The organism is Bacillus sp. Marseille-Q1617 (assembly GCF_903645295.1).
GTDB lineage: Bacteria > Bacillota > Bacilli > Bacillales > Bacillaceae_B > Rossellomorea.
Genome location: NZ_CAHJXM010000001.1, coordinates 56,811 through 172,153 on the forward strand (window position 1 = coordinate 56,811; position 115,343 = coordinate 172,153).

The 115,343-nt window shown below is 44.2% G+C and carries 104 protein-coding genes, 22 tRNA genes, 6 rRNA genes, 1 pseudogene, 3 riboswitches and 1 other annotated feature (2 of these 137 cut by a window edge); of the genes and pseudogenes, 104 read left to right on the forward strand and 29 right to left on the reverse strand.

What is annotated here, in order from left to right:
• From HWX64_RS00350 to HWX64_RS00375, 6 genes are all read left to right on the forward strand, one after another.
• Positions 1 to 822, forward strand: the 3' portion of a protein-coding gene (locus HWX64_RS00350; RefSeq protein WP_175986376.1) for an LLM class flavin-dependent oxidoreductase. 549 nt of this gene lie to the left of the window's left edge; 822 of the gene's 1,371 nt are visible here — the last part of the coding sequence; its start codon lies off the left edge, out of view; the stop codon is at positions 820 to 822.
• Between the two features lie 27 nt (positions 823 to 849).
• Positions 850 to 2,358, forward strand: a complete 1,509-nt coding sequence (locus HWX64_RS00355; protein ID WP_175986377.1) for a sodium:solute symporter — start codon at positions 850 to 852, stop codon at positions 2,356 to 2,358.
• 598 nt (positions 2,359 to 2,956) lie between these two features.
• The gene (locus HWX64_RS00360; RefSeq protein WP_175986379.1) at positions 2,957 to 3,403 is read left to right on the forward strand and encodes a DUF2521 family protein; all 447 of its coding nucleotides are present in this window, start codon (positions 2,957 to 2,959) and stop codon (positions 3,401 to 3,403) included.
• Between the two features lie 90 nt (positions 3,404 to 3,493).
• Entirely contained in the window at positions 3,494 to 4,195 is a 702-nt protein-coding gene (gene cwlD / locus HWX64_RS00365) for an N-acetylmuramoyl-L-alanine amidase CwlD (RefSeq protein WP_175986381.1), read from the forward strand.
• A gap of 273 nt (positions 4,196 to 4,468) precedes the next feature.
• On the forward strand, positions 4,469 to 5,266 hold the full coding sequence (locus HWX64_RS00370; protein WP_175986382.1) for an STAS domain-containing protein: 798 nt from the start codon (positions 4,469 to 4,471) through the stop codon (positions 5,264 to 5,266).
• Between the two features lie 190 nt (positions 5,267 to 5,456).
• Entirely contained in the window at positions 5,457 to 6,506 is a 1,050-nt protein-coding gene (locus HWX64_RS00375; protein ID WP_175986384.1) for an Mrp/NBP35 family ATP-binding protein, read from the forward strand.
• A 69-nt stretch (positions 6,507 to 6,575) separates the two neighbouring features.
• Here HWX64_RS00375 and gerD read toward each other — a convergent pair whose 3' ends face one another.
• Positions 6,576 to 7,223, reverse strand: coding sequence for a spore germination lipoprotein GerD (gene gerD, locus HWX64_RS00380; RefSeq protein ID WP_175986386.1), 648 nt, complete (start codon positions 7,221 to 7,223; stop codon positions 6,576 to 6,578).
• A gap of 148 nt (positions 7,224 to 7,371) precedes the next feature.
• Between gerD and HWX64_RS00385 the strand changes: the two genes are divergently transcribed.
• The gene (locus HWX64_RS00385) at positions 7,372 to 8,004 is read left to right on the forward strand and encodes a KinB-signaling pathway activation protein (RefSeq protein WP_175986387.1); all 633 of its coding nucleotides are present in this window, start codon (positions 7,372 to 7,374) and stop codon (positions 8,002 to 8,004) included.
• 36 nt (positions 8,005 to 8,040) lie between these two features.
• On the opposite strand, the gene pdaB is transcribed toward HWX64_RS00385, so the two are convergent.
• Complete coding sequence (gene pdaB, locus HWX64_RS00390) at positions 8,041 to 8,790, reverse strand: polysaccharide deacetylase family sporulation protein PdaB (RefSeq protein WP_175986389.1); 750 nt, start codon at positions 8,788 to 8,790, stop codon at positions 8,041 to 8,043.
• A 138-nt stretch (positions 8,791 to 8,928) separates the two neighbouring features.
• Here pdaB and HWX64_RS00395 point away from each other — a divergent pair, with 138 nt between their 5' ends.
• From HWX64_RS00395 to rocF, 16 genes are all read left to right on the forward strand, one after another.
• Complete coding sequence (locus HWX64_RS00395; protein ID WP_175986391.1) at positions 8,929 to 9,159, forward strand: hypothetical protein; 231 nt, start codon at positions 8,929 to 8,931, stop codon at positions 9,157 to 9,159.
• 374 nt (positions 9,160 to 9,533) lie between these two features.
• Positions 9,534 to 11,085, forward strand: a 16S ribosomal RNA gene (locus tag HWX64_RS00400).
• 307 nt (positions 11,086 to 11,392) lie between these two features.
• A 23S ribosomal RNA gene (locus tag HWX64_RS00405) occupies positions 11,393 to 14,328 on the forward strand.
• Positions 14,329 to 14,479: 151 nt separating this feature from the next.
• Positions 14,480 to 14,596 (forward strand): 5S ribosomal RNA (gene rrf, locus HWX64_RS00410).
• The 16S, 23S and 5S rRNA genes sit together here with 9 tRNA genes alongside, the layout of an rRNA operon.
• 9 nt (positions 14,597 to 14,605) lie before the next feature.
• Positions 14,606 to 14,680, forward strand: a tRNA-Asn gene (locus HWX64_RS00415).
• 2 nt (positions 14,681 to 14,682) lie between these two features.
• Positions 14,683 to 14,755: transfer RNA gene (locus tag HWX64_RS00420), tRNA-Thr, on the forward strand.
• A 22-nt stretch (positions 14,756 to 14,777) separates the two neighbouring features.
• A tRNA-Glu gene (locus HWX64_RS00425) sits at positions 14,778 to 14,852 on the forward strand.
• Positions 14,853 to 14,894: 42 nt separating this feature from the next.
• Positions 14,895 to 14,970, forward strand: a tRNA-Val gene (locus tag HWX64_RS00430).
• Between the two features lie 104 nt (positions 14,971 to 15,074).
• Positions 15,075 to 15,150, forward strand: a tRNA-Thr gene (locus tag HWX64_RS00435).
• Between the two features lie 14 nt (positions 15,151 to 15,164).
• Positions 15,165 to 15,248 (forward strand) — tRNA-Tyr (locus HWX64_RS00440).
• 59 nt (positions 15,249 to 15,307) lie between these two features.
• Positions 15,308 to 15,382, forward strand: a tRNA-Gln gene (locus HWX64_RS00445).
• 4 nt (positions 15,383 to 15,386) lie between these two features.
• Positions 15,387 to 15,459, forward strand: a tRNA-Lys gene (locus HWX64_RS00450).
• Positions 15,460 to 15,508: 49 nt separating this feature from the next.
• Positions 15,509 to 15,584, forward strand: a tRNA-Ala gene (locus HWX64_RS00455).
• Between the two features lie 364 nt (positions 15,585 to 15,948).
• On the forward strand, positions 15,949 to 16,269 hold the full coding sequence (locus HWX64_RS00460) for a transposase (RefSeq protein WP_175986392.1): 321 nt from the start codon (positions 15,949 to 15,951) through the stop codon (positions 16,267 to 16,269).
• A 17-nt stretch (positions 16,270 to 16,286) separates the two neighbouring features.
• Positions 16,287 to 17,222, forward strand: a complete 936-nt coding sequence (locus HWX64_RS00465; RefSeq protein WP_254871100.1) for an IS3 family transposase — start codon at positions 16,287 to 16,289, stop codon at positions 17,220 to 17,222.
• A gap of 430 nt (positions 17,223 to 17,652) precedes the next feature.
• The gene (gene rocF / locus HWX64_RS00470) at positions 17,653 to 18,555 is read left to right on the forward strand and encodes an arginase (RefSeq protein ID WP_175986394.1); all 903 of its coding nucleotides are present in this window, start codon (positions 17,653 to 17,655) and stop codon (positions 18,553 to 18,555) included.
• A gap of 149 nt (positions 18,556 to 18,704) precedes the next feature.
• Here the strand turns inward: rocF and HWX64_RS00475 are convergent, their stop codons facing one another.
• Complete coding sequence (locus HWX64_RS00475; RefSeq protein WP_175986396.1) at positions 18,705 to 18,869, reverse strand: aspartyl-phosphate phosphatase Spo0E family protein; 165 nt, start codon at positions 18,867 to 18,869, stop codon at positions 18,705 to 18,707.
• Positions 18,870 to 19,037: 168 nt separating this feature from the next.
• Between HWX64_RS00475 and sigW the strand changes: the two genes are divergently transcribed.
• The 6 genes from sigW to glmS all read left to right on the forward strand — a co-directional run bounded on the left by sigW (position 19,038) and on the right by glmS (position 26,251).
• Positions 19,038 to 19,601: an RNA polymerase sigma factor SigW gene (gene sigW, locus HWX64_RS00480; RefSeq protein WP_175986398.1), complete on the forward strand. Its 564-nt coding sequence runs from the start codon at positions 19,038 to 19,040 to the stop codon at positions 19,599 to 19,601.
• Between the two features lie 15 nt (positions 19,602 to 19,616).
• Positions 19,617 to 20,249 (forward strand): anti-sigma factor, encoded by a 633-nt coding sequence (locus HWX64_RS00485; protein WP_175986400.1) that lies wholly within the window; start codon positions 19,617 to 19,619, stop codon positions 20,247 to 20,249.
• Positions 20,250 to 20,491: 242 nt separating this feature from the next.
• Complete coding sequence (gene cdaA, locus HWX64_RS00490) at positions 20,492 to 21,328, forward strand: diadenylate cyclase CdaA (protein ID WP_175986401.1); 837 nt, start codon at positions 20,492 to 20,494, stop codon at positions 21,326 to 21,328.
• Positions 21,321 to 22,559: a YbbR-like domain-containing protein gene (locus HWX64_RS00495; protein ID WP_175986403.1), complete on the forward strand. Its 1,239-nt coding sequence runs from the start codon at positions 21,321 to 21,323 to the stop codon at positions 22,557 to 22,559. The genes cdaA and HWX64_RS00495 overlap by 8 nt, the downstream gene beginning before the upstream one ends.
• A gap of 25 nt (positions 22,560 to 22,584) precedes the next feature.
• On the forward strand, positions 22,585 to 23,934 hold the full coding sequence (glmM, locus tag HWX64_RS00500) for a phosphoglucosamine mutase (protein ID WP_175986405.1): 1,350 nt from the start codon (positions 22,585 to 22,587) through the stop codon (positions 23,932 to 23,934).
• A 514-nt stretch (positions 23,935 to 24,448) separates the two neighbouring features.
• On the forward strand, positions 24,449 to 26,251 hold the full coding sequence (gene glmS / locus HWX64_RS00505) for a glutamine--fructose-6-phosphate transaminase (isomerizing) (RefSeq protein WP_175986406.1): 1,803 nt from the start codon (positions 24,449 to 24,451) through the stop codon (positions 26,249 to 26,251).
• 46 nt (positions 26,252 to 26,297) lie between these two features.
• On the opposite strand, the gene HWX64_RS00510 is transcribed toward glmS, so the two are convergent.
• Entirely contained in the window at positions 26,298 to 26,630 is a 333-nt protein-coding gene (locus HWX64_RS00510) for a DUF1292 domain-containing protein (protein ID WP_254870998.1), read from the reverse strand.
• A 176-nt stretch (positions 26,631 to 26,806) separates the two neighbouring features.
• Between HWX64_RS00510 and HWX64_RS00515 the strand changes: the two genes are divergently transcribed.
• Together HWX64_RS00515 and HWX64_RS00520 are read left to right on the forward strand one after the other, a co-directional pair.
• Positions 26,807 to 29,002, forward strand: coding sequence for an FUSC family protein (locus HWX64_RS00515; RefSeq protein WP_175986408.1), 2,196 nt, complete (start codon positions 26,807 to 26,809; stop codon positions 29,000 to 29,002).
• Positions 29,003 to 29,167: 165 nt separating this feature from the next.
• The gene (locus tag HWX64_RS00520) at positions 29,168 to 29,863 is read left to right on the forward strand and encodes a YqcI/YcgG family protein (RefSeq protein WP_175989570.1); all 696 of its coding nucleotides are present in this window, start codon (positions 29,168 to 29,170) and stop codon (positions 29,861 to 29,863) included.
• Positions 29,864 to 29,913: 50 nt separating this feature from the next.
• Here HWX64_RS00520 and HWX64_RS00525 read toward each other — a convergent pair whose 3' ends face one another.
• Entirely contained in the window at positions 29,914 to 30,777 is an 864-nt protein-coding gene (locus HWX64_RS00525) for a DUF4097 domain-containing protein (protein ID WP_175986410.1), read from the reverse strand.
• Between the two features lie 235 nt (positions 30,778 to 31,012).
• Here HWX64_RS00525 and HWX64_RS00530 point away from each other — a divergent pair, with 235 nt between their 5' ends.
• A complete protein-coding gene (locus HWX64_RS00530; protein WP_175986411.1) occupies positions 31,013 to 31,459 on the forward strand; it encodes a GNAT family N-acetyltransferase in 447 nt (148 codons plus the stop codon).
• Positions 31,460 to 31,502: 43 nt separating this feature from the next.
• Here the strand turns inward: HWX64_RS00530 and HWX64_RS00535 are convergent, their stop codons facing one another.
• Positions 31,503 to 32,288 (reverse strand): CAP domain-containing protein, encoded by a 786-nt coding sequence (locus HWX64_RS00535; protein WP_254870999.1) that lies wholly within the window; start codon positions 32,286 to 32,288, stop codon positions 31,503 to 31,505.
• Between the two features lie 343 nt (positions 32,289 to 32,631).
• Here HWX64_RS00535 and HWX64_RS00540 point away from each other — a divergent pair, with 343 nt between their 5' ends.
• The 9 genes from HWX64_RS00540 to HWX64_RS00575 all read left to right on the forward strand — a co-directional run bounded on the left by HWX64_RS00540 (position 32,632) and on the right by HWX64_RS00575 (position 43,270).
• Positions 32,632 to 33,684, forward strand: a complete 1,053-nt coding sequence (locus HWX64_RS00540) for a P1 family peptidase (protein ID WP_175986413.1) — start codon at positions 32,632 to 32,634, stop codon at positions 33,682 to 33,684.
• Between the two features lie 87 nt (positions 33,685 to 33,771).
• Complete coding sequence (locus HWX64_RS00545; RefSeq protein ID WP_175989572.1) at positions 33,772 to 34,356, forward strand: DNA-3-methyladenine glycosylase; 585 nt, start codon at positions 33,772 to 33,774, stop codon at positions 34,354 to 34,356.
• Positions 34,357 to 34,466: 110 nt separating this feature from the next.
• A riboswitch (cyclic di-GMP riboswitch) is annotated at positions 34,467 to 34,548 on the forward strand.
• Positions 34,549 to 34,639: 91 nt separating this feature from the next.
• Positions 34,640 to 35,350 (forward strand): EAL domain-containing protein, encoded by a 711-nt coding sequence (locus tag HWX64_RS00550; protein WP_175986414.1) that lies wholly within the window; start codon positions 34,640 to 34,642, stop codon positions 35,348 to 35,350.
• Positions 35,351 to 35,530: 180 nt separating this feature from the next.
• Positions 35,531 to 37,510: an ABC transporter permease subunit gene (locus HWX64_RS00555; RefSeq protein WP_175986416.1), complete on the forward strand. Its 1,980-nt coding sequence runs from the start codon at positions 35,531 to 35,533 to the stop codon at positions 37,508 to 37,510.
• A 15-nt stretch (positions 37,511 to 37,525) separates the two neighbouring features.
• The gene (locus HWX64_RS00560) at positions 37,526 to 37,996 is read left to right on the forward strand and encodes a helix-hairpin-helix domain-containing protein (protein WP_175986417.1); all 471 of its coding nucleotides are present in this window, start codon (positions 37,526 to 37,528) and stop codon (positions 37,994 to 37,996) included.
• A 225-nt stretch (positions 37,997 to 38,221) separates the two neighbouring features.
• Positions 38,222 to 39,589, forward strand: a complete 1,368-nt coding sequence (locus HWX64_RS00565) for an LVIVD repeat-containing protein (protein WP_175986419.1) — start codon at positions 38,222 to 38,224, stop codon at positions 39,587 to 39,589.
• Between the two features lie 131 nt (positions 39,590 to 39,720).
• The gene (locus HWX64_RS00570) at positions 39,721 to 40,476 is read left to right on the forward strand and encodes a (S)-benzoin forming benzil reductase (protein WP_175986420.1); all 756 of its coding nucleotides are present in this window, start codon (positions 39,721 to 39,723) and stop codon (positions 40,474 to 40,476) included.
• A gap of 289 nt (positions 40,477 to 40,765) precedes the next feature.
• The gene (locus HWX64_RS21805) at positions 40,766 to 41,188 is read left to right on the forward strand and encodes a hypothetical protein (protein WP_254871000.1); all 423 of its coding nucleotides are present in this window, start codon (positions 40,766 to 40,768) and stop codon (positions 41,186 to 41,188) included.
• Between the two features lie 18 nt (positions 41,189 to 41,206).
• On the forward strand, positions 41,207 to 43,270 hold the full coding sequence (locus HWX64_RS00575; RefSeq protein ID WP_254871001.1) for a cyanophycinase: 2,064 nt from the start codon (positions 41,207 to 41,209) through the stop codon (positions 43,268 to 43,270).
• 97 nt (positions 43,271 to 43,367) lie between these two features.
• Here HWX64_RS00575 and HWX64_RS00580 read toward each other — a convergent pair whose 3' ends face one another.
• Positions 43,368 to 44,684, reverse strand: coding sequence for a Na+/H+ antiporter NhaC family protein (locus HWX64_RS00580; protein ID WP_175986422.1), 1,317 nt, complete (start codon positions 44,682 to 44,684; stop codon positions 43,368 to 43,370).
• Between the two features lie 189 nt (positions 44,685 to 44,873).
• A riboswitch (SAM riboswitch) is annotated at positions 44,874 to 44,978 on the reverse strand.
• A gap of 258 nt (positions 44,979 to 45,236) precedes the next feature.
• On the opposite strand from HWX64_RS00580, the gene HWX64_RS00585 reads away from it, so the two are divergent.
• The 3 genes from HWX64_RS00585 (at position 45,237) to HWX64_RS00595 (ending at position 48,005) form a co-directional block, all read left to right on the forward strand.
• Positions 45,237 to 46,409 carry an MFS transporter gene (locus HWX64_RS00585; RefSeq protein ID WP_175986424.1) on the forward strand — a complete coding sequence of 391 codons (1,173 nt, stop codon included), beginning with the start codon at positions 45,237 to 45,239 and terminating at the stop codon, positions 46,407 to 46,409.
• Between the two features lie 325 nt (positions 46,410 to 46,734).
• Positions 46,735 to 47,595: a phosphotransferase family protein gene (locus HWX64_RS00590; RefSeq protein ID WP_175986426.1), complete on the forward strand. Its 861-nt coding sequence runs from the start codon at positions 46,735 to 46,737 to the stop codon at positions 47,593 to 47,595.
• 137 nt (positions 47,596 to 47,732) lie between these two features.
• Positions 47,733 to 48,005, forward strand: a complete 273-nt coding sequence (locus HWX64_RS00595; RefSeq protein ID WP_175986427.1) for a DUF2187 family protein — start codon at positions 47,733 to 47,735, stop codon at positions 48,003 to 48,005.
• Positions 48,006 to 48,050: 45 nt separating this feature from the next.
• Here the strand turns inward: HWX64_RS00595 and HWX64_RS00600 are convergent, their stop codons facing one another.
• Entirely contained in the window at positions 48,051 to 48,311 is a 261-nt protein-coding gene (locus tag HWX64_RS00600; protein ID WP_175986429.1) for a DUF2533 family protein, read from the reverse strand.
• A gap of 393 nt (positions 48,312 to 48,704) precedes the next feature.
• Between HWX64_RS00600 and HWX64_RS00605 the strand changes: the two genes are divergently transcribed.
• The 5 genes from HWX64_RS00605 to HWX64_RS00625 all read left to right on the forward strand — a co-directional run bounded on the left by HWX64_RS00605 (position 48,705) and on the right by HWX64_RS00625 (position 53,920).
• Entirely contained in the window at positions 48,705 to 49,817 is a 1,113-nt protein-coding gene (locus HWX64_RS00605; protein WP_175986431.1) for a sensor histidine kinase, read from the forward strand.
• Positions 49,814 to 50,446: a response regulator transcription factor gene (locus tag HWX64_RS00610; RefSeq protein WP_175986432.1), complete on the forward strand. Its 633-nt coding sequence runs from the start codon at positions 49,814 to 49,816 to the stop codon at positions 50,444 to 50,446. The genes HWX64_RS00605 and HWX64_RS00610 overlap by 4 nt, the downstream gene beginning before the upstream one ends.
• A gap of 152 nt (positions 50,447 to 50,598) precedes the next feature.
• A complete protein-coding gene (locus tag HWX64_RS00615; protein ID WP_175986434.1) occupies positions 50,599 to 51,531 on the forward strand; it encodes an ABC transporter ATP-binding protein in 933 nt (310 codons plus the stop codon).
• Positions 51,532 to 51,542: 11 nt separating this feature from the next.
• The gene (locus HWX64_RS00620; protein WP_175986436.1) at positions 51,543 to 52,814 is read left to right on the forward strand and encodes an ABC transporter permease; all 1,272 of its coding nucleotides are present in this window, start codon (positions 51,543 to 51,545) and stop codon (positions 52,812 to 52,814) included.
• Positions 52,811 to 53,920, forward strand: a complete 1,110-nt coding sequence (locus HWX64_RS00625; RefSeq protein ID WP_175986438.1) for an ABC transporter permease — start codon at positions 52,811 to 52,813, stop codon at positions 53,918 to 53,920. Before HWX64_RS00620 ends, HWX64_RS00625 begins: the two co-directional genes overlap by 4 nt.
• A gap of 64 nt (positions 53,921 to 53,984) precedes the next feature.
• Here the strand turns inward: HWX64_RS00625 and HWX64_RS00630 are convergent, their stop codons facing one another.
• From HWX64_RS00630 to safA, 5 genes are all read right to left on the reverse strand, one after another.
• Positions 53,985 to 55,415 (reverse strand): sodium:alanine symporter family protein, encoded by a 1,431-nt coding sequence (locus tag HWX64_RS00630; RefSeq protein ID WP_175986440.1) that lies wholly within the window; start codon positions 55,413 to 55,415, stop codon positions 53,985 to 53,987.
• Between the two features lie 345 nt (positions 55,416 to 55,760).
• Positions 55,761 to 55,925: a hypothetical protein gene (locus HWX64_RS00635; RefSeq protein ID WP_175986441.1), complete on the reverse strand. Its 165-nt coding sequence runs from the start codon at positions 55,923 to 55,925 to the stop codon at positions 55,761 to 55,763.
• Positions 55,926 to 56,086: 161 nt separating this feature from the next.
• Complete coding sequence (locus HWX64_RS00640) at positions 56,087 to 56,500, reverse strand: CBS domain-containing protein (protein ID WP_175986443.1); 414 nt, start codon at positions 56,498 to 56,500, stop codon at positions 56,087 to 56,089.
• 136 nt (positions 56,501 to 56,636) lie between these two features.
• The gene (locus tag HWX64_RS00645; protein WP_175986445.1) at positions 56,637 to 57,140 is read right to left on the reverse strand and encodes a hypothetical protein; all 504 of its coding nucleotides are present in this window, start codon (positions 57,138 to 57,140) and stop codon (positions 56,637 to 56,639) included.
• A gap of 103 nt (positions 57,141 to 57,243) precedes the next feature.
• The gene (gene safA, locus HWX64_RS00650; RefSeq protein WP_175986447.1) at positions 57,244 to 57,864 is read right to left on the reverse strand and encodes a SafA/ExsA family spore coat assembly protein; all 621 of its coding nucleotides are present in this window, start codon (positions 57,862 to 57,864) and stop codon (positions 57,244 to 57,246) included.
• A gap of 166 nt (positions 57,865 to 58,030) precedes the next feature.
• On the opposite strand from safA, the gene HWX64_RS21810 reads away from it, so the two are divergent.
• From HWX64_RS21810 to HWX64_RS00660, 3 genes are all read left to right on the forward strand, one after another.
• Complete coding sequence (locus HWX64_RS21810; RefSeq protein ID WP_303049451.1) at positions 58,031 to 58,180, forward strand: Lmo0850 family protein; 150 nt, start codon at positions 58,031 to 58,033, stop codon at positions 58,178 to 58,180.
• Between the two features lie 68 nt (positions 58,181 to 58,248).
• Positions 58,249 to 58,530, forward strand: coding sequence for a hypothetical protein (locus HWX64_RS00655; RefSeq protein ID WP_254871002.1), 282 nt, complete (start codon positions 58,249 to 58,251; stop codon positions 58,528 to 58,530).
• Between the two features lie 156 nt (positions 58,531 to 58,686).
• On the forward strand, positions 58,687 to 59,589 hold the full coding sequence (locus tag HWX64_RS00660) for a diacylglycerol kinase family protein (RefSeq protein WP_175986449.1): 903 nt from the start codon (positions 58,687 to 58,689) through the stop codon (positions 59,587 to 59,589).
• Positions 59,590 to 59,912: 323 nt separating this feature from the next.
• On the opposite strand, the gene HWX64_RS00665 is transcribed toward HWX64_RS00660, so the two are convergent.
• Positions 59,913 to 60,494, reverse strand: a complete 582-nt coding sequence (locus HWX64_RS00665) for a YqaA family protein (RefSeq protein ID WP_175986451.1) — start codon at positions 60,492 to 60,494, stop codon at positions 59,913 to 59,915.
• A 140-nt stretch (positions 60,495 to 60,634) separates the two neighbouring features.
• Between HWX64_RS00665 and HWX64_RS00670 the strand changes: the two genes are divergently transcribed.
• Positions 60,635 to 61,159 (forward strand): hypothetical protein, encoded by a 525-nt coding sequence (locus HWX64_RS00670; RefSeq protein WP_175986453.1) that lies wholly within the window; start codon positions 60,635 to 60,637, stop codon positions 61,157 to 61,159.
• 39 nt (positions 61,160 to 61,198) lie between these two features.
• Here HWX64_RS00670 and argS read toward each other — a convergent pair whose 3' ends face one another.
• A complete protein-coding gene (argS, locus tag HWX64_RS00675) occupies positions 61,199 to 62,887 on the reverse strand; it encodes an arginine--tRNA ligase (protein WP_175986454.1) in 1,689 nt (562 codons plus the stop codon).
• Between the two features lie 237 nt (positions 62,888 to 63,124).
• Positions 63,125 to 63,331: a binding site (T-box leader), on the reverse strand.
• A 55-nt stretch (positions 63,332 to 63,386) separates the two neighbouring features.
• The gene (locus HWX64_RS00680; RefSeq protein ID WP_175986456.1) at positions 63,387 to 64,562 is read right to left on the reverse strand and encodes an FtsW/RodA/SpoVE family cell cycle protein; all 1,176 of its coding nucleotides are present in this window, start codon (positions 64,560 to 64,562) and stop codon (positions 63,387 to 63,389) included.
• 488 nt (positions 64,563 to 65,050) lie between these two features.
• Here HWX64_RS00680 and HWX64_RS00685 point away from each other — a divergent pair, with 488 nt between their 5' ends.
• Positions 65,051 to 65,827, forward strand: coding sequence for a hypothetical protein (locus tag HWX64_RS00685; protein ID WP_175986458.1), 777 nt, complete (start codon positions 65,051 to 65,053; stop codon positions 65,825 to 65,827).
• A 167-nt stretch (positions 65,828 to 65,994) separates the two neighbouring features.
• Here HWX64_RS00685 and HWX64_RS00690 read toward each other — a convergent pair whose 3' ends face one another.
• Entirely contained in the window at positions 65,995 to 66,483 is a 489-nt protein-coding gene (locus tag HWX64_RS00690; protein WP_175986459.1) for a BsuPI-related putative proteinase inhibitor, read from the reverse strand.
• A gap of 203 nt (positions 66,484 to 66,686) precedes the next feature.
• Here HWX64_RS00690 and HWX64_RS00695 point away from each other — a divergent pair, with 203 nt between their 5' ends.
• Positions 66,687 to 67,343, forward strand: a complete 657-nt coding sequence (locus HWX64_RS00695; RefSeq protein ID WP_175986461.1) for a TVP38/TMEM64 family protein — start codon at positions 66,687 to 66,689, stop codon at positions 67,341 to 67,343.
• Positions 67,344 to 67,380: 37 nt separating this feature from the next.
• Here the strand turns inward: HWX64_RS00695 and HWX64_RS00700 are convergent, their stop codons facing one another.
• Positions 67,381 to 67,932: a GNAT family N-acetyltransferase gene (locus HWX64_RS00700; protein ID WP_254871003.1), complete on the reverse strand. Its 552-nt coding sequence runs from the start codon at positions 67,930 to 67,932 to the stop codon at positions 67,381 to 67,383.
• 122 nt (positions 67,933 to 68,054) lie between these two features.
• A complete protein-coding gene (locus HWX64_RS00705) occupies positions 68,055 to 69,242 on the reverse strand; it encodes a dicarboxylate/amino acid:cation symporter (protein WP_175986463.1) in 1,188 nt (395 codons plus the stop codon).
• 306 nt (positions 69,243 to 69,548) lie between these two features.
• On the opposite strand from HWX64_RS00705, the gene HWX64_RS00710 reads away from it, so the two are divergent.
• The 7 genes from HWX64_RS00710 to HWX64_RS00740 all read left to right on the forward strand — a co-directional run bounded on the left by HWX64_RS00710 (position 69,549) and on the right by HWX64_RS00740 (position 78,388).
• Positions 69,549 to 70,628 carry a D-alanine--D-alanine ligase gene (locus HWX64_RS00710; protein ID WP_175986464.1) on the forward strand — a complete coding sequence of 360 codons (1,080 nt, stop codon included), beginning with the start codon at positions 69,549 to 69,551 and terminating at the stop codon, positions 70,626 to 70,628.
• A gap of 90 nt (positions 70,629 to 70,718) precedes the next feature.
• Positions 70,719 to 72,107: a UDP-N-acetylmuramoyl-tripeptide--D-alanyl-D-alanine ligase gene (murF, locus tag HWX64_RS00715; RefSeq protein ID WP_175986466.1), complete on the forward strand. Its 1,389-nt coding sequence runs from the start codon at positions 70,719 to 70,721 to the stop codon at positions 72,105 to 72,107.
• A gap of 193 nt (positions 72,108 to 72,300) precedes the next feature.
• Positions 72,301 to 72,990 carry a carboxylesterase gene (locus HWX64_RS00720; protein WP_175986468.1) on the forward strand — a complete coding sequence of 230 codons (690 nt, stop codon included), beginning with the start codon at positions 72,301 to 72,303 and terminating at the stop codon, positions 72,988 to 72,990.
• A gap of 336 nt (positions 72,991 to 73,326) precedes the next feature.
• The gene (locus HWX64_RS00725) at positions 73,327 to 74,838 is read left to right on the forward strand and encodes a DEAD/DEAH box helicase (RefSeq protein ID WP_303049474.1); all 1,512 of its coding nucleotides are present in this window, start codon (positions 73,327 to 73,329) and stop codon (positions 74,836 to 74,838) included.
• A 458-nt stretch (positions 74,839 to 75,296) separates the two neighbouring features.
• Positions 75,297 to 76,259: a UV DNA damage repair endonuclease UvsE gene (uvsE, locus tag HWX64_RS00730; protein ID WP_175986470.1), complete on the forward strand. Its 963-nt coding sequence runs from the start codon at positions 75,297 to 75,299 to the stop codon at positions 76,257 to 76,259.
• 190 nt (positions 76,260 to 76,449) lie between these two features.
• Positions 76,450 to 76,929, forward strand: coding sequence for a PH domain-containing protein (locus tag HWX64_RS00735; RefSeq protein WP_175986472.1), 480 nt, complete (start codon positions 76,450 to 76,452; stop codon positions 76,927 to 76,929).
• A complete protein-coding gene (locus HWX64_RS00740; protein ID WP_254871005.1) occupies positions 76,919 to 78,388 on the forward strand; it encodes a PH domain-containing protein in 1,470 nt (489 codons plus the stop codon). The genes HWX64_RS00735 and HWX64_RS00740 overlap by 11 nt, the downstream gene beginning before the upstream one ends.
• An 80-nt stretch (positions 78,389 to 78,468) precedes the next feature.
• Here the strand turns inward: HWX64_RS00740 and HWX64_RS00745 are convergent, their stop codons facing one another.
• The gene (locus tag HWX64_RS00745) at positions 78,469 to 79,053 is read right to left on the reverse strand and encodes a rhomboid family intramembrane serine protease (protein ID WP_175986473.1); all 585 of its coding nucleotides are present in this window, start codon (positions 79,051 to 79,053) and stop codon (positions 78,469 to 78,471) included.
• A gap of 95 nt (positions 79,054 to 79,148) precedes the next feature.
• Between HWX64_RS00745 and acpS the strand changes: the two genes are divergently transcribed.
• The 14 genes from acpS (at position 79,149) to HWX64_RS00815 (ending at position 90,751) form a co-directional block, all read left to right on the forward strand.
• Positions 79,149 to 79,499, forward strand: coding sequence for a holo-ACP synthase (gene acpS, locus HWX64_RS00750; protein WP_175986475.1), 351 nt, complete (start codon positions 79,149 to 79,151; stop codon positions 79,497 to 79,499).
• A gap of 205 nt (positions 79,500 to 79,704) precedes the next feature.
• On the forward strand, positions 79,705 to 80,718 hold the full coding sequence (locus HWX64_RS00755) for an outer membrane lipoprotein carrier protein LolA (RefSeq protein WP_175986477.1): 1,014 nt from the start codon (positions 79,705 to 79,707) through the stop codon (positions 80,716 to 80,718).
• Between the two features lie 534 nt (positions 80,719 to 81,252).
• Positions 81,253 to 82,437, forward strand: coding sequence for an alanine racemase (gene alr / locus HWX64_RS00760; protein ID WP_175986478.1), 1,185 nt, complete (start codon positions 81,253 to 81,255; stop codon positions 82,435 to 82,437).
• Between the two features lie 150 nt (positions 82,438 to 82,587).
• The gene (locus tag HWX64_RS00765; RefSeq protein WP_032085355.1) at positions 82,588 to 82,869 is read left to right on the forward strand and encodes a CopG family ribbon-helix-helix protein; all 282 of its coding nucleotides are present in this window, start codon (positions 82,588 to 82,590) and stop codon (positions 82,867 to 82,869) included.
• A gap of 4 nt (positions 82,870 to 82,873) precedes the next feature.
• Positions 82,874 to 83,224, forward strand: coding sequence for a type II toxin-antitoxin system endoribonuclease NdoA (gene ndoA, locus HWX64_RS00770; protein ID WP_006838214.1), 351 nt, complete (start codon positions 82,874 to 82,876; stop codon positions 83,222 to 83,224).
• Positions 83,225 to 83,642: 418 nt separating this feature from the next.
• Positions 83,643 to 84,473, forward strand: coding sequence for an RsbT co-antagonist protein RsbRA (locus HWX64_RS00775; RefSeq protein ID WP_175986480.1), 831 nt, complete (start codon positions 83,643 to 83,645; stop codon positions 84,471 to 84,473).
• A complete protein-coding gene (locus HWX64_RS00780) occupies positions 84,464 to 84,826 on the forward strand; it encodes an STAS domain-containing protein (protein WP_162266046.1) in 363 nt (120 codons plus the stop codon). Before HWX64_RS00775 ends, HWX64_RS00780 begins: the two co-directional genes overlap by 10 nt.
• Positions 84,827 to 84,829: 3 nt before the next feature.
• Positions 84,830 to 85,231: an anti-sigma regulatory factor gene (locus HWX64_RS00785; protein ID WP_175986482.1), complete on the forward strand. Its 402-nt coding sequence runs from the start codon at positions 84,830 to 84,832 to the stop codon at positions 85,229 to 85,231.
• Between the two features lie 10 nt (positions 85,232 to 85,241).
• On the forward strand, positions 85,242 to 86,252 hold the full coding sequence (locus HWX64_RS00790; protein WP_175986483.1) for a PP2C family protein-serine/threonine phosphatase: 1,011 nt from the start codon (positions 85,242 to 85,244) through the stop codon (positions 86,250 to 86,252).
• Between the two features lie 79 nt (positions 86,253 to 86,331).
• Positions 86,332 to 86,667, forward strand: coding sequence for an anti-sigma factor antagonist (locus HWX64_RS00795; RefSeq protein ID WP_175986485.1), 336 nt, complete (start codon positions 86,332 to 86,334; stop codon positions 86,665 to 86,667).
• On the forward strand, positions 86,667 to 87,134 hold the full coding sequence (rsbW, locus tag HWX64_RS00800) for an anti-sigma B factor RsbW (protein WP_303049475.1): 468 nt from the start codon (positions 86,667 to 86,669) through the stop codon (positions 87,132 to 87,134). The genes HWX64_RS00795 and rsbW overlap by 1 nt, the downstream gene beginning before the upstream one ends.
• Positions 87,112 to 87,909 carry an RNA polymerase sigma factor SigB gene (gene sigB, locus HWX64_RS00805; RefSeq protein WP_175986488.1) on the forward strand — a complete coding sequence of 266 codons (798 nt, stop codon included), beginning with the start codon at positions 87,112 to 87,114 and terminating at the stop codon, positions 87,907 to 87,909. Before rsbW ends, sigB begins: the two co-directional genes overlap by 23 nt.
• The gene (locus HWX64_RS00810) at positions 87,909 to 88,505 is read left to right on the forward strand and encodes a PP2C family serine/threonine-protein phosphatase (protein WP_175986490.1); all 597 of its coding nucleotides are present in this window, start codon (positions 87,909 to 87,911) and stop codon (positions 88,503 to 88,505) included. Before sigB ends, HWX64_RS00810 begins: the two co-directional genes overlap by 1 nt.
• An 89-nt stretch (positions 88,506 to 88,594) precedes the next feature.
• Positions 88,595 to 90,751, forward strand: coding sequence for a Tex family protein (locus HWX64_RS00815; RefSeq protein ID WP_175989577.1), 2,157 nt, complete (start codon positions 88,595 to 88,597; stop codon positions 90,749 to 90,751).
• Between the two features lie 171 nt (positions 90,752 to 90,922).
• Here the strand turns inward: HWX64_RS00815 and cmpA are convergent, their stop codons facing one another.
• Positions 90,923 to 91,042 (reverse strand): cortex morphogenetic protein CmpA, encoded by a 120-nt coding sequence (gene cmpA, locus HWX64_RS00820; RefSeq protein WP_175986492.1) that lies wholly within the window; start codon positions 91,040 to 91,042, stop codon positions 90,923 to 90,925.
• A gap of 144 nt (positions 91,043 to 91,186) precedes the next feature.
• On the opposite strand from cmpA, the gene HWX64_RS00825 reads away from it, so the two are divergent.
• The 17 genes from HWX64_RS00825 to HWX64_RS00905 all read left to right on the forward strand — a co-directional run bounded on the left by HWX64_RS00825 (position 91,187) and on the right by HWX64_RS00905 (position 98,452).
• Entirely contained in the window at positions 91,187 to 91,654 is a 468-nt protein-coding gene (locus tag HWX64_RS00825; RefSeq protein WP_175986493.1) for a SprT family protein, read from the forward strand.
• Between the two features lie 143 nt (positions 91,655 to 91,797).
• Positions 91,798 to 91,872: transfer RNA gene (locus tag HWX64_RS00830), tRNA-Asn, on the forward strand.
• 7 nt (positions 91,873 to 91,879) lie between these two features.
• Positions 91,880 to 91,970 (forward strand) — tRNA-Ser (locus tag HWX64_RS00835).
• Between the two features lie 17 nt (positions 91,971 to 91,987).
• Positions 91,988 to 92,059, forward strand: a tRNA-Glu gene (locus tag HWX64_RS00840).
• 134 nt (positions 92,060 to 92,193) lie between these two features.
• Positions 92,194 to 92,270 (forward strand) — tRNA-Asp (locus HWX64_RS00845).
• Between the two features lie 77 nt (positions 92,271 to 92,347).
• Positions 92,348 to 92,422, forward strand: a tRNA-Gln gene (locus tag HWX64_RS00850).
• A 4-nt stretch (positions 92,423 to 92,426) separates the two neighbouring features.
• Positions 92,427 to 92,502: transfer RNA gene (locus tag HWX64_RS00855), tRNA-Lys, on the forward strand.
• Positions 92,503 to 92,539: 37 nt separating this feature from the next.
• A tRNA-Leu gene (locus HWX64_RS00860) sits at positions 92,540 to 92,621 on the forward strand.
• Between the two features lie 68 nt (positions 92,622 to 92,689).
• Positions 92,690 to 92,775, forward strand: a tRNA-Leu gene (locus HWX64_RS00865).
• A 17-nt stretch (positions 92,776 to 92,792) separates the two neighbouring features.
• A tRNA-Arg gene (locus HWX64_RS00870) sits at positions 92,793 to 92,869 on the forward strand.
• Between the two features lie 55 nt (positions 92,870 to 92,924).
• Positions 92,925 to 93,001, forward strand: a tRNA-Pro gene (locus HWX64_RS00875).
• 20 nt (positions 93,002 to 93,021) lie between these two features.
• Positions 93,022 to 93,095: transfer RNA gene (locus tag HWX64_RS00880), tRNA-Gly, on the forward strand.
• 107 nt (positions 93,096 to 93,202) lie between these two features.
• Positions 93,203 to 94,754, forward strand: a 16S ribosomal RNA gene (locus HWX64_RS00885).
• Positions 94,755 to 95,061: 307 nt separating this feature from the next.
• Positions 95,062 to 97,997, forward strand: a 23S ribosomal RNA gene (locus tag HWX64_RS00890).
• Between the two features lie 101 nt (positions 97,998 to 98,098).
• Positions 98,099 to 98,215 (forward strand): 5S ribosomal RNA (gene rrf, locus HWX64_RS00895).
• A 79-nt stretch (positions 98,216 to 98,294) separates the two neighbouring features.
• Positions 98,295 to 98,368 (forward strand) — tRNA-Met (locus HWX64_RS00900).
• Between the two features lie 7 nt (positions 98,369 to 98,375).
• Positions 98,376 to 98,452 (forward strand) — tRNA-Asp (locus HWX64_RS00905).
• 505 nt (positions 98,453 to 98,957) lie between these two features.
• Here HWX64_RS00905 and HWX64_RS00910 read toward each other — a convergent pair.
• A pseudogene (locus HWX64_RS00910) lies at positions 98,958 to 100,120 on the reverse strand (IS256 family transposase).
• Between the two features lie 320 nt (positions 100,121 to 100,440).
• Here HWX64_RS00910 and tsaE point away from each other — a divergent pair.
• From tsaE to tsaD, 4 genes are read left to right on the forward strand one after another with little or no spacing between them, the layout of a single operon-like run.
• The gene (gene tsaE / locus HWX64_RS00915; protein WP_175986495.1) at positions 100,441 to 100,896 is read left to right on the forward strand and encodes a tRNA (adenosine(37)-N6)-threonylcarbamoyltransferase complex ATPase subunit type 1 TsaE; all 456 of its coding nucleotides are present in this window, start codon (positions 100,441 to 100,443) and stop codon (positions 100,894 to 100,896) included.
• Positions 100,893 to 101,588, forward strand: coding sequence for a tRNA (adenosine(37)-N6)-threonylcarbamoyltransferase complex dimerization subunit type 1 TsaB (gene tsaB / locus HWX64_RS00920; protein WP_175986497.1), 696 nt, complete (start codon positions 100,893 to 100,895; stop codon positions 101,586 to 101,588). Before tsaE ends, tsaB begins: the two co-directional genes overlap by 4 nt.
• Before the next feature lie 24 nt (positions 101,589 to 101,612).
• Complete coding sequence (gene rimI, locus HWX64_RS00925) at positions 101,613 to 102,050, forward strand: ribosomal protein S18-alanine N-acetyltransferase (RefSeq protein ID WP_254871006.1); 438 nt, start codon at positions 101,613 to 101,615, stop codon at positions 102,048 to 102,050.
• Complete coding sequence (gene tsaD, locus HWX64_RS00930; RefSeq protein ID WP_175986498.1) at positions 102,047 to 103,063, forward strand: tRNA (adenosine(37)-N6)-threonylcarbamoyltransferase complex transferase subunit TsaD; 1,017 nt, start codon at positions 102,047 to 102,049, stop codon at positions 103,061 to 103,063. The genes rimI and tsaD overlap by 4 nt, the downstream gene beginning before the upstream one ends.
• A gap of 290 nt (positions 103,064 to 103,353) precedes the next feature.
• Here the strand turns inward: tsaD and HWX64_RS00935 are convergent, their stop codons facing one another.
• A complete protein-coding gene (locus HWX64_RS00935; RefSeq protein ID WP_175986499.1) occupies positions 103,354 to 105,303 on the reverse strand; it encodes an ABC-F family ATP-binding cassette domain-containing protein in 1,950 nt (649 codons plus the stop codon).
• Between the two features lie 222 nt (positions 105,304 to 105,525).
• Between HWX64_RS00935 and HWX64_RS00940 the strand changes: the two genes are divergently transcribed.
• From HWX64_RS00940 to tatC, 3 genes are read left to right on the forward strand one after another with little or no spacing between them, the layout of a single operon-like run.
• Positions 105,526 to 106,203: a redox-sensing transcriptional repressor Rex gene (locus HWX64_RS00940; protein WP_175986500.1), complete on the forward strand. Its 678-nt coding sequence runs from the start codon at positions 105,526 to 105,528 to the stop codon at positions 106,201 to 106,203.
• Positions 106,204 to 106,257: 54 nt separating this feature from the next.
• The gene (locus tag HWX64_RS00945; RefSeq protein ID WP_175986501.1) at positions 106,258 to 106,431 is read left to right on the forward strand and encodes a twin-arginine translocase TatA/TatE family subunit; all 174 of its coding nucleotides are present in this window, start codon (positions 106,258 to 106,260) and stop codon (positions 106,429 to 106,431) included.
• 19 nt (positions 106,432 to 106,450) lie between these two features.
• Complete coding sequence (gene tatC, locus HWX64_RS00950; protein WP_175986503.1) at positions 106,451 to 107,227, forward strand: twin-arginine translocase subunit TatC; 777 nt, start codon at positions 106,451 to 106,453, stop codon at positions 107,225 to 107,227.
• A 19-nt stretch (positions 107,228 to 107,246) separates the two neighbouring features.
• On the opposite strand, the gene HWX64_RS00955 is transcribed toward tatC, so the two are convergent.
• Positions 107,247 to 107,453: a YdiK family protein gene (locus tag HWX64_RS00955; RefSeq protein WP_175986504.1), complete on the reverse strand. Its 207-nt coding sequence runs from the start codon at positions 107,451 to 107,453 to the stop codon at positions 107,247 to 107,249.
• A complete protein-coding gene (locus HWX64_RS00960) occupies positions 107,450 to 108,193 on the reverse strand; it encodes a CPBP family intramembrane glutamic endopeptidase (protein ID WP_175986506.1) in 744 nt (247 codons plus the stop codon). The genes HWX64_RS00955 and HWX64_RS00960 overlap by 4 nt, the downstream gene beginning before the upstream one ends.
• Before the next feature lie 339 nt (positions 108,194 to 108,532).
• Between HWX64_RS00960 and groES the strand changes: the two genes are divergently transcribed.
• A complete protein-coding gene (gene groES, locus HWX64_RS00965; RefSeq protein ID WP_175986508.1) occupies positions 108,533 to 108,820 on the forward strand; it encodes a co-chaperone GroES in 288 nt (95 codons plus the stop codon).
• Between the two features lie 54 nt (positions 108,821 to 108,874).
• Positions 108,875 to 110,506, forward strand: a complete 1,632-nt coding sequence (gene groL / locus HWX64_RS00970; protein ID WP_175986509.1) for a chaperonin GroEL — start codon at positions 108,875 to 108,877, stop codon at positions 110,504 to 110,506.
• 141 nt (positions 110,507 to 110,647) lie between these two features.
• Here the strand turns inward: groL and HWX64_RS21815 are convergent, their stop codons facing one another.
• The gene (locus HWX64_RS21815; RefSeq protein WP_254871007.1) at positions 110,648 to 110,782 is read right to left on the reverse strand and encodes a tyrosine-type recombinase/integrase; all 135 of its coding nucleotides are present in this window, start codon (positions 110,780 to 110,782) and stop codon (positions 110,648 to 110,650) included.
• 373 nt (positions 110,783 to 111,155) lie between these two features.
• Positions 111,156 to 111,266: riboswitch (SAM riboswitch) on the forward strand.
• A gap of 86 nt (positions 111,267 to 111,352) precedes the next feature.
• Between HWX64_RS21815 and HWX64_RS00980 the strand changes: the two genes are divergently transcribed.
• Positions 111,353 to 111,814 (forward strand): OsmC family protein, encoded by a 462-nt coding sequence (locus HWX64_RS00980; protein WP_175986511.1) that lies wholly within the window; start codon positions 111,353 to 111,355, stop codon positions 111,812 to 111,814.
• A 69-nt stretch (positions 111,815 to 111,883) separates the two neighbouring features.
• On the opposite strand, the gene HWX64_RS00985 is transcribed toward HWX64_RS00980, so the two are convergent.
• The 3 genes from HWX64_RS00985 to HWX64_RS00995 all read right to left on the reverse strand — a co-directional run bounded on the left by HWX64_RS00985 (position 111,884) and on the right by HWX64_RS00995 (position 114,859).
• Complete coding sequence (locus HWX64_RS00985) at positions 111,884 to 112,396, reverse strand: YbaK/EbsC family protein (RefSeq protein WP_175986513.1); 513 nt, start codon at positions 112,394 to 112,396, stop codon at positions 111,884 to 111,886.
• A gap of 143 nt (positions 112,397 to 112,539) precedes the next feature.
• Entirely contained in the window at positions 112,540 to 114,051 is a 1,512-nt protein-coding gene (locus HWX64_RS00990; protein WP_175986514.1) for an acetyl-CoA hydrolase/transferase family protein, read from the reverse strand.
• Between the two features lie 163 nt (positions 114,052 to 114,214).
• A complete protein-coding gene (locus HWX64_RS00995; RefSeq protein WP_175986516.1) occupies positions 114,215 to 114,859 on the reverse strand; it encodes a LytTR family DNA-binding domain-containing protein in 645 nt (214 codons plus the stop codon).
• Between the two features lie 303 nt (positions 114,860 to 115,162).
• Between HWX64_RS00995 and HWX64_RS01000 the strand changes: the two genes are divergently transcribed.
• On the forward strand, positions 115,163 to 115,343 hold the 5' portion of the coding sequence (locus tag HWX64_RS01000; protein WP_175986518.1) for a DUF421 domain-containing protein. It continues 503 nt past the right edge of the window; only the first 181 of its 684 coding nucleotides appear in the window; its start codon is at positions 115,163 to 115,165; its stop codon lies beyond the right edge, outside the window.

Genomic DNA, 115,343 nt, shown 5'->3' on the forward strand with positions numbered 1-115,343 from the left:
GATAAAGAAAATGATACGTTTGCGAATCCGGAAAGAGTTCATTCCATCAACCATGAAGGAGAGTTTTTCAGTGTGCCGGGCCCTCATCTGGTGGAGCCTTCCCCTCAGCGCACCCCGGTATTGTTCCAGGCGGGGTCCTCTCCAAAAGGGAGGGATTTTGCAGCAAAACATGCCGAAGCAGTATTTACTAAAAATCATTCACTGGACGGATTGAAGCTGTATACATCCGATATCCGCAGACGGGCGGCAGAGCAGGGAAGAAACCCGGATGAGCTTCTCATCTTCCCGATGATCCTGCCAATCATAGGTTCAACAGAGGAAGAAGCATATGCCAAATATGAAGAACTTACAAACCACGTCAGCTATGAAGGCACCGCTTCTCTTTTATCCGGTCACACTGGGATAGACTTTTCACAATTCGACCCTGATCAATATATCGAGGACATCGAGACTGACGCCATGCAGGGGAACCTCGATATGTACGGAAAAGATCCGAACAAAAGGTGGACGCTCCGGGAAGCGATCAAAAATCACGGCCTGGGCAATGGAACGGTCAAGTTCATCGGCACCCCTGAGCAGATCGCGGATGAAATCGAGAGGTGGGCGGTTGTTGGGGATGCAGACGGCTTCAATATCGCCCAGACGTATTCACCGGGTACATTCACCGAGTTTGTCGAACATGTGGTCCCGGAACTGCAGAAGCGTGGGATTTACCGGATGGAATATGAAGGATCCACCCTGAGAGAAAACATGTTTGGCAGAGGCCGGAGACACCTGCCTGCAGATCATCCTGCCAAGAAGCTTGCACCCGTTTATTCATAAAACGCTTGTAAAAGAAGGGAGAAGAAAATGAGTCAAATCGCATTATATACATGGATAGGATTTGCCGTATTTCTTGCAGCAATGTTTGCCCTGGGATTTATCAGTATGAAAAAGACCAAGAGTGTCAGTGATTTTGCCATAGGCGGGGGAAACCTCGGCCCTTATGTCCTGGGGCTTTCCTTTGCCGCCACGTACTTAAGTGCCGCTACCTTCCTCGGGTACCCGGGCTGGTCCCATGATTGGGGACTATCAAATCTTTGGCTGTTCCTGGCGATGATCGGCGGGGGGCCGATCGGGGTATTGATGGTAGCCAAGAAAGTCCGGAAGCTAAATAACGGACAAAAGTCGCTGTCCTTGCCCGACTGGCTGGGGGATTTTTATAACAGCGATCTTCTCCGGGTCGGTACGGGGTTGATTCTTTTGTTCAACATCTTTTATATAGCCGCCCAGTTTGTCGCAGGTGCCCGCATCTTTGAATATCTTCTCGGCATGTCCTATCAGGGCGGATTGATTTTTATAGCCGTGATTGTCGTACTTTACGTCTTTGGCGGAGGGGCATTCGCCGATATTTATACGGATGCCGTCCAGGCAGTGATGATGGCAGTGGCCGGGGTCTTTATTTTCATTTCCGGGATCGTCGTGTTCTGGAAGGGGAGCATCTCAACGACCTTTACCAGCATCAGCGGAAAATTGGCGGCTCAGGATGGAAATCTGATTCAGGCTTTCAATCCGGATTCTGCTCATTTTTCTTCTTTAAGTTTAGTGACAGGTGCGATTGTGATTCAGTGGGCATTTGCCTCTGCCCCTCATCTGTTTAACAAGGTACTGGGTCTGAAGAGTGAAAAAGATTTGGGGAAAATGATTTTGACTTATGTGATCACTGCTGCATTTTCCGTTTTAGTTCTATTTGGAGGTATTTACAGCAGGGCGGCACTTGGAAATAACGTTGCAGCTCCTGATCTGGCACTGATGGAATATGCGGTATGGGCATTTCCTGCGGTCATTGTAGCGATATTGGGGGTTGTGATCCTTGCTGCCGCCATGTCGACAACGGATGGATTGTTTGTGTCGATTTCGACTGTCTTTGCCAATGATATCTTTTTGAAAGTACTGGTGAAAAGAGGAATCGTGAAAGTGAGCGACGCGAAAGCAGAGAAGATCGCGCTGCAGATCAGCCGGCTTTCAGTGCCCATTATCGGGCTCCTGGCCTATTTGATTGTCTTGAAGCCTCCTGCGTATATGGGAGATATCATGTGGATCGGCATTTCAGGAATCGCAGCCGGAACGATGGGGCCGATTTTACACGCGGTATATGGACGTAGAAAGGCATCCGCCAGGGCAGCGGAACTTTCCATGGTGATCGGACTCCTTTCCTATCTCATCCTTTACTTTGGCGGAATCGTGCCAAGCACCATGGCAGCGGGAGCCGTTTCAACTTTTATCGGAATCGCCGTGATTACAGTGCTTGCCCCTATCTTGAAAGAAAAACAACCGCAAACCAGCCAAAGACTCGAAAAAGTCTACAACATAAAGTAAAGGAAAGGGTGAAACACCATGTTCGTTAACGAAATGCTCTCCATCTGGCTCTACGGCTTCATCACCTTCCTCACCATCATCGGATTGTCGTTGTGGAAGTGGTATTTTACGAAATGATGCTGACCAACGGGACGAGGAATTATATCCTCCTCCTTTTTCATTGGTATGCTGTTGTTCTAGTCGTCAAATGAATGAAGCAGGTAATAGTAGTAGCGGTTATGGATAGGCTATCTTTATTTTGTGGATTTATCTAGATTTTTTCTATTCCACTGTTATTTGACCAAAACCAGCGGTTGATTGGAGTGCAAGACGAAGACTCCTATCAGAAAAGTGGAAGGGCTTTGCTCAGAGGCGTGTGGCATAAGGCGAAGCGGCCTAGAAGGCGCTCTTTGCCTTCTTGGTCGGTTTGACTTATGACATGTGCCTCTAAGCCCTGCAGCTGGACATTAGTTCCTCCCACCAACCGCCCGCGGAAAGCGAAGTCTTGCACGGAAATCGATAGCGATATTAGAAAGTCATCCCCATCAAAATTGGTAACAGTTACTCGAATGAAGACATCTCTTAAGAAGGAAAATACGTTCAAAGGGGTGGATTTACATTGAACGTTATTACAACCTTCAATACAAAGAGAAGAGAAAAACAAATCAAGACAGAAAGAAAACTGCTCAAGGAAATTTCGATTAAAATGCTCCAGGAAAGCGTACGGAAGCATTTTGGATATATAAAAATTCAAGGCGGCGTATTCATGCAGCAGGGTTTTGATGAAGCCTGCTTCGATGTCGCGATTGAAGCCTACCTCCTCGGAGGGAAAGTAAGCAAGTTCGGATACAGCGGGGAAGATAGGGAAGCAGTAAAGAAGCGGTGCAGGGAAGAATTAAAGCATTTCATCGATACGCTTTATAACTTCTGGCTGTATTGGTCCGAGATGGGCATCTCCAATCAAGTGGACGAATCCATTTTCTACAGCTGCGAACACTTTGTGGAGACATGGTGGTCAGAGGGATATGAAAAGGGAATCAAACGGCTTAAGCTTCGCCTTCACTAATTATTTTTCAGTTCTAAAAGTGTTTCTTGTCCCATATTTTTAGTAAAGAACAGCTTGATTGTATTTTTTACTGAAAATAGGGGGAGAGACATGAGACAGAAATTAAAACTTGCAGGGATTATTGCGGCCCTCGGGATCCTGTTATTTATAGTTCAATATAAAATAATGGACAAAGATACATGGGATTCATGGAATCTTCCCTTGTCAGGTAAGATTATATATATTGATCCGGGTCATGGGGGGCCTGATGGCGGAGCGGGGGATAAAGACGCTTTGGAAAAGGATATCGCATTGAATGTCTCCCTGATGATCAGAGATTATCTTCAGGAACAGGGAGCACTGGTCCTTATGACCCGCGAGGAAGACAAGGATCTGGCGGATGAACATACAAAAGGGTACAGTCGGAGAAAGGTAGAAGATCTGCACAAGCGCTTGAACCTGATCAATGATTCAGAAGCGGATATGTTTTTAAGTATACATCTAAATTCCATCCCTTCCCCAAAATGGAGCGGGGCACAGACTTTTTATAATCCGAAGTTTGAGGAAAACAAGGCTCTTTCAAAAGCCATACAAAAAGAGATCACCCGGAACTTAGAAAATACAAGCCGGGAAGCAAAAGGCCTTCAGAGTGTGTATATCTTAAAACACGCCAAAAAACCGGGTGCGTTAGTGGAAATCGGCTTCCTTTCAAACCCTGCAGAACGTTCGAACCTGCTTAAGGATGATTATCAGGAAAAAGTGGCTGCATCCATTTACCAGGGTGTCCTGAATTATTTAACCGAAGAGGATTAACGAAGAAAGCTTCTCCTAAAGCAGGAGCGGCTTTTTTGTTTTTAAAAAATTCAGTTGAAGATGGCAGTGCAAGACGGAGGCTTTCAGGATGATGTGAGACAGGCTCACCTACATGGAAAGCGAACCCTCGTCCGGTAATCAAAAGGGGGGACGGACACTAAATTTACATAAAAACAATGTTAAGAATGAACAGGAGAGGGGTATAGAGTATTAGAAGTCTCGAAGTGGTCTACACTTGAAATAGACAAGTATTCAGGATAGGAAGGGTTCAATATGAAAGTATCGATTATCGAAACACTCGAACATCATTATAATGATCTTTATACCAAATGGGTCCAGGATTTAGAAGAAACGACAGACAGGTTGAATATATCCTATTATCAGCATACCCAAGTGAAAAATGATTTGTTCGAATCAATCTATAGAAGCCTTAATCAGGATAATGAAAGTTTTATCAAAGACTTTGATGACTTATACAAAAAAATAGTGGAAAATAAAGAGGCTTTGGAATATATCTCTACCGGATATCAATCGTTTAGAAGGGTTGCGCTGTTCATTCTAATAAAAGAGGATTTATCCAAAGAGGAAGTATTGGACATTTATGATGAAGTCGACCGCTGGTTTGATCCCGTATTCAATAAAATGATCAGTAAGTGTACAGACTCATGGGAAGAGACGTTCAATGTCCAAAGGAAAACACTGGTTGAACTATCTGCTCCCGTCATTCAATTATTTGACCATATCTCGGTGATGCCCTTGGTCGGTCATATCGATGAAGAAAGGATCAATCGTATAAAAGAAAACCTCCTTGAAGGTGTGACCAACTTTCATTCATCGATTGTCTTCCTAGATATTACCGGAGTCCCGGTATTGGATACATTTGCTGCTCAAGGCATCATCGAATCCACAAGGGCGGCCGGACTGCTCGGTGCGGAATGTATCCTGGTAGGGGTACGCCCTGAGATAGCTCAGACGCTGATCAATCTGGGAATTGATTTAAAGGAACTGAAAACGTTCAGTTCCTTGAATAATGGATTAATGTTTGCGCAGAATCAAATGGATAATGGTTAACAAGCAAAAGGGCTGCCTGGATGGCGGCTCTTTTTTTATCGCATGTTCCTTGACGCACTGAGTGAGAACCCTCCACCATTCAGAATAATATACAACAAAAGTATTCCGACCCTTTTACACGTTATTTCTGATAACGATATGTTATACTGTTAGTAGTTGTAAACGAATACATAAAAAAGGGTGGTTATTCATGTTAACAGAACAGCAGACTCGCGATCTTTTATCTCAGTTAAAGGATCCTTTCTTACATAAAACGTTAAAAGAAACCAACGGTGTTGTTGAAGTTAGTGTGAAAAAAGAAAAAGAGCATGTGAGTGTGAAGATTGCACTTGCGAAGACCGGTTCAGGCGAACAATTGCAATTCCAGCAGCAGGTTGTCCAATTATTAAAAGACAATGGAGCAGGCTCTGTGGGAATCCGTTTCACTGAACTTCCCCAGGAAGAACTTGAAAAACATAGGGGAACAGGCGGAGAAGGTACGGATTTATTATCGCCTGCAAGTAAAACGACGTTCATTGCCATCGCCTCGGGTAAAGGCGGAGTGGGAAAATCCACTGTTTCCGTTAACCTGGCTGTGGCGCTTGCCCGCCAAGGAAAGAAAGTGGGACTGATTGATGCAGATATATACGGATTCAGTGTTCCGGATATGATGGGAATCGTAAAGCGCCCGGTAGTCCGCGGGGAAAGAATTATTCCAGTAGAACGTTTCGGGGTCAAAGTCATTTCCATGGGCTTTTTTGTTGAAGACAATGCACCTGTCATTTGGAGAGGGCCGATGCTTGGTAAAATGCTGAATAATTTCTTCTCGGAAGTAGAGTGGGGAGACTTGGATTATCTGCTATTGGACCTGCCTCCGGGTACAGGTGATGTGGCGCTTGACGTTCATACGATGCTTCCTCATTGTAAGGAAATCATCGTCACCACACCTCATCCGACAGCGGCCTTTGTTGCAGCGCGTGCCGGGGCAATGGCATTACAGACCGATCACGATATCCTTGGCGTCGTCGAGAATATGTCTTACTTTGAAAGCAAGCTGACCGGTGAGAAGGAATTCGTATTCGGACAAGGCGGAGGGGAAAAATTGACAGAGGAATTACGTACAGACCTTCTGGGTAAACTGCCTCTCCAGCAGCCTGATTGGAATGAGGAAGATTTCGCACCTTCGATTTATGCGGAAGACCACAGGCTCGGTCAGATTTATGGGGAAATCGCCCATAAAGTCATTGAAAAATTGTCATAACAAAATGAAAGGACAAATGGCGGGGATGTGTCCCTTGCCATTTGTCCTTTTTTCTTATGTGGACTGGGCTTAGCCGCCACCGCCACCGCCGCCGCCTTCTGAACCTTCAGAAGACCCGCCTTGGCCGCCGGTCTGACCGCTTTCACCACCGCCGCCGCCTTCTTCTTTTCCGCCGCCGGCTTCCTCGGCTGCTTTAAGAAGGATATCCTGTATCTTTGCTTTGAATAGTGGGCTTTCAAATGTTTCGAGGACCACTTTTTGAAGGTGTTCCCGGTACTCCTTGCTCTTTAAGGCTTCTGTCATTTCTTTTTGAAATTCAGGGTCTTTCATTAAATCCATCATCATACCTTGATACTCTGGATCCTTCATCAAATCCTTGAGCAGTTTCTCATTGCCATCTTTCATGCTTTTTGCCATGGATTCGGCAAACTTTGGATCTTCGATGGCTTTCTTCCAGAATTCAGTGCCTTTATCAGACGTAAGGGTTTTTGAAATGGTATCCTTTACAACTCCTTGGTCCATAATAAGCTCAGACTTCATTTTTTCATCCTTCATGACTTCTTGTATTGCCTTTTTTCCATCGTCGGTTTTTAGTATATCGACAACCATTTTCTTGGTCTCTTCATAATCCATTTTACTGCCGCCTGTTTCCCCTCCGCCGCCGCAAGCGGTCAAAAGAACAACAGTCAGTAGAAAAAGAAAGGAATATCTTTTCATGGTCAGGCTCCTTCCATACAAATTCCCTTACCTTTAATATGAGGAATTGTGAAAAAAATATACACATCCAATAGTGGAACCTAGATTTTTTAAAGAAGCGTTGGTACAATCAACAGAGTGTATATTTTATATTTGGAGGAAAAAAGAAGTGACCATCCGAAATTGGATTCGTTTTTTTGTACATACGTTAATTCTTGGCGGTGCAGTGACGGCTGCAGCCTCTCTTTTCATAAGATGGGATCAATACAGTCCTTACCTTCAAGATGGGAATGTAATCGGAATATTATCCAGCCTTCTATGGTTTTTATTTGTGGGATTCACTTTCAGTGTCATCAGCCAAATGGGGTACTTTGCTTATTTGACGATCCACCAGTTTGGAGTGGGGATGTTCAAAAGCTTTTGGAATTCCGTCCAGGTTGTGCTGATTGTGTTTGTGTTATTTGACCTTATTTACTTTCGCTTCCGGGCTTTTGCCGAGGAAGGGGCGTCTTATACCCCGTATATCCTCTTGGGAATCGGTATCCTGTTAGTGGGAATGCTTGTCGCATACTTGAAAAATCAACAATCAGAAGCAAAAACCAATACTTTTATATCAGCATTGTTCTTCATGGTTGTCGTCACGACGCTCGAGTGGCTTCCGGTACTGCTGGTAAACTCCATTAAATGGCTTTACCTCATGTTGATCGCTTTATTAGTATGTAATGCTTATCAACTGCTGAAACTCCCGAAATATATCGAACAATCCCAGCTGGAACGACAAAACAAACAGCAAAAGAAGTAGCAAAAAGCCCCGCAGCTCTTTACGGGGCTTTTTTGTTTATTGAATCAAACTGGATTTTGCATCACCATTTGAAATCATATCCGAAACGGACACAAAGCTTCCTTTTCCTTTCAAGGTCTTAACGATGGCAGGCAGGGCGTTTTTTGTCTGCTTTGCAGAATCGGATGCATGAAGAAGAATGATGTCCCCTTTTTTGGCATTACTTACATTCTCGATGATCGCCTCTCTCCCAGGGTTGGTCCAGTCCTTTGAATCCACACTCCAGTGAACAACGGTCAAGCCAAGACTATCTGCCACTTTTAAGGTTTCTTTGTTAAAGTGACCTGTAGGGACCCGAAGCAATTTTACATCTTTCACATTCAGCTTTTTAAAAACAGTATCAGCTTTCATGATATCCTGCCTTATTTTATTCGGTTCCATGTCGGTGTAGTCAGAATATGCATAGCCGAGATTTCCGATTTCGTATCCGTCTTTTACAATTTGCTCAACCAGATCAGGATGACGCTCAGCCCAGGAACCGGAAATAAAGAAAGTGGCAGACTGTACGTTCAACTTTTTCAATTCGTCTAAAATCGGTTTTGCTTTCTCATCTCCCCACCCGATATTGAAAGTCAGAGCAACGCCTTTTTCCCCTTTATAAATAGCCTTGGGTCCATCTTTCGTTCCAAAAACCGGAACAGAAGAAAGCGTACTGCTATAGACAAATAGAGCTGTAAAGAATGAGATGATGATGACCAAACTGATCTGTTTCAGTCTTTTCGCATTTACGGTATAGAACACATTCATTAAACAATCCCTCCGTAACGTATATCTCTATAAAAGATATGCATGTCCTCAGAAAAAATATCTAACTTCAGAAAAAAATGATTATAAAATCCCTCGAATGGAAAAAACTACAAATAACAACATAAAGGGGTGACTTACTTGCTGGGGTTAATGATTGATGACAGAGAAAGACAAGAACTAGAATATCTGTTGAAAAGAGAAATGGATGAAATCCTATTCGACCTTAAAGATACCCGGATTGATCAAATTGTGAAGCGGGCTATGGATGAACGATATAAATTATTGTTTTCTCTATTCCGCAGATTTGCAAGTCATAAAGAATGCCTCAAGTATATGAAGAGAAGTACTGATAAAAAAGAAAAATACTAAGACAATCTGCGGCTTTTTTAATGGACGGGCTTTCCGGTGCGATTGCCTTTACCCATAGAGAGCCGCTTTTAAATGCCGTGAACTTAACATGTTGTAAAAAAATCTTTAAAAATGTATTGACCATGTAAAAAAATCTTGGTATATTATTAATCGTCGCTGTTGCGCTATCGAATAACTCGAAAACGCACTGAAAAATAAATTTTAAAAAACAGTTGACTTCACACGATGATGTGTGATAAATTAATAAAGTCGCTTCAAACGGAGCGCATCAACAAATTGAACCTTGAAAACTGAACAAAACAAGACAATACGTCAACGTTAATTCTAGATTTACCGCAACGATTGAATCGTTGCAACAAGAGCTATTCAAACTTTTATCGGAGAGTTTGATCCTGGCTCAGGACGAACGCTGGCGGCGTGCCTAATACATGCAAGTCGAGCGGATCAAAGGGAGCTTGCTCCCTGAGATCAGCGGCGGACGGGTGAGTAACACGTGGGTAACCTGCCTGTAAGACTGGGATAACTCCGGGAAACCGGGGCTAATACCGGATAACTCAGTTCCTCGCATGAGGAACTGTTGAAAGGTGGCTTTTCGCTACCACTTACAGATGGACCCGCGGCGCATTAGCTAGTTGGTGAGGTAACGGCTCACCAAGGCGACGATGCGTAGCCGACCTGAGAGGGTGATCGGCCACACTGGGACTGAGACACGGCCCAGACTCCTACGGGAGGCAGCAGTAGGGAATCTTCCGCAATGGACGAAAGTCTGACGGAGCAACGCCGCGTGAGTGAAGAAGGTTTTCGGATCGTAAAACTCTGTTGTTAGGGAAGAACAAGTGCCGTTCGAATAGGGCGGCACCTTGACGGTACCTAACCAGAAAGCCACGGCTAACTACGTGCCAGCAGCCGCGGTAATACGTAGGTGGCAAGCGTTGTCCGGAATTATTGGGCGTAAAGCGCGCGCAGGTGGTTTCTTAAGTCTGATGTGAAAGCCCACGGCTCAACCGTGGAGGGTCATTGGAAACTGGGGAACTTGAGTGCAGAAGAGGAAAGTGGAATTCCAAGTGTAGCGGTGAAATGCGTAGATATTTGGAGGAACACCAGTGGCGAAGGCGACTTTCTGGTCTGTAACTGACACTGAGGCGCGAAAGCGTGGGGAGCAAACAGGATTAGATACCCTGGTAGTCCACGCCGTAAACGATGAGTGCTAAGTGTTAGAGGGTTTCCGCCCTTTAGTGCTGCAGCTAACGCATTAAGCACTCCGCCTGGGGAGTACGGTCGCAAGACTGAAACTCAAAGGAATTGACGGGGGCCCGCACAAGCGGTGGAGCATGTGGTTTAATTCGAAGCAACGCGAAGAACCTTACCAGGTCTTGACATCCTCTGACAACCCTAGAGATAGGGCTTTCCCCTTCGGGGGACAGAGTGACAGGTGGTGCATGGTTGTCGTCAGCTCGTGTCGTGAGATGTTGGGTTAAGTCCCGCAACGAGCGCAACCCTTGATCTTAGTTGCCAGCATTCAGTTGGGCACTCTAAGATGACTGCCGGTGACAAACCGGAGGAAGGTGGGGATGACGTCAAATCATCATGCCCCTTATGACCTGGGCTACACACGTGCTACAATGGACGGTACAAAGGGCAGCGAGACCGCGAGGTTTAGCCAATCCCATAAAACCGTTCTCAGTTCGGATTGCAGGCTGCAACTCGCCTGCATGAAGCTGGAATCGCTAGTAATCGCGGATCAGCATGCCGCGGTGAATACGTTCCCGGGCCTTGTACACACCGCCCGTCACACCACGAGAGTTTGTAACACCCGAAGTCGGTGAGGTAACCTTTTGGAGCCAGCCGCCTAAGGTGGGACAGATGATTGGGGTGAAGTCGTAACAAGGTAGCCGTATCGGAAGGTGCGGCTGGATCACCTCCTTTCTAAGGAATATATATGAAACGTTTGACAGTCGAAGTTTTGTTCAGTTTTGATGGTTCAACCATCAAAATGATATTACTTGTTTCACAACAAGTAATTCTTATTTTCTTTGCGCTTGCGGCAAAGCTGATTCGAAGATGTTGTCTTCACCTCAGCGCAAGGCAGCACGAAGGAAATTCACTGATGTGTTTCACGATGTGAAGCAAATCAGTAGCCTTGTTCTTTGAAAACTAGATAAAGATAAATTGATAGTCAAGAAATTACCGAGTATCGCCATTTTAGGTTTTAACACCTTGTAACAACCAATTCGGTTAAGTTATGAAGGGCGCACGGTGGATGCCTTGGCACTAGGAGCCGACGAAGGACGGGACTAACACCGATATGCTTCGGGGAGCTGTAAGTGAGCTTTGATCCGGAGATTTCCGAATGGGGGAACCCATTGTTCGTAATGGAACAATATCCATACTTGAATACATAGAGTATGGAAGGCAGACCCAGGGAACTGAAACATCTAAGTACCTGGAGGAAGAGAAAGCAAATGCGATTCCCTGAGTAGCGGCGAGCGAAACGGGATGTAGCCCAAACCAAGAGGCTTGCCTCTTGGGGTTGTAGGACACTCTATACGGAGTTACAAAGGAACGGAGTAGACGAAGAAGTCTGGAAAGGCTCGTCAAAGAAGGTAACAACCCTGTAGTTGAAACTTCGTTCCCTCTTGAGTGGATCCTGAGTACGGCGGGACACGTGAAATCCCGTCGGAAGCTGGGAGGACCATCTCCCAAGGCTAAATACTCCCTAGTGACCGATAGTGAACCAGTACCGTGAGGGAAAGGTGAAAAGCACCCCGGAAGGGGAGTGAAAGAGAACCTGAAACCGTGTGCCTACAAGTAGTCAGAGCCCGTTAACGGGTGATGGCGTGCCTTTTGTAGAATGAACCGGCGAGTTACGATCCCATGCAAGGTTAAGTCGATGAGACGGAGCCGCAGCGAAAGCGAGTCTGAACAGGGCGAATGAGTATGTGGTCGTAGACCCGAAACCAGGTGATCTACCCATGTCCAGGATGAAGTCCAGGTAACACTGGATGGAGGTCCGAACCCACGCACGTTGAAAAGTGCGGGGATGAGGTGTGGGTAGCGGAGAAATTCCAATCGAACTTGGAGATAGCTGGTTCTCTCCGAAATAGCTTTAGGGCTAGCCTCATGTGTAAGAGTCTTGGAGGTAGAGCACTGTTTGGACTAGGGGCCCTCATCGGGTTACCGAATTCAGACAAACTCCGAATGCCAAAGACTTATCCATGGGAGTCAGACTGCGAGTGATAAGATCCGTAGTCGAAAGGGAAACAGCCCAGACCACCAGCTAAGGTCCCAAAGAATACGTTAAGAGGAAAATGATGTGGAGTTGCTTAGACAACCAGGATGTTGGCTTAGAAGCAGCCACCATTTAAAGAGTGCGTAATAGCTCACTGGTCGAGTGACTCTGCGCCGAAAATGTACCGGGGCTAAACGTATCACCGAAGCTGTGGATTGACACCTCTAGGTGTCAGTGGTAGGAGAGCGTTCTAAGGACAGTGAAGTCAGACCGTAAGGACTGGTGGAGTGCTTAGAAGTGAGAATGCCGGTATGAGTAGCGAAAGATGGGTGAGAATCCCATCCACCGAATGCCTAAGGTTTCCTGAGGAAGGCTCGTCCGCTCAGGGTTAGTCGGGACCTAAGTCGAGGCCGATAGGCGTAGACGATGGACAACAGGTTGATATTCCTGTACCACCTCTTTTCCGTTTGAGCAATGGGGGGACGCAGGAGGATAGGGTAAGCGCACTGCTGGATATGTGCGTCTAAGCAGTTAGGCTGATGATGAGGCAAATCCCATCATCGTGAAGGCTGAGCTGTGACAGCGAGCGAATTATAGTAGCGAAGTTCCTGATTCCACACTGCCAAGAAAAGCCTCTAGCGAGGAAAAAGGTGCCCGTACCGCAAACCGACACAGGTAGGCGAGGAGAGAATCCTAAGGTGAGCGAGAGAACTCTCGTTAAGGAACTCGGCAAAATGACCCCGTAACTTCGGGAGAAGGGGTGCTCTTTGAGGTGCATAGCCTCGAAGAGCCGCAGTGAATAGGCCCAGGCGACTGTTTAGCAAAAACACAGGTCTCTGCGAAGCCGTAAGGCGAAGTATAGGGGCTGACGCCTGCCCGGTGCTGGAAGGTTAAGAGGAGTGCTTAGCGCAAGCGAAGGTGCGAATCGAAGCCCCAGTAAACGGCGGCCGTAACTATAACGGTCCTAAGGTAGCGAAATTCCTTGTCGGGTAAGTTCCGACCCGCACGAAAGGCGTAACGATCTGGGCACTGTCTCAACGAGAGACTCGGTGAAATTATAGTACCTGTGAAGATGCAGGTTACCCGCGACAGGACGGAAAGACCCCGTGGAGCTTTACTGTAGCCTGATATTGAATTTTGGTACAGCTTGTACAGGATAGGTAGGAGCCTTGGAAGCCGGAGCGCCAGCTTCGGTGGAGGCGTTGGTGGGATACTACCCTGGCTGTATTGAAATTCTAACCCGCGCCCCTTATCGGGGTGGGAGACAGTGTCAGGTGGGCAGTTTGACTGGGGCGGTCGCCTCCTAAAGAGTAACGGAGGCGCCCAAAGGTTCCCTCAGAATGGTTGGAAATCATTCGCAGAGTGTAAAGGCACAAGGGAGCTTGACTGCGAGACCTACAAGTCGAGCAGGGACGAAAGTCGGGCTTAGTGATCCGGTGGTTCCGCATGGAAGGGCCATCGCTCAACGGATAAAAGCTACCCCGGGGATAACAGGCTTATCTCCCCCAAGAGTCCACATCGACGGGGAGGTTTGGCACCTCGATGTCGGCTCATCGCATCCTGGGGCTGTAGTCGGTCCCAAGGGTTGGGCTGTTCGCCCATTAAAGCGGTACGCGAGCTGGGTTCAGAACGTCGTGAGACAGTTCGGTCCCTATCCGTCGTGGGCGCAGGAAATTTGAGAGGAGCTGTCCTTAGTACGAGAGGACCGGGATGGACGCACCGCTGGTGTACCAGTTGTCTTGCCAAAGGCATCGCTGGGTAGCTATGTGCGGAAGGGATAAGTGCTGAAAGCATCTAAGCATGAAGCCCCCCTCGAGATGAGATTTCCCATCACTTTATGTGAGTAAGATCCCTGGAAGATGACCAGGTAGATAGGTCAGAGGTGGAAGCATGGTGACATGTGGAGCTGACTGATACTAATCGATCGAGGACTTAACCACAAAGAGTCATTTTTAAATGAACACATTGGTCGATATTCGGCTTTCTTGACATCAATCCTTTATCTAGTTTTCAGGGAATAAATTTTTGAAATTTACCCTTGAAATTCATTGAAAATATTATATAATAATATTTGTCATTGTAAGCAATCAGTCTGGTGATTATGGCGAAGAGGTCACACCCGTTCCCATGCCGAACACGGAAGTTAAGCTCTTCAGCGCCGATGGTAGTTGGGGGCTCTCCCCCTGTGAGAGTAGGACGTCGCCAGGCTAAAATCATTCCGCAGTAGCTCAGTGGTAGAGCTATCGGCTGTTAACCGATCGGTCGCAAGTTCGAATCTTGCCTGCGGAGCCATTGCTTCCATAGCTCAGCAGGTAGAGTGCTTCCATGGTAAGGAAGAGGTCACCGGTTCGAGCCCGGTTGGAAGCTTTTATTTTTTAAAAGATAGACTGGCCCATTGGTCAAGCGGTTAAGACACCGCCCTTTCACGGCGGTAACACGGGTTCGAATCCCGTATGGGTCACCAAAGTTTTTTCGCGCAAGCGAAAAGAACTTACCTTTACATATTGGAGGATTAGCTCAGCTGGGAGAGCATCTGCCTTACAAGCAGAGGGTCGGCGGTTCGATCCCGTCATCCTCCACCATAGATTTTTGCGAAGCGACAGCGGAGCAAAAGATCTTTCCTTCCTTTACTAAGAGAGAAGGAAAAACGTCCTTAAACAGGACAAGCAGACAAACAATTTAACACGCCGGTGTAGCTCAACTGGTAGAGCAACTGACTTGTAATCAGTAGGTTGGGGGTTCAAGTCCTCTTGCCGGCACCATTTTCTCTCATTATGGAGGGGTAGCGAAGTGGCTAAACGCGGCGGACTGTAAATCCGCTCCTTCGGGTTCGGCAGTTCGAATCTGCCCCCCTCCACCATTGTATATTTCAAAATGAAATGGACATATTAGTAATGTCCCTTTTTTATGTCATAATATTGGGCTATAGCCAAGCGGTAAGGCATCGCACTTTGACTGCGACATGCGTTGGTTCGAATCCAGCTAGCCCAGCCATTATGAGCCATTAGCTCAGTTGGTAGAGCATCTGACTTTTAATCAGAGGGTCGAAGGTTCGAGTCCTTCATGGCTCATCACTATTTCTCACATCCTACCCATGGATGTGAGAAATTCCTATATCATGGGGCCTTAGCTCAGCTGGGAGAGCGCCTGCTTTGCACGCAGGAGGTCAGCGGTTCGATCCCGCTAGGCTCCACCATACATACGACATTAAGAACCTCAACTCTATTATAGGGTTGGGGTTTTTTTATGTGGCTGGTAAGGGGGCAGAAAAATGTGAAATATATTTTTAAAACTGCTGGCAGCTGGTGAAAAGTTTTTGTTTGTTCTTGAAGAATAGCGGCCATTATTTTTAATTTGTTAGCCGAATTTCATACAAAACACATGATGATTTTTAATTGTAAGCTGCCCCCAGCGTGAAATGGAGTCTGTACGGCGGATCATTGTGCCTCATCATTTTAATTAATTGCGCCGGAAACCCGATAATTCTATTTAGCCCCTTTACTCTTTTGGACACCTACTTCTATAGATATTAAGATAGAAGTATCAAAGGAGGAGCCAAAATGAGTAAACGAAATGGACCAATGGAAGAAGTGAAAAAACAATACGTTCGCATGGCGCTGGAATCAGGTAATATGGCTTTTATCGCTAGGAAAACAGGAGTCAATCAGTCCACTCTTAGTAATTGGGTAAAGCAGTATCGTGATGAGATTGAAGCTGAGATGGAAAAAGAGGGTGTAACTCCTCTATCCAAGTCTTCTTCTGAAAGTGATATCCAGAAGAAATACGATCATGCCATGAAATTACTCGGTGAGAAGGAACTTGAAGTTACGATGCTTAGAGAAATGCTAAAAAAAAAGTTTCCGGACTTTCCGAGCGAATAGCCTTTGCCCATGAATGGATCCAGGCTGGTTTTCCTGCCAAACGTGTTTTAAAGATTGCTTCCGTAGGACGTTCAACGTATTACTATAGGGTTTCTAACCCCACTGTGAAACGGGAAACCACGGGGGGAAGACCAATCCCTGGATTCTCCATGAACACCAAAGGAAAGAGAGTTAAAGATTCTTTAATAAAGAAGTACTTAATGAAATTGATTGATGGTGAATCAGCTGTATATGGGTACCGTAAGCTGACAAGGGCCTTAAGAAAAAAATACAAACTAATCATTAATAAAAAGAAAGTCTACAGATTGTGTAAAGAGCTAGATATCTTGATGCCTCAAAGAGAAAAGAACCCAAAATATCCTAGAAAACTAGCTAGAAACCGTTCTGTTAATGGTCCTAATCAGTTATGGCAGCTAGATATTAAGTATGGGTATGTGCTTTCTTCAAGGCGTTATTTCTTCCTGGCTAGTGCCATTGATGTCTACGATCGTACGATCGTAGGTCATTACAGAGGTACTGTGTGCGAAGCCAAACATATCACCAAAATGCTTCAGAAGGCTATTATGAAACGAAATATTCATATCCCCGACTCTGAAGATCAAATAGCTGATAACTCCACTAAACTAATTATCAGGACTGATAACGGTCCACAATTCTGTAGTCATCATTTTCAGGATTTTTGTAAGGAACAAATCGTGATTGAGCACGAAAGGATCCCACCGAAGTCACCTAATATGAATGCTTATATTGAGTCTTTTCATAGTGTACTGGAACGAGAGTGTTATCAAAGAAATGAGTTTATAAACTTTGAACATGCTTATAAAAAGGTCGATGATTATATCCAGTTTTACAATGAAGAACGATATCACGGCAGTTTGATGGACTATTCACCAAAAGAGTATTTTGAGAAATATATGGACAATCAAGTGAAACCAATCACATTAACCATGTGACCTCAATGTTTTTGAACAGGTTTCCTGTTTGAAAACATTGAGGCCAGCAAGCGAAAGCGCGGTAGAAAGATGAAAAACTAAGTAACCCTAAGAAAAGTGGAGTATGTGTCCAAACTTAGGGGGTTAAACCGAATTGCTCCACTTTCGAGATAATTGCGCCGGAAACCCGATAATTGCTCCACTTTCGAGATAATTGCGCCAAATCCCAAATAATTGCTCCACTTGTCGAATAATCTCCACGCAAGCAAGTATCCAACCGAGCCTTGACACCCCAATCCCCTTCCCCGCCCCTCATATTCTTCCAAAAACCCCTTCCCAAACCCACTTCCAACCGCATATATATACACAATCCTGTCCAGTTGAGTCATCGCTCGCTAACAGGCTACAATAGAGTGAGAGACAGATAATAGGGTTTAGGAGGAATATAACTATGAACAAGAACATATCAATTATTGGGGTACCTATGGATTTAGGACAGATGAGACGCGGGGTCGATATGGGACCAAGTGCCATCCGTTATGCAGGAGTGGTTGAGCGACTTGAAAATCTGGGTTATGACATGAAAGACCTTGGGGATATTGAAATTGGACAGGCAGAACGTGTACATAATAATCCGGATACTAATTTGAGAAATTTGAAAGCGGTTGCTGAAGCCAGCAGCAAGCTTGCATCTACCGTGGATGAAGTGATTTCAAGCGGAGATTTCCCATTGATTTTCGGAGGGGATCACAGTATTGCCATCGGGACGCTGGCGGGAGTTTCTAAACATTATGAAAATCTCGGAGTCATCTGGTATGATGCGCATGGAGATTTAAATACAGGTGAGACTTCTCCATCCGGCAACATTCATGGTATGCCTCTTGCGGTAAGCTTGGGGATCGGTCATGAAGACCTGACGAGCATCGGGGGGAATACGCCCAAAATCAAACCTGAGAATATCGTGATCATCGGTGCCCGCTCATTAGATGAAGGAGAAAGAGAGCTTATCAAGGAAAGAGGCATCAAGGTATATACAATGCACGAAGTCGACCGTATGGGTATGGCGAAGGTGATGGAGGAAGCGATTGGATACTTGAAGGATAAAACGGATGGTGTTCATTTGTCTCTTGATTTGGACGGACTGGATCCAAGTGACGCTCCTGGAGTGGGTACTCCGGTCCTTGGTGGAATCAGCTACCGGGAAAGTCATCTGGCCATGGAAATGCTTGAAGAAGCTAAAATCATTACATCCGCAGAATTTGTAGAGGTCAATCCGATCCTTGATGAAAAAAATAAAACGGCAACCGTAGCCGTTGCCCTGATGGGTTCCTTATTCGGGGAGAAACTGCTGTAAAAAACGGCTATTAGAGGCAGCCTTCATAATGAAGACATACACATAAATTTTTATGGCCCGGGCCACTAATAACTCACTTCTAATAATAAGATATAAAACAAATAAGGCTGAAAACCCCAAACAGGTTTTCAGCCTTTCTCTATCTTCTTTCAATTTTGTTTGACTAATTGGTATTGGTTTAACAGATTGTCCAACCGGGTACTCAAACTTACCACTTTTTCATCAGCGTATGATGACTCTTTTGCGAGTTCTACCATTTGACGCCGGCAGTCTTCAATTTGGTACAGCAACTCTTTATTAACCCTTCCACTCATGGTGAATCCCCCTGTACATTAAATATTAGTCCTTTTATACCCCTTTTCTATAAAATGTAAACATTTTTAGGTAAAAATTTGTTAGGATTATATTATGAAAAAATTGAAACCTTTTTAGAGGGTGAAACGTATATAAATATAGCCGCATAGAGCGGGGGTATAACAGAGATGGAAGCATTAGTGAAAAAACGGATAAAACAAGTGTTAAAAGGCGATCAAAGTGCTTTTGCAGAATTGGTTGAGCTTTATAAAGATAAAGTGTTTCAGATTTGTTATCGGATGCTTGGGAACCGGCATGAAGCAGAAGATATAGCACAGGAAGCGTTTATCAGGGCTTATGTGAACATTGAAACCTTTAATCAGAAACGGAAGTTCTCGACGTGGCTGTTTCGGATTGCTACGAACCTTTGTATAGACCGGATACGGAAGAAGAAGCCGGACTATTATTTGGATGCCGAGGTGGCAGGCACGGAAGGATTGACGATGTATTCACAGGTTGCAGCCGATGTACAGATGCCTGAAGATGAAGTGGAGAACATGGAGCTTCAGGAGACGATACAGAAGGAAATTTCCAAGCTGCCTGAGAAATATCGATCGGTTATCGTATTAAAATATATCGAAGAACTGCCGCTGCAGGAAATCAGTGAAATACTGGATATGCCCTTGGGTACGGTCAAGACAAGGGTACATAGAGGCCGGGAAGCTCTTCGTAAACAATTAAAATCTTTATAGAGAGGGTGAGTGAAAATGAAAACTTGTCCTGAAGAATTGATCGACTATATGCACGACTATTTAGACGGCGATATAACAAGCGAGAATGAACAGAAATTAAAGCATCATCTGCAGCAGTGTGAGGAGTGCCAGCATCACTTTCATGAGCTGAAAAAAGCGATAGCGTTCGTACAAAGCACTTCCCATATCAGTGCGCCGGATGACTTTACCAATAAGGTGATGGACAGATTACCGAAAGAAAAGAAAAAGGTAGGCGTAGAGAGATGGCTCCGCCACCATCCGCTGCTGACGGCGGCTGCTCTATTCATCTTCTTTATGACAGGAAGTGTGTTTGCCTCATGGAATGACAATCAGGATTTCTCATTCACCAAAAATGATGCGCTGGTCGTACAGGATCACACGGTCGTGGTTCCTGAAGGCAAGGTGGTAAATGGGGATTTGACCGTCCGTAATGGCGATGTGAAAATAGAAGGAAAAGTGACAGGCGATGTAACCGTCATTAACGGGAATCAATATCTTGCCTCCGCCGGTACGGTTACTGGGGAGATCAAAGAAATCGATGCGGCATTCGAATGGCTTTGGTACCAGGTCAAAACAGGGGCAAAAGATTTAGTTGAATGGGGAAATTCGCAACTTGATGAAAAGTAAGATATGATAAAAGGGATGCAGCGTTGCGTGTTCGTCCCTGATAGACTGACATGTAAGGTTTCATGTCAGTTTTTTTGCGGAATACTTTAATAGAGAATACATGCTTTATTGGTAATTATTAATATATAGAGCCATGGGCTTCTTTCCTGTAACAGAATGAGAATGTGCTATAATGGATTAGTTACGAAAAAAGAAGCCACATGGCGGCTTACGCTTTCGATTAAGCTATTGGAGGATGTAATATGCCGTTTATCGATCTATTTTCAGATTACTCTGCCCTGGATTATGTCTCGGATATCGTAGACATTCTTGTGGTATGGTTTGTTATCTATAAATTAATCATGCTCATAAAGGGTACCAAGGCAGTTCAATTATTAAAAGGTATCTTTGTCATTATCATTGTCAGGGGGCTCAGCAGTATCTTTGGTTTGGATACACTGGGGTGGATGATGGAGCAGGCGCTCACATGGGGTTTCCTCGCGATCATCATCATCTTCCAGCCTGAACTTCGCCGTGCACTTGAGCAGCTGGGAAGGGGACATTTATTCTCAAGGACCGGTATGCAGGAGGAAGAAGAACAGGAGCAAATGATCGAGTCCATGACGAAGGCGGTCAGTTATATGGCCAAACGCCGGATTGGTGCTCTTCTTTCTATTGAAAGAGAGACCGGGATGAGTGACTACATAGAGACGGGTATCGCGATTGATGCCAAAATCACTTCTCAATTGCTCATCAATATTTTTATCCCGAATACTCCGCTTCACGACGGGGCGGTCATTATCCAGAAACGTCAAATTGCTGCAGCAGCCTGTTATCTGCCTCTTTCGGAAAGTCCGTTCATTTCGAAAGAACTTGGAACGAGGCACAGAGCAGCCCTCGGTGTAAGTGAAGTGACGGATAGTATCACGGTTGTCGTATCAGAAGAAACGGGAGCAATCTCCATCACGAAGAACGGAGAGCTGCATCGCGATCTGTCATTGGAGCGCTTCAAGGAAATCCTGACAGTGGAGCTGATAGGAGATAAGACAAATGCTTCCTCATCAAAATGGAGCTGGAGGGGGAAGAAAGAAAATGGATAAATTCATGGAATCCCGTTGGTTTATGCGTGTGGTTGGGCTGCTTCTGGCATTCATCCTTTACTTATCAGTGAACTTTGATGATATCCAGAAGACTGCGAACAATAGCAGCAATCCCCAAACATCCTTTGACACCATCCAGAATGTGCCGCTCGAAGTTTTTTATGATTCCGAGAACCTTGTTGTTTCGGGACTCCCGGAAACCGTGAATTTGACGGTGGATGGCCCGAAGGCGATTGTTCAGCCGACCAAAACATTAAAAGATTTTCAAGTGTATGTCGACTTGAATGATGTGGGGATTGGTGAACATCAGGTTCCTGTGGAAATTGATAATATATCGGATAAATTGAAAGTGAAGATCAACCCTGAGTTTGTAACGGTAACCGTACAGGAGAAAGTGACCGAAGAATTTACGATAGAACCGGAGTTTAATTCAGGCCTCCTATCGAACGGATATGAAGCCGAAGGTCTATCAGTGAATCCGAAAACGGTCAAGGTTACAGGGGCAAAGGATCAGATAGAGCAGATTGCTTATGTAAAAGCGACCCTTGATATAGAGGGTGAAATAAGTGAAAATGTCACGAGGGAAGCGAAAGTCCAGGTCCTGGACCGGGAATATAACAAACTGAATGTCCAGATCGAGCCGGAATTTGTGGATGTCACCGTATCCGTGGTGAACCCGAGCAAGGAAGTTCCGATCGCTGTTAAGGAAAAAGGTTCCTTACCGGAAGGAACGACCCTCGAGTCCATTTCGGTTGAACCTGAAACAGCCGACGTATTCGGCAGGCAGGAAGTATTGGATACAATCAAAGAGCTTACAGCCGAAGTCGATTTAAGCAAAATCACGAAAGACACAACCATTTCCGTACCGCTTTCTTTGAAAGACGGCTTAAACAAAGTGGCCCCAGAGGAAGTAAAGGTCAATATTGACGTCAATACAAATTCCGAGAAAAAGTTATCTGGACTTGAACTGACCCCGGAGGGCTTGGGAGAAGAGTACGAATACACCATATTGACGCCTGAGAACGGAGCAGTCGATGCGACGTTAAAAGGAGAAAATGGTGTAGTTGAGAAAGTAACAAAAGAAGATTTTAACTTAGCCTTGGATCTGACGGGTCTCGAGCCCGGCGAGCATGAAGTGGAGATTGATGCCGAAGGTCCTGAAAATATTGATTGGACGCTATCTCAAGATACAGTGAAGATTCAGATTAAAGAAAAGAACACTTCAGCATAAGAGCTGTGAAAAGGAGAGAATGACAATGGGTAAGTATTTTGGAACAGATGGTGTAAGAGGTGTAGCGAATACGGAATTAACACCGGAATTGGCATTTAAACTTGGCCGATTCGGCGGTTATGTCCTGACGAAGGATGCGACACGTCCTAAGATCCTGATTGGAAGAGATACCCGTATTTCCGGGCATATGCTTGAAGGGGCATTGGTTGCCGGCTTGCTCTCTATCGGGGCGGAAGTGATGCGTCTTGGCGTCATCTCGACTCCGGGAGTTTCCTATTTGACGAAAGCGCTGGGAGCTCAGGCGGGAGTGATGATATCTGCTTCTCATAATCCTGTCGCGGATAACGGAATTAAATTCTTCGGTCCTGACGGTTTTAAATTATCCGACGATCAGGAACTCGAAATCGAAGAGCTGTTAGATCAAACGGAAGACAGCCTTCCACGTCCTACAGGCGCAGATCTTGGCCAGGTAAGTGATTATTTCGAAGGCGGACAGAAGTACCTTCAATACTTAAAGCAGACTGTAGACGAAGATTTCGATGGTTTACATATTGCATTGGACTGCGCTCACGGTGCCACTTCCTCATTGGCGACCCACTTATTTGCTGATTTGGATGCAGATATCTCAACGATGGGCGCGTCTCCGGATGGATTGAATATCAATGAAGGAGTGGGATCGACTCATCCTGAAGCACTTGCCGAAATGGTGAAGGAAAAAGGTGCGGATGTCGGACTGGCATTTGATGGTGACGGGGACCGTATCATTGCGGTGGATGAACACGGGGCGATTGTAGACGGCGATCAAATCATGTATATCTGCGGTAAATACTTGAAGTCTGAAGGCAGACTGAAACAGTCGACAGTAGTATCGACGGTCATGAGTAATCTTGGCTTCCATAAAGGCCTCGAAGAGCATGGGATTCAAAGCATCCAGACCGCAGTCGGGGACCGCTATGTAGTAGAAGAAATGAAAACAAACGGTTACAACCTCGGCGGTGAGCAGTCAGGTCATATCATCTTTCTTGATTACAATACGACTGGGGACGGCCTCCTGACAGGTATTCAGCTTGTGAATATCATGAAGGTGACAGGCAAATCATTATCTGAGTTAGCGGGAGAGATGCAGAAGTTCCCGCAGAAGCTTGTGAATGTACGAGTTACAGACAAGCATCATGTAACAGACAATGAAAAAGTGAAAAGCGTCATCGAAAAAGTGGAAGCAGAAATGAACGGAAACGGCCGGATCCTTGTCCGCCCATCCGGTACCGAGCCTCTTGTACGCGTGATGGCTGAAGCTCCGACGGAAGAATTATGTGCGCAATACGTTGATGAAATTGCTGAAGTGGTAAAAAGAGAAATGGGATTAAACGAATAACCGTTTTTATGCACAAGGGGTACAAAACATACTCCTTGTGCATATTTAATAATGTAGGATTATTTTATTTTACCTCACGTGTTTATGCACTATTTGTTTCGGGAAGATAACAATGTGATAACAACTTACTCCGGTGTTCATATTTTTATTGACGCAAGAGTTCCTGCTGGTGTATGATGATTTTGTTTTTGATTTCCAAGTAATTTGGAAACGGCACATTTGATTCAGATGTGGAAAGGTGGATTGTTTATTACACTTATTAAAAGCGCCAGGACTAAACGGGTCCGAGCCGTTTAGTTGACGAGGTGGAGGTTCAATCGAGTGTTCGGCGGATGCCTCCCGGTTCCATATAGTCACGGAGCCGTTAGATTCTTTCTCAAAACATCGAGGCAACTTGATGCACAAAGGGAAGATAAACAGTGACTTACTAAAAATAATGACAATTGAGATAAGGGGGCAGGCTGTCCCCAAAAGATATCTTGCCCCCTTTTCCATTCAGGGAGGATATTTATTTATGTGTGGTATCGTAGGATATATCGGAAATTCAGATACGAAGGAAATTTTGTTAAAAGGTCTTGAGAAGCTTGAGTACCGTGGTTATGATTCTGCAGGTATTGCCGTTCAGAATGCAGATGGAATCCACGTATTTAAAGAAAAAGGCCGTATCGCGGATCTTCGCGGAATCGTTGATGAGAACGTAGCAAGCAACACAGGGATCGGGCATACCCGCTGGGCGACACATGGTGTACCAAGCCAGGTGAATGCTCACCCTCATCAAAGTACTTCAGGGCGTTTCACGATCGTTCATAACGGTGTAATCGAAAACTACTCACAGCTTAAACGTCAATATCTTACGGATGTTGAGTTCAAAAGTGAAACAGATACAGAAATCATCGTTCAATTGATCGAAAAGCTTGTTGAAGAAGGAAACGCTGTAGAAGAAGCGTTCCGTCAAACATTGATGCTGCTTAAAGGATCTTATGCAATCGCGTTATTGGATGCTGAAAACGATGAAACGATCTTTGTAGGAAAAAACAAGAGCCCGCTGCTTGTAGGTCTTGGTGAAGGCTTCAACGTTGTAGCAAGTGATGCAATGGCGATGATCCAGGTAACGGACCAATTCGTTGAACTGATGGATAAAGAAATGGTCATCGTAACAAAAGAGAAGGTTGAAATCCAAAACCTGATCGGGGAAGTAATGGAACGTGCTCCTTACACGGCTGAAATTGATGCAAGTGATATCGAAAAAGGAACATACCCTCATTACATGCTGAAAGAAATCGATGAGCAGCCATTGGTGATGCGTAAAATCATCCAGGCATACCAAAACGAGAACAACGAGCTTCACATCGATGAGCCGATTGTCGGTGCAATGAAAGAAGCGGACCGCATCTACATCATAGCTGCCGGAACAAGCTACCACGCTGGACTTGTAGGAAAGCAATTCATCGAGAAGAGCGCAGGCATCCCTGTGGAGGTCCATGTTGCGAGTGAGTTCAACTATAATATGCCGCTTCTATCCGAGAAGCCATTATTCATCTTTATTTCTCAAAGCGGTGAAACGGCTGACAGCCGTGCCGTTCTTGTTCAAGTCAAAGAGATGGGCCACAAAGCGCTTACGATTACAAACGTAGCAGGATCCACTCTATCACGTGAAGCGGATTACACACTTCTTCTTCACGCAGGACCTGAAATCGCAGTAGCTTCCACAAAAGCTTACACAGCTCAATTAGCGGTATTGGCAATCCTTGCTCACGTAACGGGCCAATCTTGTGGAACGGTTCAGGACTTCGACTTGATCCAGGAGCTTGGAATCGTAGCGACTGCTATGGAAGCGCTGTGTGATACGAAGGAAGAATTCGAGGAAATCGCACGAGAATATCTTTCAACAACACGCAACTGCTTCTTCATCGGACGTTCACTTGATTTCTATGTAGGGCTTGAAGGTTCACTGAAGCTTAAAGAGATCTCTTACATCCAGGCAGAAGGATTTGCCGGTGGAGAGCTTAAGCACGGTACAATCGCCCTGATCGAAGAAGGAACACCGGTCGTCGCTCTTGCAACGCAGGAAGCTGTAAACTTAAGCATCCGTGGAAATGTGAAAGAGGTAGTGGCTCGCGGAGCGAACCCTTGCATCATCTCCATGAAAGGTTTAGAAGACGAAGAAGACCGCTTCGTCATCCCAGAGGTTAACCCAATGTTAACACCTCTTATCTCTGTCATTCCGTTACAATTAATTTCTTACTACGCTGCTCTGCACCGCGACTGTGATGTAGATAAGCCGCGTAACCTGGCTAAGTCGGTTACGGTTGAGTAAGAAAAGATAAAACCCCATACCGCTGACCTCAGCGGTATGGGGTTTTTTAATGCTCTTTGAAACCCTGCTCGGACGGCTGTGCATCCACCGCAATTTCATACGCATCAAGAATATTCTCTATTGTATTGGGATCCTCTATACTTTCCAGATACTGTTCACTGCCTTCATTTTCAACACGCATCACCAGCATATCCTGGATTTTATCCTGGGTTTTTAAGAGGGCATAGGTTTCATCGAACATATCGAATAAGGCTTCAACTGTTAAATGTAATTCATGGCCGTTTTCATCCGTTACGGTTATTGGATCTCTTATATTTCTCTCCATCATACACCTCCATTTACTCTTATCTTCTCTCCAAAAGACCGTAGTTATAAGCACTTTCCTTTACCTCCCATCCCAAAACCCGTATAATCGTAAAAATAACATAATGGAAAACGTTCCTTATGTTGCACCGACATAAAAAGTAACCTGCTGTTTCGACAGTCCAGGTTACTTTTTTATTGAGAAGGGTACGATATAAGAAATTACTTCAAGGGTAGAGGTATGATGATGAAATGAAACATTTACATAGACAACATGTATGGTTAGGGAGGTTCCTGGCTTCGGATCCCGGGCGTAAGAGGTTTCAGCAGGCAGGGAAGGCGACGATCAGTTTGATATCTGCCGTGTTTACGATGCTGTTTCTCCTCAATTTGTGGGAGTATCAGGCGATTACCCCTGCCATTGTGGCGGGGCTTGTCGGTATGCTTGGGGTCATGATCGTCATGGATGACACCGAAGCGAAGAAGAAAGTGACGACCGTCTTGATTGGGGTGTCGGTCGCTTTTGGAATAACGGTGGGTTCTTTACTCGCACATTATAGTCTGCTCGTGAATGGGCTGATGGTGCTTGTGATCTTCTCGGCCTTTTATTTTTCGCGTTTTCAGATCCGTTATTTTTCGATGGGGATGGCAGGGTTCATGGCCATTTATATGTCGTTCATTTTGCAATTGGATGCGGCGCACCTCATGTGGTTTTATATTGGGATCATCAGCGGAGTTGTATACGCTTATTTTTACAGCTTTGTCTTGTTTAAGGGTTCGGTTCATGTTCTGAGGAGAAGTATGCGTTCTTTCCATATCCAATCGAATGTGACATTTACGATCCTGATAAAAATGATTGAAGATCCTGACAGCAGTGAGAAGAGGAGAAAGATCCTTTATCGAAATGTGAATCGTTTAAATGACTATGCACGAATCGTTTCCTCAGAAATCAATGATGAAGATTTGAAAAAGCTGTGGCCTGGCATCGAGTCGTCTCAGCTAAGGTTATATGTGTTCGATACGGAGATGCTTGTCCAGACCTTGACGGATTCGCTCAGACGTCTGAAAGAGCTGGATGCGCTGGAATCTGCAGAAGTGAGGCGCTTGCTGGTCTGGGTCATACGTTCGCTCCGGGATGCTGAGGTGCTGGCCCATAATTATGACCCCCATTACTTGGAGGAAGCGGAGAAAGCCATTCAGGGACTGCGGCTGCTTCTGACAGAATTTCTTAGTAAAGAAGAAAAGCCTAAAGGAGTGTATCTCTTAAGAAGGATTGAATCGATTGCGAATCACGTGCTGGAAGCGGCACTGACCATCCAGGAGTCACTTAAAAAGCCTGGAGAGGACATAAAAGCAGCAGATGAAGCGGCTGAGGATGAACCGGATGAGAAGGAAGTTAAGCCGTTAATAGATCGGTCTCTTAAGCCGCAGACGCGAAAAGGCATTCAAGCGCTGGTCGCCGGGACCCTTGCTATCATCGTAGGCGAAATCATTTCACCGACTCAGCCTTATTGGGTGCTGCTGACCACTTTTATCATCCAGATTGGTACCGAGTCAGTGGGCAGAACATATATGAAGGGTTTCCAGCGGTCTGTCGGCACGGTCATCGGGGCCATCATCGGGTTTGGTGCGGCAAAGCTGGTATCCGGACAATCCGAGCTTGAAGTCTTCCTGCTCTTTTTCGTTTTATTCATGGCCCTCTATTTGTTTACCGTTTCCTATACGATGATGAGCTTATTCATCACGATGCTGATCGCGTTTATGTATGATTTATTGTTGGGCGGAATCAGCATGCAATTAATGGGAGCGAGGGTGCTGGATACAATTGCAGGAGCGGTGATTGCCTTAAGTGTGTCCGCTCTTGTACTGCCGAAGAAAACAAAGCACAAGGTGGGGGATGCGCTTGATGATTTCTTTAATGAGCTGGAAAGCTATGTTTCTGTTTATTTAAAAGGGTTTATGAAAAGTGACAATCCACCTCTTACTGATCAGGCATTTGATCTCGATCAGAAGCTTCAGGCAGTGAAGGACGAAGCGGCATCCATTCTTCAAAGGCCCGGTGCACTCACTCGTTCCGGAATCGGAAGATGGATCACGGTGACCACGGCAATCAACTATTATGCGAAGCATCTATTAGCCTCTTCCAATAGAAAAGCTGATCCCCAGGTAACGAATCATTTGTATGCAGTTTTAGGGGAAACAGAGGAGAAGCTTACACACAATATCAAGTCCTTGCGTGGACTGATGAAGGGATCAGAGGGAAAAGCTCATTTCTGGAGCCTTAATGAGGAGCGTGCGGAAGTCGAGAAGCTTGCGCCAAGCAGGCTTCACTCTCAACTGGATATCATTCATCACCTCTATTATATCTGGCGGATCAACCAGTCGATTCTCGCAATCGGCAAGGAAGTGGGGGCAGATGTAAGAGAAATGAAAGGAGAAAGCGGCTAAGCCCGTTTTCTCTTTTTTTATTTGGCAAATCATTAAGAAAAGAATGATCCCATAAATATTGGTTGTTTCAGATAGTCTGCCGAAGGGTACAAAACTACCATCTGTAAAAATTGTGAGGTGGCAGTTGTGTCAGACAAAAGAAGCTATTTATTCACGAAAGAAGATATGACCAACCCGGAGCTCGTGCCGCAGTGGGTCATAGAGGAATATCAACGTTTTCATGAAGTTGTAACGGACAAAACGTTCCCTTGTTATTTCGGGATGACCGGAGAGAAAAAAGGGGAACTTCGCTACTCATATATCAGCCATGACAACTGGGAGCATCTGCCCCAGACATTAAAAGAATTCAACGAATTATTTGATATACCGGAAGGGCAGCGTCTCATTCGGCACGGTTTCTTTCTATTTGTTGAACCTGAGAAAGAAGAGAGAGATATCCCGTATTACCGCGAATATTTCTGGAACATCCTTCAGTTCCTGCATGAGAATGATGACAAACCATGGCCGGCGGATTATCCAAAAGATCCAGATCACCACTTATGGGCGTTTTCATTCGCGGAAGAGCCGTATTTCGTTTTCGGTAATACGCCTGCCTATAAGCAGCGGAAAACCCGCGATCTTGGAAACAGCCTTGTATTAGGTTTCCAGCCAAGAAGAATATTTGAAGGTCTAGAAGGTACCTCCAAAGGAGGCATCATGTCACGTGAAAAAGTAAGGGAACGGGTTGAGAAGTGGGACGGCCTGCCGAAACACCCCAATATCAGCCACTACGGAGATCCTGATCACCGGGAGTGGAAGCAGTACTTCATAGGGGATGATATTGAACCGATTGAAGGGAAATGCCCGTTTCATCATAAATAGAAAAAAGGTGTCAGACCTTATCTTAAATGGTCTGACATCTTTTTTGTTAGTTAGTAAATATCCACACTGCCGCTTGAGACAGAAGCCTTCACGTTATACTTTCCGTTCCCCGCTGTGCCGCTGAGATCGCCATCCTCATCTTTTTTATCCTTGAGTGGGAAGGTTGACGAAACATCTCCGCTGCTTGCACGCCCATCCAGGGTGAAACCGGCATCATCCGGGAGGTCCAGATTTACTTCGCCTGAACTGACATCAAAGTCTATGTCCCCTGTCAGCGACTTCATCATGACCGTTACATCACCGGAAGAAACATCGCCGCTTAGCGGACCCTCAAAGTTCGAGATCTCGACATCTCCTGAGCTTAGATCCACCTTCCCGTCTTTAGTGGTTAAGTTGTCAATGGTTAAGTCACCTGATGATCCCTTGTGATCGAATACATTTGTATCGAAGTGTACCAGTTCCATATCACCAGAGCCCATCCTTACTGTGAATGTATCAAGCTTCATGGGGGTGGATGTTGACCCGCCTGTAAATACAACTTCACCAGAACCAAGTTCAATATTCATATCCCGGTCATAATCTTTCGGAACATACACGGTGATATCTGATTTTTGATTGAAGGCAATCCATTGATACCATTTATGCTTTACCTCCACTTCAATCGTATTTCCTCTCTCCTTCAGAGTGAGTTTACCATTTCCATCAATTTCGACTTTCACTTCATTCTCATCCCAAGGAATAATTTCCGTCTCGCCGCTTTCTAAAAGCAATTCAATTGAATCCACATCATTTGACACTTTCACTGAATCACCTGATTTATTTTCCTTGGCAAACAAAGATGTTTGATCATTTAAAATGGTGTAAAGAGCCCCTAAAGCCAATATCGCAATGATGATTGCAAAGATATTCTTCATCTGTATCCCCTCGCTTTGGTTTGTTTTTCCAATTTATAATTTTATTTTACTTGAAGCCCCTTATTCCAACAATGACGCTCCAGGATTATTTTTCACTCAGTCCTGAGACGTATGAGACAGTGACGAAAATCCTGATTCCGACACCCTGTTCACCGAAGCAAAAGGATATTCCTTTCAAATTATTCTGATTTATAATGTAATATGAGACAATTATTATCAGAGGAGAGGATCAGTGATGTCCGTTATTGTAGGAAGAGCTACTGAAGAAGAAATTACCGAAATATATGAATTGGCTGGGATTAATCGAGAAGAAGCAACAGGGATCCCTTTTGAAAATCATAAAGAAGAAATGATTAAGGCTTATGAGCATTCAAAAAAGTTTGGTGCTTATTTTCTTGCAGCCAGAATAAGCGGGGAACTGGCGGGCTGGGTGCAGGTGGATAAAAGCACAGACTGGGTAACAGGAAAAGAAATTGGCTGGATCAATGATGTGTATGTAAAGAAAACGTTTCGGGGCAATGGCTTGGCGACTGCCTTATTGAAACAGGCACTGAAAGAATTGAAAGAGATGGATTATGATGAAGTTCGTTTGAATGTATACAGCAGCAACGAGCAAGCGATAAAGCTTTATGAAAAATTGGGGTTCCTGGATCTAAATAAATTTATGAAGCTAGACATGTAAAAAAAGAAGGACGCGATTAAATCGGCCCTTCTTTTCATCAGATTTATTTTGCAATGAACATCTGTGTCCAGTAAATCCCTTGGCTATTGTCTTTGGCGATTCCTACACCGATGTGGGTCAATTGCCCATTCAGGATATTTTTACGGTGACCCGGACTGTTCATCCAAGCGTTTACAACTGACTGAGGTGATTCTTGTCCAACTGCAATATTTTCTGCAGCAGATGAATAATCAATCCCGAAGTTTTGCATCATCTCAAATGGAGATCCGTATGTCGGGGAGGTATGGGAAAAATAATTCTTATCTTTCATATCCTCTGATTTCATTTCAGCTACATTGGATAGTTCTCCGTCTGCTTTAAGAGCACCAAGTCCATTCTTTTTGCGTTCTTGGTTTGTTAAATCAATTACCTGCTTCACAAACCCGCTTGCCTCTGACGGTTGAGTATTTTCCTGAGGCTGGTTTGCCGGAGGCTCCGGTTGTGCAGTATTTGGTTCTTGCGCTTTGTTATCCCCGTTTGGAGCGGGCGCATCACCTGGATCTAAATGTGTAAACTCGCGTAATTGTCCGTTGGGATCGAGTGGTGCCATAAAACGATGAAGGGCCGTTTGGTTTCCTTCGTTTACATTATACCCGCCCATGTCTGTCGTTCTATTACGGTTTCTATCTAGGTCAGTTCGAGGTTTATCAGCATTCCCGTAGCTTACGGGATCATAGGTGACGTCCTGGGTACCATTGAGATTATCATTCCCATTATTTGTGTTACATGCAGTTAAGAGCATTAATGGGATGAGTGTACATATGCTTAACAGTCTAAGATGTTTTTTCAAATTCATATCCCCCAATTGATTTATGGTGCATTCTCCCTGACCAAAATTGGTCAGGGTTGATGACAGTTATTAATATTTGCACCTTCTGCAGACGGTATCCTCTGAAATATGTGGGAGAATTGGGGAGAGCGACAGAGCGGTGTGATACGTGGAAGTCTGGATAGGGTGCCTGGCTCAAAATGGCTAATTTGAGCCAGGCACAAATCGATGGAATTGAGCCAGGCACAAATCAGTGTAGGGTACTTCATTGCATCAGACGATCAATATTTCCGTTCCATAAAAGGAACTAGCAGGTTCAAAATCGAATTGTAAATGCAGCATGTTAAATAGGAGTGTTCAATCAATGGGGAGAAAAAGACTGCGTGATCTGGGAGTGGAGATTGGTTCCTATGCTTGCGGGCAAGCTAACAGCATTACCGATATTAAGGGTGTTAAAGTGGGACACCAGACACTTCATTATGAAGAAAATGGGAGAACGGTGCGTACAGGAGTTACGGCAATTCTGCCCCATGGGGGAAATCTTTTCAGGGAAAAAGTGTTCGCGGCGAGCCATGTGATCAACGGGTTCGGCAAGACGGCGGGGACCATTCAAATCGAGGAACTGGGCGTGCTGGAAAGCCCGGTCATGCTCACCAATACACTGTCTGTGGGGGATGTCATGAAGGGGACGGTTCAATTCCTCATGGAGGAAAGCCCGGAGATTGGAGATACCACAGGGACGGTCAATGTATTTGTCGGAGAGTGCAATGATGGGTATCTGAATGACATCAGGGGACTTCATGTGACCCCTGAGGATGCCGGGGAAGCAATAAATAAGGCTCACTCGGGATTCGTCGAAGAAGGGTGCGTCGGAGCTGGAACCGGAATGCTCTGTTTAGGTTATAAGGGAGGCATCGGCACGAGTTCCCGGCAGCACAGATTTAACGATGATTTATATTCTGTGGGAGCCCTAGTGGTAACGAATTTCGGCAGGCGGAGCGATCTCCGCGTACCGGTAAAAATTGAAAAGGACGAACGGGAGATACCTGATGGATCGATTATGATCATCTTGGCCACAGATGCGCCGATGAATGAAAGGCAGCTTAAGCGGCTGGCAAAGCGAGCCTCATTTGGCCTTTCCCGAACCGGTTCTTATGCAGCGCACGGAAGCGGTGATATCGTCCTTGCCTTTTCAACAGCCCACAAAGTGCCGCATGAACCATCTGAAGCCAACATATTAACATACTCGTTCATTAAAGAAGATGGGGAGATGATGTCTACCCTTTTTGAAATGGCCGTGGATTGTGTCGAGGAAGCAATATGGAATGCCCTGGCGGGTGCAGAAACAACGACAGGAAGAAACGACCGGCGAGTGGAAGCCATTCCGTTGGAGTGCCTGACCGGTTTAAAGAAATAAGGGGAAAAGGTTTGCTGAATTAAAAGGTTTTTTCCTGCAGGTAAAGAGGAAATATATAAGGAAGGAATTAGATAAGGATGTGAAATGATGAACTACACACCTCTGCCTCTCTCTTTTTACGAAAGGCCGACCTTAGAGCTTGCTCAATCGCTCTTAGGTTGTGTGCTCGTAAAGGAAACGGAGGAAGGAATTGCTTCAGGCTATATCGTGGAAACTGAAGCTTATCTGGGTCCTGAAGACAGGGCCGCCCACAGCTTCGGCAATCGACGGACAAAGCGGACGGAGATTATGTTCCATGAAGCAGGCCGGATATATACATATTTGATGCATACCCATTGCCTGGTCAATGTGGTATCCGCTGAAATCGGGGTGCCTAATGCCATCCTGATCAGGGCGGTCGAGCCGCTTGAGGGTCTCGACTTAATGGAGGAAAGAAGAAAAGGACATCCGATGAAAAACTGGACGAGCGGCCCCGGTAAATTGACGAAAGCTTTAGGGATTACCATGGAGGACTATGGAAGATTTTATACTGAGCCGCCGCTTATCATAACAGAGGGATATACCCCATTGGAAATTGCTTCAGGAAAAAGAATCGGTATTGATAACACCGGGGAAGCAAGAGAATATCCATGGCGTTTTTGGGTGAAGGGGAATCCATATGTATCCAGATAGCGGTAACGGATTCTAAATTTTCAAATAAATAATGAAAAAATACTCCCAATGTACTAGTTTTATGGTATATTTTACTTATTAAGATTTTTTTCTACATAAAATGATAAATTTCGCATATTGGGAGCTGTGAACCTGAATGATAGATGGGCGCTTACATTCTGGGGAGCTAGTAGCGCAACCGACCACATACGAACGTATTCATACGTTCTTTCATGTGGTCTTTTTTGTTTCAAATAAAGAATTCCATTCCAAAAAACTTACGATAAGAGAGTACAGGGGTTTTATGAATATATTTACGATTTTTCAAGATGACTTTATCTATCATGATTATCAGCCATTATATACAATTGATCACTGTCAATCGCTTTACGGGTATGAAGCTTTGCTGCGGAATATCTATAAGGAGAATCCAGAGACGCTTTTCCAGACGGCCATGAAGGCTAACATTTTGTATAAGCTTGATACCCTATCGATTTCAAAAGCGATTGAGGGGTTCTTGCATAATCAGAACCAGAATGGAAAGCTGTTCTTGAATGTGTATGTGACCACGCTCTTACACCCAAGCTTTCATAAATACTTCGACCATCTCATGGAGACCTATCCTGAACTCTCTGGACGGCTTGTATTTGAGCTGAATGAATCGACTTCAGATGAGCTCTGGCAGAATCCCTTATTACTGAAGGCTCTAAAGAATCTTAAACAATACAATGTTTTATATGCCATTGACGATTTTGGACAAGGGACTGCTTCTATAAAAAAGGCCATCGAATTCGAACCGGATATCATCAAGCTTGACCGCTATTTTGCAAAAGATTTAGCTGTATGTGAAAGAAAACAGCGTTTTATCTCTTTCTTTCATCAATTCTACGGCAGGGATACACTCATCATATTAGAAGGAATAGAACAAGAAGAAGATATGCTTGTGGCAAAGGAACTTGGCATCACGATTGGGCAGGGCTATTTTCTCGGCCGTCCGAGTCGGCTGCTGGCATGAATAATGAAAGATAGGGATGCTTGGTTATATTCATGACTGAGTGTCCCTTTTTGTTATGCTTACATTTTTCCATGAGCCGGTTCCGCTGCTTACTTGAAATTGAATTGTTGTAATTGAAATAAAATTGAAAAAATTTACAACATCAATTAAACTGAAGAAAAAAAGAAAAAGGGGATTACTATGAGATTTTGGAGGTTTCCGCTTAAATTCGTGTTCTATTATTTTCTTGGATTTCTCGGGATCATTGCCATCAGCGTTGCTCCACAAGCAATGAGAGAAAGGGGCCTTTATAACTTCATCGGGTATTCCGAAGAAGTTGTTAAGTTTTTCTTTGCATTTTGGGATAAAGAAAATTGGAGTTATACATATAAAGGATATACGGAACATTTCATGGATATGCTGTGGGATCCTTATCTGTATTCTTTACAAGTATTAGGCGGGGCTTTGGCGATCGGACTCGCAGTCGGGTTTATTTTGACTGTCATCACGGTATTTCTTCCCCGTTGGTTGTCTTCACCTTTAAAAAAGCTGTTGAACCTCCTGGAAACGGTCCCTGACCTTATGTTTGCTTTCCTGCTCCAGCTGTTCATTGTCTTCATCTTTAAGAAATTCGGCTTTGAGCTGATGCAGTTCACGGAATTGGGAGACGAAAAAATCTACCTTGCACCTATGATTACCCTCTCGATCATCCCGATGATCTCGTTCTTTCGGATTCTGCTTTTAATAACTGAAGAAGAACTCTTAAAACCTCATATAGAATTTGCCCAGAGTAAAGGGATGTCCAAAGGGAAGATTCTATTGTCACATGTATTTAAAAATATTTCACCAAGCCTTTTCTATCACGGGAAAATCATCATTTGGGGAATGCTTTCAAGTTTATTTGTCATCGAGACCATTTTTAATATGAGAGGGATCACATATTATATCGTGCAGGATTTCAGGCCGATGGTCATCGCCATTTCGCTTATTTTGATTTTCACGCCTTTCTTCATCGTTTATCAGGGAGTTTATCTGTGGGTGAATACATCCGCCAATGAAGATGACACCCAATATAAGAAAGATAAGACAAAGTGGACGGAATGGAAGGTTTGGGGATGGCTTAATTCACTCAGAAGATTGTGGTGGCAGCATATGCACAATCCTAAGTTTGCTTTAGGGTGCAGTGCGCTGTTTATCATGATTATCTATAGCTTTTTTTACCCTTTATTTAAAGAGAATCCAATCCACCACATTAAGTATCTTAAAAATGATGAAGGCCGGATTGTGTCAGGTCCTCCACATAAACCGTCTGATCAAATGATCCTCGGTTCTGATATTTATGGGTACAGCATTATGGACCAATTGATTGTCGGGGCGAAATATACGCTGCTGTTTGCTTTGATTGTCGCCCTGTTACGGGTCATTGGAGGATTTTACTTAGGAGTGTTTTATCATTTTCACTTAAAGGAACGGAGAAAAAACTGGCTCGATCGAATGGTTGATTCCATACATTTTCTCCCGCTGAGTTTGATTGCATACCTGCTTCTTAGACCTGTATTATGGGGATTGCCCGTACTTGGATGGGATAACTCGATGTTTGAACGACTTGTGTTTGAAGCAATGGTCCTCACGATACTGGTACTGCCATTAACTACGGTATTGATCGGGAATGAATTGAAATTGATAGGAAGAAAAGATTTTGTGCTTTCTGCCAAACTGTTGGGAGGGAGCAATAAGCATTTGCTTTGGACCCACCTTTTCCCTCATCTGGCCCCGAGATTGTTCATCATCTTCGGTCACCAGTTCATACAGACGCTATTGATTCTGGTGCATTTAGGCTTGTTCCATCTATTTCTTGGAGGGACCATCATTACGGGGGGAGATATGCCGGACCCGCCTAAATCAGGGACTTTTGAATGGTCAGGCTTAATCAGCTCAGCCAGATATTCTCTGATGACGGGTAAATATTGGATCGTTCTTGCTCCGCTGGCGGCATTCATGATTGCCATCATCGCGATGCAGCTCATTGTTCAGGGAGTAAAGGAAATCCAGCAGCAAAAGGTTGGTGTGTTGATCAACAATGCCCCGATCAAGAGCAAACACAAATCAGTGAAAAAGAAAGCGTACCGTCCTGCAGTGGGAGATTTTCAATTGACCAAACAACAGACCTTTAAGGGATAGAAGAAGTGGAGTGACATGAGTGGTAAGAGCCCAAAACTTCCTTTGACAGATGACGAAAGGTCATCACTTCGCAGGGCAAAAATAAAATTGAGCGATGTAAATCATATTTCTCCTGAAGAATTGAGTGAGAGGCTGGAAATCCCGTTTGAAAGAGCCAGATATTTGGTGGGGATGTCCATTTTTCAACAGATTCCTTCCATCGGTCCGAACATGGCCCATAACGTAGTCGAAGACTTGCAGTTTTATTCTTTTGACGATATCAAGCAAGAAAAGGGAGAAGACCTGATCATTAAACTGGAAAAGAAGTACGGGGTGTGGATGGATCCATGTGTAGAAGATTCCTTGAGATGTGTCGTCCATCATGCGCGGTATCCTGACAGTGAGAAGAACTGGTGGGACTTTACGGCTGAAAGGAAAGCATACAGGGAGAAATGCGGATATCCTTCAGACCGGCCGACAAAGGCCTGGGATTCGGTGAAGAGATAAAGAAACAGAAATGGAACATGTCTTTTAAAGGCATGTTTTTTTCTATGGGTCAATAAGCAGAGAACCCTTACTGACTTACGGACTAAATAATCTAAAAATTACAAAAATAGATAGTTCTTTTCATCTGTTTTTACAAAAACATACTGACAAGCTGTAAGCCTTATGATAAAACATATAAAACCATAAAAAGAAATTAATGGGAATAAAGTCAGGGAGGCTGTTTACGTGAAAGGTAAACTACTATTAAAATCATTTTTTATTGGAGCATTAGGTCTTGCCATGATGACACCAAGTGCAATCGCCCATGATGTATTAGATGACATTTCCATAGAAAAAGGGGAGGGTGCAGGATCAGAAGCAGTGATTCCTCAGCTTGAAGGCAGCAAGAACCTTAGTGGATGGCATGAAGCAGCAGCGGTTCAATTGAAGGAGAAAGACGGGGTTCAAAATAACACGGCTGATGTCTATGCACATAAAGGCTTTGCCTACGTTGGTACTCATACTCAGAATGGAGGCAACGGGGGGGTTCGTGTATTTGACCTCAAAGACCCGTCCAATCCCGAAGAAGTAGCGGTATTTGCAGATGAAATTCCAGGTACATGGACAGAGAAGGTCATCGTGAAGAAGGTAAATACGAAAGATTTTAATGGAGACTTGGCCGCAGTCAGTGTACAACAGCTTGATCGCAGCAACCCCGACTCTGTAGGGGGCGTCCTTCTTTATGATGTTACAGACCCAAATCATCCTGAAAAGCTCGGATTCTGGGCGGTGGATAAAAGAGCACCGGGAACCCATGAATTATATCTGACCAAACAGGGAGACCGTGCTTTTGTCTTGGCGGCAAGCAACTATGCTGACTATTATACACACGGAGAGAAGAAGGATTTCTCGTTAATTGATGTGAGCAATCCATCCAATCCTGAAACCATCTATGAATTTGATCCCCGTCAGCTTGAAGAAGTATCAGATGACTTTAACGGCTATCACTGGGAAGCTCCGGATGGAAAGACTCGTCCAGTCTTCAATCATAGCGTGATGACAGATGAAAATGCCCAGACAGCTTTCTTATCTTATTGGGATCTCGGAACGATCATATTGGACATCAGTGATCCGGACCATCCAGAATACTTGGGAAGAACGGAGTATGCATCAGATCAGCAGGGGTCGGCACATTCAGCGCAAGTTGCCAAGGGAGGCACGGTTCTGGTTGAAACGAGAGAAGTATACGCTCCAAAAAGGGAAGGATATGAAGAGTCCTATGGATACACGAGGATCTTTGATATCAAGGACAAAACAAATCCTAAGCTCTTGAGTAACTTCAAGACGGATCTTGTTGACAATGTGGAGGACGGGGTGACATTCGCCAATACCGTCCATGACCCGAAAGTGGTCGGGAATACCCTTTATTTGTCTCACTATGCAGGCGGCGTGAGAGCGGTGGACATCACCGACCCGGCAAAACCGGAAGAGATTGGACGTTACGTTCCGGAAAACTCGTTTATCTGGGGTGTGTTTGCCGACCGTAACTACATTCTTGCATCAGATATGGGATCTGGATTAAAGGTGCTTCAAAAAAATAATAACGCTGAGTAATTTTAGCTAAATGGCTTCACGATATCGTATCGTGAAGCTATTTTTTTGAGAAGGTTTGTATTTGAAACGAAATTTTTTGTAATTTATAACGTTCCTTATATAATCAATCATATAAGAAAGGGGAGGTACATATGGATTACGCAATTGTAACAGGGGCGACAAGAGGATTAGGTGAGGCGGTAGCAAAGCTTTTTGCGCAGAAAGGCATTTCCCTTATTAACGTTTCCCGAACGGATAATGGCGGGCTAAAGAAGTTGTGTGATGAAACAGGCGTCTCATATGAGTACGTTCAGTGCGACCTTTCCAATCCTGCAGAAACGGAGAAAGCAATTAAAAAGATAGGCAGCAAAGTGTTTGATGACGGTGCCGGCCAAATTTATCTTGTACAGAATGCAGGTGTGGTGACACCCATCAATCCTTCCGGTCAGGTAGAGAATGCAGACCTTGAAAAGAGTGTGAATGTAAATCTGCTATCGCCCATGATTGTGACGAATGAAATGCTGAGAGCCTCTCAAAGTTCGGAAAGTCAGCTTATCATGGTCAATGTGAGTTCAGGAGCAGGGAGCAGACCCGTTTACGGATGGAGTACGTATTGTTCCACGAAAGCGGGGGTCAATATGCTGACGGAAACCGTAAGTCTGGAACTTTCAAAGAAGGAAAGCCGGCATAAAGTCATTGCGTTCAGTCCAGGGGTGATGGATACGGATATGCAGGGAACAATCCGTTCATCTTCAGAAGAAGCCTTTGCCGATGTTGAAAATTTTAAGCGTTACAAAGAACAAGGAATGCTGAGGGACACGGATACAGTGGCAGAGGTTCTCGTGAAGCTTGTGACGGAAACAGATGTTGAATCTGGGAAGCTGTATCATGTAAATGACCTGCTGTAATTCAGAGTAAAAGCAAAATGTACGTCTGAAAAATAGAAACCAATAGAAGAAAAGCGGGTCCTTAAGGGATCTGTTTTTTTTATGGGGATAAGAATCGGGTTGTCTTTCTTAAACAGAATATCTCTAGGTACCTCCTTCTTTTGGTTGAAATGGTTTTTAATATTTTATCCGTTAAAGACCAATTATAAAAAGTAAATGGAAAATCGATTGATAATTCAGTCTATTTGGGTTGGCATGAAAATTGCAACTGAAAGAGATGAAACCTAAATAGGAGGGAGAAATAACAAAGATGAGAAAGCTTTTGCTTGTGTTCAGTTTTATGTTGTTATTCGGCGGTATGGGAAACCTCAGTACATATGCTGAAGGGGAAGAGAAAGAGATCAAAGGGAACTTGGTGATTGTCGGAGGCGCACTCGGAAGCAGCAATGCAGAAGTGTATAACGAGTTCATCAAGTTGGCAGGGGGAAAGGAGAAAGCAAGGATCGGTATAGTCCCTGCCGCATCAAGTTCATTGAAGTCATCGAATAGGTTTAAAGAGGACCTGGTTGGCTATGGCGTAAACGAATCTTCCATAGAAATCCTCCCAATCTCCTCACATGATTTTAGCGGAACCGATGAAAACGAAAACAAATGGAAAGGGAACGTAAATAAAAAAGAGGTGGCTGAGCACATTAAGGGCCTTACAGGAATCTGGTTTGTAGGCGGGGATTAGCTGAGAATCACAGATGCATTGTTAAAAGGAGATGGAAAAAAGACTAGAGCGCTTGAAGCCATCTGGGAAGTTTACCGAAATGGTGCAGTACTCGGGGGGACGAGTGCAGGGGCGGCCATTATGAGCGATGTCATGATCACAGGAGGAGACAGCTTAGGGGGATTCAACCAGGAATTCACCGATAAAGATTATGCGGATGCTTCAAAGGAATATGCTCCAGTCTACATTGAACAAGGTCTTGGTTTCTTTCAAGGCGGCATCATTGACCAGCATTTTAACGAGCGATCACGCTTAGGGAGGCTCGCGGCGGCTGCATTTGAATATGGCGATGAAGGAGAGCTTGCGTTCGGGATCGATGAAGATACGGCCATGGTTGTGAATAATGAGGAGCAGGTGGTCAGCTTCCTGGGAAGAAGCGGAGTCGCTGTAGTCGATATTAACGATGCCGTTCTTTCTGGAAAAGAAATGAAAAACGTCGATATCAGTTACCTGTCGCCAGGAGACAAGCTGAAACTCGAAACGAACGACATTATGATCTCAGAAGATAAGCTTGAAACAAAGGGATATGAATACTATGGCTTCAATCCTCTGCCGGCAACCGGGGTCCTGACTTCGTATGGGACACTTCAGGATTATCTATCTTATTCTTTGGTTGATAACAGCCGGACTGATCGCATCCAAAGCTACCTCTACGACAGTACAGGGAACGGGTTCGCATTATCATTTCATCAGGCCGGGGATACAAACGGCTACTGGGGTTATCAAGATGGTCAGAAGGATTCGTATTCCTTTGTCCACGTGAAGATGGACGCCAAGCCAGTGAATATTTCTTTTGAAGAAGATTCTTTTTTATTCCCTGAATATAAAGAGTCCACCTTTTCTTATCAGAAACAACCTTTCAATAAAGAGACAAAGGGAAGTCTGATCATGGCAGGAGGGGCTCTGGGCAGCAGTAATGAAGAGGTATATAAAGCCTTCATTGACAGAGCGGGTGCTAATGGAAAGATTGGAATCATCCCTGCAGCAAGTTCAAGTCTGAAGTCTTCCCTTGCATTCAAATCGGACTTGGTCTCATATGGAGTATCTGAACATACGATTGACATTCTTCCTTTGGCAAACCGGGATTATAAGGGTACCGAAGCAGATGAATCACGATGGGTGAAAAACAAGAACGATGAGGGTTTTACAGCTAAACTATTAGACTATGATGCCATATGGTTTGTAGGAGGCGATCAGACGAGAATCACCGATACCCTTCTCAACGAAGATGGAACGAGGTCTAAGGCACTGGAGAGTATTTGGGCGATCTATGAAAATGGGGCGGTACTTGGAGGGACGAGTGCAGGCGCAGCCATTATGAGTGATGTCATGCTTGCAGGCGGCGGCAGCCACGACGGCCTTGTTCAAGGATTCACTGAAGAATATGACAGTATGACTCAGCAGGAAGGAGGAGCTGTATACCTTGAGCAGGGCCTTGGATTTTTCCCGCATGGAACCATCGATCAGCATTTCGATAAGAAAGCAAGGCTGGGAAGGCTCATCACAACTGCCTCTACTCATGGTACCGCTGGGGAATACTCGTATGGAATCGATGAAGATACTGCTTTGATTTTTGATAATCAGACAGATTCCCTGACAATCAAAGGGAAGGGCGGGGTATCCATTGTGGACCTTTCTAAAGCAGAAATGGATGAAGCTGTTCCTAACAAGTATAGAAATATAAAATTATCCTGGATCAAGTCGGGTGATTCACTCAATGTAAAAACGAAAGAATATAAGATTAGTGATCATAAAGTGTCTACTAGTGGAGCGGAATATTACGATTATGAAGCAGCTCCCCATTCGGGAGTGCTGACTCCACATGGTTCGCTTGGTAACTTCATATCCTACAGTCTGGTCGATAACGCACTTGAAGAAAGTGTGAAAAGTTATAGCTTTGATCAAGGAAAAGGATTTGAGCTGACCTTCAGAAAAGGACAGGATACGAGCGGGTACTGGGGCTACAAGGATGGTAATAAAGATGATTATTCGTTTACAAATGTTGAAATGGATATTATCCCTGTCCGGGTCGGAATTAAGTGATTATTTGTTGATCTAGTGGCACTGCCGGATCATCCTGACGCTTTTACGTGAAGACATAAAAAAGAGACAAACCCTCGAGGGTTTGTCTCTTTGCTATTTATGACCGTGCGGTGCTCGGCTTAGGTGCTTTTGAACGGGTAAACTTCGGCAGTGCAAATCGGATCGCAACCAATCCGGATACTGCTGTCAGAATCGGATAGAACGCATATGGAATAACACTTAATGGCGAGATTCCTGCCGTTTCTGCTACTAATAACGCTTGTGCTCCATATGGTATCAAGCCTTGTACGGAGCAAGAGAATATATCCAGGATACTTGCAGACTTACGGGAATCGACTCCGTAATTTTCACCGATTTCTTTCGCAAGCGGCCCTGCAATGATGATTGAGATCGTATTGTTTGCCGTACAAAGGTTGGTTGAACTGACAAGTCCTGCTGTTGCCAGCTGTGCTCCTTGTGGAGAGCGGATCTTGCGGGTGGCAAGATAAAGCAGCGCCTGTATTCCACCATTATAACGGATAAGTTCAACCACACCTCCGATAAGGACGGTCAAAATCACGATTTCAGCCATGCCGGTCATTCCATCAGCAACACTTCCAAAATAGCTGGAAGGTGTGAAGCTTCCATCGGCAAATCCGATGATTCCCGATAGTACGATTCCTCCGAATAAAACAACAAACACATTCAATCCTGCCAATGCACCTATGATGACTCCAAGATAAGGAAGGATCTTCACCCAGTTAAAGGCATCGGCATCCACCGTTGACTGGTTGCCTGCCGTAATAAAGTATAAGATCACCATCGTTAGGATGGCTGCAGGAAGAACGATAAAGAAGTTCACCTTGAATTTATCTTTCATTTCCGTCTTCTGGGTACGGACGGCAGCAATCGTTGTATCAGAGATGAATGAGAGATTGTCGCCAAACATCGCACCACCGATGACCGTTGCCATCGCAACAGGCATGGCGATATCCGTACCAGAGCTGATTCCGACACCGATCGGGGCAAGTGCCGCGATCGTACCCATTGAAGTACCCATGGATAATGAAACAAATGCAGCAATTAAAAACAGTCCAACAATAACAAGGTTTTCTGGAAGTACAGAAAGAGCTAGATTCACCGTCGAATCTACAGCGCCCATTTTCTCAGCGACTCCCGAGAATGCTCCAGCTAAAAGGAAGATGAACACCATGATCATAATATCTGGATGTCCAGCTCCTTTGGCAAAGCGCTCCACTTTAGCATTCAGGGAGTCCTTCCGGTTCATGAGCAGCGCCACTACAGCAGCGATGATGATGGAGACTAATACCGGGAATGCGTAAAAATCTCCTGAAATGATTCCCGCCCCGAGAAAGAGCGAAACAAATATGAGTAATGGCAGTAAAGCCAGAAGATTTCCTTTTTCTTTAATCATATGAACAACTCCTTTGACAATTGGTTATTGATGAATGGATTGCGATGGGAAATATGTCACCAGCGACAAATTCGCTATCAGGTCAACTTTTTCAACGTAACCCGCTCCCAACGATAAGGGTATTACCTCGCTGGATAATAATAAAAACCTCTTCTCGACAAGAAGAGGTTTCCAATAAAAGAAACACTCTTCTTATCTTTCAAGCATCATGCTTGCTGGATGTGGCACAGCACTCGTAAAGAGTCCGCTGCCGAGACATCATAGGGCCAGTCCCTCCGTCTCTCTGGATAAGAAGAATACGTTATATTCATTTGAAATTATACTTACATACTTTAAGGCGTTTAAGAAGAAAAGTCAATCGGAAAAATGTTCATAGGACTATAAAAAGTTTTCCAGCCAATATGATTCATTCAAATGGAATCCCATGCTAATAAGATTTCTTAAAGATTGAGCCACAGATGCATAGTCTTACTTTATCCATAAAAAGGATTTACAATCTTCTAGAATAGGTCTAGTATTATAGGGATAAAAAATCATCTGGGGGATACAGAAGTGGAAAAAACGGTACGTAATCAAGTCTTTACTTTACAAGGCTTTTATTTTTTGACGTTTTTTGGTGTGGGGAGCCTGTACCCGCTGTTAAGCGTGTATTTAAGTGAAAGTGTTGGGTTGAATGGGTACCAAATCGGGACGATCATGTCGATCGGCCCCATTATGATGATATTCTTTCAGCCTATCTGGGGAATGGTGAGTGATGCGACGAATCGACCGACCCAGGTGCTGGCCTTCACTTCATTGGTTGCCGGGATGTTTGCCCTTGGGTATCTCGTGACCGACCTTTACTATGGAATTCTTCTGATTGCGATTATGGTCGCTGTTTTCCAGAGTGCGATCATACCCGTTTCAGACAGTATCAGCCTGAAGTATACAAGTAAAGTCCGTTATAACTATGGAAATATACGATTATTCGGATCATTGGGCTTCGGTGTTGCCGTGTATGTGATGGGGAAATTATCGGAAGGTTTCATCGGCCCGACGATCATTTTCTACGCATTCTTCGGTTGTCTGGTTCTGTCGGCTCTGTTGGCTTTCCGGTTTCCAAAGGAACGCGCATCGGCCAAGCTGGACCTGAAAGCCGGAATGAAGGAGTTGTTTACGCTAAAGAAGTTTTTGATTTTTCTAGCCGTCACCTTCATGGTTTTTGGTCCAAACCTGGCCAATAATACGTACTTCGGTTTATTTGTGGAAGACTCAGGCGGGACATATGCCGGAATTGGTCTCGCTTTCCTGATTGCAGTACTGTCTGAAGTGCCATTTATGAGAGTCGCAGGGAATTGGATTGACCGGTTCGGTTTGCTGTCGGTAGCGGCCTTGGCAGGGGCGGCTTCCATGCTCCGCTGGCTGTTCTACTTTACTGAACCAAGTCTTTGGCTCGTCTACAGTTCTGCAGTCATGCAGGGCCTTGCCATCGGGCTTTTTGTTCCGGCCGGCCTGCGTTATATCAGGGAAATAACGCCTGCTCATATTACGGCGACAGCTGTCACCATTTATTCTGCCATCGGAAACGGCCTCGGAAACTGGTTCAGCACGTTTGTCGGCGGCTTCATTCTTGAAACCTTTTCAATCTATGCGGTCTACTTGTTCTTTGCCGTTCTGTCATTAATAGGCATTCTCCTATGCTTTGTATTAATGAAAGAAGAGAAGAGGCAGGCTCTAGCCTATTAATCTATGAGACGTTTTTTAAAGAGAGATCTTTAGAGAGCGTCTTTTTTGTGGCTATGTTAAAACTTACAATTGTTTTTAACTGGTTTCTAGCGGTTGATTGGAGTGCAAGACGAAGACTCCTGCGGGAGAAGTGGCCAATGTGAGACCCCGCAGGAGCGGAGCGACGAGGAGGCTCACAGGTCACCCGCGGAAAGCGAAGTCTTGCACGGAAATCAATAGCGGCGTTGATAGAGAAATTTTTGCAGGCAAGAAAGGTCTTTACTCAGTGAATAGCTAATTAATAGGTTAGAAACCGATAAAGATGCTTAGTAAAAAGGAGAAAATCATGGAAGACAAAATCAATCTTATTAAAGAGAAGATCCCTCACCTGGATATCAAAGAATACCATCAAAATAAGCAGGGTCAGAATAATGATGTACTGATCATCAACAACGAGTGGGTATTCCGCTTTCCAAAATATAGAGCAGGAATAGAGCAACTGAAGAAAGAGACAGTGATACTTGATTATGCATCTTCAAAGCTCTCCATCCCTGTACCGCAGCCGGCCTATCAATTCTTTTTTCCTGAGGAACCGGGAATGGTCTTTACGGGTTATCGCATATTGCCCGGATCCCCTCTGTGGAAAAATGACATGACCGATCTTGACAGAACCCGGAGGCAGCAGGCAGCGGTGGACCTGGCTGTATTCCTGAAAGAACTTCACAGTATTTCCCCTGACTCCTCGCTGGGCTCTATTCAACAGAGTGAACCAACATGCTTTGATGAAATGAAAGACTTGCATGAAAGACTAAAGACGAAAATCTATCCGTTTATGAAGCAGGAATCGATTGATGAGGTGGATGATCGTTTTACTGAGTACTTTGGGTCCTGCCAATCTGTGAGTGCATGTATCATACACGGGGATTTTGGCTGCTCGAATATTTTATGGGACAAGGATAGGGTCTCCGGAATCATCGACTTTGGGGGGGCTGGTTTCAGTGACCCCGCTTATGATGTTGCGGGTTTATTGGCAAGCTATGGGGAAGAGTTCATCCAAATGATGATTCCTCATTATCCTGAAATAACTTCATTTCTGAACAGAGTTCATTTTTATAAAAGTACTTTCGCATTACAGGAAGCGTTATTTGGAATAGAAAACGGAGACCAAGAGGCTTTTGAAAATGGGATGGCAGGATATAAAAAATAATTTCAAAAAAATTTTCTCGTTAAAGGTTTGAATTTTCTCAAAAAGTGGTACAAGAAGGAATAAGAAATGACAAATCAATCAACTATACACTTTTTATAAATGCCAACAAACTATAAACCATAAAGGAGATCATTCCAATGAATAACAACTTCGTGTACTCAAAAGATTATGCAAACCTTGGAGATACAATTGAATTTAAACGAAAGAAGCAAATCGTGAACGGTGTGGTGACTTCTTTAAGAGAAAATACAGTCATCGTCAAAGTGAACAATGATGCTGCCAAAAAGCTGGATCTTCCTGATAACCAGACGGTTGTCGCTCATAAAAATTATATCATCGTTGAACGTGCTGAAAATGATACACAGCCGGTATTCGTTTATGACGGCTGGAACAGTGCATTAAAAGCATAAAACAGTAAAGGCTGACCTCCGATAATCCGGGAGGTCAGCCTTTTTTCATTGATTCAATCTATTTACGTACTCCTCGACCATTTCGTTGGTCACTAATTTCCGCTGGGGGACAACTCCCTGCCGTGCAAGGGTATTGATTTTCTGTGTTGCCTCATTGATCCGGTACGTTGTAAAAGCCTCGCCCGCCTTACACAGCTTTATAGCTTCTTCGATGGCTTGTTCTCTTTCCTCGTCCAGAATCATGAATTTCTGTACAAGCTGATTTTGTTTGCTTGAATGTTTGGTGATGTCTTTATGTACACTCATGTTCTCATTCCTCTCAGTCCGTTATTTTCTATGTCTTTATTATGCTTTTGTATGATGGAAATGGCAATGCTGTTTTTTCTAAGGTGGTATAGCCGTTGTTGATTTCCGTGGGAGACTTCGCTTTACGCGGGCTGGCGGTGTGCCTCCTTGGCTTCGCCTCAGGGGTCTCACCAGCACTGTTTTTCCCGTAAAAGTCTACGCCTTCCACTCCAACAGCTGGAACGGGCTGTACTAAACAGTACTCCCCACTCAACCACTACCTGGGTATATCTGTCTTTCAAGGCGAATATGAATGAAAAACCACCTACCCATACTAAAATATACCAATTATGTTATTGACTTGTACCTATTGTTTTAGTAGTTTCAAAGTAAGTGAGGGGAAGGGGGAGTCTGGTGGCAGCTATTATCATACGTACAATTTTTCTCGGCTTGCTTTGGAGTGCATATATTTACGATTCTTCGCAGGATTCCATATCCATGATCTTTTTGATGTTACTTTGCTCTCTTTCGTTTGCCTGCTTTTTCATCACACCTGTATCGAGGAATCGGCTGTTCTTATACATATGCCAGACCCTGCTGCTCTTGATTTCCAGCTTAGTAAGTCCGGAACCTTTGCTGGCCTGGGGAATTTTCTGTTATTTCCATCTTGAAGCAAGTACCCAGCTCTCTCCGGAAAAATACCAGATGTTCATGTATACTGCCATTCTCTTCTCTGGCATCGAAGCCTTTCTTTTTTGGGATTCCTATTCTCCCGCTGTCATCCCTTTCTTTGCCATGTTTTTCTTTATGACGTGGAAGTTGAATGAACGCTGTCATGATTTAAAAGAACAAAGGGTCCTGTATGATGAGCTGATCGGGGAATACAGAAAGCTGAAAAGGATCCTGTATGTTACGGAGCGGAATTCAAAAGCCGAGGAAAGAACGAGAATCGCAAGGGAAATACATGATTCTGTCGGTCATAATCTGACAGCACTCCTGATGAAGATCCAGATGTTATCCATTGAGCATGGACATTCTCTTTTCAAAGAGATAAAAAACCTTGCAGCAGAGAGCCTGGATGAAACAAGAGAAGCGGTAAAGGCCCTTAAAGAAGGAGAGGTCGAAGGGATTCAATCCGTCATTCACCTAATCAGGAAGCTGGAATCAGAAAGTTCCGTCATGGTTGAACTGACGACCCAGCAGGGGGTGCTCTCCACCCGGCTGTCGAATAAACAGAACATTGCAGTGTACCGCTGTATTCAGGAAGGGATCACGAATGCGATGAAACACAGCTCCGTTAAAGAAGTGAAGGTGACGCTCGGCAAGACAGCACTCGGACATCTGCATTTTAAAATAATCAATCAACTCAATCAACTCGATAACATCCGTCCCTTCCAAATGGGCTTCGGTTTAACCAATATGAAAGAACGGATTGAGGAGCTTGGAGGCAACCTTGAAATCCATCAAACAGATAAGGAATTCATACTGGGAGGGGCGTTCCCGGTGGAAGAGGTGGCTAAGGCATGAACAGAATTTTATTGGTTGAAGATCAGGGGATCGTACGACAGGGGCTAAAAATGATGATTGAACAGGACGATTCGTTAAAGGTGGTTGCGGAAGCCGAAAACGGATGTGAAGCCATCGACCAAATGGAGGCCCATGTCATCGATTTGGTTGTCATGGATATACGCATGCCTGAAATGAATGGACTTGAAGCAACCAGAGTCATTAAAAGACAGTGGCCCCATGTGAAAATCCTCATCCTGACTACCTTCAATGATGATGAATACGCATTGCAGGCGTTAAGGGAAGGAGCGAACGGCTTCCTGCTGAAAACCTCTCAAGGAGATAAGCTCATCGGATCCATACACAGCTGCATAAAAGGCGGCATGAGCCTGCAGGATGAAGTGGCAGCCAAAGTGGTTCCCAAACTGCTTTCCCATAAGAAGAAACCTGAAGCAATACCTCCTTTGACGCAAAGGGAACTATCGATCACCCAGCTGGTGGGGCGGGGGAGGACGAATAAGGAGATAGCAGGTGAGCTTCATTTATCCATCGGGACCGTAAAGAATCACCTGACCCAGATCCTCCAGAAATTAGAGCTCCGTGACCGGACGCAGCTGGCCATATATGCAGTGAAACATGACATCGCCTGACTGACTCGTTTGTGGGTCGGTCATTTTTGTGTCTTTTTTGAAAAAGTGACGGAGGTCATACTGATTCTGATCGAATTAGTGACAGAGGTAAGTGTGAGGGACCAAATTAACGAAATATAATGAGAGTATAAGTGAAAGAGGGGGCGGGTTTAATGCTGGAAGTAGTAAATCTATCAAAGCGTTTCAAGAAGAACAAAGCGGCGGACGGTGTGAATCTCTTTTTGGAAAAGGGGGAAACGGTCGGGCTGCTCGGCCCTAACGGAGCCGGTAAATCAACGACCATATCCATGATTTCATCTCTCATTTCCCCGAGTGAAGGAGATGTAAGGCTGCTTAATGAAAGCATCCTGCAGCAGCCGGGGAAATTGAGGAAGGTGCTTGGGGTGGTACCTCAGGAAATAGCATTATACACAGATTTAACTGCAAAAGAAAATCTTGAATTCTTCGGAAAGCTCCACCGATTGAGCGGCGATGAACTAAAGGAGAAAATAAAGGACATTTTAGAACAGATCGGTCTGACCGACCGGCAGAACGATGTAGTCAAGACATTCTCGGGAGGAATGAAGAGAAGGCTTAATATTGGCGTGGCGCTCCTGCATGACCCCGAAATTCTTATCATGGATGAACCGACGGTGGGTATCGATCCTCAATCGAGAAACTATATACTGGAAGAGGTAAAAAGACTGAATAAGGAAAAAAACATGACGATTTTATACACGAGTCATTACATGGAAGAAGTGGAATTCCTGTGTGATCGTATTTATATCATGGATAAAGGCACCATCATCGCCTCAGGAACAAAAGATGAAATCAAATCTATCCTTTCATCTGAATCGACCATTCTCATCAAGCTGGATAAGAACTCTCCTGCATTTGTGGAAAAATTACAGGAGGTTGCAGTCTTCAAGACGGTCACCTCCCATGAAAAAATGGTCACGATCGTCATTCCAAAAGAAGTGCACCCTTTCAATCAAATCTTTCAAATCGCTGACGAAACGGATGCCATTATTGTCACGATCGACCGTCAGACGCCGACCCTTGAAGATGTGTTCCTGCATCTGACCGGAAGAGCACTGAGGGATTAGGAGGGGTTAAGATGATTATTGTTCAATTCATTAAAAAACAGCTTCTCTTGATCATGCGGAACCCGCAAATCCTCCTTATTCTCATTGGGATGCCGCTCATACTGATCACCATTCTCGGGTTTGCCCTCGGGAATGTGATGAGCGGGGAGGAAGTGAGCGTGAAAGCAAAAGTTGCAATCATTGAGCATGGGGACAGCGAACAGGAACTCAGCCTATTTTTAAAGGAGTTGGAATCTTCAACGCTTCCCCCGGAAACTTGGGAGGCCGTCTCCCAATCTGCCCAAAGGCTCATGCCGGTCGAACTTTTAAGAAGTGAGGTACTAAAAAATCCGGAACTAAAAAAATATATATCCGTCGATGAGGTAGAACCTGGTGACTTGGAAAAGACGAAAGAGGATGACTCCTACTCAGCCATCATCGAAATTCCAGAGGGATTCTCCGCGCAGATTCTTTCTTTCATGTTCCTGAAAGGAGAAGTGAAACCGGAGCTCAAGCTTTACCGAAATGAAGGGAGAGAATTGACTTCCAATCTTGTAGAAGACTTACTCACGGGTTTTCAGGAACAATACTCGCTTGCAGCCATCATCGGCAGGTCCAGTGATTCTATGCTGAATACTGAATCGAGGGAAACAGAGGTAGAGGGGGCGGTGGCGAGTGTGGAAGATCGTGAACCTCTTACCTCGATGACCTATTATGCGGTGGGCATGAGCGTCATGTTCGTTTTATATATTGCATCCAATATGGGTTCGTTCGCCTATCAGGAAAAGGAAGATCACGTGTTCGACCGCATGATACTGGCGAACGTCCCGGTCTGGAAGTACTTTATCAGCATTCTGATGACCACGGTCATTCTCGCGTTGCTGCAGCTGGGGATTCTCTTTGGGATATGTGCCCTGTTTTACGGTGTGACATGGCCTGATATAAGGTCATTTATCCTGGTGACCATTGCACTCAGTCTGGCTGTAGGGAGCATTGGGGCACTGTTGACATCTTTAAATTATCGGGCAAATTCAGAGGCGTTCTCTAATTTTTTCTCGACTGTGGCTGTAACGATATTTGCCTTTATTGGAGGTAGTTTCGGAGAATTGTTCTCCTCTGATTTCATTCAAAGCATCGGTGCTTTCACCCCGAACGGCGCAGGTATGGCAGCGTACTTCAAGCTATTCCAGGGCTATACCTTATCGGGCGTATACAGTGAAATGCTCACGCTGCTGGTTTTAAGTCTCATCATTTTGGGTGTGGCTGCCTTACTATTCCCAAAGAAAGGGGGAACGGCGAAATGAGGGGAATCCTTTATGCGAAAATGAAAATGTTCCTGCGAAAACCATGGCTCTTTGTCATCATGTCAGCGGTCTGTGTGATGTTTGCATACTTTACAAGTCAGGGTGGAACGAACACGATCCCGATTCCATATAGTGTGGCCGGTGGGTCTGAACAAACGGATTTGATTGTAGAGGAGTTATCGAAGGAAGAAGCCTTCCATTTCACTGAAGTCACGCAGGAAGAATTAAAAGAGTTGGTGAGTGAAGGGAAAAGGGATGGGGGGCTGATTTTAAAAGAAAATGAGTTCACGATCATGATTTCTTCCCGTACCGGTACGACTTCCTTGATGCAGCAGGCAGTCGGTAATGCGTATGGTGTGGTGGGCAATAAAGAAGCATTGAAAGCATCTGCAGAATCCGAGGGGATAAAAGCCGAAGAGGTAGAGAAGTGGTATTCTGAAGCTCAATCGTCACCGGTATTTTCAATCAATCAATCATCATTCAAGGGCAGCGACACGTTTGTGTATGATCCCAAACTGCAATCACTCTTTGGTTTTTCTTTATTCTTCGTCATCTATACGATTGCTTATAATGTAGCGTCCATTCTCTATGAAAAAAGGGAAGGCGTTTGGGACCGGATGATTCTCTCGCCGATCCGCAAATGGGAAATGTATGCCGGGAATCTGGTTTACAGCTTTATTCTTGGGTATATCCAGCTGGCATTGATTTTCTTTGTATTCCGTTATATTACGAATGTGGAGTTTTACGGAGGATTCTTCACCGTCTTACTGCTGCTGATACCATATGTATTTGCTATCGTGGCGCTTTCTATGTTGATCACGGGACTTGTAAAGAAGGTTCAGCATTTCAATGCGGTTATACCGATTGTAGCGGTAAGCATGGCGATGATTGGCGGAGCATACTGGCCCCTTGAAATTGTTGAATCAGAGATTTTATTGACTCTGTCAAAAGTGGTGCCGATCACTTATGGAATGGAGGCTTTGAAAGGAGCGACGATTAACGGATGGGGGGCAGAACAACTGATGCTTCCGGTTTCGGTCCTGATTTTAATGGGAGTCCTCATGATGGGGATTGGAATTAACTTTATGGAGAAGCGGCATAATTAATTTAACGTAAGAAAGAACAGGTTCCCTTACAGGGAGCCTGTTCTATTTGTTCATGATATTTACATTACTCATTCACTGCCTTCTTACGCATATCCTCTCGCTTAGGCCAGCTTTCCACTCCTTTTAAGCCTGGAATGTCATCTGCATAGAAGACAGGATCTAATCCTTGCCTGCGCTGGTCCATATAGTGGTTCAATGCTTTAAAGGCAATCGGAGCCAGGATTCCAATGGCAATCAAGTTAGTGATCGCCATCAAGGCCATAGATAGGTCAGCAAGGGCCCAAACGATATCAAGGCTTGCCATAGAACCGAATATGACCATACCTAATGCGATAAAGCGGTAAATCAGAAGTCCGGTTTTGCTTCCATTAATAAACGGAAGGTTGGCTTCTCCATAATAGTAGCTTCCAATGATTGAGCTGAAGGCAAATGTGAAGATCGCAATTGCCAGGAAGATACCTGCCCATGATTGGAAATGTTCAGACATGGCTGCCTGTGACAGCTCGATACCTGTCAAACCTGATGAGTAAGCATCGGAAGTCAGGATGATGAATGCTGTTGCAGAGCATACAAGCAATGTATCAAAGAATACTCCAAGTGCCTGGATGAAACCTTGCTTTACAGGGTGGGAAACGGATGCAGTGGCAGCTGCGTTAGGCGCACTACCCATACCTGCTTCGTTTGAGAATAGTCCGCGTTTTACACCGTTCATGATGGCAGCACCGATTCCTCCGCCTACCACCTGTTCAAATCCAAATGCACTCTTGAATATAAGAGCGATAACACTTGGCATCTCAGTGATATTCGTAATGACCACGAATAATGCCAATACAATGTAAAAGACCGCCATGATTGGAACAATTGCAGATGAGAAGCTTGCGATACGCTTCACTCCGCCAAAAATGATAAGAGCCGTCAAAGCAGCTAATATTAGTCCTATTGCTAACGGGCTGATCCCGAATGAATTATTGAATGCTGTAGAAATCGTGTTACTTTGTACGGCATTAAACGTTGTCCCGAATGAGAGAATGATGGTTACGGCAAAAATGGAACTCATCCAGCGTTTCCCTAATTGTTTCTCCATGTAGTAGCCAGGGCCGCCTTTAAATCCAACTTTGTCTTTGACCTTATAAATTTGTGCCAAAGTGCTTTCTACAAATGCACTGGCGCCTCCCAGAATGGCTACAAGCCACATCCAGAATACCGCTCCAGGGCCTCCAAGTGCTAAGGCAATGGCTACTCCCGCTAAATTACCTGTACCAATTCGAGTACCTGCTCCGATAAAGAAGGCCTGCAGAGAAGAAATCTGTTTCTTGCCTTCCGCTTCTGTAACATCCTTATCTCCTAATAACCTGAGCATTTCGCCGATATGGCGAATTTGAACAAATTTAGATCCTACCGTGAAGTACAATCCTAAAATGATCAGTAAACCAATTAAGATGTAACCCCATAATAGTGAATTTGCCTCATTTACCAAACTGTTTAAAATATCCATGATAACCCCCTCGAAAATTTGAATCGGTTACGCTAACTATTATCTGAAAATTGAAATCCCTTGTCAAGTTATTATCTGAATATTTAAATATTACCAAAAAACAATTTAGAGGGACGAAGTATACCATCATAATGAATACTTGATATTTATGGGGTTGAAGAAGGAATGGGGAGACCTAAGCAGGAAAGAAAACATTATTTTAAGATAGAGAAAAACAAAGTGTAAAATAATATTATTTTTTATCGTTGAAAAGAAAAAAGCCATGGGAATAATCATCCATGGCAGAGGCCGGTTCATATGTTGAATATCGAGTGGTACAGAAAGGGTAAAAGAACCATTTTGGGATCAGTAGTAGTTCCAATAGCTTAAGACAAACAGTAATATTCCAGTAATCATGGAAATACCAAATAGCATAAATAAGAAATCAAGAATCCCGTCCACAAACACTTTCTTGCGGCTTTCCCGTTTGAAATTCCTTACTTCTTTACGATAATAAGCTGAACGACTCATCCCGATACCTCCTACATCCTCACATTCAAGTACTATGGCTTTATAAAGATATTCTCGAAAAATAAAGAAAATCCTGCCTGAATGTGAAAATATTGTCGTTTGGAGTCATGAAAAAACAAGAGGCTGAACAAATTCAGCCTCTTTGTTTTTGTATAAGGTGATTATCGTGTGTGGTTTTCGGAAATCTGACTTAGTGCACCGCCGGCGCTTTGGTCAGATTTCTGTTGTACTGCTAAGTCTCCAAGAGCAAGCATCCCGACAAGATTTCCATTTTCCACTACTGGAAGACGGCGGACTTGATGCTGGGACATTAATGCCGCAGCTTCTTCAGCAGATGCATCTGGTGAAATGGTCACAACGTTTTGAGACATGACTTGAGATACATTATCCTGCGTACCGTTCGTCAGTCCGCGAGTGGCAATGTCACGGTCCGTTACCATACCGACAACCTGTCCGTTTTCCACTACAGGAACTGAACCAACATTCTTTGATTGCATTTTTGAAGCAACATTCGTTAAAGAATCCTGGTTAGATGCAGCTTCAACATTTGTCGACATAAGATCGCGTACTTTCATTCAAATTCCCCCTCAATTGTTGTGGCAGTACAATCATTATTATTTGAAGAATTGCCTGCAATATTCTTTGTATACGGAGGAAGTTAATTGAAAAAGGTGTGCTGCTGTAATGGGGGCAGTACACCTTATGCATAAATCATCTTTCCGAGGAGGGTCTGTGGAACGCCATGGTCAGGAAAGGTCCTGCGATTACGAATGAAAAGATGAAAAACAGAATCAGGAATAGGGAAGGACCGTTGATTGAGCGGTTCAATTCATCCTTATGATCGTCTATGAAAGCTTTCAGTTCATCATTTAAAACCACTGAGGACGAAGGTAATAATTCGTTATGATCCAGGTCATAGTAGTAAATCTCTTTATTGGTAAAATGGAAAAATCGGTCTCTTTGTTCTGTATAGCTGATGTACAAAGCTTTTATTTTTACACTCTCCGTTTCATCTTCACTCATCATGACTTCCCCTGAAGTATCAACGAAATCCCTGACAGTTACCGACCCTTTTTTGAAATACGCTTCTTCTTTGTTTAGATAGTCATCAATGGAATCGATGATCGGATCGCTTGCGAATACCGCATTCCCTAAACCGCAAAAAAGAAAAAATAAAACAAGGAAACAATAGAAATATGGTTTCTTAAACAGCATAATCTTCCCCCTTCGAAAGAGCCCGTCTTATTTCATTCTTATGCTCTCTTTCTGGGGATTATGGCTGAAAAGAAAAAACCCCCGGAATATCCGAGGGGATTGATTACTTCGAAATGAACATTTGCGTCCAATATGTTCCGTATGAACCGCCTTTGGCATAGCCAACCCCGATATAGGTGTAGGTGCCATTGAGGATGTTTTTCCGGTGACCGGGACTGTTCATCCATTCTCTTACAACTTGCTCGGGACTGGTCTGTCCTACTGCAATATTTTCACCGGCTGAACTGTATTGAACATTAAAGCTTTTCATCATCTCAAAAGGTGAACCATATTGAGGGCTTCGATGTGCGAAATATCCTGTATCCCTCATATCCCGGGATTTGTAGCGTGCAACTCTGGACAGCTGCCAGTCTAATTGAAGTGGGGCGAGTCCAGCTTTCTGTCTTTCCTGATTTGTAAGATCAATCACTTGTCGTTCAACAGACTTTATTGATTTGATGCTCGGGATATGGATTTTTTGACTTGGATAAATCAAATCCGGGTTAGGAATTTGGGGATTTGCATCAATCAGTTCAGATAAACCAACTTGAAACTTTTTGGAAATTTTCCAAAGAGTGTCTCCTTCCTTAACATGATAAGTTTGGGCTGCTTGAGCCCCTTCGATTCCTGTAAGACTAAAGGCAAGGGACATGGCGACAATGATAATAGCTATTTTTGTTTTCATACGTTTAAAATGTGTATTTCAAGGTGAAATATTCTTAGAAAAAAACAAAAAATAGGATTATTGTTTCATTTATGGGGAATAGGTAAACCATCTAGAATAAAGTGAAACCTTTTTTTATTTCATACGTACAAATAGATAACGAAATTTAATCAAAGAGGTGAATAACGTGGTAAAGGAGAACGATCGCTTTAAGAAAGTGATAACCAAATTATCGAAGGTCGGCGTCAATATCTCTAAAACAAAGTCCAGACGTGAGATTCTACATTCACTAAAGCCATATCAGCCATTACCTAAGACGTTAACTCAGGATTCATAAGAGGTTGGCCACACATATTTCTCTTTTTTTCACGATATACTAAATAGTAGTGAAAAGGAGGGAAAGGTATGGAGAGAGTGATGTTTGATGTCCAGACATTAATGGAAATCAGGAAGAAGGCGGATGAGATTTCATACCGTTGTATGAGTGGGAATCGACCTTCTGATCTTCACAGCCTTAACATGGCATTGGACCAGGTTTCACGTGCACTGGCCATGTTTGCAGAGATGGAAATCCATCGGATGCAGAACACGCATATTGCCTGTGACGGTCAAAGCTATATTAAAGGCCGGCTGCGGATAGCGCATCGATCGATCCTTCCTCAACAAGAAGAATCGAATACAGCATAATAAAGAGGTTGACCCAAGAATAACGAAAGTCTAAACGATATTCATTTATTAGTACCAATGGCTCATTAAAGACTGATCCTTTAAGGGTGATCATTTCATCTTTTTGGGTCAGCCTCTTTTTTTTCGGAAAAATATTCTTATTAAGTTGGTGACGTGATGACTATTTTCTACTCAAAGATATTATTGGTTTGTAATGGAAAAGCAGGTCGCGGAGAGTTGGAAATACAATTGATGGAAGTCACCGCGCCCCTATTGGATATTTGTGATACGTTAACTGTGCATAAGACAAAAGACAAAGGTGATGCTGAAAAAATCTGCCGTGACAAAGGTCACGAATATGATCTTGTCGTCGTATTGGGAGGAGACGGTACAGTACATGAGGCGGTCAATGGTTTAGCACGTCTCTCAGTGAAACCTACGCTCGCGATCCTTCCCGGTGGAACATGTAACGACTTTGCACGCTCCCTGGACATCCCGATGAATATGAGACAAGCCGTGGAAACCATCACTGAATCCCGTCATGAAAGGGATATTGATATTGTCAAAGCAGGCGACCGCTATTTCAGTAATTTCTGGGGGACGGGCTTGGTCTCAAAAGCTAGTGACAATATCGATACAGGATCCAAAAATGTACTTGGAAAGCTCAGTTATTATATCAGTGCTTTTCAATCCATTCAGGATCCTCAGTTATTGAATGTCACCATCACGGCCAACGGCAAGGTATACAGGGAAGAGGTAGTGATGCTGCTCGCAGCAAACGGACGTTCAATCGGTACAAACCCGCTGCCTGCCAGCATCAACCTTGAAGACGGATTGATTGATATTTACTTGGTGAAAAAATCGGGCTTTCCCTTACTGAAGGAATTTTTCATGCTAAGAAGTACAGGGGAAGTAAGTGACCCTTCCAATGACATTATCCATATCCAGGCTCCTGAGGCAGACATCCAATTAGAAGATATAGAAAAGGTGGATATGGACGGAGAGCTTTATGAAGAACAGAACCAAACGTTGGAAGTGCTGAAGCACCATTTGCGATTGATTGTAGGGGGAAATAAATAAGAGAGTATTGGGGTTGCCCAATACTCTCTTTTTCTTGGAAGGAGGCTTATCAAGCCGCCTCCGCTTTTGATTCGTCCAGCTCCGGCGGCTAGCCCCTCGAGGTCATAAGCTAAATGGTCCAAGAAGGCAAAGAACGCCTTCCCGGCCCATTCATCTTATGCTTGTCGGGGCTGAGCAAGCCGCCTCCGCTTTTGATCGTCCAGCTCCGGCGGCTAGAGGCTCGAGGTCATAAGTCAAAAACCCCAAAAAGGCAAAAGAACGCCTTTCCGGGGTTTTTGACTTATGCTTGTCGCCTCTGGGCAATCCGCCTCCGCTTTTGAGGTTTAAACTGTATGTTTTTTCTTCCTGATGATCAGGTAGATGATGTAAGCTAGTATTAAGACTCCGCCTGCTGCGAGTGTGAGCATAGTGAAGTTTTCTTCGATGAACGGTTTTGCTTTGGCACCAAGAGCTAAAATGATCGCTCCTTCAAGGAAGAAGCGGATGCCTCGTCCGATAATCGACCAAATGACAAGAACTCGTATTTTCACCCCGGACACACCGGCAAAGATGGTAAAAATTTTATAAGGAACGGGTGTTAGACCCGCAATCAGCAATGCCATTGGACCGTATTTCATAAAATATTCTTCTACCTTCTGAATTCTTTGTTCAGAGAATAGATAGACCAATATCGGACGTCCGAGCTTTTTACCGATCCACCAGCCAAATAACGCACCGATGACTGAAGCAATGGTAGTATATAAGGCATAAAGCAGGGCATTTTCCGGGTTGGCAATGGCAAGTGGTATTAATAGAACATCCGGCGGGATCGGGAAGAAGGATGAATCGGCAAACGATACAAGAATAAGTCCCCAAATCCCATAATCCAGCAGCCAGGCTTCAAAAGAGTGAAGTAATTCAGACATAAGATATCTCCTTTATCATCTTGCAATATAGTCAATCGTCATCTTGTTTTAAATAACATAAGAAAGTATATCATTTTTTAAGTGGAGCGTCATGAAATATCTGTTTGATCACCATCCCAAGGGAGAATGGGGGAGGAAGTATGAAGAGAGTTGCTGCTGCAGTCGCACTTTTAGCGTTTTTGTTCGGTTTTCCTTTAAACGGTATAGCCTGCAAATGTGCAGATAGAAGCCCCGATCTATTGTATGAAGAAGCTGATGCGGTATTCAGAGGAAAAGTAGTGGACCTAAAGGAAGACTCTACCATTGGTGCCGTTGAAGTGACGGAGATTTGGAAAGGAACTAATAAGAGCGCTGTATATGTATACACCGATCAATCTTCCTGCGGTTTTCATTTTAAAGTAAACAAAGAGTACGTATTTTATGCTGATAAGGATAAAGGAAATTACCTGATTACAGCATGCAGCGGTACTTTTCCAATGGATGTAAAAGTAGAGGAAGAAAGGTCCCTTGGAAAAGGAATTCCCCCTTCTCAACAAGTCACTCTAGAGGAACTGGATGAAGGAGTGACTGTAAAGAAGTGGGGAATGGTTGGTTTGGTTGGTATAGTACTAGTGTTTTTTGTGATTTTGCTGATTCGTATTGAAAAGAGAGTGAAAAAGAGTTAAGTCATTTCTCGGGAAATAATGACAAGATTTTCAGGATTTCTACATTTCGTCGAGCGAGCCGATACCTAAGATGTTCAGTCCTTGCGCTAAAACCGACGCAACGATGTAGACAAGTGTTAAACGAGATTCTTGTTTTGGATCTTCATGGATGATCTTTGTATTTCCATAGTAGCTGTTAAACGACTTGGCAAGTTCAAGCAGATATTTAGCAAGGATGGAAGGAGAATAGTTCTTCCATGACCTTTCCACCGTTTCAGGAAATAATCTAATCTGTTTGATTACTTCCCAGCTGGCTGAGTCGTTCAGACCATCAAACGCTAAAGGCGAGGGGGCTCCCGCTTTTCTCAAGATCGATTTTGCCCTTGCATGCGTGTACTGCAAATAAGGGCCGGTTTCTCCTTCGAAGGTGAGCATATGTTCGAGGGAGAACTCTATATCGTTCATTCGGTCATTTTTCACATCATGGAAGATCACAGCCCCAACCCCGACATCCCGTGCAACTTCTGCTGCCTCTTTAAGATCGGGGTTTTTCTTCTTGATGTTTTCCCCTGCCATATTGATTGCTTCCTGAAGCACTTCTTCAAGTAAGATGACGCGGCCTTTACGAGTCGACATTTTCTTACCGTCCTTCAGGTAGAGGCCAAATGGAATGTGCTTCATGGCATTTGCCCAATCGAATCCCAGCTTTTCAAGCACCCCTTTCACTTGTTTGAAGTGGACGGTTTGTTCCTGTCCCACTACATACAGTGCTTCATCAAATGAGTATTCACGCTGACGGTATAGGGCGGCTGCCAAGTCTCTTGTAGCATAGAGGGTGGCCCCGTCCGTTTTTTTGATTAAACAAGGAGGGAGCGTTTCATCTTCCATCCTTACGACTTTTGCACCTTGAGAGGTTTCGAGAAGTTGGTGATTTTCAAGCAGTTCAACGACTTCTTCCATCTTGTCATTAAAGAAAGCTTCACCATTATATGAATCGAATTCCACTCCAAGCAGGGAATAGATGGTCTTAAATGCTTCGAGTGATTCATTTTTGAACCATCTCCAAAGCGTTGTGATCTCTTCATCTCCATCTTCGAGAAGTTTAAAGGCTTTTCGTCCTTCATCTTCGAGGGAAGGGTCTTGAACGGCTTCCTCGTGAAATTTTTTATATAGGGTAAACAATTCAGCAATCGGGTTTTCTTTTACCTTCTCCTCATCGCCCCATCTTTTGAATGCAACGATCAGCTTCCCGAACTGGGTGCCCCAATCACCGATATAGTTGATTTTTACTGTTTCATACCCGCATTTTTCTGCTAAATTGGCTATCGCATTTCCAATCACAGTGGAGCGGAGGTGGCCCATGGAAAAAGGCTTTGCAATGTTGGGTGATGACATGTCTAATACAATGGTTTTGTCTTTCCCGAATGAATGGGAACCGTAATGAACTCCTTGCTCAAGGACGGAAGAAACGATTTCCTTCCCAGTGAGTATGGGATCAAATCGTACATTCACATAAGGCCCCACCGCTTCCACATTGTTAAACATAGGGGAATGGAGTGACTGGGCTATTTCTGAAGCAATCACTCCAGGAGCTTTTCTCCATTCCTTTGCTAATCTGAAACAGGGGAAAGCAAGGTCGCCCAGATGGGCATGCTTCGGTGTTTCGATTAACGTATAAATTTCTTCTTCGGACCAAGAAGAAAGAACTTGGAAATTTATTTCTTTGGCTAATACTTTCTTTAAATCCATCGTTTCCACCTCCGAATAATAATTGGTTCTGTTAAAGTTTAGGGTTAGTTTAACTAGTTCTAGCTGTTGATTGGAGTGCAAGACGTAGACTCCTGCGGGAGAAGTGGCCAATGTGAGACCCCGCAGGAGCGGAGCGACGAGGAGGCTCACGGGTCACCCGCGGAAAGCGAAGTCTTGCACGGAAATCAACAGCGGTGATTAACAAAGGAAAAAATAAAAAAGCCCGTCTCTATTAAATATAGAGACGAGTTATAGCTCGCGGTACCACTCTTTTTCCCGAAGGGCGCTTATAGATTAACGGTTTTTAGCCGGTCTTTCCCTAATGATTTTCAAGAAAGACTTCTCAGAAGTGCGGTTCATTCCGGGTTTCACACCAGGCTTCCACCAACCCTGGCTCGCTATAGGGATCCACGTCAGAATTACTCTCTTCATCGTCGAATATCCTGTATATGATTAGATATTATTTTACACATATTGGAGATAAATACAACACTTATTGTTAAGAATCTTCTGAAGAGAACATATATGTTTTATGATGGAATCTCATACTGAATACAATTCCGAGAGCCAGCATATTTCCCATCAAGGAACTTCCCCCGTAACTAATGAACGGAAGCGGAATTCCCGTGATCGGCAGTAATTGAATCGTCATTCCGATGTTTTGGAAAACGTGGAATGTAATCATAGAGATAATTCCTGCGCATACATAGGCATTGAAAGGTTCTTTCGTATCCAAGGCTGTCTTGGTCAAGTGGTAGATTAACAGGAAAAATAAGCTGATGACGACACTTGCGCCGATGAATCCATATTCCTCACCGATGACACTGAAGATGAAATCGGTGTGGTTTTCAGGGATATATACTTCTCCGTCGCTATAGCCTTTTCCGAAGATCTGTCCGGATCCAATGGCATTCAAGGAGTTGATCAAGTGGAACCCTTCCAATTTGGAGTAGTTATAAGGGTCGAGCCAGGCATAAATCCGTCCAAATTGATAAGGTTCGAAACCTGTGTACTTTTCCAAGAATTCAGGAGCCCAAATCACGAGTGATAAGAGGATGCCCCCGACCACTCCGAGAAAGGCATAGATAGGAACGATCAGTTTCCACGTAATCCCTGAAACTAAGATAATACCTGTCATGATGGCTAAAATAACAAGGGATGTCCCAAGGTCTGGCTGCTTCATGATAAAAGCAAGGGGGACAAGGGTGGTAAAGCCGATCTTCAATAATAGTTGAAAGTCTGTCTGTAATGTTTTCCGGGTGGTGACTTCATTATGGTTCGTAATCACCCGGGCAAGAGCAAGAATCAGAAATGTCTTCATGAATTCTGAAGGCTGGATGGAACCGAGAGGCCCCAGCATGAACCAGCTTTTGGCTCCATTTCTATATGGTGCAATGCTTTCCGGTGAAATCAGCAGTACAAGCAGCAGGAGGATCCCCGCGCCGTACATATACCAGGCAAGGCGCTTATATTGTTCTGAATCGAAGAATAACGCACCTGCGATAATAATTCCCCCGACAACATACCAAAAAGCTTGTCGAATAACAAAATTTGTTCCATATTGACCTGAGGTTTGAGCACTGCTTATTCCAAGGGCACTGACGATAAAGAACATCATCAATAAAAAGACAAGACCCCAGTCAAATTTATCAGCAAAACGCTGGCGAGTTTCCATAATCATTTCACCTGAATTTCGTAAGATTTCACATTCCTAGTCTAATAGAAACGAAGGAAAATTTCTACTGGCTGCCATCCTGTTTTCCCTTCTTTTTCAACTCCTTATATGGAATGTTCGTTAACAAAGAAGAATTTGTTAAGGTATGTAATAAATGTTTTTCCATATATTACATGACCATTCTTGGAAGTCAAACCAGAAAGTCCCGATTTCAAATGTAACATTTCCTCTACTATTTAGCTAGAATAGTCACATCTGTAAAAAACAAGCATTTCTACACTATAGTGAAGGCTCATGTGCATTCTCTCTAACTGTATCCTATATAGTTTGGCAGGCATAATAAGTTTCTGTTCCTGTCAAATGACTTTTTTCGACAATTTCCTGCGACTTTTGTCATCATTTTGAAATGAAATAGAAAAGAACGATATCCTTATTTCTTTGCTAAAATAGATACATTAGATACGCATCGTGGAAATCAGATGGAGGGAATGTTTTTGAAGAACAAGCAAACAAAAGATATCATCTATGTGCATAAAAATATAGATCGGCAATATGTTGTTTCCTACGGGATTAATTTTCAGGAATTTGCTTTGAATACACCGCAGCCTCTGAAGAACCTGCTGTTGATCAAACATCAGTATGAGCATGGGGCCTTTAACATTCACACTCATCTTGAATATGTTGAACAGGAAGAAATGAACAAAATCATTCATGACAATGTGGACAGCTATGGTGACTTCTGCTGGATCGATTTCGACGAAGAAGCGGGTGTCAATGAATTAAACGGACAGGAAATTGCAGAGCTGCTCTATATGGGTCATCTGAAACAGCCGCTGGATGCCCCGTTTTATTCGAAATTGAATAACCGATACGCTTACCTCTCACACGACGATGGCTGGTTTAATAAAATTTATTACCGCGACTTTGATGATTTTTATCAACTATTAGGTTCAACGGTAGCGGCGAAGTTGGGAAGTGTCAAAGGCGGAAAAGGGTTATTCGGCATGAAAAAGGAAAAGCAGTATCCGGATGTCGGTACTCAAATCATCACTTCGTTTAAGGAAAAAATAAAAGAAGGGATGATCATTTCCATCGAGAAGGCCATTGTAAGCAGAGGGAAGATAGAAATCCCGATCTGGGTCATCGGAGACTATTTCAATATGGATGAAATGATAGAAGACTATCAACAATTCAGCAAATCCCCTGCAAATGGTTTGCTTGTTTTTGATCGTAAAACAAAGAGCTGGAGTTCCTCGATCCGTTAGGCAGGCACATGGGGAAAAAGCGGGGAATAAAGTATAGGGATGAAATCCGGGGCCACAGCCAGTTTACCCTATATCCCATCCTGAATAAGAGAAGGATTAATCTGCGTAAAGGACTTCATCAACCTTAGGTGTTGAATGAACTTCTTTACTTGGATTAATCCTTTTTATTATGGAACAAGAATGTCCTCAACCACTTTGTACTGACTTTCTCCCTTGGCTGTCAGCCATACTGTCAGTTTGTATGAACCGCTTTCAAGCTTGGGCAGAACGAGATTCCGGGAAAATTCCTCTCCTTGCTTCAGCGTGATTTCTTGAATGGCCTGCGTATACATCTTGTTTTCAGAATCCCGGTAAACGACAGCTCCATCCTTATCTCTTACTTCGAAGTCGATTGTTTGACCGGACGAAAACACAAAGGTCTTTTCTTTTTCTGTCTGATTTTTAATCTTGTACTCATAGACGGGCTGGCCGTTTTTTTCCTCTTGCTTGATTAAAGAAGGTTCCATGCTGCCTGCAACAATTCCTTTCTCTGATTGATTTGAATCAGGGGTGCCGCTTGTCTCTGTCTCGTTTTGTTCCGGTTCCTGGGAGGTTCCGCATCCGGCTAAACCGCCAAGGACGAGTGCCCCTGTCAGTGCAATGATCAGCTTCTTCATGTCCTATCACCTCTATTCTATTAGACTTCAGAAGATCAGAAAAGTTTCACTACTTTGTACCTTATTATAAAAGTAAGAACAATCACCCAGAAAATAGCCGATTGAACGGTAGAGTTGGTTTTATAGGGAGAGGGCAGTACAATGGAAGAAAGTAAACACTCGGCAGATAAAATAAACGCCTGAAAAGGATGGGAGGTAAGGCAATGAAGAAAAAAGAAATAATCAAGATGCTTGGATTCTTTGCCCTGCTTCTTATCCTTATTTGGGTCAGCCGCAGCTTTTGGGAGGTAAGACCGCACGACATAAGAGATTGGATCGTGTCGTTTGGATTGTGGGCACCTGTCGTTTTCATTCTTATCTTAACGTTCCGTCCGTTGGTGCTGTTTCCCACATCCATCTTTTCAATCGCGGCCGGGTTGGCATTTGGCCCTTACAACGGGATTGTTTTCATATTCATCGGAGCACTTGGAGGTGCAACTGTTGCGTATGCGGCTTCAAGCTTCCTTGGAATGACGATTTGGAGAAAGCCCTCTCCCAAAATGAATGCAGTCCGTGAAAAAATGACCGAGAATAGCTTCTTTTATATACTGATTCTCCGTTTGCTGCCGTTTTTGAATTTTGATCTGGTCAGTTATATAGCGGGTGCCGGAAAAGTACGCTACTTTCCTTACATTGCTGCCACCGCCATCGGGATCATCCCCGGGACGATCGGATTTGTTTTTTTCGGTTCCGGATTGAGCGGGGAAGACCGGATGCATCTCTATGTGGCTGTAGCAATGTTTATCATCCTTTCACTGCTTGTTTTCTTCACGAGAAAGAAATTGAAGATGTGGTTTGGCGATTCGAAGGATGATCAATAAAGAAGGGAGGAGGCCGGCACCATTGTCCTCCTCTTTTTTAATGGTTTGGTTTTTGATCCCATTCTTCCCGGATCATGCCCATCCTGATCGAGTCATAATAAATCCCATCGTAATATCTGCATTTTCTCATCCTTCCTTCAAGCTTCATGCCGATTTTTTCAGCTGCTCTCATCATCCGCTCATTACCGGACCAAGTGGTGATGCCGACCCTGCCGATCTCCTTCGTTTCAAATAGATGATCGACCCACAGGGATAAAGCCTCAGTCCCAAAGCCCCCATTCCAATAGGAAGGGTCATAAATGATAATGCCCGCTTCGAGCCACCTTGTCGGTTCATATTCCCAGTAGTAGCCTACGGTTCCGATGATTTTACCTTGTACTTCGATGATCCGCTGGTGGTCACTGTTTTTATCGATATTGGTAAGGAAAGAGCGTCTGTATTCTTCGAAAGGCAGTTGTTTGTGTTCGAAATAGGGGGCGTCCCACTTTTTCCACTGAGGTGACGCTTCTTTATGTATGTAATTCCATAGCGATTCGAGATCACTTTCTTCTATTTTTCTAAGGGTTACCCTTTGATTGGTTGAGTTCAAGATGTCGCACTCCTTTATTCTGGCTTACATATTTATTCTACAGAAGGGTGTTAGTTTCCTGTTACATACGAAAAAGGCCCGTCCCGCATCGCTTTAAAGCGATGCGGGACGGGCCTTGGATATCAGCTTGCTTTTACGTTTGTAACAGCTGCTTTCTTCTTGTTTGTCAGTTTGTCGACGATGGAAGTGATGGCACCGTCACCTGTGACGTTGCACGCCGTTCCGAAACTGTCTTGTGCAAGGTAAAGAGCGATCATGAGTGATGTCATCGTCGGACCGAATCCGAGCATGGATTCAAGAAGACCGAGGGCTGCCATCACGGCACCGCCTGGAACTCCCGGTGCAGCAATCATGGTAACGCCGAGCATGAGGATGAATGGGAACAGCTGCGAGAACTGCAGTGCTTCACCCTGGATGAACATGACCGCCATCGCACAGCTCACTAATGTGATCGTACTCCCTGATAAATGGATCGTTGCCAGCAGCGGCACCGAAAAATCAGAGATTCGTTCCCTGACACCTAACTTTTTCGTGCGTTCGAGTGTGACGGGGATCGTGGAAGCGGATGACTGCGTGCCGAGTGCTGTGAAATATGCGGGCAGCATTCCCTTCATCATCACGATCGGATTTTGTTTGCGCAATGTGCCGGCAGCTGTGTATTGGACTGCCAAAAAGAAAATATGCAATAAAATGATCATTACAAAGACTTTGGCGAACACAGACATGATGGCACTGACTTGGCCTCCCTGCGTCATGTTGGCGAAAATACCAAGGATGTGAAGCGGTAATAGAGGAATGATGATTTTTTCGATCACCATCTCTATGATGCTTCTAAACTCATTCATTCCCTTTTGGAGGGCGTCCCCTTTAATGGCAGCCATACCAAGACCGAGGGTGAAAGCGATCAAGAGCGCCGTCATGACACCCATCACCGGGGGCATGTCCACTGTGAAGAACCCTTTTAAGAGAGCTTCTTCCGGATTTTCAAATGATTGAGAAGTTTGATTTGCCAAGAGAGATGGGTAAATACTCTTAGCGACTGAATATGCAAGCAGTCCTGCAAGAACCGTGGAACCATATGCAAGTGCTGTAGTCAGTCCCAGCAGCTTTCCGGCCCCTTTACCCATTGACCCTATTCCAGGGGCAATGAAGCCTATGATGATCAATGGAATCGCGAACCCTAAGAAATTACCGAAAAGTCCATTAAACGTAGCGAATAATTTCACGATCCATTCTGGTGCAATCGATCCGATGACAATACCTAAAGCGATCCCCAACAGGATCCTGGGCAGTAAACCAAACTTTCTCATCTGGATGTCCTCCTTAAATGTACAAATGTTTTCGTTAGAAGGATTATACACCCGGAAGAATAATATTTTAAGAGGAAAGTGAATAGGCGGAATCTTAAATGTATTCTGATAAAATAAACCCCATCTCACTGTTGCGGGACTAGGCTGGGTGAACATACATATATATAGACGGAATCCCGATGAAGGATGGCTTATGAAACAAGGACAATGGAGGTAATTTTTATTTTCCATCTAATCATTCTTTCCCTTTGAGATGAAAGTGATAAAATAGAAACATCTATTGTTAATATTGGAGGTAACTCATTCATGAAAACCAAGCTTTGTTTATTGTACGGCGGTAAATCAGCCGAACATAATGTATCCCTGCAAACAGCCAAGGCGGTTATCGGAGCCTTGGACTTAAATAAATATGAAATTCATCCTGTTTTCATCTCAACAGAAGGCCAATGGATCAAAGGTCCTCAATTGAATGCTCCTGTTGAGGATGTAAAAGCACTGCAATTCAATAATGGAGAAGAAATCTCCCCTAATGCATTAAGTACAGCGATCACCCCGGCTTACTCCAAGGACAGCGAAGGCTACGATATGATCTTCCCGCTTCTCCACGGTCCCAATGGTGAGGACGGAACGGTCCAGGGGATGCTTGAATTATTGAACCTTCCTTACGTGGGTAACGGGGTCCTTGCATCTTCTGCCGGTATGGATAAAGTGATCATGAAGAACCTGTTTGCACAAGCTGGGATCCCTCAAGTGAACTACTCGTGGTTTATCCGCAGTGCTTGGAAGGCAAACCCGGAGAAGGCCTATCAACAAGTGGAAAACGAAATCGGATACCCTTGCTTTGTAAAACCTGCCAACCTCGGCTCATCCGTTGGAATCAGCAAATGTACATCCAAGGAAGAACTGGCAGCTGCCTTCGAGGAAGCGTTCCAATTCGACCGTAAAATCATCATCGAAGAAGGCGTTAAAGCACGTGAAATCGAACTTGGTGTGCTTGGCAATGATCAGCCGGAATGCTCGGTAGCAGGTGAGATCGTTCCGAAGAAAGATTTCTATGATTATAAGGCAAAATATGAAGACGGAGATACGGCACTGATCATCCCTGCAGAGGTGGATCAGGAAACATACGGGAAAATGAAAGAGATCGCGATCCAATCCTTCAAGGCCCTTGACTGCTCCGGACTCGTGCGTGCAGACTTCTTCCTTACTGAAGACGGCCGCATCTATATGAACGAAGTGAACACAATGCCTGGCTTCACGCCATTCAGTATGTTCCCGCTCCTATGGAAGCATACGGGTGTCGACTATCCTACACTGATCGGAAAGCTGGTCGAGCTCGGCATGGAGCGTCATCAAGAAAAACAGACAATCAAACATACGATGTAACATTTAAACACAGAAGGGACTGACTGGAGGATCAACATCTAAAAGCAGTCCCTCATCTGTTGTATTAACCACTCATAAAGGAGAAAGAAAATGTTTGAAAAAAGTATAAAAGAAACCTGTGAAATGCTTCACGTACAAAACGACCTTGCAGCATTCGAAGACCTCGTCATAAAAGGTGTAAGCATTGATACACGTAAAATTGAAAAAGGGAATCTGTTTGTCCCGTTCAAAGGTGAAAATGTCGACGGCCACCAATTCGTAAGGCAGGCGATCGAAAAGGGAGCGGCAGCAGCGCTTTGGGATAAGTATGTGCCAAACCCGCCGGCAGATATCCCTGTACTTGTCGTAGATGATCCACTTCTTGCCCTGCAGTCACTGGCAAACCAATACCGTCACCAGCTTGATCTGAGAGTGGTGGGCATCACAGGCAGCAACGGAAAGACAACCACGAAGGACATGGTCGCAAATCTTCTCAGCACGAAATATAAAGTGCACAAGACACAGGGGAACTACAATAACCATATCGGTCTGCCACTTACGATCCTCGCGCTGCCTAAGGATGCAGAAGTGGCCGTATTGGAAATGGGAATGAGCGGCTTTGGTGAAATCGAGCTGTTATCTGAGATATCCCAGCCGGATGCTGCGATCATCACAAATATCGGTGAATCTCATCTTCAAGACCTCGGTTCCCGTGAAGGCATTACCAAGGCAAAGCTCGAGATTGTCCAGGGGTTGAAGGAAGACGGGCTGTTCGCCTACTTCGGAGACGAGCCCCTTTTACAGGAGCGGGTAAGAGATTTACCGCTTAAACGCGTCGAGACGTTCGGCAGAAGTGAAACGAATTCCATTTATCCTGTCAAAATCGAAATGGACAACGCCGGCAGTCATTTTGAGACGTCTCTTTATGACGGGGAAACATTCTTCCTTCCTGTACTCGGCCAGCACAATATCCACAACGCCCTCGCAGCCATTTTGATTGCCAGGGAATTCGGTGTCTCTGTCGAGGACATGAAGAAAGGCATGGGGTCTCTTAAGCTTACACAGATGCGAATGGAGATGACGGAAGGAAAAAAGGGCGAGAAAATCATCAACGATGCCTATAACGCAAGTCCTACTTCCATGAAAGCGGCAATCCAGCTCGTTTCTGAACTAGGGGGCTTCAATACAAAAATGCTCGTACTCGGAGATATGCTGGAGCTTGGGGACAACGATGAGGAGTTCCACCAGGAAATCGGAAGAATGATCGACCCTGAGCAGATTCACCACGTATATACCTACGGAAAACTTGCTGAATTCATCGCAAAAGGTGCACGTGACAGGTTCACACCTGAAAACATCCATTCCTTCGAGGATAAGAAGGAACTTGCCGCTGCGCTGAAAAATCAGACAAAAAGCGGAGATCTGCTCCTATTCAAAGCCTCCAGGGGAATGAAACTTGAAGAAGTCATCGAAGCTTTGCAATCGGATGACACTGAGTAAAATCCAGGAAGAATGGCCAAAATGACATTATGCAGGTAGAGGGAGGATGTACTCCTTCTACCCTTTTACAAGAAACGATCTTAGGCAGTATGAGCATTTATTTTTGTTATGAAAGAGAAATCTTGCATGGAAATCACTAGCGGGGTTGAATAGAATTTTTATAAAAACAGTCTTCAAGTAAGTGGGGATCAAGATGATTGGATGTTTACTTATTCACGGCTTCACTGGCGGTCCTTATGAAGTCGAGCCTTTGGCAGAATATCTAAAAGAACGAACCGATTGGAAAATCGCTGTTCCTACTTTACCCGGTCATGGAGAAACGCTCGCTTTAAAGGGGATCAAGCATGTTGAATGGATCGACCACGCAGAAGAAGAATTGAAGAAACTCATCTCAACATGCGACAAGGTATATGTCATCGGGTTTTCGATGGGGGGCCTGATCGCCTCTTACCTATCCGTCAAATACAGCATCGACAAACTCGTGTTACTGAGTGCCGCTGCCTATTATTTGAATTTCAAGCAGCTGGCAAAAGAGATTGGTAATTTAATCAAGGAAGGGCTCCAGGGGAAAATACTTGAAAATGAACTCTACAATCGCTATAAATTTAAAATGACCAATACTCCGATTCTTTCTGCCTACGAGTTTAAAAAGGTGGTGCGTGTAGCCCGTCCTCTCCTTGAAAAAGTGGATATCCCAACTTTTATAGCACAGGGAGAAAATGATGGGATAGTCCCGCCTAAAAGTGCGAAATATATTTATGAGACCATTTCATCTGAAGAAAAAAACCTATATTACTCCTCAAAAGCCCAGCATTTAATATGTCACAGTGAAGATAAGCACGAATTATTTGGAGAGATCTACCATTTTCTGCAGAGTGAATAGATTGACTATTTTACAATAGATTGAAATTCATCTCTATAAGTGGTAACATAACTACAACATTGTTCTATTTGTTGGACGTGCGAGCTCTTCGAATTAGAAGAGTGTATTTTTTTGCATTAAGGTTGCAAAAACCGCACCGCGCCTTACAATAAGGTGTAATACACATTGCAGCAGACATTCCAATGGACATTGCAATATACATTAAAATAAACATCTCATATAGACGATTTTAGATTAGATACCGAAGTCTTTCGGTGTGTAAGATTTCGTTCCGATTTAAAAATATAATCAGCATAATTGATTAGTTATAAAAGATGTAAATCAAAAGGAGAATGAATAGCATTGACAAAGTTTTCAGATTTAAACTTAAGCGCATCTACGTTGAAATCAATTAAACGTATGGGCTTTGAAGAAGCAACCCCAATCCAGGCAAGTACAATCCCGGCAGGTCTAGAAGGTAAGGACATCATCGGTCAGGCACAAACGGGAACTGGTAAAACGACAGCGTTTGGTATCCCGATGATCGAAAAGATCGATATGAAGAACCCGAACGTCCAGGCTCTTGTCATCGCTCCGACCCGTGAACTTGCGATCCAGGTTTCTGAAGAATTATACCGCATCGGATCAGATAAGCGTGCACGCGTATTATCTGTATACGGCGGACAGGATATCCAGCGTCAAATCCGTGCGATGAAAAAGAACCCTCATATCATCGTAGGTACACCTGGACGTCTTCTTGACCACATCAAGCGCCGCACGCTGAAGCTTGATAACGTTGAAACATTGGTACTGGACGAAGCAGACGAAATGCTGAACATGGGCTTCATCGAAGACATCGAAAGCATCCTTGAAACTGTGCCAAGCACAAGACAAACACTTCTATTCTCTGCAACAATGCCGGATCCGATCCGCCGCATTGCAGAGCGTTTCATGACAGAACCTGAACTGATCAAGGTAAAGTCCAAAGAAGTAACGGTTTCAAATATTGAACAGTACTTCACAAAAGTAACGGAAAAAGAAAAGTTTGATGTATTGTCCCGTTTGATCGACGTACAATCACCTGAACTTGCGATTGTATTCGGTCGTACAAAGCGCCGTGTAGATGAACTGTCACGTGCCCTTAGCATCCGCGGTTACCTTGCAGAAGGAATTCACGGGGACCTTTCCCAGGCGCGCCGTATGACGGTTCTTAAAAAGTTCAAAGAAGGGCGCATCGACATCCTGATCGCAACGGATGTTGCAGCACGCGGACTTGATATCTCAGGCGTAACTCACGTATACAACTTTGATATCCCACAAGATCCTGAAAGCTACGTTCACCGTATCGGACGTACTGGCCGTGCAGGTAAAAAAGGTATGTCCATCACGTTCGTAACACCAAGAGAAATGGGTTACCTGCGTGTAGTGGAACAAACAACGAAGAAGAAAATGATGGGCCTTAAGCCACCAAGCCATAACGAAGCACTTGAAGGCCAGCAGCGCCTTGCTTTGGATAAGCTGATTGAAGCGGCGAAAGAAAGCGACATTAAGGATTACTCTCAATTTGCAGAGGAATTCCTGAATGACCACGATCCAATCCAGGCAGTCGCAGCAGCGATCAAAGTCCTTACAAAAGAGCCGGACACAACTCCTGTGGAAATCACAGAAGAACGTCCATTGCCATCAAGAGGCGGCGGCAATCGCGGCGGCTACAAAGGCGGATCACGCAGCGGCAAAGGCGGCGGACGCGGGGGCAGCGGTCCACGTGGCGGCGGTTCACGCGGCGGATCATCCCGTGGCGGCGATCGCCGCGGCGGCGGAAGACCACAATCTTCCGGCGGCCGACGCAAGTCTTATAACAATAACTAATATGGTTTGATGAGAACACGATGACCCTTTTGTAGGGTTGTCGTGTTTTTTTGTTTTTGTGGGGGCTGGCGTTGGCGTTGGACGTTCCTGTTGCGGTTCTGGCTGGGAGTGGAGCCCGGGCTTTGTGTAGGCAAAGAAAATTCGACAGGATGCACGTATTCTTTTGAAAGTGGAATGTATTTTTAAAAATTGGTTTGTAAATCTGAAATCTTGCATGAAAATCTCAAAACCTGCACGTAAACCTCTAAAAGTGGAATGAAACGCTTATAACAAACAGGGAACTAAGGACCTTTTTAGATATTTCATCTCCCAGAACCGCACATCTCCTATTGAATTCTTCAGACCTGAAAATCCTAGGTTCCGGAAAAGGAACAACCTACCACAAAGAATTTTCATAATAAACATGAATCGCACCCTCCCCGCACATACTAACCAATAAAAAAGGAGCCCCATCCACCATGACTCTCATCCGACTCGGCTATGTGGCCATGAGCATGAATCTTCAGAATGCCTCGCCGTCACAGACGATGACATACAAGCAATTTTCATCGATAAAAGATCGGGAAGCGGCAATCGCCAAGCTTGAGCGCATCGCCCGTTCCAATCTGGAGAATTGCCTGCGTCTTTTAAAGCATAATGTTCTTCACGACATTCACTTTTTCCGTTTCAGTTCGAAGCTGATTCCGCTTGCGAACCATCCTGAACTTAAGGGGTGGGATTTTATCTCGCCCTTAAAGCCAGAACTGATCAAAATTAAAGAATATTTACAAGCTCACCCGATGCGTGTTGATTTTCATCCTGATCATTTTGTGCTTCTGAACACCAGCGACGCGGACGTGCTCAAGAATACGTTCAATACGCTCAAGATGCACAGAGATCTGCTGAAGGGCATAGGGGTCGATCCGACGCACCGCTGTGTTTTGCATGTGGGAGGAGCCTATGATGATAAGGAAAAGGCGCTTGAACAGTTTATTCACAATTGGGGTCTTACACCCCCTTCTCTACAGGAAATGATCATATTGGAAAATGATGATACCGTGTTCAGTGCTGCGGATGCGCTATATCTTTGTGAAAAGCTGGGTGTTCCCCAGGTTTTCGACTATCATCATCACCTTGCCTACCATGAGAGGGATTGGCAAGAGGATTGGGAGAGGGTCGTATCGACGTGGAGTCAGTCTCCATTGCCCGTCAAAATGCATATCTCCAGTCCGCGTTCTGACAAGGATTACAAAGCACACGCCGATTATATTGACCCTGATATGTTCCTGGAATTTTTAAAAGGCATCAAGGGGTCGGTCGATCAGGTGGACTGCATGATTGAAGCCAAGAAAAAAGATGATGCATTGTTCCGGCTGGTTGAGGATTTGAAAGATGTCAAGGACACTGAATGGGTCGATCAGTCGTCCTTTGTCATAAAATAAATGTCAAATGTCTGCAAATAACGATTATGTCGGAGTTTGCAGTCGTTTTTTTGTTGGAAGCACACTTTTTAGTTTATAGAACGTCCTCAAATTTAAACTTTTCACCCCGTCGGCTGAAACCAATCCTATCCACAAACGTAAACATACTGTAAGATTTATACATAAGGATATAGACAAAAGGAGGATGGGTATGAGAGGAGAGCCCCAGAAACGGATTTCCCCGAAGGCACTGAAGGTGTGGAGGCTGCATGGTGTGATGCAGACTGTGGTGCTGGCTATAGTGGTGGCTGGTGTCGTGGTGTTATCAACGATATTTGATTGGCCGGTTTGGATCATGGTCTCAGCGATCGGTGTGCTGCTCTTGTTTACATATATGATGATCTTTTTTCTTCCGTCGATTCGCTGGAAGCGGTGGAGGTATGAAGTGAGGGAGCAGGAGATCGAGCTCCAAAGAGGGTTTATTTTTGTAAAGCGGACGCTGGTGCCGATGGTCAGGGTTCAACATGTTGATACGGTACAGGGTCCGATTTTAAAGAGATACAATTTATCTACGATCACGATTTCAACTGCTGCCACGGTTCATGAAATTCCTGCTCTCGATACAGGGGAAGCGGATGAACTGAGACATTCCATATCCTTACTGGCGAGGGTGGCGGAAGATGATGTCTGAATATAAACGACTGCATCCGATTTCTGCGGTAGCAAGTTTTTTGAAACAATTAAAAGAATTGATCATCCCGTTCGTCCTGTTGTTTGTTCTGAACAGCAGGGGAGAGAAGAGCGGGTTCTGGGATTACATGCCCCTCATTTCAATGGGGGCGGTACTGGTGATCGTGCTTGTAGCAGGGGTGATCAAGTGGCTGCGGTTCACTTATCGTTTAGAAGAGGGTGAACTGAGGATCGAATATGGACTTTTTGTAAAAAAGAAGCGCTATATCCCGTTTGACCGGATTCAAAGCTTGAACTTTTCAGAGGGAATCATCCACAGGCCCTTTGGATTGGTCAAGGTCAAGGTGGAGACAGCGGGATCATCGAATCCGAGAGAATCGGAGGCTGAGCTGACTGCCATTTTGAAAGAAGAAGCCTTGGATCTTGAAAGAATCATTTACAGTGAGAAGAAGAAGGATCAACAGCCGATGCAAGCGGATGAAGAGCAGTCCATCGATGTAGCGGCTATGCCAAAAGAAGAAAAATGGGTTTTTAATATGAGTGCCAAGGATATTTTGGTGCTAGCTTTGACCTCTGGAGGAGTCGGTGTTATTTTATCGGGGGCGGCCGTCTTTTTATCGCAGTTATCAGATTTCATACCGTATGAAATGATCTTTGACGAAATCATGGTGTTCGTGAAAAGTGGATTGGTGATCATTGCCGTGATGTCGTTTGTCATCCTGCTCGTCGCCTGGATTTTTTCAGTTGCATGGACATTCGTGCTGTATGGTGATTTTAAAATCAGGCTGAGCGATGAAAATATCGTCATTACGAGAGGCCTCTTGGAGAAAAAACAGATCACCGTCCCGCTGAACCGGGTGCAGGGAATCAGAGTTGTTGAGAACCCGGTGCGTCAGTTGTTTGGCTACTGTACCGTCGTGATTGAAAACGCTGGGGGATCTGTGCTTGAGAAAGACAGTTCGACGATCAAGCTGATGCCTGTTGTGAAGAAGAAGAGAGTTCCGGGGCTGCTTAACGAAATATTCCCTGAATACATTCTGACTGAGGATTTCCAGCGCCTGCCGAAACGTGCACTCAGAAGATATATCTTTCGTGCGGCGGATTGGGTGATCATCCCGGTTATCATCATGGCGATCATGTATTGGCCGCTTGGTCTTTTCAGTATCCTGCTCGCTGTTCCTTTCGGCTTGCTGGGCTTCTTTCAGCATCGTACCGGGGGATGGAGAATCAACGATAATCAATTATCTCTGAGGTACCGGGGGATTTTAAAGCATACCGCTTATATGAAAAAAAGCAGGATTCAATCGCTTGACTCCAGGCAGAGCTGGTTTCAGGCAAGAAGAAATTTGAGCAGCATCTCCACTACGCTCAAGTCCGGACAAACGGGTTATTCAAGTGAAGTGAAGGATTTAGAATTAGAAGATGCAGCTGAAATTTATAAATGGTTTTCACATGAATAGTTTAAAAAGGTGATCCGCTGAAAGAATAAGCGGGTCACCTTTTTTTATGCTCAGTCAGTATATGAAACGGAGCATGACAATCATTTCTTTCCGGAAATCCAACCGATGATAAATCCGCCAAGCAAACCGAAAATGTGAGCGGTGATGTTAATGCCTGATTGCATGAATGTCATCACCACGCCGATCACGATGATCGGGAGAATGACTTGGCGGCTTTCTCGGGTGATGAACTGTTTTTTCAGCAGAATCATGGCGATGTAAAAGCCGAACAGTCCGAATATCGCACCTGAAGCCCCGACATGACTGTAGGTTAAAGGCTTTATGAGATAGGTAATAATATTAGCGAAGATCCCGCTGGCCAGGTAAAGAAGGATGAACCTGAATTTGCCCAGATAATGTTCCAGCGGCGGTCCGAATAAGACGAGTGAAAAAGAGTTGAATAGAAGGTGGGCGAAACCGAGGTGAACGAAGATTGGCGTAACCAGCCTCCACCAATCACCTTCTTTGATGAACAGATTCACCCCTGCCAGCTGCTCATACACCCAGCGCTGCGGGAAAATGGGAAGGGAACTCACTAAATAAAGAACAATATGGATGAACACGATCAGTGAAATGACCGGATATAACCGTAAAAATTGCGGGAAGCTTTCCGTTCTGACAAACATAGTGTATCCTCCTAATAGAAAAGTACCGTACAACATGAGTTCATTATACTATAAACTATATGAGAAACAGGACAAGAGTAGAAGGAGATCTGCATATGATTACAGGGATCGGGTTAGATATAATCGAAATCAAACGTATACAGCAAACAGTCGAGCGGCAGCCGAAACTGATCAAGAGGGTGCTGACTGTGAATGAGCAGGATGAGCTGGCGGCGCTGACCGGTTCCCGGTCCGTTGAATTCATTGCCGGGAGGTTTGCTGCGAAGGAAGCTTTCGCAAAAGCCAATGGAACGGGGATCGGCCATGACCTTTCTTTTCAAGATATCGAAATAAGCAAGGATGAGAACGGCAAACCGTTTTTTTCAAAGCCTTACGGAGTGAACGCGCATTTGTCGATCACCCACAGCAGGGAATACGCCGCAGCGCAAGTTGTGATTGAAAAATAAAAAAGTGTGAGCTTGTCATCTTCACTAGCATATTAGCCGAGGTTGTCTCATATATTCAGTAGTGCAATAGGAGAGACAAGGCTAGGTATAACTGTCGGTGCACCCGATTGTAAGAGAGACAAAGATAAAGAACGTCTTATTCTTATACCGTCTAGCTTTCCCCTCTCTCAATTACGTTTATCTTGAGACAAAAGGGGTTGAAAAAATGAAGAAAAAGCTAGTGATACTAGTGATGGCCATGCTTGCAGTGCTGATGCTGGCTGCTTGCGGCGAGAAATCGAAGGAAGACGTGACAAAGGATCTTAAGTCAAAGGTAGAGGACATGAAGGGGTATAAAGCGGACGCCAAAATGACACTTCAGGTTGGCGATGAACCACAGACCTATGACGTGGAAGTTTGGCATAATAACCCTAATTACTACCGGGTGGCTCTTAAAAACGCCGCGAAGGATCAAAGTCAAATGATTCTCCGTAACGATGAAGGAGTATTTGTCCTGACCCCTGCACTGAATAAGAGCTTCCGCTTCCAAAGCGAATGGCCTAATAACAGCAGTCAGGCTTACCTGTACGAATCTCTTGTTCAAGATGTACTCGAGGATAAAGAAGCGCAGTTCAAAGAAACGAAGAACCATTATGTATTTACAACGAAAACACGTTATCAGAACAAGCAGATGCTTCCGACTCAGGAGATTGCTTTTAACAAGAAAGATCTTTCCCCTGCAACCGTCAAGGTGATGGATGCGGATAATAACTCTCTTGTAAAAGTGGAGTTCTCCAAGATGGATATGAAAGCTGCGTTTGATAAAAAAGACTTTGATATGAAAAAGAACATGACAGGCGCCCAGCTTGAAGTTCCGGTTACAGCAAACGTGGAAGACAAGGAGTTCACTGTCCTCTACCCTATGTCTGAAATTACGGGAACTGAATTGGTTGAAGAAAAAGAAGTGGCGACTGAAAACGGGAAGCGCGTCGTCCTGACGTATGACGGTGAGAAATCATTTACGATCATCCAGGAAAAAACCACAGTGGTCCCTACCATGACGGTTTCGACATCACTCAAGGGAGAGCTTGTTGATTTAGGGTTCACAGTGGCGGCAATGACCGATACGTCCATCAGATGGACAAATAACGGCATTGACTACATGCTTGCTTCGAGTGACCTGACTCCTTCCGAAATGGTGATGCTTGCTCAGTCGGTTCAAGGATCCATGGTGAAATAGAGAGTAAATAAACGGGGCAGACCTTATTGGTTTGCCTCTTTTCTTTTTGTTGTGTTGCTTATGGGTCACCGGCAAGTAGGGGAATGTCGGACATTTTTTTAGCATTTATGCCTTCGATTTTTTAAAAACAGGCAGTTTTTAATAAGATAGGCGCTTTACTAAGTCGTCATAAAACTGCTTTTAGGTTAGATTTACAACCTGAAATAAGCCGCCGGTCATTAATTGTGCCGGTTTCAGGATTATTGTGCCGGAATCCCGGTAATTGTGCCGGTTTCAAATAATTGTGCCAAAACCCCAATAATTGTGCCGAAATCAAAATAATCGTGCCGCTTTGTCGAATAATCTTGATAGATCTCCTCCGTCGCCCCCATGTTGTCTCAATCGGCCCCCGCACCGGTACACCCCGACTATCACACCCCCACAAAGATCCTTGCCACCCGAAAATTAATTTGACACAATAAGAGAATAGATGAATAATCAAAGATATTCTTGAATAGACTGACAATGTTTTGTTGATATGAGGAAGTGACCATAGTGGAAACACAGACGCAGTTCTTTCGTGATACATGGGCAGAAATTAATCTCGATTATTTAACGGAAAATATTAAAAATATCAAGCAGCATATCGCTTCTGATGAAGTGGAGATGTTTGCGGTCGTAAAGGCAAATGCATACGGACACGGCGATGTCCAAGTCGCATTGACTGCTTTGGAAGCAGGGGCCCACGGCCTTGCGGTTGCTTTCCTTGATGAGGCCATTTCGTTAAGAAAAGGAGGGGTCCAAGCGCCGATACTTGTGCTCGGTGCCACACGGGCGAAAGATGTGAACCTGGCATCTTTCCACAATATTTCATTGACGACCTTCAGTTTGGAGTGGCTTGAAGAAGCGGCAAATGAATTGGAAGAAACGTCTTCATTAAGGCTTCACATTAAATGTGATACCGGGATGGGCAGAATAGGGGTCCGTTCTGCAGAAGAGCTGAAGAAGATGGAGACATTCATTAATTCATCCAGCAGGCTTCATTTAGAGGGGATTTTCACACACTACGCTACTGCTGACGAACTGGATGATACCTACCTTGACCGCCAGCTGGAAATGTTCGAAGAGATGCTTGGTGTGCTGGATGAACGTCCCCGATACGTTCACTCATCCAATAGCGCTGCAGCCTTGCGGAAATCAACTACCCATTTCAATGCCGTCAGGGTAGGGATTGCGATGTATGGTCTTTCTCCATCTCAGGAAATGAAGGGGGTACTGCCCTTTCCGCTTAAGGAGGTTTTTTCCCTCCACTCAAGGTTGATTTATACGAAAGAACTTAAAGCGGGGGATAAGATCAGCTACGGAGCCACATATGAGTCGTCTGGCAATGAATGGATCGGGACGATACCGATTGGTTATGCAGATGGCTGGCTGAGAAAGCTGCAGGGGCAGCAGGTCATCGTGGATGGGAAAAGGTCTCCGATAGTCGGCAGGATCTGTATGGATCAATGCATGATCTCACTGCCTGGGCCGTTGAAGCCGGGCGCGAAGGTCACCCTTATCGGGATTGAGGAGGATGAAGCGGTTTCAATTGATGAGATTGCTGAAAAACTCGAGACGATCAATTATGAAATTCCTTGTATCATTTCTACAAGAGTTCCAAGGATTTATATAAGGAACGGAAGGCCTGCGGAAGTATCTAATAAACTATTATCTACAGGCGGGGAAATGAAAAATTGAAAACATATGAATTTTAATGAATAATTAGCATTTTATATGGCGGATACTAGAAGAGATTGATAAATTGTCTTTTCATTCCCGTTATTTAATGGTATGATTAGTATGTTATTGAACAGAAACGGTATGTAGTGATTGGTGGAGGTGTAGTTTGTGTCTGAGTCCAGCGCAACAACAGAAATCTTAATTCGTCTGCCGCAACAGCTCGTTACAGAACTAGACGGCTTTGCAGATCAAGAGAATGTGAATCGCAATGAGTTTATTTATCGTGCAACCAAAATGTATTTACGAGAGCGTAAAAAGCGACAACTACGTGAATCTATGAGACGCGGCTATATGGAGATGGCTAAGATCAATCTTGCAATCGCTTCTGAAGCGATCCAAGCAGAATATGAGGCAGAACATACAGTCGAACGCTTAGTAAGCGGAGGTTAATCCTTTGATTGTAAAGCGTGGTGACGTATATTTTGCGGATCTTTCTCCTGTTGTAGGTTCAGAACAAGGCGGAGTTCGACCGGTACTTGTTATTCAAAACGATATTGGGAATCGGTTCAGTCCCACAGTGATCGTTGCTGCTATTACCGCACAAATTCAAAAAGCAAAACTGCCTACTCATGTTGAAATTGATGCAAAACGTTATGGCTTTGAACGTGATTCTGTTATCTTGCTTGAACAAATTCGAACGATTGATAAACAACGTCTGACAGATAAAATTACACACTTGGATGATGAAATGATGGAAAAAGTGGATGACGCCCTCCAAATAAGCGTCGGCTTAATCCAATTTTGATTTTCATCCCAAATTTGTGGTTTTTAGGTAAAACAATAAATGATAATACAGCTACGAAATCGAAGGCTTGCTGATCAAGAAATGAAATTGATCAGCAAGCCTTCTGTTTTTATATCTGACATCTAGACATGAATGGCGGGTTTACCTGGTTATCCATATCTATCCCAGTGAGATGAATATAACCTGAGGTAAATATAGTCATTTTTATGACAAATAACTCTTAACAATTTATAATAAAAAGGAACATGGGAAAAATACCCGAAAAGGCATTGTTTTTTTCAATTTGGCCATTTATTTGTTACTATATTAATAAATGTGAAAAAATATAAGCATAAGAACGGATTAAATTAAATATACGTTACATCTTTTGGTATATACAGTTGGTGTAAATTTCTTATGGTAGAATGGGGAGAGTTATATGTTCACTGAAATCACGGATTTTATCCAGAGCAATAAATCAGATCTAACGCACATTTGGATGGAACGGATGAAGGAAGAAGCGGATGAAAAGTTCCTTCAAGTAGTTTCGGATCAAATTTTTACCAAGACAAGCCATGAGTTTGTAGAAATGATTGCGTCCAATCTGAGGGATTCCAAAGAATTCTCATCTCGGCTGGAGGATTTCGCCGAAAAAGTTGTACGATTCGGCTGGCCGCTGACGTTCGTTACCACCGCATTGAGCACATTTGCCAAAGTGGTTTACGAAGCGATGAAGAAAGAAAATTTGATTTCCGATGAAAACCAAGCGGAACAGGTTGAACTATTCGATAAATGGGTTACGCCTATGTACAATAAAGTAATCAGCGCTTATACAGAATCTTGGGAAAGAACGGTATCCCTTCAAAAGATTGCCCTGCAGGAGCTTTCCGCGCCGCTGATTCCCGTATTTGAGAAGATTTCAGTGATGCCTCTCGTCGGCACCATCGATACGGAAAGAGCCCGTTTAATCATGGAAAATCTATTGAATGGTGTAGTGAAGCATCGGGCGGAAGTCGTCCTGATTGATATTACAGGTGTCCCTGTAGTGGACACGATGGTTGCCCACCACATCATCCAGGCAGCAGACGCGGTCCGTCTAGTGGGAGCTAAATGCATGCTGGTAGGTATAAGACCGGAAATCGCACAAACGATCGTAAACCTGGGTATCGACCTTAATCAATTCAGCACGAACAGCACATTAAGAAAAGGCATTGAAAAGGCTCTTGAAATGACGGATAGAAAAATTGTTTCAGCGGAGGGATCAGAGTGAGAATACCGATTTTAAAATTGCATGATTGCTTGTTAATTTCAATTCAATGGGAACTTGATGATCAAACAGCCCTTCAATTTCAAGAAGATCTTTTGCATAAGATCCATGAAACAAGTGCAAGAGGGGTAGTCATTGATATCACATCGATCGACTTTATTGATTCCTTCATCGCCAAGGTACTTGGTGATGTTATAAATATGTCCCGATTAATGGGGGCTAAGGTTGTGATAACAGGTATCCAGCCTGCTGTAGCGATTACGCTGATTGAACTCGGCATCAGGTTGGACGATGTGCTAACCGCTCTAGACTTGGAAAAAGGTTTAGAGAAATTACAGACGGAACTGGGGGATTAGTGAATGGATAGCCAATCCTGCGTGAAGATCACGAATGAATGGGACATCGTTGCTGCCCGCCAGTTAGGAAGAAATGTAGCGAAGGAGCTGGGGTTTGGCACTGTCGACCAGGCTCGAATCACTACTGCTATCAGTGAATTAGCACGAAACATCTATCTTTATGCTGGTCATGGTCAGATATGTATAGAAAAACTTTTCGACGGTGGAAAGAAGGGCGTTCGCATCATTGCACTGGATGATGGGCCCGGTATAAATGATTTAAGAAAAGTGATGGAAGATGGATATTCCACATCAGGTGGTTTAGGAGCGGGTTTGCCTGGAGTAAAGCGTTTGATGGATGAATTCAACGTAGAATCTGCACCTGGAGAAGGGACAGATATTCGGGCAACAAAATGGCTCCGCTAGGGGGAGTTACATGAACTTTAGAGAATTGATGGATTCAAAATATAGAGAAATCATAGAGCATTACCTGAATGAGCAAGATGAAAAGGCGTTGTATCTCGGGCAGAAATTCAGCCGGAAATCAATTGAGCACCATGTGTCGCCTGAGGAGATCATCAGTCTCCATAAAAGTGTCATGCTCGAAATGGAACCTAATATTCCGCATCATGTCCTTCATGCTTTCGATATTCTTCTGGAAGTCATGATCGGATATGGTTTTGCCTATCGCGAGCATCAAAGCCTGCGAAGCAAGCAGCAGGAATTAAACAATGAAATTGATATTGCTTCCAACATGCAGCAAACCTTGCTCGGGACAAGCATCCCGGTAGTGGAAGGTTTGGATATCGCTGCTGTCAGTGTCCCTGCCAAGAAGATGAACGGTGACTATTACCACTTTGTCCAGGATGAGAACGACAGTGTCAGTGTCGCCATTGCAGACGTCATCGGAAAAGGGATACCCGCTGCACTGTGCATGTCCATGATCAAATATGCCATGGACAGCCTTCCTGAATACCGCAATGAACCCAATGCTGTTTTGGAAAGCCTGAACAGGGTAGTGGAACAAAACGTGGATGCCAGTATGTTCATTACAATGTTTTATGGTGTCTATAACTCTCGTAAACACTTGTTTTCTTATTCATCAGCCGGTCATGAGCCCGGCTTCTTCTATAATGCCCATGCCGACCAATTCGAGGACCTGGATGCAAAAGGGCTTTTATTAGGTGTAGATAAGAAAGCGAAGTACAGACAGTATGAAAGACGTGTGGAAGTTGGAGACATGATGATCCTCCTTTCTGATGGGGTGACGGAGTGCCGCACCGAGGAAGGCTTTATTGAAAGGGAAGATCTGGTTGAGCTGATCAGCCAGCATAAGCACTTGACCTCGGATGAAATTGTTACCAACGTTTATAAAGAATTAGAGAAACTGCAGGACTTTGAACTGCGAGATGACTTCACCCTTATTATTATAAAAAGAATTTCCTAAAACTTGTTTATCTTACATCGCAATAGGGTAAACGAATAGAGACTTTATTATAATGCTCTTAAAAAAAGGTGGTCGTTTTATGAACTTGTCAATAGATATGCAAGAGAAAGAGAACGAATTATTTGTAAAAGTAGCTGGAGAAATTGATGCATATACAGCACCTAAACTTAAAGAAACTCTTCTTCCTTCTGCCGAAGCTGAAAGTGATAAAGATATCGTTGTAGACCTTTCAGAGGTTTCCTATATGGACAGTACAGGACTGGGTGTCTTTGTAGGGTTATTCAAGACCATTAACGCACGCGGCGGTCAGCTCAAACTGGTTGGTTTATCTGATCGTCTGCAAAGATTGTTTGATATTACAGGTTTAGGGGATATTATGAATATAAATTCCAAGGTAGAAGGTGGAGTTGAATGATGCAAGCTTTTGATTACATCGAGATGAAAATTCCTGCAAAGCCTGAATACGTAGGGGTTATTCGTCTGACGCTGTCAGGGATATCCAGTCGTATGGGCTTTGATTATGATGCGATAGAGGACCTGAAGATTGCAACAAGTGAAGCAATCACGAACGCTGTTCAGCATGCCTACAAAGGTGATGACGGTGAAGTGGTTGTGGGTTTTGCTCTATATGAGGACCGTTTAGAGGTAATGGTAGCGGATCACGGGGAGAGCTTTGATTTTAAAACGATCCGAAGTGCCGTTGGTCCTTATCATGCCGACCATTCCGTAGAATTCCTTAGAGAAGGTGGGTTAGGACTTTACCTTATTGAGAGCCTTATGGATGACGTGAAGGTTCATCATAAAGAGGGAGTGACGGTCTTTATGACCAAATTCCTATCAGGAGAGCAGGTGGAGAGGGATGAAAAAACTATCTCAACCTAATCAGCAGGATCAAAAAGAAAAAGTTCTTCAATGGATCAAAAATTATCAGGAGCATCAGGATGATGAAGCTCAAAGTCAGCTTATCCTGCACTACCAGAATCTTGTGGAATCCATTGCCAGAAAGTACTCAAAAGGCAGGTCTTTCCATGAGGATATCATCCAAGTAGGGATGATAGGCTTACTGGGAGCCATCCGACGGTACGACGAATCATTCGGAAGGTCCTTTGAAGCATTTGCCATTCCGACCATCATCGGGGAAATCAAGCGTTTCCTTCGTGATAAAACTTGGAGTGTTCATGTTCCTCGCAGAATCAAAGAGCTTGGCCCGAAGATTAAATCAACTGTAGAAGAGCTGACAAACAAATTAGAACGTTCTCCGCAAGTTCATGAAATTGCTGAATATCTTGAAGTAAGTGAAGAAGAAGTATTGGAAGCAATGGAAATGGGCAGAAGTTACCAAGCCCTCTCAGTGGATCACTCAATCGAAGCGGATTCTGAAGGAAGTACCGTTACCATATTGGATATTGTAGGGAATCAGGATGAAGGGTTTGAGAAAGTAAATCAGCGCCTTGTCCTTGAGAAAGTGCTGCACGTTCTTTCGGATAGAGAGAAATCGATCATTCAATATACGTATCTGGAAAACTTAAGTCAGAAAGAAGCTGGTGAAAAACTTGGGATTTCACAAATGCATGTATCCCGTTTGCAGCGCAGAGCTATAAAGAAACTGCGTGAAGCTATCCAGGAAGAGGCTTTTGATTCGGAGAGTCATTATTAATGGGTTATTTTCAACAAAATGAAATTGAGTTGTATGCAGAACAAGTTTCAAAAAATGGAAACCCATATTGTGGAGACAGTTATTATTACGTCTCTACGAATGACTACTTTGTCTGTGTTTTAGCCGATGGTTTGGGAAGCGGAAAATATGCATATGAATCATCGCATGTAGTAGTGGAAATCGTGGAAGAAAATCATCATGAAGATGTGGAAACCCTTATGGCCCTTTGCAATAACGCGCTTCAAAGGAAACGTGGAGCTGCAGTGGCCATTATTAAAGCGTATTACCACTCAAAGGAATTCGTATACAGCTGTGTGGGAAATATCCGGTTCTACATGTATTCACCAGAAGGGAAGATTACATACCCTTTGCCGGTGACAGGTTACCTATCCGGTAGACCCCAAAAGTATCAGACTAAGCGTTATACGTATGAATCTAACTCGAGGTTTCTGCTGCATTCAGATGGATTAAATATTTCAGGTGTTAAGTCGGTCCTTCAAAGATATCCGACTTTGCACAGTACCATGCATGATATTCAATCATTGGTCGATGAAACCGCTGATGATACCACATATATAGTAGGAAGCTTGCTCTAGACTTGGGGTAAGCTTTCTTTTTTTGCCTTTTCATATGGTAAACTTAAGGAGAACCCTTTTAGATGGAGGTCGTGAAATTGACTGTAACAATGATGAATCAAGAAAATCTGCTGCAAATCGTGGCAAAGAAAGTAAATGTCTCTCTTAAAAACGTAAAAAATGTTATTTCATTATTAGAAGAAGGTAACACCGTACCGTTCATCGCCCGTTATCGAAAGGAACAAACGGGAGCATTAGATGAAGTCCAGATCAAAGATATAATGGAGCAATGGAACTACCTGCAAAATCTCGAACAGAGAAAAGAAGAAGTCCACAGACTGATAGATGAACAAGGCAAACTGACAGATGAATTGTCCCAAGCGATCAAAAAAGCTGACAAATTGCAAAAGGTAGAGGACTTATATCGACCTTATAAACAAAAGCGACGGACGAAAGCAACTGTAGCCAAAGAAAAAGGGTTGGAACCATTAGCTGAGTGGATCATGACTTTTCCAGCAGCGGCAGATGTGGAAAAGGAAGCGGCACGCTATATATCTGAAGAAAAAGAAGTGTCTTCTGCAGAAGAAGCGCTTGCGGGTGCAAAGGACATCATAGCCGAGTATATATCCGATGATGCGGCTTTTCGAGAATACATAAGAAATCAAACCTTCCGAAAGGGTGTTATAGAGACGAAGGTGAAAAATGAAGAGAAAGATGAGAAAAACGTCTTTGAGATGTACTACGAGTACAGAGAGCCGGTAAGTAAAGTCGTCCCGCACCGTGTGCTCGCGATGAATAGAGGGGAAAAAGAGGATATCATCAAAGTGAATATCCAGCCGGATGGAGATTCCATTATTCACTATTTACAAAGACAAGTGATTAAAAATGTACACTCTCCAGTGGTAACTGTGGTGAAAGAAGCGATTGAGGATGGCTATAAGCGGTTAATCCAGCCCTCTGTAGAAAGGGAAATCCGTAATGAGCTGACAGATAAGGCCGAAAATCAAGCCATTCATATCTTCTCGGAAAATCTCAGAAAGCTGCTGCTGCAGCCACCTATGAAAGGGAAAATGGTTCTTGGAGTAGACCCTGCATACAGGACCGGATGTAAGCTTGCCGTGATCGACGAAACGGGCAAGATGCTTGAGGTGAGTGTCATCTATCCGCATCCACCTAAATCTCAAAAGGCTGCTTCAGAAGAAGTGATGAAAAAGATGATCGATCAACATTCGATAGAGGTCGTGGCAATTGGAAACGGTACAGCTTCCAGGGAAACGGAGCAATTCGTGGCAGATGTCCTGAAAAGTATTGATAATGAAATCTTCTATCTGATCGTGAATGAGGCAGGGGCAAGTGTATATTCCGCATCGGACGTAGCCAGAGAAGAGTTTCCTTCTCTTCAGGTAGAGGAAAGAAGTGCTGTATCCATTGCCAGAAGATTGCAGGATCCACTTGCGGAACTGGTGAAAATCGATCCGAAATCTGTAGGTGTAGGACAATACCAACACGATGTCTCCCAGAAAAAATTGAACGAGTCATTGACGTTTGTGGTAGAGACTGCCGTTAACCAAGTAGGGGTAAACGTGAATACAGCTTCTTCTTCATTACTGCAATATGTGGCAGGCCTTTCAAAAACGGTAGCGAATAATATCGTAAAAAAGAGAGAAGAAGAGGGTAAATTCAAGTCCAGGGCGCAATTAAAGAAAATCCCTAGACTCGGTGCCAAAACATATGAACAAAGTATAGGCTTCCTTCGCATCATGGAAGGAAATGAACTCCTTGACCGGACGCCCATTCATCCGGATAACTACGGAGATGTAAAAAAGCTTCTTTCCAAAACCGGATTCAGTGAAGAAGCAATCGGAAGTGATGATCTAAAGCAGGCAATCAATCAATTGAACCTCGAGGAAGTATCTGAAGAACTGGGGATTGGTAAGTTAACACTGAAGGATATTATTGATGCCTTGATCCGCCCTGGTAGAGATCCGCGTGACGAATTCCCTAAACCACTTCTGAAAAAAGATGTATTGAAGCTGGAGGATCTAAAAGAAGGAATGGAACTGCAAGGAACCGTCCGGAATGTAGTCGATTTTGGTGCGTTTATCGATGTTGGCGTGAAGCAGGATGGACTCGTCCATATCTCTAAGCTCAAACAAGGCTTCGTCAAACACCCGCTTGATGTTGTGTCGGTTGGAGACGTGGTAACCGTTTGGGTTGACAGTGTCGATGTGAAAAAGGGCAGAGTTGCGTTAACGATGATTCAGTAATTGAATAGAATAAGCTCAATAAATAAAAGCTGACTTGAAGATAACGATCAAGTCAGCTTTTTGTCGAGCTCCGGCGGCTAGAGGCTAGAGTTCATAAGCCAAGCATACCCAAAAGGCAAAAAACGCCTTTCCGGCTGACTTATCGAATGAGAGGCCTGGGCATTTCGATTATTATTGTTGAGGGAAGTTTTTCTTCCTATAAAAATTCCAGCATTGATTAAGAAGTTTAATCTGATATCGATTCTTCTCAAGATATGCCTTCCTCATCTGATTAACGAGCCAGTTTGGCATAAGGTACCCTCCTTATTCCAATCTCCAGAAAACATTCTTGAAACGACAGCCGGTGTCTATTCTTTCAGGATGTTATATAATCTATGTGTATGCTTCAAACGATTGTCCTGTGCTGGAAAACGAGTAAAGGTAAGGAGAATGAGGATGACAAACGAAGAGCTGCAAACCCTGGTAGAAGAAATTTCACTTCAATATTTTCATAAACCATTTCAGCATAAAGCTTATTTCAACCCCAGGCTCAGGACGACTGGCGGAAGGTACATGCTTGGGAGCCACAATATAGATATTAACGAGAAATACTTGAAGGAACATGGGGTATCGGAATTGATTGGCATTATCAAACATGAACTCTGCCATTATCACCTTCATATTGAAGGAAAGGGATACAAGCATAGAGACGCGGACTTCAAAAATCTTCTTCATAAAGTCGGGGCCCCTAGACACTGCACCGCGTTATCAACCCCAAAACGGGCCCGGAGAATACTGATTTATTCCTGTTCAAAATGCAATCTGACATTCAAGAGGAAAAGAAGGATCGATACAAAAAAATATGTATGCGGACGATGTAAAGGGAAGCTTATTTTTCGTGAAGAACTAAAGCAGGGTTCCTAGCTGCCGGTCAACCCAAACAGGGTAAGAAAAAAGGGATAACACAGTTAAAAAACTCTATGAAAAATAGTTGACAAGAAGCGGCTGAGTCATTATAATCGAAAGAGTCGATAAGACATTTTACAAAGCGTTAGAATACTTCACGTTCCGCAGTAGCTCAGTGGTAGAGCTATCGGCTGTTAACCGATCGGTCGCAGGTTCGAATCCTGCCTGCGGAGCCATTTTTATGGAGAAGTACTCAAGTGGCTGAAGAGGCGCCCCTGCTAAGGGTGTAGGTCGGGCAACTGGCGCGAGGGTTCAAATCCCTCCTTCTCCGCCATTATATTTTATTATCCTGGCCCGTTGGTCAAGCGGTTAAGACACCGCCCTTTCACGGCGGTAACACGGGTTCGAATCCCGTACGGGTCATTTTTTTATTTTTATTTCAAAATTGAATGTGAGATAAACGCACCGTTTTGTGGTGAGGTTGTTTCGCAGAAACAATTTAAGGTAAGTTATTTCGCTCTCGCAAGTTAATGACAGTTATTAAAGCAAAAAACTTTGGTCCGGTAGTTCAGTTGGTTAGAATGCCTGCCTGTCACGCAGGAGGTCGCGGGTTCGAGTCCCGTCCGGACCGCCAGAATATTTTTTAGAAAAGTGGTTGACGACCACGAGGTGGACATGTTATTATATAAACCTCGTCACTTTTCGAGGCATTGGGCTATAGCCAAGCGGTAAGGCATCGCACTTTGACTGCGACATGCGTTGGTTCGAATCCAGCTAGCCCAGCCATTATGAGCCATTAGCTCAGTTGGTAGAGCATCTGACTTTTAATCAGAGGGTCGAAGGTTCGAGTCCTTCATGGCTCACCAAAGATTTTTGCGACAGCAAAATATCTTTCATTTACATGCGGGTGTGGCGGAATTGGCAGACGCACCAGACTTAGGATCTGGCGCCGCAAGGCGTGGGGGTTCAAGTCCCTTCACCCGCATTATTATTTTTAAAAAACTGTTGACACAGCAGTGAATCCTAGTTATAATAGTGTTTGTCGCTTTAAACGCGGTCGTGGCGGAATGGCAGACGCGCTAGGTTGAGGGCCTAGTGGGGGCAACCCCGTGGAGGTTCAAGTCCTCTCGGCCGCACCAAAAGGATCTAACATACTGCGCCCGTAGCTCAATTGGATAGAGCGTTTGACTACGGATCAAAAGGTTAGGGGTTCGACTCCTCTCGGGCGCGCCACTAATTCTTCTACAAGCGAGTATGAAAGAATGAAAAGAACTAAATGCTTCTGAAACGGGAAGTAGCTCAGCTTGGTAGAGCACTTGGTTTGGGACCAAGGGGTCGCAGGTTCGAATCCTGTCTTCCCGACCATCACAATACATATTATATATGCGGGTGTAGTTTAATGGTAAAACCTCAGCCTTCCAAGCTGATGTCGTGGGTTCGATTCCCATCACCCGCTCCAATTTAACCATTTGAACCTTGAAAACTGAACAAAACAAGACAATACGTCAACGTTAATTCTAGATTTACCGTAACGAATATCGTTACAAAAAAGAGCTATTCAAACTTTTATCGGAGAGTTTGATCCTGGCTCAGGACGAACGCTGGCGGCGTGCCTAATACATGCAAGTCGAGCGGATCAAAGGGAGCTTGCTCCCTGAGATCAGCGGCGGACGGGTGAGTAACACGTGGGTAACCTGCCTGTAAGACTGGGATAACTCCGGGAAACCGGGGCTAATACCGGATAACTCAGTTCCTCGCATGAGGAACTGTTGAAAGGTGGCTTTTTGCTACCACTTACAGATGGACCCGCGGCGCATTAGCTAGTTGGTGAGGTAACGGCTCACCAAGGCGACGATGCGTAGCCGACCTGAGAGGGTGATCGGCCACACTGGGACTGAGACACGGCCCAGACTCCTACGGGAGGCAGCAGTAGGGAATCTTCCGCAATGGACGAAAGTCTGACGGAGCAACGCCGCGTGAGTGAAGAAGGTTTTCGGATCGTAAAACTCTGTTGTTAGGGAAGAACAAGTGCCGTTCGAATAGGGCGGCGCCTTGACGGTACCTAACCAGAAAGCCACGGCTAACTACGTGCCAGCAGCCGCGGTAATACGTAGGTGGCAAGCGTTGTCCGGAATTATTGGGCGTAAAGCGCGCGCAGGTGGTTTCTTAAGTCTGATGTGAAAGCCCACGGCTCAACCGTGGAGGGTCATTGGAAACTGGGGAACTTGAGTGCAGAAGAGGAAAGTGGAATTCCAAGTGTAGCGGTGAAATGCGTAGATATTTGGAGGAACACCAGTGGCGAAGGCGACTTTCTGGTCTGTAACTGACACTGAGGCGCGAAAGCGTGGGGAGCAAACAGGATTAGATACCCTGGTAGTCCACGCCGTAAACGATGAGTGCTAAGTGTTAGAGGGTTTCCGCCCTTTAGTGCTGCAGCTAACGCATTAAGCACTCCGCCTGGGGAGTACGGTCGCAAGACTGAAACTCAAAGGAATTGACGGGGGCCCGCACAAGCGGTGGAGCATGTGGTTTAATTCGAAGCAACGCGAAGAACCTTACCAGGTCTTGACATCCTCTGACAACCCTAGAGATAGGGCTTTCCCCTTCGGGGGACAGAGTGACAGGTGGTGCATGGTTGTCGTCAGCTCGTGTCGTGAGATGTTGGGTTAAGTCCCGCAACGAGCGCAACCCTTGATCTTAGTTGCCAGCATTCAGTTGGGCACTCTAAGATGACTGCCGGTGACAAACCGGAGGAAGGTGGGGATGACGTCAAATCATCATGCCCCTTATGACCTGGGCTACACACGTGCTACAATGGACGGTACAAAGGGCAGCGAGACCGCGAGGTTTAGCCAATCCCATAAAACCGTTCTCAGTTCGGATTGCAGGCTGCAACTCGCCTGCATGAAGCTGGAATCGCTAGTAATCGCGGATCAGCATGCCGCGGTGAATACGTTCCCGGGCCTTGTACACACCGCCCGTCACACCACGAGAGTTTGTAACACCCGAAGTCGGTGAGGTAACCTTTTGGAGCCAGCCGCCTAAGGTGGGACAGATGATTGGGGTGAAGTCGTAACAAGGTAGCCGTATCGGAAGGTGCGGCTGGATCACCTCCTTTCTAAGGAATATATATGAAACGTTTGACAGTCGAAGTTTTGTTCAGTTTTGATGGTTCAACCATCAAAATGATATTACTTGTTTCACAACAAGTAATTCTTATTTTCTTTGCGCTTGCGGCAAAGCTGATTCGAAGATGTTGTCTTCACCTCAGCGCAAGGCAGCACGAAGGAAATTCACTGATGTGTTTCACGATGTGAAGCAAATCAGTAGCCTTGTTCTTTGAAAACTAGATAAAGATAAATTGATAGTCAAGAAATTACCGAGTATCGCCATTTTAGGTTTTAACACCTTGTAACAACCAATTCGGTTAAGTTATGAAGGGCGCACGGTGGATGCCTTGGCACTAGGAGCCGACGAAGGACGGGACTAACACCGATATGCTTCGGGGAGCTGTAAGTGAGCTTTGATCCGGAGATTTCCGAATGGGGGAACCCATTGTTCGTAATGGAACAATATCCATACTTGAATACATAGAGTATGGAAGGCAGACCCAGGGAACTGAAACATCTAAGTACCTGGAGGAAGAGAAAGCAAATGCGATTCCCTGAGTAGCGGCGAGCGAAACGGGATGTAGCCCAAACCAAGAGGCTTGCCTCTTGGGGTTGTAGGACACTCTATACGGAGTTACAAAGGAACGGAGTAGACGAAGAAGTCTGGAAAGGCTCGTCAAAGAAGGTAACAACCCTGTAGTTGAAACTTCGTTCCCTCTTGAGTGGATCCTGAGTACGGCGGGACACGTGAAATCCCGTCGGAAGCTGGGAGGACCATCTCCCAAGGCTAAATACTCCCTAGTGACCGATAGTGAACCAGTACCGTGAGGGAAAGGTGAAAAGCACCCCGGAAGGGGAGTGAAAGAGAACCTGAAACCGTGTGCCTACAAGTAGTCAGAGCCCGTTAACGGGTGATGGCGTGCCTTTTGTAGAATGAACCGGCGAGTTACGATCCCATGCAAGGTTAAGTCGATGAGACGGAGCCGCAGCGAAAGCGAGTCTGAATAGGGCGAATGAGTATGTGGTCGTAGACCCGAAACCAGGTGATCTACCCATGTCCAGGATGAAGTCCAGGTAACACTGGATGGAGGTCCGAACCCACGCACGTTGAAAAGTGCGGGGATGAGGTGTGGGTAGCGGAGAAATTCCAATCGAACTTGGAGATAGCTGGTTCTCTCCGAAATAGCTTTAGGGCTAGCCTCATGTGTAAGAGTCTTGGAGGTAGAGCACTGTTTGGACTAGGGGCCCTCATCGGGTTACCGAATTCAGACAAACTCCGAATGCCAAAGACTTATCCATGGGAGTCAGACTGCGAGTGATAAGATCCGTAGTCGAAAGGGAAACAGCCCAGACCACCAGCTAAGGTCCCAAAGTATACGTTAAGTGGAAAAGGATGTGGAGTTGCTTAGACAACCAGGATGTTGGCTTAGAAGCAGCCACCATTTAAAGAGTGCGTAATAGCTCACTGGTCGAGTGACTCTGCGCCGAAAATGTACCGGGGCTAAACGTATCACCGAAGCTGTGGATTGACACCTTTTGGTGTCAGTGGTAGGAGAGCGTTCTAAGGACAGTGAAGTCAGACCGTAAGGACTGGTGGAGTGCTTAGAAGTGAGAATGCCGGTATGAGTAGCGAAAGATGGGTGAGAATCCCATCCACCGAATGCCTAAGGTTTCCTGAGGAAGGCTCGTCCGCTCAGGGTTAGTCGGGACCTAAGTCGAGGCCGATAGGCGTAGACGATGGACAACAGGTTGATATTCCTGTACCACCTCTTTTCCGTTTGAGCAATGGGGGGACGCAGGAGGATAGGGTAAGCGCACTGCTGGATATGTGCGTCTAAGCAGTTAGGCTGATGATGAGGCAAATCCCATCATCGTGAAGGCTGAGCTGTGACAGCGAGCGAATTATAGTAGCGAAGTTCCTGATTCCACACTGCCAAGAAAAGCCTCTAGCGAGGAAAAAGGTGCCCGTACCGCAAACCGACACAGGTAGGCGAGGAGAGAATCCTAAGGTGAGCGAGAGAACTCTCGTTAAGGAACTCGGCAAAATGACCCCGTAACTTCGGGAGAAGGGGTGCTCTTTGAGGTGCATAGCCTCGAAGAGCCGCAGTGAATAGGCCCAGGCGACTGTTTAGCAAAAACACAGGTCTCTGCGAAGCCGTAAGGCGAAGTATAGGGGCTGACGCCTGCCCGGTGCTGGAAGGTTAAGAGGAGTGCTTAGCGCAAGCGAAGGTGCGAATCGAAGCCCCAGTAAACGGCGGCCGTAACTATAACGGTCCTAAGGTAGCGAAATTCCTTGTCGGGTAAGTTCCGACCCGCACGAAAGGCGTAACGATCTGGGCACTGTCTCAACGAGAGACTCGGTGAAATTATAGTACCTGTGAAGATGCAGGTTACCCGCGACAGGACGGAAAGACCCCGTGGAGCTTTACTGTAGCCTGATATTGAATTTTGGTACAGCTTGTACAGGATAGGTAGGAGCCTTGGAAGCCGGAGCGCCAGCTTCGGTGGAGGCGTTGGTGGGATACTACCCTGGCTGTATTGAAATTCTAACCCGCGCCCCTTATCGGGGTGGGAGACAGTGTCAGGTGGGCAGTTTGACTGGGGCGGTCGCCTCCTAAAGAGTAACGGAGGCGCCCAAAGGTTCCCTCAGAATGGTTGGAAATCATTCGCAGAGTGTAAAGGCACAAGGGAGCTTGACTGCGAGACCTACAAGTCGAGCAGGGACGAAAGTCGGGCTTAGTGATCCGGTGGTTCCGCATGGAAGGGCCATCGCTCAACGGATAAAAGCTACCCCGGGGATAACAGGCTTATCTCCCCCAAGAGTCCACATCGACGGGGAGGTTTGGCACCTCGATGTCGGCTCATCGCATCCTGGGGCTGTAGTCGGTCCCAAGGGTTGGGCTGTTCGCCCATTAAAGCGGTACGCGAGCTGGGTTCAGAACGTCGTGAGACAGTTCGGTCCCTATCCGTCGTGGGCGCAGGAAATTTGAGAGGAGCTGTCCTTAGTACGAGAGGACCGGGATGGACGCACCGCTGGTGTACCAGTTGTCTTGCCAAAGGCATCGCTGGGTAGCTATGTGCGGAAGGGATAAGTGCTGAAAGCATCTAAGCATGAAGCCCCCCTCGAGATGAGATTTCCCATCACTTTATGTGAGTAAGATCCCTGGAAGATGACCAGGTAGATAGGTCAGAGGTGGAAGCATGGTGACATGTGGAGCTGACTGATACTAATCGATCGAGGACTTAACCACAAAGAGTCATTTTTAAATGAACACATTGGTCGATATTCGGCTTTCTTGACATCAATCCTTTATCTAGTTTTGAAGGAACAACCCCTTCAATTGAATATTCGTCTGGTGATTATGGCGAAGAGGTCACACCCGTTCCCATGCCGAACACGGAAGTTAAGCTCTTCAGCGCCGATGGTAGTTGGGGGCTCTCCCCCTGTGAGAGTAGGACGTCGCCAGGCGGATATGAAATTTTTTTTGCACAATCTAACATCGGTAACATATAGTGTGGTATAATCTATATATTACCAATATTATCGTCGCGGGGTGGAGCAGTTCGGTAGCTCGTCGGGCTCATAACCCGAAGGTCGCAGGTTCAAATCCTGTCCCCGCAATACCATTGGTCTGGTAGTTCAGTTGGTTAGAATGCCTGCCTGTCACGCAGGAGGTCGCGGGTTCGAGTCCCGTCCAGACCGCCATTACTTTACACGTAAACGAAACTTTGGTTTCGTTTTTTTATTTGTCTTAAAGGGTTTTATTCGTGAATGATGTGATGAGATGCGGTATTAGGGGCGGCTTATTTAGAATAAGTATTAAAAGATCATAAAAGTGTAAACAGGATCATAAATCCGGAATTAGGATCGTAAAATTTCAGGGAGGATCATAAATATGGAATTAGGATCGTAAATTCCCAAACAGGATCATAAAACTAGATAAAGGTTCATAACTGGTTTTCTCCTGACAGAAATATCCCAAGAAAACACACTTTTCACCTTTTCAAAAGTCAAGTCCGCAATATTGTGTAAAATTCCTTACAGCTGTTTTCAACTATTTAGGGTTATTTGTTGTAGCCCCCACATTTTTTGGCGAAACTACCATGAGTTCCTGATCTCATAGCCGGTTGGGTCTGTCAAAGGTTTTTCACTTTGACAGACCCAACCGGCTATGAAAAAATCCATGATGGTAGTTTCTCAAAAATCGTTATTAACTACTGAACTTTCTTTTGGAATATACGGTTTGTTGATAGTGAAGTAATACGGCTCCCACCAAGCGAAATGCAGACTGGGTATTAGGGAAAATCCGAATCACTCTTTCTCGCCTACGTACTTCTGGTTTAAACGTTCCAAACTATTTGTACTCCGAATGTGTGGACGAATTGTTTCAGGATGTTCCATATATTGAATGGTATCTTCGAACCCTTCATCTAGTACCTTTAAAGCCTTCTCAAATTTTGGTTGTTCACTAAACTTATTCATCAATTCTTCCTTGAAATTCCTCATGTCTTCTATCGTGATTGCCTCAAATATTCGTTTGATCATTGTTCTTACTTCAATGGAATCTTTCTTTGGGAGCTTCTCGAAAACATTTCGCTTAAAGTGAACGTTACATCGTTGCCAGCTTGTACCGATGAATTCCCTCATTATGGCTTTTTGTAGACCCTGATGGGCATCAGAAATGACAAGCTTAGGAGATTGTAATCCCCTAGATTTGAGCTGCTGGAAGAAGCGACACCAGCTTTCGTAGTTCTCCACGTGGTCCACCATCAACCCCAAGATTTCACGCTTGTTATTCTCGGTAAGAGCTGTGGCAATATAAACAGCTTTTGAGACTACTTTATTGTGCTCACGCACCTTTATATACATGGCGTCTACAAATACAAAAGGAAAATAAGCACCATTCAAGGGCCTCCTGGCCCAATCATTGACAATGGGATCTAACTTTTGTGTCAGTGAAGAAACAAAAGACTTTGATACATTTTCTCCGCAAAGCTGTTCAACGATGTGCGTTACCTTACGAGTAGACACGCCATTAATAACCATCTCTATCATGGATAAGACAAAGGCTTGATCACATCTTGAGTACCTCTCAAATACCGTCGGGGAAAATTCACCATTTCGAGTTCTTGGAACTTTGAGTGTCAGCTTTCCAATACTCATAGTGAAATCACGTTCATAATACCCGTTTCGATAATCTAGTCGCTCAGAAGAGCGTTCATATGCCGATGCTTGTAGGTAATCGTCTCTTTCTTTTTCCATGTAGTCATTTAACACAAGTACAATGGCTGACTTGACCACGGTTTCAATATTAGAACTGATCACTGCTTCTTTTAAAAGGTCCAAATCTAGGTTAAACTGTAAGTGAGTCATATTTATTCCTCTTTTCATTGTTTATCGTCGCTGAAAACAGTGTTGCCAAGTAGGAATAAAATGACTCTTTCTTTTTACACAATTATATGGACTTAATCTTTTCAAACGTATATCTAAATAGAAATCACATTAAAATATGGTTTTTCCAACTACAAATCATCCACAAGCCGTAGAAAACCCAGAATATATCCTTTTTTCCTTACATCCTTACACCTGCACTTTACTCAAATGCCCCAAAAAGGGTAAACTACATATATACATTCTCCCTTAGGTGCTATCCTAGGGGTTTTTTATACTCTACTTAAGTTGAGGAGATAAATATGAATCAGTTTGAAATGATAACGAAGACTCCTGAGGAAACGGGTGCGTTTGCTGAGAGACTGGCAAATTACCTTCAGGCTGGAGATGTGATAACATTAGAAGGTGATTTAGGGGCCGGTAAGACGACTTTTACTAAGGGCCTTGCAAAGGGGCTTGGTGTAAAGAAAACGGTGAACAGCCCTACGTTTACGATTATTAAAGAATATAAGGGGCGTCTGCCTTTTTATCATATGGATGTGTACCGCCTGGATGATTCCTTTGAAGACTTGGGATTTGATGAGTATTTTGAAGGTGAGGGAGTGACGGTGGTCGAGTGGGCACACTTGATTGAAGACCAGCTTCCATCGAAGCTATTGAGTCTGTCTATATACAGAGAAGGCGATACGACCCGGAGGATTGTGTTAAAGCCTTACGGGGAAAGGTATAATGAGTTATGTAAGGAGATTGTTTCATGAAAATATTATCGATTGATACCTCCAATTATCCGCTTGGGGTTGCGTTAATTGAAGAGGGGAAAGTGGTTGGCGAGTATATCACCAATTTTAAGAGAAATCATTCTGTGAGGGCCATGCCTGCCGTTGAGCAGCTTCTGAAGGAGTGTGAGACGGAACCGAAAGAGCTGACGAAGATTGTGGTGGCGAATGGACCAGGTTCATATACAGGTGTCCGCATAGGCGTAACCCTGGCCAAGACGCTCGCATGGTCGTTGAATATTCCTCTTATCCCTGTATCGAGCCTGGCTGTACTTGCGGCTTCGGGTAGGAATTTTACCGGTTATATCGCACCGATATTCGATGCGAGAAGAGGACAGGTGTATACGGGATTGTATAAGTTTGATGGGGACCGTATCACTCAGGTGGAAGAGGACCGGAATGTTTTACTGACGGACTGGGCGAATAAGCTGAAAGAATATGACGGTGAGATTTTATTTATCGGAAATGATGTAAGCATTCATGAGGAAATGATAAAAGAAGTGCTGGGAGATCAGGCAAGGATTGCTCCTTTTGTTAGCCATAATCCCAGACCATCCGAGCTTGCTTTCATAGGGGCGGAATTGGAAGAACATACGGCTCATGAAGTCGTGCCTAATTATATTCGCTTGGCCGAGGCGGAAGTGAAGTGGTTAGAGTCTCAAAAAAACTCTTAAATGAGAAGAAGGATCGTTCGAAATATGGAAATTCGGTTTATGACGGTTGATGATTTGGATGCTGTGATGGAGATTGAACATCGTTCGTTCAGTATTCCCTGGAGCCGGGAGGCCTTTTACAACGAAATTGAACAGAATCACTTGTCTACTTATCTCGTAGTGGAAGACGGGGAGCGAGTAGCCGGTTATTGCGGTGTGTGGCTTGTTGTCGATGAAGCGCATATCACGAACGTGGCGGTGCTTCCTGATTACAGGGGCCAGGGACTCGGTGAAGCCCTTATGCAGAGGATCATGGATATTTCAAAAAAGGTCGGGGCTCGTGTAATGACACTCGAAGTCAGGGTGAGTAATAAGGCTGCGCAAGGTTTGTATAGAAAGATGGGTTTTCAGGACGGCGGAATTCGGAAACGGTATTATTCAGATAATCAAGAAGATGCTTTAGTGATGTGGGTGAATTTATGATAAAAGATACGTATGTGTTAGGTATAGAAACCAGCTGTGATGAAACTGCAGTTGCCGTTATTAAAAATGGCACGGAGATTGTGACGAATATTGTTTCTTCTCAAATCGAAAGTCATAAACGTTTTGGCGGAGTGGTTCCGGAAATCGCGTCCCGTCACCACGTAGAGCAAGTGACATTTGTGTTGGAAGAAGCATTGGAACAAGCTGAAATGACAATGGAAGAGATCGATTGCATTGCGGTTACGGAAGGTCCCGGGTTAGTGGGGGCGCTTCTGATTGGTGTGAATGCGGCCAAGGCTTTGGCGTTTGCTCATAATAAGCCCTTGGTCGGCGTCCATCATATTGCAGGTCATATTTATGCGAATCGTCTGGTGAAAGAAATGAAGTTTCCTTTGCTGTCATTGGTTGTCTCGGGCGGCCACACTGAGCTTGTTCTGATGAAGGAGCATGGTTCTTTTGAGGTGATCGGCGAAACAAGGGATGATGCTGCAGGTGAAGCGTATGATAAAGTAGCGAGAACGTTGAATCTCCCTTATCCGGGAGGTCCTCATATCGATCGGCTCGCACATGAAGGTGAGCCGACGCTGGATCTGCCACGGGCCTGGCTTGAAGAAAGCTCATATGATTTCAGCTTCAGCGGCTTGAAATCAGCCGTTATCAACACTTTGCACAATGCGAAGCAAAAAGGCAAAACGATTTATCCACAGGATCTTGCCGCAAGCTTCCAGGCGAGTGTGATTGATGTGTTAGTAACTAAGACAGTAAGAGCAGTAAAAGAATATAATGTGGAACAATTGTTATTAGCGGGCGGTGTCGCAGCCAATAAAGGACTGCGTGCTGCTTTGGAAGAAGCATTCAAAGAGCTGTATACAGAACTGGTCATCCCTCCGTTATCACTATGTACAGATAATGCAGCGATGATTGCGGCTGCAGGAACGATTTTATTTGAGCAGGGTAAAAGAGGCGACATGGCAATGAATGCCCATCCCGGGTTGGATATTGAGAATTTCTAATGAAATAAAAGCTTCGGTGAGGTTAGAGTTTAACCTCCACCGAAGCTTTTTTAAGCAGAACATACGTTTTATCAACAGTCTGTGGATAAGTTGTTAATAACTAATGAATAGATGTGAACACCTTGTGAAAAAGGTATGAGTAATTCAGTGTTGAAATGTGTATAACTGCCAGTTAGGTTGTGGATAATGTGGAAAACTCCTGTGAACAACGATTGGTCAACATTTGATCTGTGGATAATGGTGTGGAATAAAGAAGGTTTGGATAACGAAATGTTATCCAAACCTGTGGATTACTGTTCTTCTTGGAGAAGCTCTTCTAATTCTGTCCATTCTTCCAGCAGTTCATCGAGTTCTTCTTTGGAAGAATTGAGTTTGTCATTGATCTCCTGGACCTTTTCATGATCCTGGAAGATGTCCGGATCACAAAGCAGTTCTTCCTGTTCTTCGATGACAGCTTCAAGTGCTTCCATTTGAATTTCAATTTCTTCCACTCTTCGTTTACGCTGGCGCTCAAGCTTTTTCGCTTCTTTATCAATCTTATGACTTTGTTTCTGCGGGGTTGCCGAGCTGCTGGTTGAAGGCTGTCCTTTTTCTGCCTGCTCAAGGGCGGCCAGTTCTTCTTGCTGCTGCAGCTTTTCCATATAATAGTTATAGTCTCCGAGGTATTCGGTCGAACCATTTTTAGAGAGTTCAAGCACTTTGGTCGCGATCCTGTTGATAAAATAACGATCGTGTGACACGAACAAAATGGTGCCTGGATAATCGATGAGTGCATTTTCCAGCACTTCTTTACTGTCTAGATCCAAATGGTTCGTTGGCTCATCAAGGATAAGGACATTCCCTTTTTCCATCATCAGCTTTGAAAGGGCGAGTCTTGCTTTCTCGCCGCCACTTAAAGTAGAAACCGGCTTCAGCACGTCTTCACCTGAGAAAAGGAAGTTGCCGAGGACGGTCCGGATTTCTTTCTCATTTTTCATCGGGTATTCATCCCATAGTTCATTGAGGACGGTTTTATTTGATGAAAGATCGGCCTGCTCCTGGTCATAGTAGCTGATTGATACATTTGAGCCGAAACTAAAATTGCCGGATAAAGGCTTAAGCTTATCCACAAGTGTCTTAAGCAAAGTGGATTTTCCAGTTCCATTGGGACCTACGAGCGCAATGCTGTCACCCTTTTTTACAGAAAAATCGATATGACTGGAGATTTTTTCATCCTCTTCATAACCGATTGAAAGGTCGTTAACTTTCAGCACATCATTTCCGCTTTGTCGATCGATTCCGAATGCGAAGGTAGCGGATTTCTCATCGCCGAGCGGCCTGTCCATCAGTTCCATACGCTCCAGCTTTTTTCTGCGGCTCTGCGCCATTTTTGTGGTGGACGCACGGGCGATGTTCCGCTGGATGAAGTCTTCCAGTTTTGCGACTTCCTGCTGCTGGCGTTCATAGAGTTTTACATCTTTCTCATAGTCTTCTGCTTTTTGCTGAAGATATTTACTGTAGTTTCCTATGAATTTCTTGCTCCGTTTACGGGAGATTTCATATACTTGATTGACGACGTTGTCCAAGAAGTAACGGTCATGGGAAACAATCAGAACAGCGCCTTCGTAGCTTTGCAAGTACGTTTCAAGCCAGGATAGAGTCTCTATATCCAGATGGTTGGTCGGTTCATCAAGGATGAGAATATCAGGCTTGGTCAAGAGAAGCTTACCCAGTGCCAGTCTGGTTTTTTGTCCTCCGCTTAACGTGGAGATTTTTGTCTCATAGTCAAAATCAGCAAAGTTCAACCCGTGCAGGACGGACCGGATGTCTGCTTCGTATTGGTAGCCGCCGGATTCTTTGAAGCTTACCTGAAGCTGATCGTATTCTTTTAAAACACGCTGATAGACGTCGTCGTTTTCGTATACGGACGGGTCGGCCATTTGTTTTTCGAGAATACGGAGCTGCTCCTCCTGAGCTCGCAGACCCTCAAATACGGTAAGCATTTCTGCCCAGATGGATAAGTCGGATTCCAGTCCTGTGTTCTGGGCAAGGTAGCCGATCGATACGCCTTTAGGTTTTGTGATGTCCCCGGCGTCATGCGATAGCTGACCGGCAATTATTTTTAATAGAGTCGACTTCCCTGCACCGTTGCGGCCGACGAGTGCGACTCTGTCCCTTGTCTGTATTTCAAGCTTGATGTTCGATAATATATTATCTGCACCAAAGTTTTTGCTAAGTTGATTCACTTGTAGTAGAATCATGACGTTTCACCTCTATTTCATAGTGCTAGTGTACCGTATTTGAGAGGGTAACGGCAATCATACATACCTATGAATGACTATTAATCTTCACACATATAGGATAGAATATAGTGTATGATGGGTAGAGAGACTTAAAAATGTTTATCTGTTATTTTGGAAGCGTTCACAGATGTGTGGGCGTTCAATGCAACGGGCTTTTGAATAGATGTGGGGGAATGCAATATGAATCAGGATACAACGAAAATTCCACAGGCAACGGCAAAGCGGCTGCCGCTTTATTACCGTTTTATCAAGAATTTATACTCATCTGGCAAGCAGAGGGTGTCATCGAAGGAATTAAGTGAAGCAGTAAAAGTTGATTCGGCCACGATCCGCAGGGACTTTTCCTATTTCGGTGCATTAGGGAAAAAGGGTTATGGATATAATGTTAACTATCTTCTCTCTTTCTTCAGAAAGACGCTGGATCAGGATGCCCTGACCAAGGTAGTGCTGATTGGTGTCGGAAACCTGGGAACTGCCTTTCTTAATTATAATTTTATAAAAAACAATAATACGAAGATCGAGATGGCGTTCGAGGTGGATGAGTCAAAGGTTGGTACTCAGGTCGGCGATGTGCCGGTATTCCACCTGGATGACCTGGAAGAGAAGCTTGAGGATCAGAATATTGAAGTGGCCATCCTTACTGTGCCGGCTTCTTCTGCTCAAAACATCACAGACAGATTGGTCTCTTCAAAGATCAAGGGAATCCTCAATTTTACGCCGGCAAGGCTGACGGTACCAGATCATATCCGGGTGCATCATATTGATCTGGCTGTAGAGTTGCAATCACTGGTTTACTTTTTAAAGCATTATTCGGAAGATGACACGGAAATGTCACAAGATGGAATTATAACGGAATAGAAAATTCTGTCGCTTTACGTTATGATAGAAGAGTACAAGAGGAGGTGTCTCATTATGCCAGTAGGTCCAGGTAGCCTCATAATCATTTTAATTGTCGCTTTACTAGTTTTTGGCCCGAAGAAATTGCCTGAATTAGGGAAAGCTTTCGGTAATACATTACGTGAGTTTAAAAACGCAACAAAAGGCTTAGCTGATGACGACGACGATAAAAACAAAAGTGCTAAGTGAGTAGAGTAGGATGAATGCCATGAGTCAAAGTCAAAAAGACATGACAATGTATGAACATATAGGAGAATTGCAAAAACGACTCATGATTGTAGTCGTTTTCTTCTTGTTAGCGTTTGTAGCAAGCTTCTTTCTCGCGGAACCGCTGATTCGTTATCTGCAGCATGCAGACGAAGCCAAAGAGCTTACGATGAATGCATTTCGTCTGACAGACCCGCTCAAGATTTATATGGAAATGATGGTATTCATTTCGCTGATCCTCACCGCACCGCTCATTTTATTCCAGGTCTGGTCATTTATCAGTCCGGGATTATATGAAACGGAGCGAAAAGTGACCCTCAGCTATATTCCTATCTCGCTATTATTATTTCTAGCCGGACTGTCCTTTTCTTACTTCATCCTATTCCCGTATGTCGTGGAATTCATGATGACGTTATCTGACAGTCTTGAAATACAACAAGTCATAGGAATAAACGAATATTTTCATTTCTTGTTTCAATTAACCATTCCATTCGGTCTTTTATTCCAGTTGCCAGTCGCGATGCTGTTCTTAACGAGACTGGGAATCATCACACCGATGATGATGGCAAACGTACGTAAGGTTGCTTACTTTATTTTGTTGGTCATCGCAGCCTTCATCACGCCGCCTGACGTCGTTTCACACTTGATGGTGACCGTGCCGTTATTCATCCTTTACGAAATCAGCATCTGGATTTCGAAGATCGGCTATAAAAAGGTGCTTGAAGCGGAGCAGAAGCTTGAGATGGAACAATATGAAGAAGATATAAATAAGGATTGATCCCCGAGGGGACCAATCCTTATTTTTTATTATTGATTTGTTTTTTGATCTTGAAATGAATCATGATCATCCTGAGTCCGGACCCGAAATCAAGGGTGGCCAGAAAGACCAGCATATAAGTGAAAAATCCCCAACCATCATCTCTTACATTCTGAATTGCAAAGTATGTGAAAAGTATTCCGAGCAGGAGATAGATCACTCCAGAGAAAAGCGGTGATCTTCTCATGAAAATAATCCTCCAATAAATCCTTGAATTTGTTCTGCTTCTTTCATGATTTTCTGAATTTCGTCCTTATAGATAGATTGTATCAGCACGACAGATGTATTCATCGCCACATGAGCAAAAATTGGCACGAGTATTCTCTTGGTTTTTACATAAAGAAAAGCGAATGTAAAGCCCATTGCTGAATACAGGATGACATGCTCCGGTTCGAAGTGGGCGAGGGCAAAAATGATCGAACTTACAAGTGCCGCAAAGAAGAAATTCATCTTTTCATAAAGGACACCAAAGATGATCTTCCTGAACACGATTTCCTCCAATATTGGCCCGATCACTGCTGCCACAAGCATCGTCAATGGAACTTTTTCAATGATCCCGATGATCATCTGTGTATTTTCAGAGCCCATCTTAATGCCAAGTGCATATTCGATTTGAATTGCAATGGATTGAGCGAAGAAAGCAATGAATATTCCAGCAATCGCCCAGCCAATGGAGCTGCCGGCATTGAGGGGAGCACTTCGCTCCAGGTTTGTGCTCGTTTCACTTTTGCGGAGAATCGCCCACACCACGATAAGCGTCAGGGTAAAGCTGATCATCAGCCAATATCCCGGCACAAGCTGTTTCACCTGATCTGCAGGCTCACCAAGCACGTCCACTCCGATTTTATAAAGAAGAGGAACTCCTACTATACTCGAAAGCTGCATCACAATATATGCAATCAATATATATCCAAAATGTTTTTTCAACGTTTCGTCTCCTTTAACCGTCATCTTGTTCAATTCTACTAAGAAATCGGGGAGTGTTCAAATGGTAGGGTTATTATGTTGTTTTCTAATTGAAGCCAGAAGAAAAAACAGAATAGTTCCATTCTGAATATGAAGATGAAAAACTAAAACAGGAATACAAAGACAAACCCGGACATAGGATAGAGAGGTGTGAAAAAAAGAGGAAAATGACGAAAAAAATTTTAAGCAGGACTCTTGCAAAATGAAAACGAATTAATTATTATAATAATTGTGTTAGCACTCACAGCGAACGAGTGCTAATAAAAAACTATTTACATAATTTCAAGGAGGTTGTTTCACTTGTTAAAACCACTAGGTGATCGCGTCGTTATCGAGCTAGTCGAATCAGAAGAAAAAACAGCAAGCGGTATCGTTCTTCCGGATTCCGCAAAGGAAAAGCCGCAGGAAGGTAAAGTTGTTGCTGTAGGTACAGGTCGCGTTCTTGACAGCGGTGAGCGCGTTGCTCTTGAAGTGTCTGTCGGCGATCGAATCATCTTCAGTAAATATGCTGGTACAGAAGTGAAATACCAAGGCGCAGAATATCTGATCCTTCGTGACAGTGACATTCTGGCTGTTGTTGGCGAATAATTAAATAATCGATTATAAAACATTACTTTAAACAATAAGAGGAGGACTTTGAATATGGCTAAGGATATTAAATTTAGCGAAGAAGCACGCCGTTCCATGCTTCGCGGGGTAGATCAATTAGCAAACGCAGTAAAAGTAACTCTTGGACCAAAAGGACGCAACGTGGTACTTGAGAAAAAATACGGTTCACCGCTTATCACAAATGACGGTGTAACCATTGCGAAAGAAATCGAACTTGAAGATGCATTCGAAAACATGGGTGCTAAACTTGTTGCTGAAGTAGCAAGCAAAACAAACGAAATTGCCGGTGATGGTACAACAACTGCAACGGTTCTTGCACAGGCGATGATCCGTGAAGGTCTTAAGAACGTAACTGCGGGTGCTAATCCTGTAGGCGTACGTAAAGGGATCGAAAAAGCGGTTCAAACTGCAGTTGAAGAATTAAAAGCTATTTCAAAGCCAATCGAAGGCAAAGATTCAATCGCTCAAGTTGCTGCGATTTCAGCTGCTGATGAAGAAGTCGGCCAACTGATCGCTGAAGCAATGGAGCGCGTTGGAAACGATGGTGTCATCACAATCGAAGAATCCAAAGGATTCACAACTGAGCTTGATGTAGTGGAAGGAATGCAATTCGACCGCGGATATGCTTCTCCATACATGGTAACAGACTCTGACAAGATGGAAGCGGTTCTTGAGAATCCATATATCTTGATCACTGATAAGAAAATCGGAAACATCCAGGAAGTACTTCCTGTTCTTGAGCAAGTGGTACAACAAGGCAAGCCATTGTTGATCGTTGCTGAGGATGTTGAAGGTGAAGCTCTTGCAACATTAGTGGTAAACAAACTTCGCGGAACATTCAATGCAGTGGCTGTTAAAGCTCCTGGATTCGGTGACCGTCGTAAAGCAATGCTTGAAGACCTTGCTATCCTTACTGGCGGTGAAGTCATCACTGAAGATTTAGGTCTTGACCTTAAATCTGCAAACATTACTCAACTTGGCCGCGCAGCGAAAGTTGTAGTAACAAAAGAAAACACAACAGTTGTAGAAGGTTCTGGAGATCCAGAAAAGATTGCAGCACGTGTGAACCAAATCCGTGCTCAACACGAAGAGTCTACTTCTGAATTCGATAAAGAAAAATTACAAGAGCGTCTTGCTAAGCTTGCAGGCGGTGTAGCAGTCGTTAAAGTCGGTGCTGCAACTGAAACTGAGCTTAAAGAGCGTAAACTACGCATCGAAGACGCATTGAACTCTACTCGTGCAGCGGTAGAAGAAGGTATCGTTTCCGGTGGTGGAACTGCACTAGTGAACGTATACAACAAAGTCGCATCAATCGAAGCGGATGCGGATGTAGCAACTGGTATCAACATCGTGCTTCGTGCACTTGAAGAGCCAATCCGTCAAATCGCTCACAACGCAGGACTTGAAGGTTCTATCATCGTAGAACGCCTGAAGAAAGAAGAAGTTGGTGTAGGATTCAACGCAGCAACTGGCGAATGGGTGAACATGATCGAAAAGGGTATCGTAGACCCAACCAAGGTTACTCGTTCTGCACTTCAAAACGCAGCATCTGTTGCAGCAATGTTCTTGACTACTGAAGCAGTAGTTGCAGACATTCCTGAAGAAAATGCTGGCGGCGGCATGCCTGATATGGGCGGCATGGGTGGAATGGGCGGCATGATGTAATCTGCCCCCGATAAACCCAAAGGGTAAAAAATGGGTAACATTTTCTAAAATAAGGGTTTGAATTAGAGGTTTTCCATGAGTTCTTTGAACTTTTGGGAAACCTCTTTTTTCATCTCTTTTGTTACATGTAAATAAACATTTTTAGTTGTGTCCTAATCGTTCCATTATTTGTGGAAGACTTACCCCAGCCTCAGCTAATAAGGAGGTATGAGTATGGCGTAACGAATGAGGGGTAAGTTGAAGATTCAATTCTGCTATTTTTAATAAGCGTCTCATACGATTCTCTATTTTTTTTCATAAAGTGGATAACCAGGTAATTCCTCATCAATGCTTGCAAAAACAAAATCTTCATTATGGTATATATCACGGTGTTTCATAATTGCTTTCTTTTGGACGTTAGGTGTTTTTTAAATTCATTAATTAATAAGATTCTAAGAAACCTTGTTCTATTATTTGTTCGCTGTTTACTTGTTTATTGTCCGGAGGGTCTATTCCAAGGTGGCACCGATTTTTTCAAATTGATTACCAGTCTAGCAAAATATCAACGTAGCCCTCAGATCCGTTTGCGTCTCAACTTAAAAACTTTCTCTTTAACAATTTAACGCAGTATGGTATTATTGTGCTAATATTTTAAAAATTCATAAGAAACTTCTTATCCAGAGAGGTTGAGGGACTGACCCGATGAAGCCTCGGCAACCGCATGAGTCCATGTAAGGTGCCAATTTCAGTGTGGATGTGTTGCACATTTCGAAGATGAGAAGGATTTTTTCTTTTTGATGAATCCTTTCTCTTATTTGGAGAAAGGGTTTTTATTTTTCACCAAAAATTTTTAGGAGGTATGATTGTATGAGTCAACAATTGATCAATGTAGCAACAAAAGGAAAATGGGTAGAAGGTATGAAGACGAATGTTCAGGCAAGGGATTTTGCATTTATTGTTGACGAGCCAGAAGCATTGGGCGGTACCGATCAGGGCGCAAACCCGGTTGAATACGTATTAGCCGCTTTATCTGGATGCACGTCGGTGGTCATCGCGTTGATCGCCAAAGAGCTTGATTTCAAATACGAGGATGCAACGTTTGAAAATGAGGGTACTTTGGATCTTCGAGGATTGAATGGCGTTGAAGGTGTTTCTCCACACTTTCAAACCGTGACGTTCGACGTAACGATCGTAACTGACGAAAGTGAAGAGCGATTGGATGAGCTTAAATCCAAAGTCGAAAAAAGATGTCCTGTATATAATCTCTTGAAGGATGCAGGTATTGCATTAGAATCAAATTGGGTGAAAAAAGCAACCGTCTCGGCTTAGAATATAACCCTATAAATAAAGGACGCTTCCCCATATTGGATAGCGTCCTTTCTATTCTTTTACAGAAGGTCAGTCCGTATTGGCTGCAACCATTTTGTCAGCATATTCTTCCTCCCACCCTTTACACACATCAACCCACTCTTTGGCAGATGAATAGTGGAAAAGTTCCCCTGGCGTCAATTTGATTGCAGAGTTGGTGCTTCCACATGCAGGGAAAAGGTTCTCGAAGCGTTTCATCGAAACATCCAGATAGACGTCCATTTCATTCGCTAATCCGAACGGACAGACGCCACCGACGACATGGCCGGTTTGCTCCAATACTTCATCAGGTTTGAGCATGCGTGCTTTTATCCCTGTGAAGTGACGGAACTTCTTGTTATCGATCTTCGCATCTCCTGCCGCAACAATCAGGATATCTTTGTCTTCCGGTCCCCTGAATGACAGCGTTTTTGCAATCTGCGCAGGCATGACACCGATTGTTTCTGCTGCTTCTTCAACCGTAGCACTCGATGTTTCGAACTCCATCACGTCATTTTCGCGGTTCCACTGTTTAAAATGGGCTTTTACACTTTCCAATGACATATTTATGTATCCTCCTTACCGATATTACGTTAGATGATACCATCCTTTAACACAGTAGAGCAATGATCTTGTATCATCCCCTCTGATGAATAAAACCGGATACCCCCTCTTTCAAGAAATACCCGGTATCTTTTGTTTATCCTTTAAACCGTCTCCATTTCAGTCTTAAGCATTGTACCATTCTCGGCAAGGTTCGAATGCCAGGATAGTGCTTTTTCTAAGACATGCGGGGTTTGTCCACCTCTTGTCAACGCTTCCTGATAATACTTACGAAGCTGGTCGCGGTATATAGGATGAGCACAACGCTCGATGATCAGCTCTACACGCTCTCTTGGTGCTAACCCGCGCAGGTCGGCATAACCTTGCTCAGTGACGATAACGTCGACATCATGTTCAGTGTGGTCGACATGTGAGACGAACGGGACAATGCTTGAAATTTTGCCGTCTTTCGCTATAGACTTTGTCACAAAGATCGCGAGACGGGCATTCCTCGCAAAATCACCGGAGCCGCCAATTCCGTTCATCATTTTCGTACCGAGTACGTGAGTCGAATTGACATTGCCATAGATATCTAATTCCAATGCTGTATTGATCGAAATCAATCCAAGACGGCGAATGATTTCAGGATGGTTGGAAATTTCCTGAGGTCTCATGATCAATCGGTCCCTATATTTATCAAACTCTGAAAATACCTGTTTCATTTTCGCATCCGATAGTGTAATCGAGCAGCAGGAGGCAAATCGTACTTTTCCGGCATCCATCAGGTCGAATACCGCATCCTGCAATACCTCCGAATAGACTTCCAAATCATCGAATTCAGAATGAAGCATCCCATGAAGGACAGCATTTGCGACTGAACCGATTCCTGACTGCAGTGGCGCAAGACGTTCGGTCAACCGTCCTGCTTGCACTTCCGTGCGCAGGAAATCCATCAAATGCTGAGCCATGATCACTGTTTCCTCATCTGGAGGTACGATCGTCGAAGGCGAATCTTGTTGATGCGTAAAAACAATTCCTTTTATCTTATCTGGATCCACCTTTATTCCAACGTCACCAATTCGGTCATCTGGTTTTATTAATGGAATCGGATCCCTCTCCCCTTGTTTCCCAGGCGCATATAAATCATGCAATCCTTCCAGCTCTGAAGACTGGGACAGATTGATTTCGATGATGATCGATTTGGCGTGCTGGGCAAAGTTCAACGAGTTACCGATAGAGGTGGTTGGAATGATCATGCCGTCTTCCGTAATCGCAACCGCTTCCAAAATTGCGACGTCTACCTCCATTACGTTTGCTCGCAGCAGTTCAGCCGTATGGGACAAATGCTGGTCTACAAATAAGAAGTCACCATGGTTGATCCCTTTTCGCATAGTCGGATCGGCTTGGAAAGGAAGTCTCTTACCTAGGATTCCAGCTTCAGCAAACAATTTATCAACATCTGAACCTAAGGAGGCTCCAGTATACACGTTCACTTTAAACGACTCTTTTTCGGCACGGTCGACCAGGGCGAATGGAACCGCTTTCACATCGCCTGCACGTGTAAAGCCGCTTAATCCTAAAGTCATTCCATCTTCAATCCAGGATGCTGCTGTTTTTGGTGTTACCACACGGTCTCGGAGACGTGGGTCTCTAATGCAATCAAGTTTATTCTCCATAAATCCCATCCCTCTAAAAATAATGAATATTACAATAATTTTAACGTTGATCGGGGGTGGGATTGGTGTTTTTAGACTAAGATACAAGAACTTCGGATGAACGACCGGATTGTGAGACTGAAACAGAATCGTAAGGAACCACCCTTAGCTTTTTCGGCTTCGCTTAAAACCCGAGCAATTTACGAAAATAGCTAGAATAGGTTTGGCTCACTGAAACCTGGGCACCATTCTTCATCGAAAGCATGAACGTAGAATGGGTATCCGGGTAGATCTCCCTAATATGATTTACATTCACAATGAAGGAACGATGGCAACGTATGAATGATTCCTTCGGCAACAAGTATTCGAATTCTTGTAACGAATACTTATGAGTACCTGAAAACCCTTCAGTATACACATAAGTTTTTTTGTCCTTTGCCTCAAGATACATTACTTGCGAAAATGGAATCGGAATCCATCCATCAGGAGATTTGACGGTCACCACAGATTTCCCCTCGGTCAATGCAGGGAAAATTGCGGTAACACATCCTTCCAGCTGACCTTCATGGAGAAATGGAACCGCCATGCCGTGATATGGGACACCAAATATATCCCGATCAATGAATTCAGAGATTTTTTGTTTTGTTACCAAAGCTTTATGAGCAATCGTACCGTTTTTTACAGGATCTCCTGGCTTGATCTTCAAATCAATCCGCTTACTAGGCCGATAATAAATATATTCCTCTGTATTCGATACAGCGATTGAGATTTCATCAGAAAACAATTCCCCGATCACATCTAAAAGAGAAACGACAGTTATACTTTCCATCTTCACACATCCTTAGCAAATCTACTCTCACCTTATTTTATCCCTAATCTTGAATGTTTTCTATGGTTACAGAGTACCTCGGTTCACCATGAGGCTTCTTATTTCCCGTTTCTTCCGTCCACAAAGGAATAATCCTTCTTTTCTAGAAAAAGAAATGCATGTACTTTTTTAAAAAGTCTCTCTTAATGTTCATTATTTTTAGTGATATGCGCTTAAATGTTTATAATAAAAGTGATGTTCTTTTTACGTTAGTTAAAATGTTAGAAATTATAGTAATTTTACAAACAGGAGGTAAAGAATATTTTGGATACTATTAATATGGGCTTACTGACAATGAAAGTTATCATAGGTTTTTTCACACTTTTTTTCATTATAATCTTAACAGGAAAAACGTCCATTTATCAGCTAACACCATTTCATTTAGTATTTGTGCTATTGCTTGGAGGGTTTTTAGAAAATACTATTTATGAGGACGATATCGGAA

What these genes read in the sequence shown, in the direction of transcription:
- HWX64_RS00620 (WP_175986436.1), top strand. Translation starts at nt 51,543, where the DNA reads ATGATTATTGTTCAATTCATTAAAAAACAGCTTCTCTTGATCATGCGG.
- HWX64_RS00955 (WP_175986504.1), bottom strand. Translation starts at nt 107,453, where the DNA reads ATGAGAAGATCACCGCTTTTCTCTGGAGTGATCTATCTCCTGCTCGGA.
- HWX64_RS00495 (WP_175986403.1), top strand. Translation starts at nt 21,321, where the DNA reads ATGGATAAATTCATGGAATCCCGTTGGTTTATGCGTGTGGTTGGGCTG.
- tsaB (WP_175986497.1), top strand. Translation starts at nt 100,893, where the DNA reads ATGAAAATATTATCGATTGATACCTCCAATTATCCGCTTGGGGTTGCG.
- HWX64_RS00530 (WP_175986411.1), top strand. Translation starts at nt 31,013, where the DNA reads ATGTCCGTTATTGTAGGAAGAGCTACTGAAGAAGAAATTACCGAAATA.
- pdaB (WP_175986389.1), bottom strand. Translation starts at nt 8,790, where the DNA reads ATGAATGTGTTCTATACCGTAAATGCGAAAAGACTGAAACAGATCAGT.
- groL (WP_175986509.1), top strand. Translation starts at nt 108,875, where the DNA reads ATGGCTAAGGATATTAAATTTAGCGAAGAAGCACGCCGTTCCATGCTT.
- HWX64_RS00590 (WP_175986426.1), top strand. Translation starts at nt 46,735, where the DNA reads ATGGAAGACAAAATCAATCTTATTAAAGAGAAGATCCCTCACCTGGAT.
- murF (WP_175986466.1), top strand. Translation starts at nt 70,719, where the DNA reads ATGTTTGAAAAAAGTATAAAAGAAACCTGTGAAATGCTTCACGTACAA.
- sigW (WP_175986398.1), top strand. Translation starts at nt 19,038, where the DNA reads ATGGAAGCATTAGTGAAAAAACGGATAAAACAAGTGTTAAAAGGCGAT.
- HWX64_RS00710 (WP_175986464.1), top strand. Translation starts at nt 69,549, where the DNA reads ATGAAAACCAAGCTTTGTTTATTGTACGGCGGTAAATCAGCCGAACAT.
- tsaE (WP_175986495.1), top strand. Translation starts at nt 100,441, where the DNA reads ATGAATCAGTTTGAAATGATAACGAAGACTCCTGAGGAAACGGGTGCG.
- HWX64_RS21815 (WP_254871007.1), bottom strand. Translation starts at nt 110,782, where the DNA reads ATGAGACGCTTATTAAAAATAGCAGAATTGAATCTTCAACTTACCCCT.
- sigB (WP_175986488.1), top strand. Translation starts at nt 87,112, where the DNA reads ATGAAAAAACTATCTCAACCTAATCAGCAGGATCAAAAAGAAAAAGTT.
- uvsE (WP_175986470.1), top strand. Translation starts at nt 75,297, where the DNA reads ATGACTCTCATCCGACTCGGCTATGTGGCCATGAGCATGAATCTTCAG.
- HWX64_RS00810 (WP_175986490.1), top strand. Translation starts at nt 87,909, where the DNA reads ATGGGTTATTTTCAACAAAATGAAATTGAGTTGTATGCAGAACAAGTT.
- HWX64_RS00670 (WP_175986453.1), top strand. Translation starts at nt 60,635, where the DNA reads ATGAAGAGAGTTGCTGCTGCAGTCGCACTTTTAGCGTTTTTGTTCGGT.
- HWX64_RS00630 (WP_175986440.1), bottom strand. Translation starts at nt 55,415, where the DNA reads ATGGATATTTTAAACAGTTTGGTAAATGAGGCAAATTCACTATTATGG.
- HWX64_RS00825 (WP_175986493.1), top strand. Translation starts at nt 91,187, where the DNA reads ATGACAAACGAAGAGCTGCAAACCCTGGTAGAAGAAATTTCACTTCAA.
- HWX64_RS00660 (WP_175986449.1), top strand. Translation starts at nt 58,687, where the DNA reads ATGACTATTTTCTACTCAAAGATATTATTGGTTTGTAATGGAAAAGCA.
- HWX64_RS21805 (WP_254871000.1), top strand. Translation starts at nt 40,766, where the DNA reads ATGAGAAAGCTTTTGCTTGTGTTCAGTTTTATGTTGTTATTCGGCGGT.
- HWX64_RS00355 (WP_175986377.1), top strand. Translation starts at nt 850, where the DNA reads ATGAGTCAAATCGCATTATATACATGGATAGGATTTGCCGTATTTCTT.
- HWX64_RS00695 (WP_175986461.1), top strand. Translation starts at nt 66,687, where the DNA reads ATGAAGAAAAAAGAAATAATCAAGATGCTTGGATTCTTTGCCCTGCTT.
- HWX64_RS00610 (WP_175986432.1), top strand. Translation starts at nt 49,814, where the DNA reads ATGAACAGAATTTTATTGGTTGAAGATCAGGGGATCGTACGACAGGGG.
- HWX64_RS00785 (WP_175986482.1), top strand. Translation starts at nt 84,830, where the DNA reads ATGGATAGCCAATCCTGCGTGAAGATCACGAATGAATGGGACATCGTT.
- HWX64_RS00775 (WP_175986480.1), top strand. Translation starts at nt 83,643, where the DNA reads ATGTTCACTGAAATCACGGATTTTATCCAGAGCAATAAATCAGATCTA.
- HWX64_RS00645 (WP_175986445.1), bottom strand. Translation starts at nt 57,140, where the DNA reads ATGCTGTTTAAGAAACCATATTTCTATTGTTTCCTTGTTTTATTTTTT.
- HWX64_RS00935 (WP_175986499.1), bottom strand. Translation starts at nt 105,303, where the DNA reads ATGATTCTACTACAAGTGAATCAACTTAGCAAAAACTTTGGTGCAGAT.
- HWX64_RS00995 (WP_175986516.1), bottom strand. Translation starts at nt 114,859, where the DNA reads ATGGAAAGTATAACTGTCGTTTCTCTTTTAGATGTGATCGGGGAATTG.
- HWX64_RS00680 (WP_175986456.1), bottom strand. Translation starts at nt 64,562, where the DNA reads ATGGAAACTCGCCAGCGTTTTGCTGATAAATTTGACTGGGGTCTTGTC.
- acpS (WP_175986475.1), top strand. Translation starts at nt 79,149, where the DNA reads ATGATTACAGGGATCGGGTTAGATATAATCGAAATCAAACGTATACAG.
- HWX64_RS00615 (WP_175986434.1), top strand. Translation starts at nt 50,599, where the DNA reads ATGCTGGAAGTAGTAAATCTATCAAAGCGTTTCAAGAAGAACAAAGCG.
- HWX64_RS00755 (WP_175986477.1), top strand. Translation starts at nt 79,705, where the DNA reads ATGAAGAAAAAGCTAGTGATACTAGTGATGGCCATGCTTGCAGTGCTG.
- HWX64_RS00815 (WP_175989577.1), top strand. Translation starts at nt 88,595, where the DNA reads ATGATGAATCAAGAAAATCTGCTGCAAATCGTGGCAAAGAAAGTAAAT.
- tsaD (WP_175986498.1), top strand. Translation starts at nt 102,047, where the DNA reads ATGATAAAAGATACGTATGTGTTAGGTATAGAAACCAGCTGTGATGAA.
- glmS (WP_175986406.1), top strand. Translation starts at nt 24,449, where the DNA reads ATGTGTGGTATCGTAGGATATATCGGAAATTCAGATACGAAGGAAATT.
- rimI (WP_254871006.1), top strand. Translation starts at nt 101,613, where the DNA reads ATGGAAATTCGGTTTATGACGGTTGATGATTTGGATGCTGTGATGGAG.
- HWX64_RS00655 (WP_254871002.1), top strand. Translation starts at nt 58,249, where the DNA reads ATGGAGAGAGTGATGTTTGATGTCCAGACATTAATGGAAATCAGGAAG.
- HWX64_RS00460 (WP_175986392.1), top strand. Translation starts at nt 15,949, where the DNA reads ATGAGTAAACGAAATGGACCAATGGAAGAAGTGAAAAAACAATACGTT.
- HWX64_RS00475 (WP_175986396.1), bottom strand. Translation starts at nt 18,869, where the DNA reads ATGAGTGGAAGGGTTAATAAAGAGTTGCTGTACCAAATTGAAGACTGC.
- HWX64_RS00370 (WP_175986382.1), top strand. Translation starts at nt 4,469, where the DNA reads ATGAAAGTATCGATTATCGAAACACTCGAACATCATTATAATGATCTT.
- HWX64_RS00485 (WP_175986400.1), top strand. Translation starts at nt 19,617, where the DNA reads ATGAAAACTTGTCCTGAAGAATTGATCGACTATATGCACGACTATTTA.
- cmpA (WP_175986492.1), bottom strand. Translation starts at nt 91,042, where the DNA reads ATGCCAAACTGGCTCGTTAATCAGATGAGGAAGGCATATCTTGAGAAG.
- rocF (WP_175986394.1), top strand. Translation starts at nt 17,653, where the DNA reads ATGAACAAGAACATATCAATTATTGGGGTACCTATGGATTTAGGACAG.
- tatC (WP_175986503.1), top strand. Translation starts at nt 106,451, where the DNA reads ATGAGTCAAAGTCAAAAAGACATGACAATGTATGAACATATAGGAGAA.
- HWX64_RS00525 (WP_175986410.1), bottom strand. Translation starts at nt 30,777, where the DNA reads ATGAAGAATATCTTTGCAATCATCATTGCGATATTGGCTTTAGGGGCT.
- glmM (WP_175986405.1), top strand. Translation starts at nt 22,585, where the DNA reads ATGGGTAAGTATTTTGGAACAGATGGTGTAAGAGGTGTAGCGAATACG.
- HWX64_RS00740 (WP_254871005.1), top strand. Translation starts at nt 76,919, where the DNA reads ATGATGTCTGAATATAAACGACTGCATCCGATTTCTGCGGTAGCAAGT.
- HWX64_RS00665 (WP_175986451.1), bottom strand. Translation starts at nt 60,494, where the DNA reads ATGTCTGAATTACTTCACTCTTTTGAAGCCTGGCTGCTGGATTATGGG.
- HWX64_RS00625 (WP_175986438.1), top strand. Translation starts at nt 52,811, where the DNA reads ATGAGGGGAATCCTTTATGCGAAAATGAAAATGTTCCTGCGAAAACCA.
- HWX64_RS00735 (WP_175986472.1), top strand. Translation starts at nt 76,450, where the DNA reads ATGAGAGGAGAGCCCCAGAAACGGATTTCCCCGAAGGCACTGAAGGTG.
- HWX64_RS00515 (WP_175986408.1), top strand. Translation starts at nt 26,807, where the DNA reads ATGAAACATTTACATAGACAACATGTATGGTTAGGGAGGTTCCTGGCT.
- HWX64_RS00945 (WP_175986501.1), top strand. Translation starts at nt 106,258, where the DNA reads ATGCCAGTAGGTCCAGGTAGCCTCATAATCATTTTAATTGTCGCTTTA.
- HWX64_RS00570 (WP_175986420.1), top strand. Translation starts at nt 39,721, where the DNA reads ATGGATTACGCAATTGTAACAGGGGCGACAAGAGGATTAGGTGAGGCG.
- HWX64_RS00745 (WP_175986473.1), bottom strand. Translation starts at nt 79,053, where the DNA reads ATGTTTGTCAGAACGGAAAGCTTCCCGCAATTTTTACGGTTATATCCG.
- HWX64_RS00580 (WP_175986422.1), bottom strand. Translation starts at nt 44,684, where the DNA reads ATGATTAAAGAAAAAGGAAATCTTCTGGCTTTACTGCCATTACTCATA.
- HWX64_RS00550 (WP_175986414.1), top strand. Translation starts at nt 34,640, where the DNA reads ATGAATATATTTACGATTTTTCAAGATGACTTTATCTATCATGATTAT.
- HWX64_RS00635 (WP_175986441.1), bottom strand. Translation starts at nt 55,925, where the DNA reads ATGAGTCGTTCAGCTTATTATCGTAAAGAAGTAAGGAATTTCAAACGG.
- HWX64_RS00720 (WP_175986468.1), top strand. Translation starts at nt 72,301, where the DNA reads ATGATTGGATGTTTACTTATTCACGGCTTCACTGGCGGTCCTTATGAA.
- HWX64_RS00520 (WP_175989570.1), top strand. Translation starts at nt 29,168, where the DNA reads ATGACCAACCCGGAGCTCGTGCCGCAGTGGGTCATAGAGGAATATCAA.
- safA (WP_175986447.1), bottom strand. Translation starts at nt 57,864, where the DNA reads ATGAAAACAAAAATAGCTATTATCATTGTCGCCATGTCCCTTGCCTTT.
- HWX64_RS00990 (WP_175986514.1), bottom strand. Translation starts at nt 114,051, where the DNA reads ATGGAGAATAAACTTGATTGCATTAGAGACCCACGTCTCCGAGACCGT.
- HWX64_RS00545 (WP_175989572.1), top strand. Translation starts at nt 33,772, where the DNA reads ATGAACTACACACCTCTGCCTCTCTCTTTTTACGAAAGGCCGACCTTA.
- rsbW (WP_303049475.1), top strand. Translation starts at nt 86,667, where the DNA reads ATGCAAGCTTTTGATTACATCGAGATGAAAATTCCTGCAAAGCCTGAA.
- cwlD (WP_175986381.1), top strand. Translation starts at nt 3,494, where the DNA reads ATGAGACAGAAATTAAAACTTGCAGGGATTATTGCGGCCCTCGGGATC.
- gerD (WP_175986386.1), bottom strand. Translation starts at nt 7,223, where the DNA reads ATGAAAAGATATTCCTTTCTTTTTCTACTGACTGTTGTTCTTTTGACC.
- HWX64_RS00795 (WP_175986485.1), top strand. Translation starts at nt 86,332, where the DNA reads ATGAACTTGTCAATAGATATGCAAGAGAAAGAGAACGAATTATTTGTA.
- HWX64_RS00600 (WP_175986429.1), bottom strand. Translation starts at nt 48,311, where the DNA reads ATGAGTGTACATAAAGACATCACCAAACATTCAAGCAAACAAAATCAG.
- HWX64_RS00375 (WP_175986384.1), top strand. Translation starts at nt 5,457, where the DNA reads ATGTTAACAGAACAGCAGACTCGCGATCTTTTATCTCAGTTAAAGGAT.
- HWX64_RS00980 (WP_175986511.1), top strand. Translation starts at nt 111,353, where the DNA reads ATGAGTCAACAATTGATCAATGTAGCAACAAAAGGAAAATGGGTAGAA.
- HWX64_RS00705 (WP_175986463.1), bottom strand. Translation starts at nt 69,242, where the DNA reads ATGAGAAAGTTTGGTTTACTGCCCAGGATCCTGTTGGGGATCGCTTTA.
- HWX64_RS00540 (WP_175986413.1), top strand. Translation starts at nt 32,632, where the DNA reads ATGGGGAGAAAAAGACTGCGTGATCTGGGAGTGGAGATTGGTTCCTAT.
- HWX64_RS00690 (WP_175986459.1), bottom strand. Translation starts at nt 66,483, where the DNA reads ATGAAGAAGCTGATCATTGCACTGACAGGGGCACTCGTCCTTGGCGGT.
- HWX64_RS00790 (WP_175986483.1), top strand. Translation starts at nt 85,242, where the DNA reads ATGAACTTTAGAGAATTGATGGATTCAAAATATAGAGAAATCATAGAG.
- HWX64_RS00685 (WP_175986458.1), top strand. Translation starts at nt 65,051, where the DNA reads ATGTTTTTGAAGAACAAGCAAACAAAAGATATCATCTATGTGCATAAA.
- HWX64_RS00555 (WP_175986416.1), top strand. Translation starts at nt 35,531, where the DNA reads ATGAGATTTTGGAGGTTTCCGCTTAAATTCGTGTTCTATTATTTTCTT.
- HWX64_RS00560 (WP_175986417.1), top strand. Translation starts at nt 37,526, where the DNA reads ATGAGTGGTAAGAGCCCAAAACTTCCTTTGACAGATGACGAAAGGTCA.
- cdaA (WP_175986401.1), top strand. Translation starts at nt 20,492, where the DNA reads ATGCCGTTTATCGATCTATTTTCAGATTACTCTGCCCTGGATTATGTC.
- HWX64_RS00640 (WP_175986443.1), bottom strand. Translation starts at nt 56,500, where the DNA reads ATGAAAGTACGCGATCTTATGTCGACAAATGTTGAAGCTGCATCTAAC.
- HWX64_RS00595 (WP_175986427.1), top strand. Translation starts at nt 47,733, where the DNA reads ATGAATAACAACTTCGTGTACTCAAAAGATTATGCAAACCTTGGAGAT.
- argS (WP_175986454.1), bottom strand. Translation starts at nt 62,887, where the DNA reads ATGGATTTAAAGAAAGTATTAGCCAAAGAAATAAATTTCCAAGTTCTT.
- HWX64_RS00940 (WP_175986500.1), top strand. Translation starts at nt 105,526, where the DNA reads ATGAATCAGGATACAACGAAAATTCCACAGGCAACGGCAAAGCGGCTG.
- HWX64_RS00985 (WP_175986513.1), bottom strand. Translation starts at nt 112,396, where the DNA reads ATGTCATTGGAAAGTGTAAAAGCCCATTTTAAACAGTGGAACCGCGAA.